Origin of the sequence: Arthrobacter sp. NPDC093128 (assembly GCF_040683875.1) — a bacterium.
Classification (GTDB): Bacteria; Actinomycetota; Actinomycetes; order Actinomycetales; family Micrococcaceae; genus Arthrobacter.
In genome coordinates, this window is record NZ_JBFBEY010000003.1 from 1 (window position 1) to 114,337 (window position 114,337).

General features: G+C 64.9%; 109 protein-coding genes and 1 pseudogene (1 of these 110 cut by a window edge). 69 read left to right on the forward strand and 41 right to left on the reverse strand.

The genetic code is table 11. The features are described from left to right. Nucleotides 1–211: 211 nt before the first annotated feature. On the reverse strand, nt 212–2,224 hold the full coding sequence (locus AB0N24_RS03795; RefSeq protein WP_364120665.1) for a M3 family metallopeptidase: 2,013 nt from the start codon (nt 2,222–2,224) through the stop codon (nt 212–214). Between the two features lie 82 nt (nt 2,225–2,306). On the opposite strand from AB0N24_RS03795, the gene AB0N24_RS03800 reads away from it, so the two are divergent. Together AB0N24_RS03800 and AB0N24_RS03805 are read left to right on the forward strand one after the other, a co-directional pair. Beyond that, nucleotides 2,307–3,587 carry a CapA family protein gene (locus AB0N24_RS03800; RefSeq protein ID WP_364120667.1) on the forward strand — a complete coding sequence of 427 codons (1,281 nt, stop codon included), beginning with the start codon at nt 2,307–2,309 and terminating at the stop codon, nt 3,585–3,587. 94 nt (nt 3,588–3,681) lie between these two features. Further along, on the forward strand, nt 3,682–4,041 hold the full coding sequence (locus tag AB0N24_RS03805) for a hypothetical protein (RefSeq protein WP_364120670.1): 360 nt from the start codon (nt 3,682–3,684) through the stop codon (nt 4,039–4,041). A 38-nt stretch (nt 4,042–4,079) separates the two neighbouring features. On the opposite strand, the gene AB0N24_RS03810 is transcribed toward AB0N24_RS03805, so the two are convergent. The 8 genes from AB0N24_RS03810 to AB0N24_RS03845 all read right to left on the reverse strand — a co-directional run bounded on the left by AB0N24_RS03810 (nt 4,080) and on the right by AB0N24_RS03845 (nt 10,641). Next, entirely contained in the window at nt 4,080–4,781 is a 702-nt protein-coding gene (locus AB0N24_RS03810; protein WP_364120673.1) for an alpha/beta hydrolase, read from the reverse strand. Nucleotides 4,782–4,880: 99 nt separating this feature from the next. After that, nucleotides 4,881–5,336, reverse strand: coding sequence for a protein-tyrosine phosphatase family protein (locus tag AB0N24_RS03815; RefSeq protein ID WP_364120676.1), 456 nt, complete (start codon nt 5,334–5,336; stop codon nt 4,881–4,883). Nucleotides 5,337–5,466: 130 nt separating this feature from the next. Beyond that, entirely contained in the window at nt 5,467–5,754 is a 288-nt protein-coding gene (locus AB0N24_RS03820) for a hypothetical protein (RefSeq protein WP_364120679.1), read from the reverse strand. Between the two features lie 623 nt (nt 5,755–6,377). Beyond that, a complete protein-coding gene (locus AB0N24_RS03825; protein WP_364120682.1) occupies nt 6,378–6,695 on the reverse strand; it encodes a hypothetical protein in 318 nt (105 codons plus the stop codon). 259 nt (nt 6,696–6,954) lie between these two features. Further along, the gene (locus AB0N24_RS03830; RefSeq protein WP_364120685.1) at nt 6,955–7,935 is read right to left on the reverse strand and encodes a trypsin-like peptidase domain-containing protein; all 981 of its coding nucleotides are present in this window, start codon (nt 7,933–7,935) and stop codon (nt 6,955–6,957) included. Nucleotides 7,936–8,020: 85 nt separating this feature from the next. Next, complete coding sequence (locus AB0N24_RS03835; protein WP_364120688.1) at nt 8,021–8,527, reverse strand: NUDIX hydrolase; 507 nt, start codon at nt 8,525–8,527, stop codon at nt 8,021–8,023. A gap of 105 nt (nt 8,528–8,632) precedes the next feature. Next, nucleotides 8,633–9,355 carry a glutamine amidotransferase gene (locus tag AB0N24_RS03840; protein ID WP_364120691.1) on the reverse strand — a complete coding sequence of 241 codons (723 nt, stop codon included), beginning with the start codon at nt 9,353–9,355 and terminating at the stop codon, nt 8,633–8,635. Continuing rightward, nucleotides 9,352–10,641, reverse strand: coding sequence for a MurT ligase domain-containing protein (locus AB0N24_RS03845; protein ID WP_364120694.1), 1,290 nt, complete (start codon nt 10,639–10,641; stop codon nt 9,352–9,354). Before AB0N24_RS03845 ends, AB0N24_RS03840 begins: the two co-directional genes overlap by 4 nt. Before the next feature lie 91 nt (nt 10,642–10,732). On the opposite strand from AB0N24_RS03845, the gene pdxT reads away from it, so the two are divergent. The 9 genes from pdxT (at nt 10,733) to AB0N24_RS03890 (ending at nt 20,692) form a co-directional block, all read left to right on the forward strand. Further along, nucleotides 10,733–11,443 (forward strand): pyridoxal 5'-phosphate synthase glutaminase subunit PdxT, encoded by a 711-nt coding sequence (pdxT, locus tag AB0N24_RS03850; RefSeq protein ID WP_364120697.1) that lies wholly within the window; start codon nt 10,733–10,735, stop codon nt 11,441–11,443. A gap of 3 nt (nt 11,444–11,446) precedes the next feature. Further along, nucleotides 11,447–12,202 (forward strand): YebC/PmpR family DNA-binding transcriptional regulator, encoded by a 756-nt coding sequence (locus tag AB0N24_RS03855; protein ID WP_214951506.1) that lies wholly within the window; start codon nt 11,447–11,449, stop codon nt 12,200–12,202. Between the two features lie 34 nt (nt 12,203–12,236). Then, nucleotides 12,237–12,824, forward strand: coding sequence for a crossover junction endodeoxyribonuclease RuvC (ruvC, locus tag AB0N24_RS03860; RefSeq protein WP_364120701.1), 588 nt, complete (start codon nt 12,237–12,239; stop codon nt 12,822–12,824). 81 nt (nt 12,825–12,905) lie between these two features. Continuing rightward, a complete protein-coding gene (ruvA, locus tag AB0N24_RS03865; RefSeq protein WP_104173025.1) occupies nt 12,906–13,550 on the forward strand; it encodes a Holliday junction branch migration protein RuvA in 645 nt (214 codons plus the stop codon). Next, nucleotides 13,543–14,631, forward strand: a complete 1,089-nt coding sequence (ruvB, locus tag AB0N24_RS03870) for a Holliday junction branch migration DNA helicase RuvB (protein WP_104173024.1) — start codon at nt 13,543–13,545, stop codon at nt 14,629–14,631. The genes ruvA and ruvB overlap by 8 nt, the downstream gene beginning before the upstream one ends. Before the next feature lie 227 nt (nt 14,632–14,858). Next, nucleotides 14,859–15,269, forward strand: a complete 411-nt coding sequence (gene yajC / locus AB0N24_RS03875) for a preprotein translocase subunit YajC (RefSeq protein ID WP_364121614.1) — start codon at nt 14,859–14,861, stop codon at nt 15,267–15,269. A gap of 114 nt (nt 15,270–15,383) precedes the next feature. Further along, nucleotides 15,384–17,141 (forward strand): protein translocase subunit SecD, encoded by a 1,758-nt coding sequence (gene secD, locus AB0N24_RS03880; RefSeq protein WP_364120706.1) that lies wholly within the window; start codon nt 15,384–15,386, stop codon nt 17,139–17,141. Next, nucleotides 17,142–18,164, forward strand: coding sequence for a protein translocase subunit SecF (gene secF / locus AB0N24_RS03885; protein WP_364120709.1), 1,023 nt, complete (start codon nt 17,142–17,144; stop codon nt 18,162–18,164). It begins immediately after the preceding gene. A 134-nt stretch (nt 18,165–18,298) separates the two neighbouring features. Further along, nucleotides 18,299–20,692, forward strand: a complete 2,394-nt coding sequence (locus tag AB0N24_RS03890; protein ID WP_364120712.1) for a bifunctional (p)ppGpp synthetase/guanosine-3',5'-bis(diphosphate) 3'-pyrophosphohydrolase — start codon at nt 18,299–18,301, stop codon at nt 20,690–20,692. Nucleotides 20,693–20,703: 11 nt separating this feature from the next. On the opposite strand, the gene AB0N24_RS03895 is transcribed toward AB0N24_RS03890, so the two are convergent. The 3 genes from AB0N24_RS03895 to AB0N24_RS03905 all read right to left on the reverse strand — a co-directional run bounded on the left by AB0N24_RS03895 (nt 20,704) and on the right by AB0N24_RS03905 (nt 23,982). Continuing rightward, nucleotides 20,704–21,318 carry a hypothetical protein gene (locus AB0N24_RS03895; protein ID WP_364120715.1) on the reverse strand — a complete coding sequence of 205 codons (615 nt, stop codon included), beginning with the start codon at nt 21,316–21,318 and terminating at the stop codon, nt 20,704–20,706. Between the two features lie 94 nt (nt 21,319–21,412). After that, on the reverse strand, nt 21,413–23,119 hold the full coding sequence (locus AB0N24_RS03900; RefSeq protein ID WP_364120718.1) for a DUF349 domain-containing protein: 1,707 nt from the start codon (nt 23,117–23,119) through the stop codon (nt 21,413–21,415). Between the two features lie 62 nt (nt 23,120–23,181). Beyond that, on the reverse strand, nt 23,182–23,982 hold the full coding sequence (locus AB0N24_RS03905) for a peptidylprolyl isomerase (protein ID WP_364120721.1): 801 nt from the start codon (nt 23,980–23,982) through the stop codon (nt 23,182–23,184). A gap of 255 nt (nt 23,983–24,237) precedes the next feature. Here AB0N24_RS03905 and hisS point away from each other — a divergent pair, with 255 nt between their 5' ends. Then, the gene (gene hisS, locus AB0N24_RS03910) at nt 24,238–25,584 is read left to right on the forward strand and encodes a histidine--tRNA ligase (RefSeq protein ID WP_364120724.1); all 1,347 of its coding nucleotides are present in this window, start codon (nt 24,238–24,240) and stop codon (nt 25,582–25,584) included. On the opposite strand, the gene AB0N24_RS03915 is transcribed toward hisS, so the two are convergent. Beyond that, a complete protein-coding gene (locus tag AB0N24_RS03915; RefSeq protein ID WP_364120727.1) occupies nt 25,574–26,830 on the reverse strand; it encodes an APC family permease in 1,257 nt (418 codons plus the stop codon). The genes hisS and AB0N24_RS03915 overlap by 11 nt on opposite strands. 99 nt (nt 26,831–26,929) lie before the next feature. Between AB0N24_RS03915 and aspS the strand changes: the two genes are divergently transcribed. Beyond that, on the forward strand, nt 26,930–28,735 hold the full coding sequence (gene aspS, locus AB0N24_RS03920) for an aspartate--tRNA ligase (protein ID WP_364120730.1): 1,806 nt from the start codon (nt 26,930–26,932) through the stop codon (nt 28,733–28,735). A gap of 77 nt (nt 28,736–28,812) precedes the next feature. Continuing rightward, nucleotides 28,813–29,604, forward strand: coding sequence for a GNAT family N-acetyltransferase (locus AB0N24_RS03925; protein WP_364120733.1), 792 nt, complete (start codon nt 28,813–28,815; stop codon nt 29,602–29,604). A gap of 142 nt (nt 29,605–29,746) precedes the next feature. On the opposite strand, the gene AB0N24_RS03930 is transcribed toward AB0N24_RS03925, so the two are convergent. From AB0N24_RS03930 to AB0N24_RS03950, 5 genes are all read right to left on the reverse strand, one after another. Beyond that, nucleotides 29,747–31,123: an MFS transporter gene (locus AB0N24_RS03930; RefSeq protein ID WP_364120736.1), complete on the reverse strand. Its 1,377-nt coding sequence runs from the start codon at nt 31,121–31,123 to the stop codon at nt 29,747–29,749. Nucleotides 31,124–31,149: 26 nt separating this feature from the next. Continuing rightward, nucleotides 31,150–31,464 (reverse strand): Dabb family protein, encoded by a 315-nt coding sequence (locus AB0N24_RS03935; RefSeq protein WP_364121617.1) that lies wholly within the window; start codon nt 31,462–31,464, stop codon nt 31,150–31,152. Nucleotide 31,465: 1 nt separating this feature from the next. Then, nucleotides 31,466–33,154 carry an FAD-dependent oxidoreductase gene (locus tag AB0N24_RS03940; RefSeq protein WP_364120739.1) on the reverse strand — a complete coding sequence of 563 codons (1,689 nt, stop codon included), beginning with the start codon at nt 33,152–33,154 and terminating at the stop codon, nt 31,466–31,468. 94 nt (nt 33,155–33,248) lie between these two features. Next, nucleotides 33,249–34,010, reverse strand: a complete 762-nt coding sequence (locus AB0N24_RS03945) for an SDR family oxidoreductase (RefSeq protein ID WP_364120742.1) — start codon at nt 34,008–34,010, stop codon at nt 33,249–33,251. A gap of 120 nt (nt 34,011–34,130) precedes the next feature. After that, nucleotides 34,131–34,916: an IclR family transcriptional regulator gene (locus AB0N24_RS03950; RefSeq protein WP_104173009.1), complete on the reverse strand. Its 786-nt coding sequence runs from the start codon at nt 34,914–34,916 to the stop codon at nt 34,131–34,133. Nucleotides 34,917–35,050: 134 nt separating this feature from the next. Here AB0N24_RS03950 and AB0N24_RS03955 point away from each other — a divergent pair, with 134 nt between their 5' ends. The 5 genes from AB0N24_RS03955 (at nt 35,051) to AB0N24_RS03975 (ending at nt 40,672) form a co-directional block, all read left to right on the forward strand. Beyond that, nucleotides 35,051–36,811 (forward strand): FAD-dependent oxidoreductase, encoded by a 1,761-nt coding sequence (locus AB0N24_RS03955; protein ID WP_364120744.1) that lies wholly within the window; start codon nt 35,051–35,053, stop codon nt 36,809–36,811. Between the two features lie 21 nt (nt 36,812–36,832). Further along, on the forward strand, nt 36,833–37,600 hold the full coding sequence (locus AB0N24_RS03960; protein WP_364120747.1) for an IclR family transcriptional regulator: 768 nt from the start codon (nt 36,833–36,835) through the stop codon (nt 37,598–37,600). A gap of 146 nt (nt 37,601–37,746) precedes the next feature. Further along, nucleotides 37,747–39,033, forward strand: a complete 1,287-nt coding sequence (locus AB0N24_RS03965) for a cytochrome P450 (RefSeq protein ID WP_364120750.1) — start codon at nt 37,747–37,749, stop codon at nt 39,031–39,033. Then, entirely contained in the window at nt 39,026–40,339 is a 1,314-nt protein-coding gene (locus tag AB0N24_RS03970) for an FAD-dependent oxidoreductase (protein ID WP_364120753.1), read from the forward strand. The genes AB0N24_RS03965 and AB0N24_RS03970 overlap by 8 nt, the downstream gene beginning before the upstream one ends. 9 nt (nt 40,340–40,348) lie before the next feature. Then, a complete protein-coding gene (locus tag AB0N24_RS03975; RefSeq protein ID WP_364120756.1) occupies nt 40,349–40,672 on the forward strand; it encodes a 2Fe-2S iron-sulfur cluster-binding protein in 324 nt (107 codons plus the stop codon). 14 nt (nt 40,673–40,686) lie between these two features. Here the strand turns inward: AB0N24_RS03975 and AB0N24_RS03980 are convergent, their stop codons facing one another. Further along, nucleotides 40,687–41,334 (reverse strand): acVLRF1 family peptidyl-tRNA hydrolase, encoded by a 648-nt coding sequence (locus AB0N24_RS03980; RefSeq protein ID WP_364120759.1) that lies wholly within the window; start codon nt 41,332–41,334, stop codon nt 40,687–40,689. A gap of 52 nt (nt 41,335–41,386) precedes the next feature. Here AB0N24_RS03980 and AB0N24_RS03985 point away from each other — a divergent pair, with 52 nt between their 5' ends. From AB0N24_RS03985 to nusB, 15 genes are all read left to right on the forward strand, one after another. After that, nucleotides 41,387–42,814, forward strand: coding sequence for a replication-associated recombination protein A (locus AB0N24_RS03985; protein ID WP_364120762.1), 1,428 nt, complete (start codon nt 41,387–41,389; stop codon nt 42,812–42,814). A 223-nt stretch (nt 42,815–43,037) separates the two neighbouring features. Next, the gene (locus AB0N24_RS03990; RefSeq protein WP_364120765.1) at nt 43,038–43,436 is read left to right on the forward strand and encodes a cupin domain-containing protein; all 399 of its coding nucleotides are present in this window, start codon (nt 43,038–43,040) and stop codon (nt 43,434–43,436) included. A 265-nt stretch (nt 43,437–43,701) separates the two neighbouring features. Beyond that, entirely contained in the window at nt 43,702–44,328 is a 627-nt protein-coding gene (gene rpsD, locus AB0N24_RS03995) for a 30S ribosomal protein S4 (RefSeq protein ID WP_137322917.1), read from the forward strand. 145 nt (nt 44,329–44,473) lie between these two features. Continuing rightward, complete coding sequence (locus tag AB0N24_RS04000; RefSeq protein ID WP_028269108.1) at nt 44,474–44,848, forward strand: DUF948 domain-containing protein; 375 nt, start codon at nt 44,474–44,476, stop codon at nt 44,846–44,848. 19 nt (nt 44,849–44,867) lie between these two features. Further along, nucleotides 44,868–45,098 carry a DUF6167 family protein gene (locus AB0N24_RS04005; protein ID WP_181038795.1) on the forward strand — a complete coding sequence of 77 codons (231 nt, stop codon included), beginning with the start codon at nt 44,868–44,870 and terminating at the stop codon, nt 45,096–45,098. A 191-nt stretch (nt 45,099–45,289) separates the two neighbouring features. Beyond that, nucleotides 45,290–47,968: an alanine--tRNA ligase gene (alaS, locus tag AB0N24_RS04010; protein ID WP_364120770.1), complete on the forward strand. Its 2,679-nt coding sequence runs from the start codon at nt 45,290–45,292 to the stop codon at nt 47,966–47,968. Between the two features lie 7 nt (nt 47,969–47,975). Continuing rightward, nucleotides 47,976–48,575 carry a Holliday junction resolvase RuvX gene (gene ruvX, locus AB0N24_RS04015; RefSeq protein ID WP_364120773.1) on the forward strand — a complete coding sequence of 200 codons (600 nt, stop codon included), beginning with the start codon at nt 47,976–47,978 and terminating at the stop codon, nt 48,573–48,575. Beyond that, complete coding sequence (mltG, locus tag AB0N24_RS04020) at nt 48,572–50,302, forward strand: endolytic transglycosylase MltG (RefSeq protein ID WP_364120775.1); 1,731 nt, start codon at nt 48,572–48,574, stop codon at nt 50,300–50,302. The genes ruvX and mltG overlap by 4 nt, the downstream gene beginning before the upstream one ends. Continuing rightward, nucleotides 50,299–51,159 carry a shikimate dehydrogenase gene (locus AB0N24_RS04025; RefSeq protein WP_364120778.1) on the forward strand — a complete coding sequence of 287 codons (861 nt, stop codon included), beginning with the start codon at nt 50,299–50,301 and terminating at the stop codon, nt 51,157–51,159. Before mltG ends, AB0N24_RS04025 begins: the two co-directional genes overlap by 4 nt. Nucleotides 51,160–51,185: 26 nt before the next feature. Beyond that, complete coding sequence (gene aroC / locus AB0N24_RS04030) at nt 51,186–52,385, forward strand: chorismate synthase (protein WP_364120781.1); 1,200 nt, start codon at nt 51,186–51,188, stop codon at nt 52,383–52,385. A 59-nt stretch (nt 52,386–52,444) separates the two neighbouring features. Then, nucleotides 52,445–52,984: a shikimate kinase gene (locus AB0N24_RS04035; RefSeq protein WP_364121620.1), complete on the forward strand. Its 540-nt coding sequence runs from the start codon at nt 52,445–52,447 to the stop codon at nt 52,982–52,984. Then, nucleotides 52,981–54,072 carry a 3-dehydroquinate synthase gene (gene aroB, locus AB0N24_RS04040; RefSeq protein WP_364120783.1) on the forward strand — a complete coding sequence of 364 codons (1,092 nt, stop codon included), beginning with the start codon at nt 52,981–52,983 and terminating at the stop codon, nt 54,070–54,072. The genes AB0N24_RS04035 and aroB overlap by 4 nt, the downstream gene beginning before the upstream one ends. A 14-nt stretch (nt 54,073–54,086) precedes the next feature. After that, entirely contained in the window at nt 54,087–54,605 is a 519-nt protein-coding gene (locus AB0N24_RS04045; protein WP_364121622.1) for a tetratricopeptide repeat protein, read from the forward strand. A gap of 143 nt (nt 54,606–54,748) precedes the next feature. Beyond that, nucleotides 54,749–55,312, forward strand: coding sequence for an elongation factor P (gene efp, locus AB0N24_RS04050; protein WP_028267136.1), 564 nt, complete (start codon nt 54,749–54,751; stop codon nt 55,310–55,312). Then, a complete protein-coding gene (nusB, locus tag AB0N24_RS04055; protein WP_307047363.1) occupies nt 55,312–55,722 on the forward strand; it encodes a transcription antitermination factor NusB in 411 nt (136 codons plus the stop codon). The genes efp and nusB overlap by 1 nt, the downstream gene beginning before the upstream one ends. Before the next feature lie 83 nt (nt 55,723–55,805). On the opposite strand, the gene AB0N24_RS04060 is transcribed toward nusB, so the two are convergent. Continuing rightward, the gene (locus tag AB0N24_RS04060; RefSeq protein ID WP_364120788.1) at nt 55,806–57,086 is read right to left on the reverse strand and encodes a PrsW family intramembrane metalloprotease; all 1,281 of its coding nucleotides are present in this window, start codon (nt 57,084–57,086) and stop codon (nt 55,806–55,808) included. A gap of 99 nt (nt 57,087–57,185) precedes the next feature. Beyond that, nucleotides 57,186–58,928 carry a PKD domain-containing protein gene (locus AB0N24_RS04065; protein WP_364120791.1) on the reverse strand — a complete coding sequence of 581 codons (1,743 nt, stop codon included), beginning with the start codon at nt 58,926–58,928 and terminating at the stop codon, nt 57,186–57,188. Nucleotides 58,929–59,331: 403 nt separating this feature from the next. On the opposite strand from AB0N24_RS04065, the gene pyrR reads away from it, so the two are divergent. From pyrR to AB0N24_RS04130, 13 genes are all read left to right on the forward strand, one after another. Then, nucleotides 59,332–59,916 (forward strand): bifunctional pyr operon transcriptional regulator/uracil phosphoribosyltransferase PyrR, encoded by a 585-nt coding sequence (gene pyrR, locus AB0N24_RS04070; protein WP_104172997.1) that lies wholly within the window; start codon nt 59,332–59,334, stop codon nt 59,914–59,916. Beyond that, nucleotides 59,913–60,941 (forward strand): aspartate carbamoyltransferase catalytic subunit, encoded by a 1,029-nt coding sequence (locus tag AB0N24_RS04075; protein WP_364120794.1) that lies wholly within the window; start codon nt 59,913–59,915, stop codon nt 60,939–60,941. Before pyrR ends, AB0N24_RS04075 begins: the two co-directional genes overlap by 4 nt. Then, on the forward strand, nt 60,941–62,311 hold the full coding sequence (locus AB0N24_RS04080; RefSeq protein ID WP_364120797.1) for a dihydroorotase: 1,371 nt from the start codon (nt 60,941–60,943) through the stop codon (nt 62,309–62,311). Before AB0N24_RS04075 ends, AB0N24_RS04080 begins: the two co-directional genes overlap by 1 nt. Then, nucleotides 62,311–62,829, forward strand: a complete 519-nt coding sequence (locus tag AB0N24_RS04085) for a hypothetical protein (protein ID WP_364120800.1) — start codon at nt 62,311–62,313, stop codon at nt 62,827–62,829. The genes AB0N24_RS04080 and AB0N24_RS04085 overlap by 1 nt, the downstream gene beginning before the upstream one ends. Further along, nucleotides 62,810–64,114: a glutamine-hydrolyzing carbamoyl-phosphate synthase small subunit gene (carA, locus tag AB0N24_RS04090; RefSeq protein WP_364120803.1), complete on the forward strand. Its 1,305-nt coding sequence runs from the start codon at nt 62,810–62,812 to the stop codon at nt 64,112–64,114. The genes AB0N24_RS04085 and carA overlap by 20 nt, the downstream gene beginning before the upstream one ends. Further along, the gene (carB, locus tag AB0N24_RS04095; RefSeq protein WP_364120806.1) at nt 64,114–67,440 is read left to right on the forward strand and encodes a carbamoyl-phosphate synthase large subunit; all 3,327 of its coding nucleotides are present in this window, start codon (nt 64,114–64,116) and stop codon (nt 67,438–67,440) included. Before carA ends, carB begins: the two co-directional genes overlap by 1 nt. Then, nucleotides 67,433–68,299: an orotidine-5'-phosphate decarboxylase gene (gene pyrF / locus AB0N24_RS04100; protein WP_364120809.1), complete on the forward strand. Its 867-nt coding sequence runs from the start codon at nt 67,433–67,435 to the stop codon at nt 68,297–68,299. Before carB ends, pyrF begins: the two co-directional genes overlap by 8 nt. A gap of 107 nt (nt 68,300–68,406) precedes the next feature. Beyond that, nucleotides 68,407–68,757: an integration host factor, actinobacterial type gene (mihF, locus tag AB0N24_RS04105; RefSeq protein ID WP_364120812.1), complete on the forward strand. Its 351-nt coding sequence runs from the start codon at nt 68,407–68,409 to the stop codon at nt 68,755–68,757. Next, the gene (gene gmk / locus AB0N24_RS04110; RefSeq protein ID WP_364120815.1) at nt 68,754–69,326 is read left to right on the forward strand and encodes a guanylate kinase; all 573 of its coding nucleotides are present in this window, start codon (nt 68,754–68,756) and stop codon (nt 69,324–69,326) included. Before mihF ends, gmk begins: the two co-directional genes overlap by 4 nt. Before the next feature lie 39 nt (nt 69,327–69,365). Next, nucleotides 69,366–69,626 (forward strand): DNA-directed RNA polymerase subunit omega, encoded by a 261-nt coding sequence (rpoZ, locus tag AB0N24_RS04115; protein WP_011692102.1) that lies wholly within the window; start codon nt 69,366–69,368, stop codon nt 69,624–69,626. Between the two features lie 54 nt (nt 69,627–69,680). Beyond that, entirely contained in the window at nt 69,681–70,916 is a 1,236-nt protein-coding gene (coaBC, locus tag AB0N24_RS04120; RefSeq protein WP_364120819.1) for a bifunctional phosphopantothenoylcysteine decarboxylase/phosphopantothenate--cysteine ligase CoaBC, read from the forward strand. A gap of 80 nt (nt 70,917–70,996) precedes the next feature. Then, nucleotides 70,997–72,232, forward strand: coding sequence for a methionine adenosyltransferase (gene metK, locus AB0N24_RS04125; protein ID WP_364120822.1), 1,236 nt, complete (start codon nt 70,997–70,999; stop codon nt 72,230–72,232). Nucleotides 72,233–72,422: 190 nt separating this feature from the next. Beyond that, nucleotides 72,423–74,600: a primosomal protein N' gene (locus AB0N24_RS04130; protein WP_364120825.1), complete on the forward strand. Its 2,178-nt coding sequence runs from the start codon at nt 72,423–72,425 to the stop codon at nt 74,598–74,600. 25 nt (nt 74,601–74,625) lie between these two features. Here the strand turns inward: AB0N24_RS04130 and AB0N24_RS04135 are convergent, their stop codons facing one another. From AB0N24_RS04135 to AB0N24_RS04150, 4 genes are all read right to left on the reverse strand, one after another. Continuing rightward, nucleotides 74,626–75,702, reverse strand: coding sequence for a glycosyltransferase family 1 protein (locus tag AB0N24_RS04135; protein ID WP_364120827.1), 1,077 nt, complete (start codon nt 75,700–75,702; stop codon nt 74,626–74,628). Beyond that, nucleotides 75,699–76,628 (reverse strand): alpha/beta hydrolase, encoded by a 930-nt coding sequence (locus tag AB0N24_RS04140; protein ID WP_364120830.1) that lies wholly within the window; start codon nt 76,626–76,628, stop codon nt 75,699–75,701. Before AB0N24_RS04140 ends, AB0N24_RS04135 begins: the two co-directional genes overlap by 4 nt. Nucleotides 76,629–76,639: 11 nt before the next feature. Beyond that, the gene (locus tag AB0N24_RS04145; RefSeq protein WP_364120833.1) at nt 76,640–77,515 is read right to left on the reverse strand and encodes an aldo/keto reductase; all 876 of its coding nucleotides are present in this window, start codon (nt 77,513–77,515) and stop codon (nt 76,640–76,642) included. Between the two features lie 79 nt (nt 77,516–77,594). Further along, a complete protein-coding gene (locus AB0N24_RS04150) occupies nt 77,595–78,557 on the reverse strand; it encodes a sugar-binding domain-containing protein (protein ID WP_104172982.1) in 963 nt (320 codons plus the stop codon). A gap of 125 nt (nt 78,558–78,682) precedes the next feature. Here AB0N24_RS04150 and AB0N24_RS04155 point away from each other — a divergent pair, with 125 nt between their 5' ends. The 10 genes from AB0N24_RS04155 (at nt 78,683) to AB0N24_RS04200 (ending at nt 91,650) form a co-directional block, all read left to right on the forward strand. Next, nucleotides 78,683–80,485, forward strand: a complete 1,803-nt coding sequence (locus AB0N24_RS04155; protein ID WP_364120836.1) for a glycerol-3-phosphate dehydrogenase/oxidase — start codon at nt 78,683–78,685, stop codon at nt 80,483–80,485. A 161-nt stretch (nt 80,486–80,646) separates the two neighbouring features. Next, complete coding sequence (locus tag AB0N24_RS04160) at nt 80,647–81,396, forward strand: MIP/aquaporin family protein (RefSeq protein WP_104172980.1); 750 nt, start codon at nt 80,647–80,649, stop codon at nt 81,394–81,396. Between the two features lie 59 nt (nt 81,397–81,455). Next, nucleotides 81,456–82,970 carry a glycerol kinase GlpK gene (glpK, locus tag AB0N24_RS04165; protein WP_364120840.1) on the forward strand — a complete coding sequence of 505 codons (1,515 nt, stop codon included), beginning with the start codon at nt 81,456–81,458 and terminating at the stop codon, nt 82,968–82,970. A 415-nt stretch (nt 82,971–83,385) separates the two neighbouring features. Further along, nucleotides 83,386–85,911 (forward strand): leucine--tRNA ligase, encoded by a 2,526-nt coding sequence (gene leuS / locus AB0N24_RS04170; protein ID WP_364120842.1) that lies wholly within the window; start codon nt 83,386–83,388, stop codon nt 85,909–85,911. Nucleotides 85,912–85,979: 68 nt separating this feature from the next. Further along, nucleotides 85,980–86,987, forward strand: a complete 1,008-nt coding sequence (locus tag AB0N24_RS04175; protein WP_364120845.1) for a DegV family protein — start codon at nt 85,980–85,982, stop codon at nt 86,985–86,987. An 87-nt stretch (nt 86,988–87,074) separates the two neighbouring features. Continuing rightward, entirely contained in the window at nt 87,075–87,260 is a 186-nt protein-coding gene (locus tag AB0N24_RS04180; RefSeq protein WP_104172976.1) for a hypothetical protein, read from the forward strand. An 86-nt stretch (nt 87,261–87,346) separates the two neighbouring features. Further along, entirely contained in the window at nt 87,347–88,297 is a 951-nt protein-coding gene (locus tag AB0N24_RS04185; protein ID WP_364120848.1) for a helix-hairpin-helix domain-containing protein, read from the forward strand. Nucleotides 88,298–88,394: 97 nt separating this feature from the next. After that, the gene (locus AB0N24_RS04190; RefSeq protein ID WP_364120850.1) at nt 88,395–89,372 is read left to right on the forward strand and encodes a DUF4131 domain-containing protein; all 978 of its coding nucleotides are present in this window, start codon (nt 88,395–88,397) and stop codon (nt 89,370–89,372) included. 9 nt (nt 89,373–89,381) lie between these two features. Further along, nucleotides 89,382–90,932 carry a recombinase family protein gene (locus AB0N24_RS04195; RefSeq protein ID WP_364120853.1) on the forward strand — a complete coding sequence of 517 codons (1,551 nt, stop codon included), beginning with the start codon at nt 89,382–89,384 and terminating at the stop codon, nt 90,930–90,932. A gap of 235 nt (nt 90,933–91,167) precedes the next feature. After that, entirely contained in the window at nt 91,168–91,650 is a 483-nt protein-coding gene (locus tag AB0N24_RS04200; protein WP_364120856.1) for a hypothetical protein, read from the forward strand. 14 nt (nt 91,651–91,664) lie between these two features. Here the strand turns inward: AB0N24_RS04200 and AB0N24_RS04205 are convergent, their stop codons facing one another. Continuing rightward, nucleotides 91,665–92,423 (reverse strand): hypothetical protein, encoded by a 759-nt coding sequence (locus tag AB0N24_RS04205; protein WP_364120859.1) that lies wholly within the window; start codon nt 92,421–92,423, stop codon nt 91,665–91,667. 438 nt (nt 92,424–92,861) lie between these two features. Here AB0N24_RS04205 and AB0N24_RS04210 point away from each other — a divergent pair, with 438 nt between their 5' ends. Further along, nucleotides 92,862–93,599: an ATP-dependent DNA ligase gene (locus tag AB0N24_RS04210; RefSeq protein ID WP_364120862.1), complete on the forward strand. Its 738-nt coding sequence runs from the start codon at nt 92,862–92,864 to the stop codon at nt 93,597–93,599. A 290-nt stretch (nt 93,600–93,889) separates the two neighbouring features. On the opposite strand, the gene AB0N24_RS04215 is transcribed toward AB0N24_RS04210, so the two are convergent. The 7 genes from AB0N24_RS04215 to AB0N24_RS04245 all read right to left on the reverse strand — a co-directional run bounded on the left by AB0N24_RS04215 (nt 93,890) and on the right by AB0N24_RS04245 (nt 101,549). Then, nucleotides 93,890–94,903, reverse strand: a complete 1,014-nt coding sequence (locus AB0N24_RS04215; protein ID WP_364120865.1) for a type I phosphomannose isomerase catalytic subunit — start codon at nt 94,901–94,903, stop codon at nt 93,890–93,892. Beyond that, nucleotides 94,890–95,588 carry a ribulose-phosphate 3-epimerase gene (gene rpe, locus AB0N24_RS04220; protein WP_364120868.1) on the reverse strand — a complete coding sequence of 233 codons (699 nt, stop codon included), beginning with the start codon at nt 95,586–95,588 and terminating at the stop codon, nt 94,890–94,892. The genes AB0N24_RS04215 and rpe overlap by 14 nt, the downstream gene beginning before the upstream one ends. Continuing rightward, nucleotides 95,585–96,598: an ABC transporter permease gene (locus tag AB0N24_RS04225; protein ID WP_364120870.1), complete on the reverse strand. Its 1,014-nt coding sequence runs from the start codon at nt 96,596–96,598 to the stop codon at nt 95,585–95,587. The genes rpe and AB0N24_RS04225 overlap by 4 nt, the downstream gene beginning before the upstream one ends. Beyond that, complete coding sequence (locus AB0N24_RS04230; protein WP_364120873.1) at nt 96,595–98,109, reverse strand: sugar ABC transporter ATP-binding protein; 1,515 nt, start codon at nt 98,107–98,109, stop codon at nt 96,595–96,597. The genes AB0N24_RS04225 and AB0N24_RS04230 overlap by 4 nt, the downstream gene beginning before the upstream one ends. 64 nt (nt 98,110–98,173) lie before the next feature. After that, entirely contained in the window at nt 98,174–99,127 is a 954-nt protein-coding gene (locus AB0N24_RS04235) for a substrate-binding domain-containing protein (RefSeq protein ID WP_364120876.1), read from the reverse strand. A 29-nt stretch (nt 99,128–99,156) separates the two neighbouring features. Further along, nucleotides 99,157–100,401: an anhydro-N-acetylmuramic acid kinase gene (locus tag AB0N24_RS04240; RefSeq protein WP_364120879.1), complete on the reverse strand. Its 1,245-nt coding sequence runs from the start codon at nt 100,399–100,401 to the stop codon at nt 99,157–99,159. Between the two features lie 104 nt (nt 100,402–100,505). Then, entirely contained in the window at nt 100,506–101,549 is a 1,044-nt protein-coding gene (locus AB0N24_RS04245; RefSeq protein WP_364120882.1) for a LacI family DNA-binding transcriptional regulator, read from the reverse strand. A gap of 154 nt (nt 101,550–101,703) precedes the next feature. Between AB0N24_RS04245 and AB0N24_RS04250 the strand changes: the two are divergent. Together AB0N24_RS04250 and AB0N24_RS04255 are read left to right on the forward strand one after the other, a co-directional pair. Next, nucleotides 101,704–102,555: pseudogene (locus AB0N24_RS04250) on the forward strand (ROK family protein); the annotation flags it as partial. Nucleotides 102,556–102,851: 296 nt separating this feature from the next. After that, nucleotides 102,852–103,874, forward strand: a complete 1,023-nt coding sequence (locus AB0N24_RS04255; RefSeq protein ID WP_364120885.1) for a helix-turn-helix domain-containing protein — start codon at nt 102,852–102,854, stop codon at nt 103,872–103,874. Nucleotides 103,875–104,119: 245 nt separating this feature from the next. Here the strand turns inward: AB0N24_RS04255 and AB0N24_RS04260 are convergent, their stop codons facing one another. Both AB0N24_RS04260 and AB0N24_RS04265 read right to left on the reverse strand, forming a co-directional pair. Continuing rightward, a complete protein-coding gene (locus AB0N24_RS04260; protein WP_364120887.1) occupies nt 104,120–104,293 on the reverse strand; it encodes a hypothetical protein in 174 nt (57 codons plus the stop codon). Between the two features lie 50 nt (nt 104,294–104,343). Beyond that, nucleotides 104,344–105,048 carry an SOS response-associated peptidase gene (locus AB0N24_RS04265; RefSeq protein ID WP_364120890.1) on the reverse strand — a complete coding sequence of 235 codons (705 nt, stop codon included), beginning with the start codon at nt 105,046–105,048 and terminating at the stop codon, nt 104,344–104,346. A gap of 140 nt (nt 105,049–105,188) precedes the next feature. Between AB0N24_RS04265 and AB0N24_RS04270 the strand changes: the two genes are divergently transcribed. Beyond that, nucleotides 105,189–105,440, forward strand: a complete 252-nt coding sequence (locus tag AB0N24_RS04270) for a hypothetical protein (protein ID WP_364120893.1) — start codon at nt 105,189–105,191, stop codon at nt 105,438–105,440. A 71-nt stretch (nt 105,441–105,511) separates the two neighbouring features. After that, nucleotides 105,512–106,015, forward strand: a complete 504-nt coding sequence (locus tag AB0N24_RS04275) for a hypothetical protein (protein ID WP_364120896.1) — start codon at nt 105,512–105,514, stop codon at nt 106,013–106,015. Nucleotides 106,016–106,090: 75 nt separating this feature from the next. Here AB0N24_RS04275 and AB0N24_RS04280 read toward each other — a convergent pair whose 3' ends face one another. Next, a complete protein-coding gene (locus AB0N24_RS04280) occupies nt 106,091–106,393 on the reverse strand; it encodes a hypothetical protein (RefSeq protein WP_364120899.1) in 303 nt (100 codons plus the stop codon). Between the two features lie 90 nt (nt 106,394–106,483). On the opposite strand from AB0N24_RS04280, the gene AB0N24_RS04285 reads away from it, so the two are divergent. Beyond that, a complete protein-coding gene (locus AB0N24_RS04285; RefSeq protein ID WP_364120902.1) occupies nt 106,484–106,891 on the forward strand; it encodes a hypothetical protein in 408 nt (135 codons plus the stop codon). Nucleotides 106,892–106,926: 35 nt separating this feature from the next. Here the strand turns inward: AB0N24_RS04285 and AB0N24_RS04290 are convergent, their stop codons facing one another. Together AB0N24_RS04290 and AB0N24_RS04295 are read right to left on the reverse strand one after the other, a co-directional pair. Further along, nucleotides 106,927–107,052, reverse strand: a complete 126-nt coding sequence (locus AB0N24_RS04290) for a hypothetical protein (protein ID WP_364120905.1) — start codon at nt 107,050–107,052, stop codon at nt 106,927–106,929. 204 nt (nt 107,053–107,256) lie between these two features. Continuing rightward, a complete protein-coding gene (locus AB0N24_RS04295) occupies nt 107,257–107,481 on the reverse strand; it encodes a hypothetical protein (RefSeq protein WP_364120907.1) in 225 nt (74 codons plus the stop codon). Between the two features lie 355 nt (nt 107,482–107,836). On the opposite strand from AB0N24_RS04295, the gene AB0N24_RS04300 reads away from it, so the two are divergent. The 3 genes from AB0N24_RS04300 to AB0N24_RS04310 all read left to right on the forward strand — a co-directional run bounded on the left by AB0N24_RS04300 (nt 107,837) and on the right by AB0N24_RS04310 (nt 109,126). Then, nucleotides 107,837–108,487: a site-specific integrase gene (locus AB0N24_RS04300; protein ID WP_364121625.1), complete on the forward strand. Its 651-nt coding sequence runs from the start codon at nt 107,837–107,839 to the stop codon at nt 108,485–108,487. Further along, nucleotides 108,426–108,737: a tyrosine-type recombinase/integrase gene (locus AB0N24_RS04305; protein WP_364120910.1), complete on the forward strand. Its 312-nt coding sequence runs from the start codon at nt 108,426–108,428 to the stop codon at nt 108,735–108,737. Before AB0N24_RS04300 ends, AB0N24_RS04305 begins: the two co-directional genes overlap by 62 nt. 266 nt (nt 108,738–109,003) lie before the next feature. After that, a complete protein-coding gene (locus AB0N24_RS04310; RefSeq protein WP_364120913.1) occupies nt 109,004–109,126 on the forward strand; it encodes a hypothetical protein in 123 nt (40 codons plus the stop codon). Here the strand turns inward: AB0N24_RS04310 and AB0N24_RS04315 are convergent. After that, entirely contained in the window at nt 109,123–109,953 is an 831-nt protein-coding gene (locus AB0N24_RS04315) for a G1 family glutamic endopeptidase (protein WP_364120916.1), read from the reverse strand. The genes AB0N24_RS04310 and AB0N24_RS04315 overlap by 4 nt on opposite strands. 233 nt (nt 109,954–110,186) lie before the next feature. Between AB0N24_RS04315 and AB0N24_RS04320 the strand changes: the two genes are divergently transcribed. The 3 genes from AB0N24_RS04320 to AB0N24_RS04330 all read left to right on the forward strand — a co-directional run bounded on the left by AB0N24_RS04320 (nt 110,187) and on the right by AB0N24_RS04330 (nt 112,438). Beyond that, nucleotides 110,187–110,534: a hypothetical protein gene (locus tag AB0N24_RS04320; RefSeq protein ID WP_364120919.1), complete on the forward strand. Its 348-nt coding sequence runs from the start codon at nt 110,187–110,189 to the stop codon at nt 110,532–110,534. A 1,299-nt stretch (nt 110,535–111,833) separates the two neighbouring features. Then, a complete protein-coding gene (locus tag AB0N24_RS04325) occupies nt 111,834–112,106 on the forward strand; it encodes a hypothetical protein (protein ID WP_364120922.1) in 273 nt (90 codons plus the stop codon). 17 nt (nt 112,107–112,123) lie between these two features. Then, nucleotides 112,124–112,438 (forward strand): hypothetical protein, encoded by a 315-nt coding sequence (locus AB0N24_RS04330; protein ID WP_364120925.1) that lies wholly within the window; start codon nt 112,124–112,126, stop codon nt 112,436–112,438. 241 nt (nt 112,439–112,679) lie between these two features. On the opposite strand, the gene AB0N24_RS04335 is transcribed toward AB0N24_RS04330, so the two are convergent. Both AB0N24_RS04335 and AB0N24_RS04340 read right to left on the reverse strand, forming a co-directional pair. Beyond that, nucleotides 112,680–113,648 (reverse strand): competence protein CoiA family protein, encoded by a 969-nt coding sequence (locus tag AB0N24_RS04335; protein ID WP_364120928.1) that lies wholly within the window; start codon nt 113,646–113,648, stop codon nt 112,680–112,682. 106 nt (nt 113,649–113,754) lie between these two features. Next, a protein-coding gene (locus AB0N24_RS04340; RefSeq protein WP_364120930.1) for a hypothetical protein crosses the window boundary here: on the reverse strand, nt 113,755–114,337 show its 3' portion. The gene runs 290 nt beyond the window's last position; the window shows 583 of its 873 coding nt (coding positions 291–873); its start codon lies beyond the right edge, outside the window — the gene reads right to left on this strand; it ends in the stop codon at nt 113,755–113,757.

The following is a 114,337-nucleotide window of genomic DNA, read 5'->3' on the forward strand; positions in this document are numbered from 1 at the left end:
CTATTTTATCGTGCTCCTTTCCCCCGCCCCCCCCCGCCCTGCCGGCGGGGGGTTTTAACCTAAACAAAATTTCTTCGGCGGGGGGCGGGTCACCTTGGAAGGTGACCCGCCGCCGTCGTACTTTAATCCAAAAGCCCGAGTTTTTGTCCAGATAATGGGAGATAAAGACCCCGGAAGCCGCATTATCTGGACAAAAACTCCATGCCGGGGGTTATTCCAACCCGCGGCGCTTCAGCAGCGGCTCCAGCTGCGCGTCGCGGCCCCGGAAGGCGCGGAACGAGTCCAGCGGTTCGCGGCTGTTGCCGCGGGAGAGCAGTTCGCTCCGGAAGAAGTCGCCGTTGGCCCGGCTGAGTCCGCCGTTTTCCTTGAACCACTCGACGGTGTCCGCATCCAGCACTTCGCTCCAGATGTAGGAGTAGTACCCCGCGGCGTAGCCGTCACCCGCGAAGATGTGCTGGAAGTAGCCCGTACGGTATCGCGGCGGAATCAGGTCGTGGGCCACGCCGGCCGCCGCAAGGGCCTTGGCTTCGAACGCCAGGACGTCCGCCGGGACACCGGATCCGTCGAGGACGTGCCAGGCAAGGTCGAGGAGCGCGGCCCCCAGGTACTCCGTGGTGCCGAAGCCTTCGCCCCACAGCTGGGATTCGTTGAGCCTGTCCACGATGTCCTGGGGCAAGGGCTCGCCGGTGGCATGGTGGCGGGCGTAGTTGGCCAGCACCTCGGGCCACATGATCCACATTTCGTTGACCTGGGAGGGGTACTCCACGAAGTCCCGCGGGACGGCCGTGCCGGAAAACCGCGGGAAGGTCACGTTCGAAAACAGGCCGTGGAGCGCATGCCCGAACTCGTGGAACGCCGTCCGGAGCTCGTCCAGCGTCAGGAGCGTGGGCTCGCCGGCCGGCGGCTTGGAGATGTTGAGGTTGTTGATGACCACCGGCCGCGTCCCCAGCAGTGCGGACTGGTCCACCAGCGAGTTCATCCAGGCCCCGCCGCGTTTGGACTCCCGGGCGTAGTAATCGCCCAGGAACAGGCCAAGCCCGGAACCGTCTTCGTTGCGGACCTCCCAGACCCGGACGTCGGGGTGGTAGCCCACGAGCTCGGGCCGTTCGTGGAAGGTCACACCGTAAAGGGCCGTGGCGGCGAAGAAGACGCCGTCGCGCAACACCCGGTTCAGTTCAAAGTAGGGCCGCAGCGCCTGCTCGTCCACGCTGTACCGCTCCCGCCGCACTTTCGCGGAATAGTACGCCCAGTCCCAAGCCTCGAGGGGGTGGCCTGCCACTTCAGCCAGGGCGGCGGCCTCGGCGTCGGCATTGCGGACGGCGGCAGGCGCCAGCCGGTTCATCATGGTCTGCACAGCGCCGAAATCGGGTGCCGTCTGGCGGTCCACCGTCAGTTCGGCATAGTTGGCGAAGCCCAGGAGCCGGGCCTTTTCCGCCCGCAGCGCGGCCATCGACTTCACCAGGTCCAGGACATCGAGGCTTCCGCCGCTGCTCCCGCGACTGACCGATGCCTGGTAGAGGCGGCGCCGGACGTCGCGGTTGTCCAGCGAGGCCATGGCCGGCTGGTTGCTGGGCTGGATCAGCGTGAGCATGTATTTCCCCTCGTGGCCCGCGGCCCGCGCTGCCTCGGCGGCGCTGGCGACGTCGTCAGCGGGCAGCCCGGACAGCTCTGCGGCGTCGTCGAGAAGCAGGGCATTGGACTTCATGGCCTCCTTGGTGCGCTGGCCGAATTCCGTGCCCAGCCGGGACAACTCCGCGTTGACTGCCCTGAGCCGTTCCTGTCCGGCGTCGTCCAGCTGGATGCCGGACTGGCGGAACTCCTTGAGGTACTCCTCCACGAGCCTGGCCGATTCATCGTCGAGGCCGGCGGTGTCCACGGCGGCGAACCGGTCGAACAGCCGGCGGTTCATGTAGATGGCATCCTGGTGGGCGGAGAACTGCGGGGACAGCTCTGTCTCGAGGGCGCGGATGCCATCCGAGGCATCGGCGGACACCAGGGTGAAAAACGACGCGGCGGCGCGCTGCAGGAGCTGCCCGGCGCGTTCCATGGCCAGAACTGTGTTTTCGAAGCCTGCGGGTTCGGCGTTGTCCACGATGGCCTGGATTTCAGCAAGGTGCTCCGCCAGCCCGGAGCGGACTGCCTCGGCGTAGTGGGCCTCGTCAATGTCTGCAAAAGGGGGGAGCCCGTACGGCAAGGGGCTGGGGGTCAGGAGGGGGTTGGTCATGAAGCAACCCTTTCATGTAACCGGGCCGTTCTCAATGGTGATTTCGCCGGATTCGGAGATCGGCAGTCGTAGGATGGCGGACATGGCGGACCAGCACCTAAGACAACAAAAACCGCCCGCCACACAGCGCTTCGCGGCACTTGCCGCGGCCTGCACGATGGTCACGCTTTCGTCGTGCGGCGTACTGGCTGAACAGGGCAGCGGTGGGCGGGCAACCGGCGCAACGACGACGGCGGCATCCGCGCCGCCGTCGTCCGCCGCCACCCAAGTGCCGGCCCCCTCGCCGGAACCGACGCCGGGCAAGGGCCCGGCCTGCGCCGCTGTCCGGTGCACCTCTGTACTGGTGACGGGGGACATGCTGGTGCATGCCCAGTTGTGGGACCAGGCCCGCGCCGACGCGGCCGCCCTCGGAAAGCCGGGGCTGGACTTCGCCCCGCTGCTTGAGGGCCAGCGGGCGTACATCGACCGGAGCGACCTGGCCATCTGCCACCAGGAGACGCCGGTCGCCGGCCCGGACGGCCCCTTCTCGGCCTACCCGTCGTTCAATGTGCCGCCGCAGATCATCGCGGCGTCCAGGAATGTTGGCTATCAGGCCTGCACCACGGCCAGCAACCACACCATCGACCGCGGAACTGACGGCCTGGTCCGGACGCTCGACGCGTTGGACGCCGCGGGCTTGAAGCACACCGGATCCTACCGGACCGAGGCGGACTCGCAGGGCATCCTGATCCTGCAGACCGACGCCGCGAGAATTGCCGTGATCGAGGCCGCCTATGGCCTGAACGGTCAGTACCCCGAATACGCCTGGCAGGTGGACATGCTGGATGCGCCGGCAATGATTGCCAAGGCGAAGAAGGCAAGGGCGCTCGGCGCGGACATTGTGCTCGGCGTGATGCACGCCGGGGACGAATATGCCAGCACTCCGAATGCCCAGCAGCAGGATACGGCCCACGCCCTGGTGGACAGCGGCGAGTTCACCATGGTCTACGGCCACCACACCCATTCCGTGCTTCCCATCGAGAACTACAAAGGGACGTGGATTGTTTACGGGCTCGGCAACGGGGTCACGGAACTGTCCCCCTGGTATGTGGTGAACAACGAAGGACTGCTGGTGCGGGCACAGTTCAGCCAGGACGCGGCCGGCAAATGGGCGGCCTCGGATCTGGCATGGGTGCCGTCCGTGATCGTCCGCGATCCGTACCGCTGGTGTTCAGTGGCGGCCGACGCGCCGCAGGGGCCGTGCGCCGGGCCGGAAGCCGATGCCGGCACGCGGTTGCGGACCAGGACGGTGGTGGAATCCATGGGCGCGGCCGAGGCCGGTGCCCGGGAACTGATCATTTCCGGCGAGCAAGGACGAGGTTGAAGGCCAAACCGCGGGTGATCGACGCCATCCGGTTCCAAATCCGCAGAGCCGTCCCCCAGGGAGGTCCCGCTTCCGGGCCTAATATACTTCTGGCATGACAGAAGCTACGGACAATGTTGACCGTTTTTTCGACCGCTACGCTGCCGCGCTGCTGGCACGTGACGCTAAGGCGATCGCGGGAATGTACGCCGTTCCCTCGCTCATTCTGTTTCCCGGCCAGTCCATCCCGGTCACCGACACCGGCCAGACGGAGGCGTTCTTCGCCTCATCGTGGGGCCAATATGAGGGCGTTGACACGGTGGAGAAGAGGATCGACATCATGGCTGAAGCCCCGGGATTTGTATGGGCAGATGTCACCTGGACCTATGGCGGCGAACCCCGGGAGCGTTTTTGCTATCAGCTCGCCGAAAGGGCAGGCGGCTACCAGATCGCCGTCCTCACGCCTCTCGCGTAGCGCCCCTCTGGCGGTCGACCCCTACTGGCGGTCGACCCCTACTGGCGGTCGACGGCGGCGAGGATCACCGCGCCGAGGTCGGCCGGCCTGGTGAACTGGGGCCAGTGTCCTGTAGGCAGGTCCACGAATTCGACATCGCGGATCCGCGCGAGCTCCGCAACATAAGGATGCCCCGCTTCGATCCAGTCCTTCAGTACGGCGGAGGGAAACTCGCAGGCGATCACGGTGGCCGGAACGCCGTAGCGGCGCTCATCGTGGAGGTGCTGGGGGTCGTAAGCCACGGCCTTCGGTTGTGGGACCGCCCGGGCCCTGAACATGGCACGCAACCCGTCATCCAGATCGGTGAGATCGGCGTCTTCGAAGCCTTCCCACGGCGGAAGCGGCACGTCGTCGCCCTCCGCGGGAAGTTCGTCGTTGATCACCCCACCCTCGCCCAGCGGGCCACTATCCACGTAGATGGCGCGCGCAACGCGGTCAGGCCGGGCATCAACAGCACCATGGATGATGGCGCCGCCGCCGGAATGCCCGACAAGGACCACCGGCTGGTCGGCGCTGTCGACGGCCGCGACGACGGCATTGATATGGTCACGCAGGCCGATGCCGGCCCGCGGCGCATCCGGGGCTTCAAGGCCGGGCAGCGTGAGGGGAACGGCGCGATGCCCCGCTGCGGTCAGCGGCGGTGTGACGTCGGACCATGACGAGGCGTCCAACCAGAATCCGGGAACCAGGATAATGTCCATGGAGGTACCCTACCCCGGAGGGCCGGATGACGAGGGTTCCCTCGGCGGCATGATCGCCGTCGTGGAGGAGAATCAGCCTGGGGAGTTCATTTCACGCCGCTAGCCTCCACGGCCCTCCCTAGTGCCTTCCCATTGCGGGCGTGTGACGTACCGACGCTGCCACGGCGTCTCGACCGCCCGGGGGTGGTAGTGCTCCCGAATGAAGGACACCGCCTGTCGTGCAGGAACCCCGTCCAGAATGGCGATGCATGCCAGGGCGGTGCCGGTCCTTCCGCGCCCGCCCGAACAGGCGATTTCGACGCGCTGGTATTCAGCCCGCAGCCATGCTTCCTTCAGGGCATCCATGGCCTCGTCCTCGTTGGTGGGCAGCCAGAAGTCCGGCCAGCGGACCCATCGCTGCGTCCACTCAACCAGGGGCGGAGCCGCGCCGAGAAGGTAGACGCCGAAATCGGGGTCGGGACCTGACGGGGCCGGATGACGCAGTCCGCGCCCGCGGATGAGCCGGCCGGAAGGGAAGCTGACGACGCCTGCCGCTCCCTGTTCCCACGTGTTCATGGGTTGACCCTGCCACCGGATCGCTGGCAAGGGAAGTGCACACCCGGCATGAGGGAGGGGCATCGCCCGAGAGCGACGCCCCTCCTTGCCGCCTCAGACCGGTCGTTCAGGCAACGGCCTGTGGTTTGGGCTAGCGGCGTCCGCGCCCATGGTCATCGTCGCAGTAGCTGACCCACTTCCAGGAGTAGTGGTTCCCGTGACGTTCCCTCTTCCAGTAGCCGTGGGTTTCACACCACCTCTTGTGATTCTTCCAGTCGTGGCCGCCGCGATTCCTGTCGTCGCGGTGGTTGTCCGTGTAGCTTACGGCCGAAATTGTGACGGTCTTGAGCCCGGTGTCCGCTGCAGCGGGTCCGGCAACGACTGCAGTCCCGCCGAGGCTAAGTCCTGCGGCAAGCAGTGTGGATGCGAGCAAACCCATTGACCTCTTCATGAGATCTTTCCCATCTTTTTGGTCATTCCCAGGTGAATGTCGCAGGCGTATCCGGGCAAGCGGAATCTCGCACGATGAATCGCCATGTCTTCCGGCGGGCCCCAGAACGGGCTGGGCCGGGTTCAAGATTCCTGTCGGACAATTGTCTGCGGTTGGTGGTCCCCAATGAGTGCGGTTATACGTCCCGTGAATCGGCTATGCCCCATTTTTGCAGTGGCCTGATTCAAAAGCGGCAACGCAGAGTCCTGCCGCATCTGGGAACCTCCGTGCGCCACGATGCGTGACTTTCGTCCGTGTACACGGAAAACGATATGAGGGCACCCCCGTGCCTACCCCAATACCCACAAGCCAGCCTCCGGAACATTGGTCCGGCTGCCAGGCCGTAGTGCTGGAACACACCGGTCCGCCACGGCAATGTGATCGGAAGGGTGTGTTCACCATCAACGATAGCGGGATGACAGCGATCAGAATAGCCGCGGGGGTTTATTACTAGCGGAAATGCGATATTCTCCTGCCGGGACCTGTCACTGACATGCCTCGCAGGGTTTTGTGTGTATTTCGCACGGGAGTGCGCGTTCCGGGCGGTACCGGTAGGGAATCGCCCGGTTATGTTACGGCGTGATGGTGAGGATCCGGACCGGCTGGGCGCAGGACGCCCGGGTCAATTCACCGGCCCGAACGGACCCGTCCGCCCTGTTGTTTCTGCCGGTATCGTCGCACCAGTCAATGTTGTAGGGCATTGCGGTCACCGTTGCCGCTCCGGCCGCCGAGTCCACCGGAACGGTGAACGAGTACGTGAACCCGCCGGCGTCGTTCATTGGGGACGTTGCGTCCAAAACCTTTGCGCCCGCATCCGTCACGGTCACGTGAATGCGAGCGTTCTCGCCGTAGCGTGGGTCGCAGTCCGCGTCCGGCGCGATGACACTCACGTTCTGGCCTACTTGGGCGCGCTCGGGCGTTACCTTGTAGGCGGGCGGGAAACACGGGGGAGCGTCGAAGGGTCCTGGCCGCGAACACGCCGGGAGCCCCGCCAGAAGGAAAACCGCGCACACCGGTATGACGGTGCGAAGGGCGAGCCCTCGGCCGTGCACTCCACATCGAGGAACAGATCCCACAGACCCATTGTGCGCGGCACTTGGCTGTCCCGTCCCTTACCGCCACTGAATTCCGCTTTTCGGCGCAGCGCCATCAGTTTTCCGTCATTTCCTCGGGGACGGCCACCACATGCAGCTCCGTGCCGTCGCGCAGCGCGGAGATGTCCAAGGGCGCTCCGATTGCCTCGGAGAAAAGCAGCTTCTGGAGGCTCTCCGCATTCGAAACCGACTTCCGCCCCACGCTCAGCAGCACGTCTCCGGCGCGGAGGCCAGCCTTCTCGGCCGGCGACCGCGGAAGGACCTCGACGACGAGCAATCCGTCGCGGTGGCCGGTCCGGACCACCGCGTTGACCGGAAGCTGAACGGGAGTGTTCACGAGTCCAAGGAAGGCGCGCCTGACGCGCCCGTCCGAGAGGAGGGAGGCGATGATCCGACGCGAGGTGGCGTTGATCGGAACCGCCAGCCCCAGCCCTGCACCGGCGACCGCGGTGTTGATGCCCACGATCCGGCCGTGGGCGTCCGCCAGCGCCCCTCCGGAGCTGCCGGCGTTCAGCGCGGCGTCAGTCTGGATCACGTCCTCGATCACACGGCGGTTGCGTCCGGACCATACCGGGATGGACCGGCCCAGGCCGCTGACCACGCCCGCCGTCACGGAGCCGGAGAGCCCCAGCGGATTGCCGACGGCGATGACCAGCTGCCCGACCTTGAGGAGTTCGGCATCGCCGAATTCGGCCGGCGGGGCGGTGGGTGCCTTGCCATGGACAATGGCAAGGTCGGACAGACGGTCGGCGCCCACCACCTCCACGGCGGACCGGGTGCCGTCGGCAAATACAGCGTGGCCCTTTCCGGCTGCGCCCACCACATGGGCGTTGGTTACCAGGTACCCGTCCGACGTGAACAGGACAGCTGAGCCGGCGCCCACACGGAACCTGCCGTTGCGCCCGTTGCCGGTCATTTCGATGGCGGCCACGTGCGGGGTGACGGTTTCCGCCACACGGATGACCGTTGCCGAGTAGGAATCCAGCGGGTCTTCGGCCGCGCTGGTTCCGCTGACTCCGCCGCTGAGTTCGACCATGGTGAGCCTCCCTGGAATGGTGCTTACCAATGTCAACGACTGCGCTGCCGGCGCTAGTCCTGCCAGGGCTACGCCGTCAGTGAAATCAGTGGTGCTGCAGGAGCCGGCGCCGAAGGCCAGGCCACGCGGTGGCGAAGGCCGGGTGCAGATTCCGGTCTTCCACGGCGTTGGCCGGTACCCACTTCAGCTCGATGCTCTCGGGATCGTTGATGACGGGTTCGAAGGATTCAACAACGTGCACCGCGACGGTGGTGTACGACCAGTACCCGACGTCGAAGACGGACGTGAAGAGGACACGGACGTTCTCCGGGGGGACAGCGGCTTCCTCGTGGGCTTCACGCAGGGCGCCCGTGATGGCGTCCTCTCCCTCGTGCAGGGCTCCGCCGGGAAGACCCCAGGTTCCGCCGTGATCACTCCATGTGGCCCGGTGCTGCAGCAGGATGCCCTTGGCCGGGTCCTGGACCAGGAGTCCCGCAGACCCGAACCGGCCCCAGAACTTGCCCCGCTCGCCGTCCACCCACGCGTCGCCAGGATTGCGTGGCCCTGACGGACGGCGGAGGTATTCCGGGAGGCTGGAGGCTGCGGTGTCCATGGAAGTAGTCTGCCATGGCCTATTCCCTGGCTGTCGCAATCCGTCACAGGAAATGGCCGGGTCCGGCAGCCGGGTCCGGCACATGCGCCGGAACCTGAAACGTTCCTACCGGGGGCGCCGTGCGGCGTGTTCGCGCGCCAGCACCGCGTAACGGTCGTCCGCAGCACCGGCTGTGAAGCTGCCGTACTTGCGTTCGGCGGCGGTGCGGATCAGGAAGTCGGCAATGGCCGGGTTCTTGGGCAGCAGGGACCCGTGGAGGTAGCTCGCCACGATGTTCCGGTAGCGGGCGCCTTCCTTGCCGTCGCTGCTGTTGTTCCCCATGCCCTTGGGCGTTGTGCCGAGCGGCTTGACGCCGGGCCCGAGCGTCGTCTGCCCGCTGTGGTTTTCGTAGCCCAGGATGTCCCCGAACTCGGCCGAGGACACCGTGACATTGCCGATTAGGCGTTCGTCTGTTCCGTGCGTTTCGACATCCAGCACGCCGATGCCCGGAATGACCGATCCCGTGCGGGTCTTGAAGAACCGGCCGAAGAGCTGGTACATCCCGCAGATCAGGAGCATGGGCGTTCCGTCTTCCGCCATGTCTTTCAACGTCGATTCGCGGGACAGCAGATCGTCCTGGATGACAAGCTGCCCGCTGTCCTGGCCGCCGCCGCCCACGATGAGGTCAACGCCGGACGGGAATTCGTCGCCGACGTTGTATTCGAGGAGTTCGGGCGTGTAGCCGTGCCAGCGGAGGCGCTGCTGGATGACCAGGGCGTTGCCCCAGTCCCCGTAGATGTTCATGTCGCGGGGGTACAGCTGCAGGACCCTGATGGTGCCCTTGCTCATGAGACCACCTCCACAGTGGTGATTTTGGATAGTTCGCGGCGGATGGCGAGCATGGCCGTGTACGTACAGAAGACGCGTTTGGGTTTGCCCTTGGCACCTTGGATGAACGCAGCCAGGGCCGGAGCGATGTCCGGGTTCACCGCGCCAATGGCGACGTCGTCGTACTGGAGCCGCAGCGCCATGTCGTACGCCCGGGAACCGGTGAGCTGGTCTACCCCGCCTTCGCGCAGCGAATCGAACTCGACGTCCCAGAGCCAGGACATGTCCCGGCCGTCGGCGTAGTTGTCATTGATCGCGACCATTGTGGCGTAGCCGCCGGCGGGAAACGACTTCAGGCCCAGCCGGAAACCGCTGGGGTTCTTGACCAGCACGAGGTCCAGCGGAAGCCCGTCAACCACCAGGCTTTCGCCGCGGCCGAAGGCGGGTGCAACCTCGGACAGGGCTTTGAGGAGGCCGTCATGGTCGGTGGGACTCGTGCCGTTTCCGGCGATGCAGCGCGCCAGGACCAGGGCGGCTGCGGCATTGAAGATGTTGTAGACGCCGCGGAGCTTCATCCCGGTGGTGACCGTGGCGCCGTCGTACTCAAAGTCGGCGTCCGCCGTCCCCACCCGGCGAAGCACGACGTCGGCGTGCGGCTTTTCGGGCAGCGCCGGCACCGGGCTGCCGGGACCGGCCCGGAGGTCGTCGTCGTTCGGGAAGGTGCTCAGCAGCGAGTCGTCGAGGCCGAAGTAGCGGACCTCCGGTCCGTCCAGGGTGTCGGCAATGCGGGCGACACGCGGATCCTCCCGGTTCAGGACAACAGTGCCGGTGGTCTTGGAAGCGATGTGCTGCAGAAGCTGGGCGGTCTTGTCGATTTCGCCGAAGCGGTCCAGCTGGTCGCGGAGGACGTTGAGCAGCAGGCTGTACCGCGGCGGGACCCGGTTGACGAAGTGCACGGCGTGCGCCTCATCAAGCTCCAGCACGGCAATGTCCGCGTCCAGGCGGCCGCGCCAGTCGACGTCGCCCAGCAGCGCCGCGGCGACGCCGCGGGTGAAATTGCTGCCGGTGCGGTTCGTGAACACCTTCAGCCCCTGGCTCTCCAGCAGTTCAACAACCATCTTGGTGGTGGTGGTCTTGCCGTTCGTCCCGCTGACGACGGCGACCCCCAGGGGAAGCGTGGACAGTGTCCGCTGCATGAATTCCGGGTCGATTTTCTCCACCACAAGACCGGGGAGGGCAGAGCCTCCGCCCCTGAGCCGGGAGACCCGGCGGACGAGCTTGCCGAGCGGAACGCTGAAGTAAAGCATGCTCTGTAATATATCCCAGCCGAGGCATGGAACCGGGCCGGCAGGGCCGTTCCGGCACTCCTCCGGGTACGGGGAGCACTATGCTGTTTGGATGACCAACCCCCCTTCCACGGACTATTCCCGCGCGGGTACGGGCCTGCGAATCGGTGTCCTGGCGCTCCAGGGTGACTTCCGGGAGCATCTGCGCGCCGCTGAAGCGACCGGCGCCACGGCTATCGGCATCCGGCGCCCGTCCGAACTTGACGGCATTGACGGCCTGATCATTCCCGGCGGTGAATCCACCACCATCGACAAGCTCGCACGGGCCTTCGAACTCGCGGACCCGCTACGCAAGCTCATCGCCGACGGACTGCCCGTGTACGGCTCCTGCGCCGGCATGATCCTGCTGGCCGACGAGATCGCTGACCCGGCCACGGACCTGGCAGGCAACCCGCAGCAGACGTTCGGCGGACTGGACATCACCGTCCGCCGGAACGCCTTCGGCCGGCAGCGGGAATCCTTCGAGACCGATCTTGAATTCAAGGGACTCGGCTTCAGCGACACCGGTTCCGGTGTGGCTCCGGTCCACGCGGTCTTCATCCGCGGCCCGTGGGTGGAGCGTGTGGGCGATGGTGTGGAGGTCCTGGCGCAGGTGGAACCTGCGGACCCGGAACATGCCTCTCATACCGCCGCGCTGCAGGGGACGGCTAGAATTGTTGCAGTGCGTTCAGGCCAGCTGCTGGCCACCTCCTTCCACCCGGAAGTGACGGGGGAGAAGCGCGTGCATGAACTGTTTATTCGAATGATCAGAGGAGAAGCGTAAAGCATGTCAGGCCACTCCAAATGGGCGACGACCAAGCACAAGAAGGCCATCCTTGATAGCCGCCGGGCAAAGTCGTTCGCCAAACTGATCAAGAACATCGAAGTCGCGGCCCGGATGGGCGGCCCGGACCTGGCCGGCAACCCCAGCCTGGAACTCGCTGTCACCAAGGCGAAAAAGACCTCGGTCCCCGCCGACAATATCGACCGTGCCATCAAGCGCGGCGCAGGCCTCACCGGCGAAGTCGTGGACTACACCGAGATCATGTACGAATGCCGCGGCCCGCAGGGCTCCGCGCTGCTGATCGAGTGCCTCACGGACAACAAGAACCGTGCCGCTTCCGAGGTCCGGCTCGCCATTTCCCGCAACGGCGGCACCATCGCCGATCCCGGTTCCGTCAGCTACCTCTTTTCGCGCAAGGGAGTTGTAACCCTCCCCAAGAACGGGTTGAGCGAGGACGACGTCCTGATGGCCGTGCTCGACGCCGGCGCCGAAGAAGTCAAGGACAACGGCGACACCTTCGAAATCCACTCGGAACCGACCGACCTCCAGGCCGTGCGCGATGCGCTCAAGGAAGCCGGGATCGAATACGACACCGACGAAGCCGAATTCGTCCCCTCCATGGAGGTTCCGCTCGACCTGGACGCTGCCAAGAAGTTCATGAAGCTGGTGGACGCCCTGGAAGAACTCGACGACGTCCAGAACGTTTACAGCAATGCGGACCTCAGCGACGAAGTGCAGGCCGCACTGGAAGCCGAGTGATCCGGCAACCCTGCAGTGACTTTGAGGCCCGGCCTTGACCCTCCGAGTATTGGGAGTCGACCCGGGCCTCACCCGTTGCGGCATCGGCGTCGTTGACGTCGAAAAGAACCGGCGCGCCACCATGGTGGCTGTCGGTGTGGTGGGCACGTCGCCGGATGAGGGCCTGGACCAGCGCCTGCTCCTCATCGCCACATCCATCGATGACTGGCTGGACCGGTATGAACCCGACGTCCTCGCTGTGGAGCGGGTGTTCTCACAGCTGAACGTCAGCACTGTGATGGGCGTTGCGCAGGCGTCCGGCGTGGTGATTGCCGCCGCCGCCCGGCGCGGGATACCTGTGGCCCTGCATACGCCGTCGGAAGTCAAGGCCGCCGTCACGGGCAGCGGAACTTCCAACAAGGAAGCCGTGACGAAGCTCGTCACCAAGATCCTCCGCCTGGATGCCCCTCCGCGTCCGGCGGACGCCGCCGACGCCCTCGCGCTGGCCATTACACATGCGTGGCGGGCAGGCAGTGGTACTTCCAACAAGGGCGCAGCCACCACCGGTCCCGGCAGCCTGTCGCTCACCCCGGCCCAGCGGGCGTGGGCCGAAGCGGAGGCCAAGGCGCGCCGTGCACGGTGAATGTCCGGGCTCCTTGCTAGGGTATTCGTAGATATGTTCGGATAGCCGGTTTCATTCCGGCTGTATTTCAGGAGCCCGGCCTTGATCAGTTTTCTCCGCGGAACCGTAGCGCACGTCGGGTTGTCCTCCGCCGTGATCGACCTCAACGGCGCCGGCATGAGCGTGAACGCCACACCCCAGACCCTCAGCGGGCTGCGCGTCGGCTTTGAGGGCAAGCTCTTCACCTCCCTGATAGTGCGGGAGGATTCGCTGACCCTGTTCGGATTTTCCAGCGACGACGAACGCGAGGTTTTCGACATCCTGCTCAGCGTGAGCGGCGTGGGCCCCCGCCTTGCGCTTGCCGTGCTGGCCGTCCATGATCCCGAGGCAATCCGGGTTGCGGCGCACACCGGGGATGGCAAGGCCTTCACTAAAGTCCCCGGCATCGGCCCCAAAGTCGCAGGCAGGATCGTCCTGGAGCTCGCCGGGAAACTGGTGCCGCACGGGACCGGTTCAGCGGCGGCGCCCGCAGCATCGGCTCCGGCCCCGTGGAAGCCGCAGGTGGTGGCGGCCATGACCAGCCTCGGATGGTCCGAAAAGGACGCCTCGTCCAGCATCGATAAAGCACTCTCGGACTCCCCCGAACTGGAAGCGGACGGCCAGGTGGCCGAAATTCTTCGGGCCACGCTGCGCTGGCTCGGCCAGGACGGCGCCCGTGCCGGCAACAGGGTAGGCAGCCGTGGCTGAACCCACCCTGGTTGGCGGGGGAGAGGAGCCGGAGGAACGGGTCATCGAGGCGGCCCTCCGTCCCAAGAACCTGCATGACTTCGTGGGCCAGCACCGTGTCCGCAAACAACTGTCGCTGGTGCTCGAAGCGTCGCGGATGCGCGGGCGCAGTGCTGACCACGTCCTGCTCTCGGGCCCGCCCGGCCTCGGCAAGACCACCTTGTCCATGATCATCGCGGCCGAGATGAATGCACCGCTGCGGATCAGCAGCGGCCCGGCCATCCAGCACGCCGGTGACCTTGCCGCCATCCTTTCCTCGCTGTCGGAAGGGGAGGTCCTGTTCCTTGACGAGATCCACCGCATGTCCCGGCCCGCGGAGGAAATGCTGTACATGGCCATGGAGGACTTCCGCGTGGATATCGTCGTGGGGAAAGGCGCCGGCGCCACCGCGATTCCGCTCGAACTGCCCCCGTTCACGCTTGTGGGCGCCACCACCCGCGCCGGCCTCCTCCCCGGCCCGCTCCGGGACAGGTTCGGCTTCACGGGCCACCTGGAGTTCTACTCCGTTGAGGAACTGGAACTGGTCCTGAGGCGTTCGGCCGGCCTGCTGGACCTCAAGGTCAACTCGGCAGGGTTCAGCGAAATCGCCGGCCGGTCCAGGGGCACGCCCCGAATTGCCAACCGCCTGCTCCGCCGCGTCCGCGACTGGGCGCTGGTCCACGGCATCGAACAGATAGATGCGCGGGCAGCTTCGGCCGCACTTGACATGTATGAGGTGGACAAGAGGGGGCTGGACCGGCTGGACCGCGCCGTCCTTGAAGCCCTGATCACCAAATTCGGCGGCGGTCCGGTGGGACTTTCCACCCTTGCCATTGCCGTTGGCGAGGAACCCGAAACCGTGGAAACCGTTGCCGAGCCCTACCTTGTCCGTGAGGGGCTCCTGGGGCGGACACCGCGCGGCCGGATCGCCATGGCTCCGGCGTGGACCCACCTAGGCTATGCGGTTCCGGACGGGGTGTTTGGCCAGGAGACGCTGGCCCTGTTCGAACCGGAAGACCTTAGCGGGGAGCCGGTGGCGGAGTGGCTTCCGAACAGCCAATAGCAGCGTCGGGCTTACTTTCCCTTTAGACTGGGATGAACGCTCGGCACGTTCGGGTCTTTGTTTCTGTGGGCGGCTCCGGTCGCCGTTGGCTGGGGTTTTCTGCCAGGTGGGCCGAAACGAAGCCGACGTTGCTGTAAATCAGCTATGTAAGTACAGAACGGAAACTTCCTGTGTTCGGACACATTACTGCCCAGGCCCAGCCGCAGGCCGGCGGCGGCATCGACATCATGACCATCCTGCTCTTCGTGATGCTCGGACTCTTCATCTTCATGATGTTCCGCCGCAACAAGAAGACCAAGGACCAGCAAGCAACGCTGCAGTCCCAGTTCGCGCCCGGGGTTGAGGTCATGACCAGCTTCGGTCTTTTTGGCCGCATCGTCTCCATCGATGAGGACGAGAACAAGGTCCTCCTTGAACTTTCCCCCGGCAACCTCGCCACAGTGCACCGCCAGGCCGTCACCAAGATCGTCGAGCCGGCCGTTGCTCCCGAAGAGCCCACTGTCGTTCCCGACGACGCCTCTTCCCTGACCGCGCAGGACGAGGCCCCGGCCGACGCTGTCAAACGTCCCGAGACCGTCAATGAAACGCCGGAAGAATCACTGAAGCGCCTCAATGACGAAGGCAAGAAAGACAGCTAGTCCGGCGTACCCGCCAAGTCCCGCTAAGTAGAATTAATTACGGCCGCGGGCTGCCGCCGGTGTGTGAGCCCAGCTCACCCCGGCGGCTCCTCCGTAAACAATAGAAAGATCACAATGGCACGTACTGGCCCCAAAAACTCAGCACTCAGGGTGCTGGTCTGGCTCGGCGTTATCCTCGCCGTCATGACTGCCGTGCTCGCGGGCGGCACCATCGCCGGCCACGCCAGCTGGGCACCCAAGCTTGCGCTTGACCTGGAAGGCGGAACCCAGATGATCCTGGCGCCCAAGGTTGAGGGCGGCTCGGACATCAACGAGGACCAGCTCAACCAGGCCGTTGCGATCATCCGCCAGCGCGTGGACGGCTCGGGCGTCGCGGAAGCCGAGATCAGCACGCAGTCCGGCCGCAACGTGGTGGTAAGCCTTCCGGGCACACCCTCCAAGGAAACCCGGGCCCTGATCCAGGCCTCGGCAGACATGAACTTCCGACCGGTACTTCAGGCGGGCGCGGGCGCGGCTGTGCCCACCGAGTCCCTGACACCGGACGACAAGCTGCCCAAGCCCACGGCGGCCCCGGCCAACAGCAGCGACATCAACTGGGTCACGCCAGAGGTGTACAAGAAGTTTGAGACCCTGGACTGCGACAACCCCTCGCAGGACAAGCAGGAGCGCTCGGACCCGGCCAAGCCGCTGGTGACCTGTGAGCCGGCAACGGACACGTCCCCGGCCATCAAGTACATTCTGGGTCCGGTTGAAGTCAAGGGCTCCAACATCAAGTCCTCCTCCTTCCAGCTGCAGCAGGGTGCACAAGGCGCTGTCACCAACGAGTGGGCGGTCAACATCCAGTTCGACGAGCAGGGCACCGCCAAGTTCAAGGAAGTCACCGAACGGCTGTACAAGTTCTTCGTTGCCGCCGGCGGCGAATCAGGCTCCGATCCGAAGGCCCAGTTCGCCATTGTCCTTGATGATCAGGTCATCTCGGCCCCGCGGTCGCTCGCGGTGATCACTGACGGCCGTCCGCAGATCACGGGTGGATTCACCGAGGCGTCCGCCAAGGCCCTGTCCGACCAGCTGCGGTTCGGTGCCCTTCCCATCAGCTTCGACATCCAGAGCGAACAGCAGATTTCAGCAACACTGGGCGGCGAGCAGCTCAAGATGGGTCTGCTCGCAGGCGTGATCGGGCTGCTCCTGGTGGTGGTCTACTCCCTCTTCCAATACCGGGCGCTGGGCTTTGTCACCATCTTCTCCCTCGTGGTTGCCGGTGCACTGACCTACCTCGCCATTGCGATCCTGGGCTGGACCGAAAACTACCGCCTGTCACTGGCCGGTGTGGCCGGCCTCATCGTGGCCATCGGCCAGACTGCAGACTCGTTCATCGTCTACTTCGAACGAATCCGTGATGAACTGCGGGAAGGCCGCGGGCTCGTCTCCGCCGTGGAGAACGGCTGGAAGCGCGCCAAGCGCACTGTCCTGGCGTCCAAGGCAGTGAACCTGCTGGCAGCCCTGGTGCTCTACTTCGTCGCCGTGGGCAACGTCCGGGGCTTCGCGTTCACGCTTGGCCTGACCGCCATCGCCGACCTCATCGTCGTGTTCATGTTCACCCACCCGACGCTGCAGATCCTGGCCCGCACCAAGTTCTTCGGCGAGGGCCACCGGTTCTCCGGCCTTGACCCGAAGCGTCTCGGCGCCGTGCCCCTTTACCGCGGCGCGGGCAGGCTGCGCACACCGGATGAGAAGCCGGCCGTGGTGCGTGCCAAGAACACCGGTGCGGCTGCTGAAGCTGAGCGCCGGATGACCATTGCGGAACGCCGTCTGGCGGAAAAGCAGGAGCAGCTTGCCGGTTCCTCCAAGAGCACGTCCAAGGAGGGCAAGTAAATGACCACGAATTTTGCCACTTTCGGCAATGAGCTTTACACGGGCAAGCGCTCGTACAACTTCGTCTCGTCCAAGAAGATCTGGTTCCTGATCGCCGCCGTCGCCGTGGCGCTGTCCATTCTCCTGCCGGTGGCCAAGGGCGGATTCAACCTTGGCATCGAGTTCCGGGGCGGGTCCGAGTTCACGGTTTCCAACGTGAAGACCACGGATGCGGCGGTCGGCGAGAAGGCCGTCAAGGACGTCGTGGAGGGCAGCATTCCGCGTGTGGCCAATGTGGCCGGCACCACCATGCGGATCCAGACGGACAAGCTGACGGACGACGAGACGCTCCGGATCAAGGAAGGCCTCACCACCGCCTACGGTGTCACGGACAACGAGGTGACGTCCACGTTCGTCGGGCCCACCTGGGGTGCGGACGTCACCAAGCAGGCGCTGCTGGGCCTGGTGATCTTTGTGGTCATTGCGGCATTCCTGATGGCCTTGTACTTCCGGACGTGGAAGATGTCGCTGTCGGCCCTTGTCGGCATGCTGGTGACCATGTTCGTCACAGCCGGCGTTTACGCCCTCAGCGACTTCGAAGTCACACCGTCGGCCATTATCGGCTTCCTGACGGTGCTTAGCTACTCGCTGTACGACACCGTGGTGGTCTTCGACAAAATCCGCGAAAACACGGCGGACATCGATGCCTCGACGCGCCGCACCTTTGCGGAGGAGGTCAACCTTGCCGTCAACCAGACGCTGGTCCGTTCCATCAACACCATGATGGTGGCCATCCTCCCCGTGGGTGCCATCCTGTTCATCGGAGCCGGGCTCCTGGGCGCCGGTACGCTGCGGGACCTTTCGCTGGCCCTGTTCGTCGGCATCCTGATCGGCACCGCGGCGACCATCTTCATCGCGGCACCGCTGTATGCATGGCTGCGGCAGGGTGAACCCCCGCTGATCAAGCAGGCTGAGCGGGTTGAACGCCGCCGTGGCGAGGCTGCTGCGAAGGCAGCGGCTGCACCGGAGGCTGCCCCGGCCTGAATTGTGCGTCCCTGAAGGGCCGGGCGCCGTCATTCGTGACGGTGTCCGGCCCTTCGCATATGCGGTCCGGTTACAGAAGTATCCTGCCACGGGAATAGACTGGGATAATTAAACGGGTCGTGAGGGGTGCTTCATTGGAAGAACGTTCGACGTCGGCGCCAACGGCCGACGGTGGTGAGGGTCCGGGCCAGGGTCCGCAGGCCGGTTTGGTTGCGTCCGGGCGCCCTGACGCGGGCGTGCCCGTTGACAGTTCCGGGTTCCGCCCCACCTTCCCCGGACGCCGCGAACGCACCAGGTCCAGGCTTGCCCGGCTGACGGGCCGCGGGACGGCCACGTACTCTCCCATTCTCGAACCGTTGCTGCGAACTGTGCGGGCGAACAATCCCAAAGAGGATTTTGACCTCATCCAGCGTGCCTTCGTCGTCGCCGAGCAGAGCCACCGGGGACAGAAACGCAAGAGCGGCGATCCCTACATCACGCACCCCGTCGCGGTCGCCACCATTCTGGCCGAACTGGGACTGAGCGGCACCACGCTGGCGGCCGCGCTGCTGCATGACACCGTCGAGGATACGCCCTACACGCTGGCTGACCTCAAGCGGGATTTCGGCCCCGAAGTCGCCATGCTGGTGGACGGCGTCACCAAGCTGGACAAGGTGAGTTTCGGCGAAGCCGCACAGTCGGAAACCGTCCGCAAGATGGTCGTCGCGATGGCCAAGGACATCCGGGTGCTGATGATCAAGCTGGCGGACAGGCTGCACAATGCCCGCACCTGGCGATTTGTATCGGCGGAGTCCTCGGCCCGCAAAGCACGCGAAACCCTGGAAATCTTCGCGCCGCTGGCGCACCGGCTCGGTATGAACACCATCAAGTGGGAACTCGAAGACCTCTCCTTCGCAGCGCTGTACCCGAAGGTGTACGAGGAAATTGTCCGTATGGTGGGGGACCGGACCCCGGAGCGTGAAAAGAGCCTCAGCGTCATCCGGAACCAGATCACCGACGATCTCCGGACGGCCAAGATCAAGGCCACCATCACGGGCCGCCCCAAGCATTACTACTCGATCTACCAGAAGATGATCGTCCGCGACAAGGACTTCGACGACATCAACGACCTCATGGGTGTCCGTGTCCTGGTGGACTCCGTCCGGGACTGCTACGCAGCACTGGGCACGCTGCATTCGCGCTGGAACCCCCTTCCGGGCCGGTTCAAGGACTACATCGCGATGCCCAAGTTCAACATGTACCAGTCCCTGCACACCACGGTCATCGGGCCGGGCGGCAAGCCGGTTGAGATTCAGATCCGCACGCATGAAATGCACCGCCGCGCGGAGTACGGCGTCGCGGCGCACTGGAAGTACAAGGACCAGCCAAACAGGACGGCCGCAGGTCCCGGGAGCCCCCGCGACGGCGACATGGGCTGGCTGCGGTCCCTCGTTGACTGGCAGCAGGAAACCTCCGATCCGGGGGAATTCCTGGACTCCCTGCGGTTCGAAATCAACGCCCGGGAAGTGTTCGTCTTCACGCCCAAGGGCGAGGTTATGGCACTGCCGGCCGGGTCCACTCCGGTGGACTTCGCCTACGCGGTCCACACGGAAGTGGGCCACCGGACCATCGGTGCCAGGGTCAACGGCAAGCTGGTTCCGCTCAACAGCGAACTGAACCATGGCGACTGGGTGGAGATCTTCACCTCCAAGGCGGAGGGCGCCGGCCCCAGCCAGGACTGGCAGCACTTCGTCAAGAGCGCCCGCGCCCGCAACAAGATCAGGCAGTGGTTCAGCAAGGAGCGCCGCGAAGAGGCCATTGACCGCGGCAAGGAACTCCTGACGAAGGCGATGCGCAAGCAGAACCTTCCCCTGCAGCGCCTCATGACCCATGACGCCCTCGCTGAAGTCGCTGAACATTTCAAGTACGTTGACATCTCGGGCCTTTACGCGGGAGTGGGCGACGGGCACACGTCCGCGCAGTCCGTTATGGAACGATTGGTGGATACCCTCGGCGGCAATGAGGGCCCCGAGGACGACCTGACAGAGATCAGCATCCCCACGCAGGTCAGCAAGACGAAGTATTCCGACTCCGGTGTGATTATCCGCGGCGTGGGGGACGTGTGGGTCAAGTTGGCCCGTTGCTGCACGCCCGTTCCCCCGGATCCCATCCTGGGTTTTGTCACCAGGGGTTCCGGTGTATCGGTGCACCGCACGGACTGTACGAACGTCTCGGACCTGAAGGACCAGCCGGACCGCATCGTGGAAGTGGACTGGGCGCCCACCCAGTCCAGCGTCTTCCTCGTGGAGATCCAGGTGGAGGCACTGGACCGTAAGTCATTGCTGTCCGACGTCACCCGGATCCTGTCCGAAAACCACGTCAACATCCTGGCCGCCAGTGTGCACACCTCGACTGACCGGGTAGCCATCTCGAAGTTCGCGTTCGAGATGGGCGATCCCAAGTATCTGAGCCACGTGCTCAGCGCTGTGCGTCGCATCGATGGCGTGTTCGACGTCTACCGAACCACCGGAAACCGGCGGCGCGGCTAACTGCCGGGCTGCTAACCGGGCTCGGGATGCAGGGCCGACAATATTTCCAGCGCTGCCTTCTTGTACGGAACCCGGGGAGTGGCTTCGACGGCGAGGGTGAGCAGCCGCAGCCTGACGTCCAGCTCCGGACTTGCCAGCATCTTGCGCAGGGCCGGCAACGCCCGCTCAGCGTCCACGTGCAGTGCGATGTCCAGCGCCGTCCGCAGCGGGCTGGAAACCATCTGCCCGCCGAGGCTGACAACGTCGAACGGGCCGAGCCTGACCTCGTGCAGGGTGCAGCCCCTGGTGGATCTCAGGCTGGAGACACGCCGGGTGGCATCCACCAGCAGTGCCAGCCGGTCCGGTTCCGCGGCGCACCCGTAGATCCACGCCGCCGTCATCCGGCCTGCCACGACACGCTGCCTGATTCCCGGCGGGACAGCGAATGAGGCGGCGCGTGCACGCAGCTGCGGGGTGGTGGCCGTGCCGGGCAGCATGTACCCGCGTTGATAGAGCTGGCTCAGGACACCGTCGGCAGCCATGGCCTGCAGCTCGGGCCACGAGAACACGGCACCCGGCGAATAGAGCTCAACAGACCCGGTGTCTGCGCTTCTGACATTTGCGGGGACTGGGGACGAGGTAGCCATGCAGCCATCTTTTCCTGCAGCCCCAAACGCGTACAGGCCCCGTTCCGGATATGTGGATAACCGGAAGGGGGCCTGTGCTTGCCAGCCTGAGTGGCTACGACAGTTCGCTGGCCGAGCGCGAGATCTGGTCCAGCCACGCCTGGCGGGCCTCGAGGGCATCCTGGGCGGCCTTGATCTTGCGCTGGTCGCCGGCCTTTTCAGCCTTCTCGAGGTCTTCCTTCAGCCCCGCAATGGCGGCCTCCAGCTGCGACAGGGCGCTGTTGGTCCGTGCCTTGGTCTCCGGGTTGGACCGCTTCCAGTTTTCGTCCTCGGCGTGGCGGACGGCGTCCTCCACCTTCCGGAGGCCGGCTTCGATCCGGCCCATGTCCGCACGGGGAACCTTGCCGGCTTCCTCCCAGCGGTCACGGATGGACTGGAGGGCCTTCTTGGCGGCGGCCAGGTCCTTGATGGGCAGCAGGGCGTTGGCCTCGACCAGAAGGGCTTCCTTCACGGTCAGGTTGGCGCCGTACTCCTGGTCGATCTCGTCGTTGGCTGCCTGGCGGGAGGTGAAGAAGACATCCTGGGCGGCGCGGAACCGGGCCCACAGTGCGTCGTCGTCCTTGCGGCTGGCGCGCGGTGAGGCCTTCCATTCGTCCATCAGCCGGCGGTATTCGCCGGCGGCGAAGCCCCAGTCGGTGGAGGAGGAGAGTGCCTCGGCTTCAGTGATCAGCTTTTCCTTGGCAGCCTTGGCTGCGGAATTGTTGCTGTCCAGCTGCGAGAAGTACGCCCGGCGGTGGCGGTCGAAGACCGTCCGTGCTGCCCTGAACCGCTTCCAGAGGGCATCCTCGTTGCTGCGGCCCAGGCGGACGCCGTTCTTCTGCGCTGTCTTCCAGCTTTCGAAGAGCTCGTTCATGCGGGCGCTGGAGGTCTTCCACTGGATCTGCGCAGGATCGTGTCCGGAAATTTCTTCCGCTTCCGCCACGATTGCTTCGCGGGCGGCCAGCTCGGCGGCACGCACGGCGTCGTGTTCAGCCTTTTCGGCCTTTTCGAGCTCGGTGATCTGGGTGGACAGCGTGTCGAGACGGGCTTCGGCTGCGCGGAGGTCACCCACCATGTTCCGTTCGGCCAGCTGCTCGCGCAGGTGCGTCACGGTCTTCTGCATGTCGGTCGTGGGCGCCTTGGAGCTCACGCGCTGTTCCAGGAGAACAATCTGGGCCACCACGTCGTCGTACTTCCGGGCAAAGTAACCCAGCGCTTCGTCGTCGCTGACGCCCGGGTATTGGCCCACCGGGTGTTCGGCGCCGTCGATGGTCAGGAAAACGTGTCCGTCCCCTTCGACCCGGCCCCACCGTGCAGCCTCCGCCAGCGATACCGCCGAAGACACGGGAGCGGGGACCGGAGTCACGGGAGAAGAAGCAGCCTTGGGCCTCGCCGCAAATGCGGCCGGCGACGGGGCCGGACGCGGTGCAGGACGCGGCGCAGCGGCAGCGGCGGGAACTTCCTCGGCCGCAGCCTCTTCGGTCGCGGGAGCTACCTCAGCCGCAGCCTCTTCGGTCGCGGGAACTACCTCAGCCGCAGCCTCTTCGGCGGCCGGTGCCTCAGCTGCCGGCGCCTCCTCCGCTTCGGGTGCCTCGGTGGGAGCGTCGCCAGCCGCGGGAGCCTCCGCTTCGGGGCTTTCCTGGGCTGTTGACTGTGCGTCGGACGTGGCCTCGGCTGCTGCGTCGTTGCCGGCCGCCTGCGCGCCGTCAACCACCTGAGCCTCGGTCCCGGCCTCGTCGGCAGCTGCTGTTACTGTTTCGTCGGATTTCTGACTGTCTGTCACCGCTAAAAGTCTTTCGCTTGGAGGGAAATACCTGCACCCGCCGCGTGGAGGCCGGGGGCTGGTTACTTCAGAGAGAACGAGTCTATCGTGACTGGTTCCGCAGGAGCGCCGTCTGTTGCGCTTCCGCCCGTCTTAATACCGGAGGCCGCGATGTTCGTTACCACGTCAAGTCCGGACGTCACCTTGCCTACGATCGTGTACCCGCCGGCCTCGTCAGCCGGAATGACAGTGTCTTTGTACACGATGAAGAACTGGGTGCCGTTACCGTAGGCGTTGCCGCCGGTGCGCGCCACAGCAATGGATCCGGCCGGATATTTGTTGTCTGCCGGAGTATTTTCCAGCGGTCCCCAGGTGTAGGAAGGGTCGCCCTGGCCGTCTGCGGTTTTGGAACCGCATTGCAGCACTCCAAAGGTTTCGCCGGTGGTCAGCCGGTGGCAGCTGATTCCGCTGTAGTAATTCTCGTCTGCCAGCGATTTGAAGACCGCGGCCGCCTGGGGAGCCTTGGTTCCGTCCAGCTCAACGCCCAGCGCACCGCTGTTCAGCTTAAGCTCACCGGTGAAAACCTTGCCTGCCGCTGTCTCCGGTTTCGGGATGTTCGCGGCGTTGGTGGCCGGCGTTGTCGGGGTTGCCGACGGACTGGTCAACCCGGCCTGTGCAGCAGCGTACTCGTCCTCGGTCGGGTTGCTGGCAAAGACGGTGAGTTGGAGGACGACGGCGAGCAGCAGTGCCGCGGCACCCGCGCCTGCAGCGAGGAGATTGTCGCGTTTGCGGCGCTTCTCCTGCTGCCGCCGCAGCTCGCGTTTCGCTTCCATTTGCAGGATGCGCCGCTTTGCTTCGCGGGCGCTCCGTGAACTGGCCGCCAAAAGTCCTCCTGGTTGTCGGGCCGGCCCGCCAAACGGGCCAAGGGCGACGTCCGGTGTCCGGCAGCAAGCGGCAGACGATGCTCCGGCCCCGCTCCATTAGAGTTGCTGGCGCCGAAAGCATAAACTGACTGCCGCACATAGTTTATGCATGACTGGCTGGACTCCCGCCTTTACCGCCGCTTTTTGATCACATGGCGGAATCGGATGACCGCGCAGCGGACTCCAGCCTTCTGTTACCTGAGGAGAAAATCCACCATGGCACGCACCGCCTCCCTGTCCGGATTCCCCGAGTGGCTTCCCGAGGAGCGGCTGGTGGAGCTGCATGTGCTGGACACCCTGCGGCGCGTCTTTGAGCTGCACGGTTTCTCCTCGATCGAAACCCGCGCAGTGGAAACCGTGGGTCAGTTGCTCCGCAAGGGTGAGATCGACAAGGAAGTGTACGGACTCAGCCGCCTGCAGGAGGACGAAGGCGAAGAATCCAAGGCTGCCAAGGGCGACCACCACTCCCTGGCCCTGCACTTTGACCTGACGGTGCCGTTCGCCCGGTACGTGGTGGAGAACGCCGGCTACCTCGCGTTTCCGTTCCGCCGCTACCAGATACAGAAGGTGTGGCGCGGTGAACGTCCGCAGGAGGGCCGCGCCCGTGAGTTCACCCAGGCGGACATCGACATCGTCGGCGACGGCGACCTGCCGTTCCGTTACGACGTCGAAATCGCGCTGGTGATCGCCGAAGCGTTGAGCGCCCTGCCCATTCCCGACTTCCGCCTGCGCATCAACAACCGCAAGCTTGCGGAAGGCTTCTACCGCGGGATCGGCCTGACGGACACCGCCGGGGTGCTGCGGAGCATCGACAAGCTCGAGAAGATCGGCCCTGCAAAGGTGGCCGAGCTGCTCAAAACAGAGCTGGGGGCCACCGAGGACCAGGCGCAGGCCGCCCTGAGCCTTGCCGGCATCCGCACTGAGGACACGTCGTTCGTGGAAATGGTCCGCGCGCTGGGCGTCAAGGACGAGTTGCTCGAGGAAGGCCTGAACGAGCTCGAGCAGGTCATTGCGGCCGCCGTGCAGCGTGCTCCGGGCAAGGTGGTGGCGGACCTCAGCATCGCCCGTGGCCTGGACTATTACACCGGAACCGTGGTGGAGACCGTCCTGGTGGGCCACGAACAGCTCGGCTCCATTTGCTCCGGCGGGCGCTACGACGCGCTGGCGAGCAAGGGCAACCGCAAATTCCCGGGCGTCGGCCTGTCCATCGGCGTCACGCGTCTCGTCTCCAGGATTCTGAGCCAGGACCTGGCCCAGGCAACCCGTTCGGTGCCCACGGCAGTGCTCGTCGCATTGAACAACGACGGCAGCTGGGGCGCTGCCCAGGACGTCGCGGCACAGCTGCGCAGCAGGGGGATATCCACCGAGGTTGCCGCCAAGGCGGAAAAATTCGGCAAGCAGATCAAGTTCGCCGACCGCCGGGGCATCCCGTTCGTCTGGTTCACGGACGACGACGGTAAACACCAGGTTAAGGACATCCGTTCAGGCGAGCAGACGGACGCCGATCCCGCGACCTGGACGCCCTCGGCCGAGGACCTGCACGTCCGCATCCTTAAGTCCTAGGCGGCAGCTTCCGTAGCCGCAGCACCAGGAACCGGCCGGCAACTCCGGCTGCCAGCACGGCCGCCATGCCCGCCACGGAGGCCAACGGCAGCGTGACGGCAAGAATCAGGCAACCAACGAAACCCGCCGCATTCAGCCACCGGGGCGCGGTGCGCGGCCGTTCGGCCAGGGTGAAGGCTGCGGCATTCGTGACCGAGTAGTAGATCAGCACACCGAAGCTCGAGAAACCCACAACGGTCAGCACGTCCGCCGTCAGGAGCAGCACAATCACGGCCGCTCCTACCGACAGCTCCGCGACGAACGGGACCGTATGCTGCCCGCCCACCCGGGCCAGGGCAGAGGGCAGGTCCCGCTCCCTCGCCATTGCCAACGCAGTACGGCCAACCCCGGTGATCAGTGCCAGCAGCGCGCCCAGGCAGGCCGCGGCTGCCCCTGCCTGCACCACCGGGGCGCCTGCGGCCAGACCGGAGGACGTTACGGCGTCGAGCAGCGGCGACAGCGATTCCGCCAGCCGCCCCGGGGACAGGTGCCAGAGCAGCAGCACGGCGAGTGCCAGATAGATCGTGAACGCTGCGGCCAGCGCGGCCAGGATGGCCCGCGGAATGGTGCGGGCGGGATCCTTGACCTCTTCGCCGAGCGTGGCGATCCGGGCGTAGCCGGCGAAGGCGAAGAACATCAGGCCGGCGGCCGGGAGGATCCCCCAGGCGCTGCCCGGGCCTGTGACGGGACCGGCCGGTTCCGGATGCGGCCCCGCAATGCCCGCAACCGTCACAAACACCAGGGTGCCAAGGACGATGGCGAGCAGGATTCTTGTCAACAGGGCGGTGCGGGTGATGCCCATCAGGTTGACACCCGTGAGCACCACGACGGCGGCCACGGCCAGCGGCGTGGCGAAGCCGGGTGCCACATAATGGCCGGAGGTCAGGGCCATGGCCGCGCACGACGCCGTCTTCCCCGTGACAAATCCCCAGCCGGCGATGAAGCCCGGCCATTCGCCGAGCTGTTTGCGGCCGTAGACATAGGTCCCGCCGCTGGCCGGGTACTTGGCGGCCAGCTGGGCCGACGCCACAGCGTTGCAGTAGGCAATGGCGCCCGCCACCAGGACCGAGACAATCATCAGCGGGCCGGCCAGTGCCGTGGCCGGGGAGAAGACAACGAACACGCCGGCGCCAAGCATGGAGCCGAGTCCGATGGCGGTGGCGTCAAACACGCCGAGCCGGCGCTGAAGCCGTTGGTGGGTCTGCATGGCGGAAGGGAAGCCTTTCCAACGGGTAAACTCGAACGGGGCTGTTCCCGCAACGGTCCCATTCAACATCATCTCTGTCTTCCTTCTGAAAGGTAAGCTGTGCTGCGCACACATGACCTCGGATCCCTTCGCTCCGAGCACATTGGACAAACCGTTACCCTGGCCGGCTGGGTGGGTCGGCGTCGTGATCACGGTGGTGTGGCATTCGTTGACCTGCGCGATGCCTCAGGCGTCGCCCAGGTGGTAGTCCGCGAAGAAGAGGTCTTCCACGGGCTCCGCAACGAGTACGTGCTCCAGATCATCGGTACGGTTTCCCAGCGCCCCGAGGGCAACGAAAACCCGGCACTGGCCACCGGTGAGATCGAGGTCATTGCCGAGAAGGTGACCATCCTCAACACCTCCGATCCGCTGCCCTTCCAGATCGACGAGCACGTCGAGGTGGGCGAGGAAGCACGCCTGAAGCACCGCTACCTGGACCTGCGCCGCCCGGGCCCCGCCCGCAACCTGCGCCTGCGCTCGGAAGCGAACCGTGTGGCACGCGAGCTGCTCCACCAGGACGGCTTCGTTGAGATCGAGACCCCCACGCTGACGCGTTCGACGCCGGAAGGCGCCCGCGACTTCGTGGTCCCCGCGCGCCTCGCACCGGGTTCCTGGTACGCCCTGCCGCAGTCCCCGCAGCTCTTCAAGCAGCTCCTTCAGGTGGGCGGCTTCGAGAAGTACTACCAGATCGCCCGCTGCTACCGCGATGAGGACTTCCGCGCCGACCGCCAGCCGGAATTCACCCAGCTGGACATCGAAGCGAGCTTCGTGGAGCAGGATGACATCATTTCGCTCGGCGAAAGCATCGTCAAAGCCCTGTGGCAGCTGATCGACGTCGAAATCCCGACGCCCATCCAGCGCATCACGTACGCCGACGCCATGGCGCGCTACGGCTCGGACAAGCCGGACCTTCGTTTCGGCCAGGAACTGACCGAACTCACGGAATTCTTCAAGGACACCAACTTCGGCGTGTTCAAGGCACCCTACGTCGGTGCCGTAGTCATGCCGGGCGGTGCATCGCAGGCACGCCGTGCGCTGGACGCCTGGCAGGAATGGGCCAAGCAGCGCGGCGCCAAGGGCCTCGCGTACGTGCTCTACAAGGAGGACGGCGAACTGGCCGGTCCCGTGGCCAAGAACCTCACCGACACCGAGCGCTCCGGCCTGGCCGACGCCGTCGGCGCCAAGCCCGGGGACTGCATCTTCTTCGCCGCCGGAGAGAAGACCCCCGCCCGTGCACTCCTCGGCGCCGCCCGTGTCGAAATCGGACACCGCACCGGCCTGATCAACCCCTCCGACTGGGCATTCTGCTGGGTTGTGGATGCCCCGATGTTCGAGCCTGCCGCCGCAGCAGTGGCCTCGGGCGACGTGGCCGTTGGTGCCGGCCAGTGGACTGCCGTCCACCACGCCTTCACCTCGCCCAAGCCCGAGTTCATGGACTCCTTCGACCAGGACCCGGAATCGGCCCTGTCGTACGCCTACGACATTGTCTGCAACGGCAACGAAATCGGCGGCGGCTCCATCCGTATCCACGAGCGCGACGTGCAGGAACGCGTGTTCGAACTCATGGGCCTGGACAAGGCAGACGCCGAGACGAAGTTCGGCTTCCTCCTGGAGGGCTTCAAGTTCGGCGCTCCGCCGCACGGAGGCATCGCCTTCGGCTGGGACCGCGTTGTAGCCCTGCTGGCCGGCGTGGAGTCAATCCGCGACGTCATCGCATTCCCGAAGTCCGGCGGCGGCTACGACCCGCTGACGGCAGCTCCGGCGCCGATCACGGCGCAGCAGCGCAAGGAGGCCGGCGTTGACTTCAAGCCCGAGGCCAAGAAGGCGGAACAGGCCCCCAAGAAGGACGACGACGCAGCCAAGTAGAGTGGACTGATCGTCAGCAAGGCTCCCCGGGAAACCGGGGAGCCTTTGCTGTCCCCAAGCCGTTAAAAAGGAGGCCGATGGAACGGCAGACGACCCCCGCCCTGGAGGCATTTATGGACGCCGCCTGGCCCGCTCCCGACCGGGAGGAATTCGGCGGGTGGGTTCTTCGCGCCGCCGGCGGCGTGACCCAGCGTGCAAATTCCATCTGGCCACGCTCGGAGCCGGAGGGAAGCCCGCACGAACGGCTGGCCCTGCTCCGGGAGGCGCGCGCCTGGTACCGCAACCGCCGGTTGCCCGTGATCTTCCAGGTCTTCGACGATGCCCGGAGCTCCGCGCTGAATGCGGTCCTCGATGAGGAAGGCTTCACCCGCCAGTCCGAGACCCTGATCCTCGTGCGGGGTGCCGGCGGGGATGCGCCGGCACCTGACGCCGGCGTCGAGCTCTCGGCACAGCCGACGGAGGAGTGGCTGCGGCTTTGGTGGCGCGTTGACGGCCGCGGTGACGGGGAATCCCTCGCCACTGCCCGCGGAATCCTCGAAGGCTGCCGGTCGCTGTACGCGATGGTGAGGGACGACGACGGCGTGCCCGCCGCCGTCGGACGCCTTGCGGTTCCTCCCGGCGGGGCAGACAGCAGGGGCGGCCTGTACTGCATGGCAACCCGTCCGGATGCCCGGCGCCGCGGCTACGCAAACCGGGTGCTGCGGTCGTTGCTGGGGGCGGGGGCGGCGCAAGGGCTGGACGGGTACTGGTTGCTGGTGACAGCGGCCAATTCCGGTGCCCGGGAACTGTATGCCCGGGCCGGCTTCCGGGAAGCCGGCCGCTACCTTTACCGGCAGGAGCGGCCGAAGCGGCACCTCACCGGCTGCTAGGTTCCTTCGGTCGCATAGCTTTCGGTGGCGTAGTGCAGCCCGACCCACGGGGAGGCGGCCAACTCGCCGCCGTCAACAGTTGTCGCGGTTGCTGGGGTTGCCTCCACGGGCATGGTGGTTCCTTTCGGGCTGTCGGTCGGAGTCACAGGTTTTGCAGCTCCCGGCGGCGGGCGGTACCGGTCAGGTAAGGAGCACCCAGTTCCTCGATCGGCGTCCTGTACGTCTCCCGGGAGTAGTACACCGAGGCTGCTGCGACGAGCATGCACACCGTCCCGAAGACAGCCACGGGAACCCAGCCGGTGACGCCCGGGGTCAGGAGCATGCCGGCGATCATCGGGGCGAAGCCGGCCAGGACGAGTCCCAGTTGGTTTCCCATCGCCATGCCGGTGTAGCGAACCGGGGCGGCGAACTGTTCGGCGAAGAACGAGGGCCAGATGCCGTTGAAGCCCGAGTACAGCACCGTCATATTGAGGAAAGCGGCCACGAAAACCAGGACGATGTTGCCGGAGGACAGTGCAAGGAAGTACAGGAAGATGGTGATCGAGCAGCCGATTGCGGCGGTCAGCAGCAGGGGGCGCCGTCCGACCCGGTCCGAGAGCTTCGCGGCCAGCGGCATGGCGAACATCGACAGCCCGATGGCTACGGCATTGACGGTCAGGATGGAAGCGCGGTCAAAGCCTGCGGTGGAGGTGGCGTACGCCAGTCCGAAGACCGTGAAGATGGTCTGCATGACGGACATGATCGACATGCCCACAACGCGCAGCACATCAGCGCCCTGGAACCTGAGTACTTCCTTGAGCGGCATCGGGGCGACCTGCTGGTGCTCCTGTGCCTCTTCGAAGACCGGTGTTTCGTCCAGGTGCGTCCGCACCCAGTAGGCGATGGCCAGGACCACGATGGAGAGCCAGAACGGGATGCGCCAGCCCCAGCTCATCATCGCTTCCTGCGGCAGGGCCGTGACCGGAATGAACACGAGGGTGGCCAGCACCATGCCGGAGGCATAGCCCGTCATCACGAAGCTGGTGAAGAAGCCGCGTTTGCCTTCGGGCGAGTGTTCCAGGGTGAGGGTGGAGGCGCCGGCCGATTCCGCGCCGGCGGAGAAGCCCTGCGCGAGCCGCCCGGCCACCAGGAGGATCGGCGCCCAGACGCCGACCTGCTCGTAGGTGGGCAGGAACCCGATGCCCAGCGATGCCAGTCCCATGATGCCCAGGGTCAGCAGCAGGATCTTCTTCCGGCCCAGTTTGTCGCCGAAGTGGCCCATCACCAGGCCTCCGACCGGCCGCGCTACGTAGGCGACGCCGAAGGTGGCAAAGGCGCCGATCAGGCCGATGGCAGGGTCGGCGGAAGGGAAGAACAGGTGCGGGAACACGAGGGCGGCGGCGGTTCCGTAGATGAAGAAGTCGTAGTACTCCAGCGTGCTGCCCAGGAACGATGCCAGGGCTGCCTTGCCCGGCGTTTTCCGCGGGGCCGACTGCAGGGCCGGCTGCGTTGCGGGCTGAGTTGTGGATGCAGACTGCATGGGGATCTCCTTAAGACTGCGTTGTCTTAGCGGTGGCCGCAGGGGTCTTCCCCGAGGTGGAAGTCCACCGAAAGGATCTGCTGGCTGTTGGGGAACGAGTACGCCTTCAGCGGCTCATGGAGCGGGTGCGTGTTGTACACCGCGATGTCCTCGACCGTTTCGAAGTCGGCCACAATGGCGTAGTCGAAGGAGCGCTCGGTGTTGAGGACATCCGCGCCGTGGCTGAGGCTGAGCATGCCGGGGATCTTGCCGGTCATGTTGTTGAGGCCGTTGATCCAGGCCTGCTTGTCGGCGGGCGGGAAGCCCGGCTTGAACTTGAAGAGCACGGTGTGGCGGATCATCTCAGGCACCCACCAGTTCCATGGTTGGCCCAGCCTGTTCGGCGGGCTGCTCCGCGGAGCGGTAATCCGGTGACTGGCCGGCGATGGTGCGTCCGGCGAGGTAGCCCATGGTCATGATCGGTCCAAGGGTGGCCCCGGCGCCGGGGTAGCCTGCGGCGTAGGCATTTTCCGTGGTGTTGCCGGCGGCGAACAGGCCCGGGATGGGCCGGTTGTCGACGTCGAGCACCCGGGCCAGCCCGTCGGTCGCCACACCGCCGTTGGTGCCGAAAGCGCCGTTGACCACTTCCAGCGCGTAGAACGGTCCGGACCGGAGGGGGCCGAGCGAGGGGTTCGGCCATGGGTTGCCGTCGTCGCCCCAGTACTTGTCGTAGGCGCTCTCGCCGCGGCCGAAGTCGGGGTCCTCGCCCTTGACCGCGAACTCGTTGAACCGGGCCACGGTCGCAGTGAGGTTTTCCGCCGGTACGTTGATCTTGGCGGCCAGCTCCGCGAGGGTTGCTGCCTCGATCAGGTAGGCCGGCGTAGGCTGGCCGGCGCGGTGTGCCAGGATGCCGTAGCGCTCCAGGTAGCCGTGATCTACAACCACGTGGGCCGGAGTGTTGAGGGTCCGGTTCGCGGCGGAGTCCCAGGACTGCAGGCTCCGGGCAAGGTCGTTGTAGTTCTGCGACTCGTTGGCGAACCGGCGCCCGTGGCGGTTCACCATGATCGATCCGGGGCCTTGACGTTCGAAGCGGAGCAGGGTGCCCACGGGCTGCCCGTCGCGCGTGTCGCCGGTGACGGACATCGGCGCCCACCAGGCTTCGCGGGTGCCGCGGGTCTGGCCGCCGATGCGCTGCGACATCCGCAGCCCGTCGCCGGTGTTCGAGGGCGGCGAGCACATCGTGTACAGCCGTGAGGCGAGCATGGCGTCGGCCAGTGCCCTATCCCACTCGAAGCCGCCGGTGGCCAGCACCACGCCGTCGTTCGCACGGAAGGTTTCGCCGGATTCCAGTTCGACGCCGGTCACCCGGCCGCCGTCGGTGAGCAGCCGGTGCCCCCGTGCTCCGGTGACGAGCGCGGCACCGTCGCGGACCACGCTGGCCAGCAGCATGGAGATGAGGGCCTGCCCTTTGGCCACGAGCCCTTCGTCCTGGCGGCCGGCCAGTTCGTCCCACGGGAATTTGGTGAAGGCGCCCCAGCTCTCGTATTCCTGCATAGTGAACGGCGCCCGGCCGTCGCTGCGTACGTGCTCCTTGAGACCGCCCAGGGCTTCCTTGCTGTTGAACAGCTCGGGCTCCACCGTGCGGCCGCCCTCCATGGCGCCGGGCAGGTCCTGCCTGTAGTCGGGGAAGTTGTTGAGGAAGATGAAGCGGACGCCGCATTCCTCCTCCACGAAGCGGAGCATCCGGTCCCCGTAGGTCAGTGCCGCGTCGAGGAGTTCCTCGCGGCCGCGTCCGCGGGCCACGGCACGCACGTACTCCGCCGCCGCCTCCTTGGAATCGGCAATGCCGGCCTTCCGGGCGTGGTGGTTGTCCGCCACCCAGAGCATGCCGCCGGAGACGGCGGAGGTGCCGCCCAGCAGTTCACTTTTTTCGAGGACGACGACGGACTTGCCGGCACGGGCGGCGGTGGCCGCCGCGGTGAGTGCGCCCGCGCCGGAACCAACGACGACGACGTCGTAGTTCTCTGCTGCGGTTCCGCTGACGAATTTCATGGGTGGTGCCTTTCAGGAGGAAGAATGTCTGCGCATGATTTGCGCAGGGGCTGCCGCGGCCGGATGCGGCTGGGTCAGACGGCGGGGAGCCGGGTCAGACGGCGGTGTAGCCGCCGTCGATCACGAGCTCGGAGCCCGTGGTGAAGCGCGATTCGTCGGACGCCAGGTACAGCACGCCGTAGGCGATCTCGTCCGGCTGGCCCTGGCGGGGCAGCGGATTGGAGCCGACCAGCTGCTTGTAGTAGGCCTCGGCGCCGATGTCGGACTGTTCGGCCGAGCGGCGGCTCATCCGGGTGTCCATCGATCCGGGGTGGATGGAGTTCACCCGGATCCCGTAACTTCCGTAAGCCGCCGCATCCGACTTGCTCAGGAGCCGGACGGCGCCTTTGGTGGCGTGGTACAGCGGCACATTCCGGCCGCCGGTGATGCCGTGGATGGAAGAGAAGTTGACGATGCTGCCGGTGCCCTTTTCGATCATGCCGGGGACAACGTGCTTGGTCATCAGCCAGACGCCCTTGACGTTGACGTTGAAGATCGTGTCAAAATCCGAGACGGAAGCCGTGTGCGAGGCGCCGGCGGGGCCGATGATTCCGGCGGCGTTCACCAGGATGTCCGGCGTGCCCAGTTCGTCGCAGACCCGGCTGATCGCATCGGCGACGCTGGCCTCGCTGGTGACATCGACGTCGTACTGGTGAATGTTTGCGTGGGCCGCGGCGGCCGGGATACCGGCAACGTCCAGGCTGGCAACGACCGCGCCGTGTTCAGCCAGGAGGGCGGCGGTGGCGCCGCCCAGGTCGCCGCGGCCTCCGGTGACGACGGCGGTCTTTCCGGCCACTCGGTTCAGTGTGGGATTCATGGGGTGCTCCTCGTGCTCCTGCAGCCTCTTCGCTGCGTCCTAGCCAGAGTGGCAGGGGAGCTGTGATCGGAACCACACGATTGCCGATGAACGGCAAGAACCAATTTTAGGTGGCTCTGTTCAGTGACTCTGCCTAAGGGTGCCCTTCAGCTCGCCCCGCCAGCCGAGTGCCCTGGAAATACCCCGGGCGGCGGCCAGCAGGACGGGGACCCGGGCGGCCGCGTTCTCCTCGTTGCGGGGCACCACCACGCTGAGGGCGGCGCGGACGGTATTGTCGGGCCCAAAGACGGGGACGGCGATGCCGCTGGATTCGGGCACGATCACGCCCGGCATGGCAGCGAACCCGCGCTGCCTGATCTCGGCCAGATGGCGGCGAAGCAAAGCTGGATCGGTCAGGGTGGTTTCGGTGAACTTCGTCAGGGGCCGGGCAAGGAAGCTGTCCTGATAGGCGGCGGGGGAATGTGCCAGCAGAACCAGGCCCGAGGACGTTGCGTGCACCGGCAGCCTGCCGGCGATCTTGGTGATGTCGACGATGGTCTTGTCGGAGCCCAGCCGCTCGATGTACAGGACCTCGTCCGAATCAAGGATGCCCAGGGTGGTGGAGTGCTGCACTACTGCCTGGACGTCCTCCATGAACGGCAGGGCAGCCTCCCGCAGTCCCAGCATCTTGGATCCGCGGGAAACAAGTTCCCACATCCGGGTGCCGATGTGGATATCACCGCCGGGTTCGCGTTCGAGGAGCCGTTCGAGCAGCAGATCGTTGACCAGCCGGTAGGTCGTGGTCACGGGCAGTCCGGTCCGGCGCCCCAGTTCGGCGACGCTCATGGAGGTGTGCCGGTCGTCGAACGCGCTCACGATCTTCACGAAGCGGCCGATGATCGACTCGCCCGATGCGGAATTGGCCACGCTTCCTCCTCAGGATTCCCGCTCAATGGTAATCCTCCTCCCGGGTGCCGGTGCCACCGGCTCTACTGGGGCTTTAGCCTTCCACCCGGCTGCCGCGAGGATGCGGGCAGCCGACTGAACGGAGCAGGAACCAAATGAGCAAGACAGGAACCATGAGCACGGCAGGAACCAGGAGCGAGACTGTCTGTGATGTCCTCGTCGTCGGCTCCGGCGTGGCCGGGATGGCCGCAGCGCTGAAAGCCGCTTCGCAGGGCTTGACCGTGATCGTTGCGGAAAAGGAGCAGTACTTCGGCGGAACCACCGCCATTTCCGCCGGCTGGGCATGGGTCCCCGGCAACAAGCAGGGCGTGGCGCAGGGGGACACCCGGGAGGACGCCGAGACGTACCTGAAAAGCCTTGCCCCGGAGACGTACAACGAAGCAGGCGTCAGGGACTTCCTGGATACCGTGCCTGAGGCGATCTCCTTTTTCGAGAACGAAACCGAGGTCAAGTTCACCTACCCGGAGAAATCCCCGGACTATCAGATGGACCTGCCGGGGGCCAAGCTGTCCGGCCGTGCCATCCTGCCCCAGGATGTTGACGCACGGGTGCTCGGGGACAAGCGGCTCCTGATGCAGCCGTACATGAGTTCCTACACCGTGTTCGGCTATATGCCCCAGGTCGGACCCGACATCAACGAGTTCTTCCACGTGAACCAGTCGGTCAGCTCGTTCGTCTATGTGGCGAAGAAGCTGCTGCGCACGTGGGCCGACGCCGCCCGGTACAAGCGTCCCGTCCTCCGCTCCAACGGCAACGCCCTGATGAGCCGAATGGTCAAGAGCGCCGGTGACCTGGGCGTGCGCCTGTGGAATTCTTCACCCGCCCTTTCACTGACCCGCGACGACGCCGGAACCATCACAGGCGCCGTGATCGGCGGTGAGCATGCCGCCACGGTGACGGCCCGGCTCGGTGTGATCCTCGCCGCCGGCGGCTTTTCCGGCAACAAGGAACTTCGGCAGCAGTATTTTCCGCACGACGCCGACGGCGACGACCACTTCACGCCGACCGTGGGCCACGGAGGGGATGCCGCCACCCTGGCGATCAGTGCCGGCGGGCACATCGACGATTCGGTGTTCAGCGTGGGCTCCTGGGCCCCGGTGACCGTGTTCAAGTACCTCAACGGCAAGCAGCGGCTCTTTCCGCACCTGCGGGCGATCGGACTGCCCGGCCTGATCGCCGTCGACCGTCACGGCAAGCGCTTCGGAAACGAGGCGCTGAGCTACCACGACTTCGGCGGAGCCATGATCGGGCACAACAAGGACGAGGACAAGACGTTTGGCTACGTGATCGGCGATGCGAAGACAATGCACAAATACGGCATCGGCTACGCCAAGCCCTGGCCGATGCCCCGCGGCTATTTCTACCGGACCGGGTACCTGGTCAAGGCGGACACCCTGGCGGAACTGGCCGGAAAGCTCGGCATCGACCCCACGGGCCTCGCGGCGACCGTGGCTGAGTTTAATCCGGGAGCGGAGCGCGGTGAGGATCCGGCGTTTGGCCGCGGCTCCACGCTGTACAACCACTTCCGGGGCGACCTTGAACACAAGCCGAATCCGAACCTCGCCCCGGTCGGCAAGGGCCCGTATTACGCCGCGAAGATCCAGATGGGCGACCTGGGCACCTTCGCCGGAGTCGGCGTCAACGAACGGTCCGAAGCTGTCACCGCCGAAGGAACTGCCATTCCGGGCCTCCTTGCCGTTGGCGCGGCCGCGGTGAGCGTTTTCGGCGGCGGCTACCCGGGCTACGGCTCGCACATTGGGCCTGCCCTCGTGTTCGGCTACCGGGCGGGCCGCGACATCGCCAGGCTCGCAGCCGCCCGCGGTGTGGACCGCAGGGCCGGCGTGGACGCCGGCTAGGGCGACGGGCCGGAGAGGTCCATGGCCAACTCACCAACCGGTGAATCGGTGATCAGCCGCGTCGTGCGGCTCATGAGCGCGTTCGACCGGGACCTGCCGACCATGACGCTCTCCGGCCTCGCCCGCCGCGCGGGCCTTCCCCTGACAACCGCCCACCGTCTCGTGGACGATCTGGTCCTTCACGGCCTGATCGAGCGGCTGCCGGACGGGAGCCTGCGCTCCGGGATGCGGATGTGGGAGCTGGCCGCACGGGGTTCGCGTGCACTGAATCTCCATGAGCTGGCGCTGCCTTTTATGGGCGATGTCCAGGCGGCCGTGCACCAGCACACCACCCTGGCCGTGCTGGACCACGGGACGGTGCTCTATGTGGAGCGCCTGTCCGCGCCTGAATCCAGCCTGGATGCGGCCCACATTGCCCAGAGGATGCCGATTCACGCCGCCTCATCCGGGCTCGTCCTGCTGGCCTTCTCATCGCCTGCCTTCCAGGACGAGGTGCTGTCGCGGCCGCTGGAGGCCGTGACCGCGGAGACCATTACCGACCCTGCCCTCATCCGGAAGCACTTGGCCGAAATCAGGCAGCGCGGCTACGTGGCGCCGCCAGGCATTGGCGTCCTGGAGTGGACCGGCATCGCCGTGCCCGTCTTCGGCCCGGACAACACTGTCGCTGCAGCGCTCAATGCCATCGTTCCGCGTCGGGAAGCCGCCGTTCCGTTGACCGTCCCTGCGCTGCTGACGGCCGCCCACGGGATTTCCCGGGCCCTGAAGGCCGCGCAGGCGCCAAGGCGCTAAGCCTTCCCCTTGCAGGGCCGGCTTCGAATGCTGCTGCGCAGACTTTCACAACCGATGATCGGAATGCCTATGGGTGGGGCGGGGGAGCGGTAGGCATTGTTGGTTGAGACGTGGATCACGTTCTCCAACTTCGACAAAGGACAATGATGTCTCCTGCCACGAAAGAGTTTTCAGCAGCACCTGCCGCCGGGGCCCGGCCCGGCGAGGCCACGACACTGCCCCCGTATTCGCACGACCTGAGCTGGCCCGAGGGCATGGCTCCGTTCAAGGTCGTCGACGACGGAACGCAGGGCGACCCCTACGCACACTACGAATGGATGCGGGAGAACGCCCCCGTACTCCGGGCCCATTCACCCGTCTCGGACGTCTGGTTCATTTCCCGGTACGACGACGTCCGCCGGGCCATGCGGGCCCCGAAGGTCTTCTCCTCCCAGGTTGTGGACCCGGTTCCGCTGACCTTCCTCACCCTGTTCGACGCCCCCAACCACACCAGGCTGCGCCAGGTCGTTGCCCAGGCCTTCATCCCGAAGGCGATCGCCCGCTTCGAGGACCGGGTCCGCGAAAACGCCGAAAAGTACCTGGCCCCGATGCTCGCCGCCCGCGGCGGCGACGCCGTGGACGACTACGCCATCCCGCTCAGCATGTCCACCATCAGCGCCCTGCTCGACGTGCCGGCCGAGGACTTCGACAAGATGAAATTCTGGTCCGACGAAACCTTCAGCTACTTCGGCAGGCTCGCCCGCAATGCCCAGGGCACCGGCACCGACGAGCAGAGCACCTTCGAGTTCTTTGCCTACCTGAAGGACACCATGGAGCGCCTCTACCGGGAGGAGAGCGATTCCGTCGGCGGCCATATCGCCCGGATGTGGAAGGGCGGCCTGCTCAGTGAGAAGGAAGCCAAGGAACTCTGCGCCTTTGTGTTCGTCGCCGGCCACGACACCACCACCATCCTGCTGGCCAACGCGTTTCGCGCCTTCAGCGAACAGCCCGGGCTGCTGGACCGGATCCGCCGGAACCCGGACGACGCAAACCTCTTTGTCGAGGAGCTGGCCCGCTACCGCGGCACGGTGCAGCGGGCCAGCCGGATCACCACGGAGGAAGTGGAGATTGCCGGGGTGACAATTCCGGCCGGCGCCATTGTCCGCCTGCTGCCCGCCGCCGCGAACCGGGACAGCAGCAAGTATCCCGACGGCGAGCGCTTCGACATCGACCGCAACACCGACGGCCATCTCGGCTTTGGCCACGGAGTCCACAGCTGCCTGGGGGCTCCCCTCGCGCGGCTCGAGGTCCTGGTCACCGTCAAGCTCCTCGCCGAAAAGCTGGGATCCCTGGCTGTCGATCCCAAGAAGCCGATCGAATACGTGCGTGGAAACAACCTGACGAACTCGGGTCCGGAGCACCTCCACGTGAACCTGGAGCAGGCCAATGCGTGAGCCGATGAAGCAGGAACCGAAGATCGGAGCCACTCCTCCGGTCATGATCGTTGGTGCCGGACACTCCGGCGTTGCCGTCGCCGCGGGACTCCGTGCCCGGGGCTGGGAAGGCGGCATTCTGTTGCTCGACGCGGAGAAGGAGACGCCCTACGAACGTCCGCCGCTTTCCAAGGAACTCCTGAAGGACGGCTCGCCCGATGAGTCGGCCGTGCTGCGCAAGGAGAAGTTCTACCAGGACAAGCACATCGACCGGCTGGCGGGCATCACCGCGGACTCCATCGACAGGCAGGGCCGGACAGTCCTGCTGTCAGACGGCAGCCGTCATGCCTACCACCGCCTCGTCATCGCTACGGGTTCGCGGGCCAGGCCACTGACGGTGCCCGGCGCGGGTCTTCCCGGGGTCCGGGCCCTGCGGACAAGGGATGACGCCCTCGGACTCAAGCGGCGGCTGGTTCGGGGAGCCCGTGTTGCCATCATCGGCGCAGGCTACATCGGACTGGAAGTCGCGGCTGCCGCTGCCGCCGCAGGCTGCGAGGTCACGGTGCTGGAATTTCAGGACCGTGTGATGAGCCGCGTGACCTCAGCGCCTGTATCGCACCACTTCGAACGGCTGCACGGACAGTACCGCGTCCGGTTCGTCTTTGGCGCCGCCGTGACAGCGATTGAAGGAGTCGGACGGGCCGAGCGTGTAATCACGGCGGACGGCACCGTCTTCCCCGCCGACGTCGTACTGGCCGGGATCGGGGTGATGCCCAACCAGGAGCTGGCCGCAGACGCCGGGCTCGAGTGCCGGGACGGCATCCTGGTGGACGGGGACGGCCGGACTTCCGACCCCGCGGTCTACGCCGCCGGTGACGTCACCCGGTTCACCAGCCCGACTGACGGCGCCAGCCAGCGACTGGAATGCATCCAAAACGCGCTGGCGCAGGCCGACAGGGTTGCCGCCCACATCACCCGCCAGGACGCCGCAGCTCCGGAAATCCCCTGGTTCTGGACCGTCCAGCACGGGGTCCGGCTGCAGACTGCCGGGGTGCGCCACCCCGACGACGACGTCATCGTGCGCGGCGACCCCGCTACCGGCAAGTTCTCGGTGGTCTATCTCCGCGACGGCCGGCTCGCCGCCGCCGACACCATCGCGAACCTGGCCGACTTCCGGCCGGCCAGGAAACTGATTGCCCAGCGGACGCGGATCGACCCGACGCTGGCAGCCGATCCCGGCATCCCCCTTATCGACGCCATTCTCAACGACCCCACTCCCGCTGACCCCACTCCCGCTGACGCTGCCCTTGCAGCAGCCCGAATCTAAGGAACCGCCATGAGCAACAACAAACTCACCGTCGTCGACCGCGAGGGCTCCACCCACAACCTCGAATGGGAACCGGACCAGACCCTGATGGAGGCCCTGCGTGACAACGACCTTCCGGTCCTCGCCTCCTGCGGCGGCACTGCCTCCTGCGCCACCTGCCACGTCTTCCTCGAGAAGGAGGTCTTCGACACCCTGGGGGAGCGCAGCGAGGATGAACTGGAACTGCTCGTCGAAGCCGAGGGTTACCGGGAGTGCGGCTCCAGGCTCTCCTGCCAGCTGGGCTTCAGCCGGGATCTCAACGGAGCCACGGTCATCCTGGCTCCCGAGGAGTAACGGCGGCCGCGGGGCTAAACCGGCGGGTCGGTCACCAGGATGCGCACCGAACACAGGTCTGCGGCCGCCCGCTTGAGCACCGTGGCGCGCGGATCCGGAACGTCCAGGAACGGCAGCCGGGTCAGCGCCGCGTAGCGTTTCAGCACGGGTTCGGCGAGAACCTCCTCCGCCAGCGTGCGGTCGCCGCCCGGCGCCAGGTACTCGATCCGGTGGCCGCCGAAGATCCGGCCGGCGTGCTCCGCCACGGCCTCGACAAGGGCATCGGCCTGGTTGGCTCGCCGCCGGGCGAAGCGCTGCTGGGACCAGCCGCCGGCCGCGGTCCTGGACTGGACATGCCGTGTGCCCGTCTTGGATGCCAGGGCGGCGCCGTCACGGACCACCGCCACGGAATAGCCGCCGCGGCGGACAAGCACCAACCCGAGCGTGCGGGACTGCGCCGCCAGCGACGCGAGCCGCGACACCGCGTCGGTTCCTGTCCCGGGCCGGCCGTCCGCCGGCCAGGGGGCGTGCAGCAGCGCCACGGCGCCGTCGGCCGCGGACAGTTGCAGGCCGCCGTCGGGCTCTTCTTCCGTAAGGGTGCCGTGGCTTGCGGCGAAGCGCTCCACCCACCCCGGCAGCCGGGTACCGGAGACAAACGCCACTCGGGACTCTGGGGTGGGCATGGCTTGGTCTCCGTTGTCTGTGGGGTCATTGAACTAGACGTAGCCTATCTATGTGGATGATCTCTTTGGCCAGGGGCCGGATAACGACGACGACGACGGCGGGACAGCGGCGCCGTCCGGTTCGGCGGTTTCCGGGCGGGCAGCCGGCCGGACGCAGCCCCGGAGCCCCCTTGCGGTCCGGATGCGGCCCCGGACCCTCGACGATGTGGTGGGCCAGCAGCACCTGCTGGGACAGGGGTCCCCGCTGCGGCAGCTGGCTGCCGGCGCCGGGGCCGACTCCGCCGGGCCGGCCGGACCGACGTCGCTCATCCTGTGGGGTCCGCCGGGAACCGGCAAGACCACGCTGGCCCATGTGATCGCCAAAGGCCCCGGCCGGAAGTTCGTGGAGCTCTCCGCCATCACCGCGGGCGTGAAGGACGTGCGGCGCGTCATGGACGAAGCGCTCACCGCGAGGGACCTCTACAAAACCACCACTGTCCTTTTCCTCGACGAGATCCACCGGTTCAACAAGGCCCAGCAGGACGCTCTGCTGCCCGGCGTCGAAAACCGCTGGGTGGTGCTGGTGGCCGCCACCACCGAGAATCCCTCCTTTTCCGTGGTCTCGCCGCTGCTGTCCCGTTCGCTGCTGCTGACGCTCCGCCCGCTGACGGATGCGGACGTTGAGGGACTGGTCCAGCGGGCCGCGACCGATGCCCGCGGACTGAACGGGAAAGTGGAGCTCAGCGATGAAGCGCTGGCCCACCTGGTCCGGCTTTCCGGTGGCGACGCGCGCCGCGCGCTGACGGCGCTGGAGGCGGCGGCAGGCGTGGCTTTCGGTGATGCCGACGACGCCGACGACGGCCCCGTCACCGTGGAACTGCGGCACACCGAACGTGCCCTCGATGTTGCAGCCGTCAGGTATGACCGGGCAGGGGACCAGCACTACGACGTAGCGAGCGCCTTCATCAAATCCATCCGGGGCTCCGACGTCGATGCCTCGCTGCATTACCTGGCGCGCATGCTGGAAGCGGGGGAGGACCCACGGTTCATCGCCCGCCGCATCGTGATTTCGGCCGCGGAAGACGTTGGCATGGCCGACCCCACGGCATTGCAGACCGCCGTTGCTGCTGCCCAGGCCGTGCAACTGATCGGCATGCCTGAAGGCCGCATCGTGCTGGCTGAAGCCGTGGTCCATCTGGCGACCGCCCCGAAGTCCAACGCCGCGTACATGGGGATCAACAAAGCCATCGCCGACGTCCGGGCCGGCCTGGGCAACGGCATCCCCGCCCACCTGCGGGACGCACACTACCCGGGATCCAAACAGCTCGGGCACGGGCAAGGCTACAAGTACGCGCACGACGCCCCGCATGCCGTTGCCACGCAGCAATATCCGCCGGATGACCTGGTCGGCCGGGACTACTACCAGCCAACCGCCAATGGCGCCGAGCGCGAGATTTCCACCCGCCTGGAGCGGCTGCGGAAGATCATCCGCGGCGGCTGACCGGCCCCGTCCGAACGCTCCCGGGCGTTACCCGTTGACTTCCGGCGGCGGAGGGCTAACGTTGAATTACGTCAGCACGGATCTGTTGAACGTGCGTGCCTTGAGGGGGGACATCAGCAAAAATGCCGGTTGTTCGTACACTCAGGCCCCAGGTCGGGGCTGGCACAACACAAGCCCGGCACCACCCCCATGCGCCCTCTTCCCAGTTCCCAGGTTGTGTCCTATGTCCGTAAATTTCGTCACAGCACTGTCCGTAAAATCCTTTGACATCCCGGACAAGAAGCGTTGCCCCGACAAGGCGGAGTTCGATCTTGTCACCGTTAACGACTACTCGGTGGCCCGTCTGATTCTCAATCCGGGCTGGCGGTGGTCGGAGAGCAGCAAGCCCTTCGAGAAGACGGACTTCTGCCAGCACAACCATCTCGGATTCTGTGTCTCCGGGGTCCTGGAAGTGGAAACCGCCGACGGCGTGCGTTCCACGATCCACGCCAACGACACCTACACGCTTCCGCCCGGCCACGATGAGTGGGTAGTGGGGTCCGAGCCTTTCGTCGCAGTGGAGTTCCTGGGCGCCGCCTCCTTCGGTCGGCCGTCCAGCCACGGTGTCCACGCCCGGATCTGACTGCACCGGTATCTGACAGCGCCCTGACCTTGGCGCACTGACCTTTGTGCCTGACCTGGCTCCGGCCGATCAGGGCCGCGGCCCTCATCGTGGTAGGATTGTTCGTTGTCTGGCAAGGCACGGACGCACAATCCACTGATTTTCAGCATTTCATGCTGTGGTGTGGTTATGCCCTGTGCCCAGTAGCAAAAGGCAGCGGTTGGCCGATGCTCTCCATCGTGGAGGCCAGTAACACTGACACACCGCAGATATTGGAAGGACACAAGTGGCTAACAACACTCGTGCTCGCCGTACCGCACGCCTTTCGCGTGCACTCGGCATTGCTCTGACCCCCAAGGCCGCCAAGTACATGGAGCGCCGCCCGTACGGCCCCGGTGAGCATGGCCGTGCCCGCAAGAAGCAGGACTCCGACTACGCCGTACGTCTGCGCGAAAAGCAGCGTCTGCGCGCCCAGTACGGCATCCGCGAAGCCCAGATGACCCGTGCCTTCGAAGAAGCACGCCGCACCAAGGGCCTGACCGGTGAAAACCTGATCGAACTGCTCGAAATGCGTCTCGACGCCCTCGTGCTGCGTGCCGGCTTCGCCCGCACCATCGCCCAGGCCCGCCAGCTGGTTGTGCACCGCCACATCCTGGTTGACGGCATCCGCGTTGACCGCCCGTCCTTCCGCGTCGGCGAGGGCCAGCTGGTCCACGTTCACAGCCGCAGCGAAACCATGCCTCCGTTCCAGGTTGCAGCGGCCGGCGCACACCGCGACGTCCTGCCGATCGTCCCGGCCTACCTGGACGTCAAGCTTGACGCCCTGCAGGCACGCCTGGTTCGTCGCCCGAAGCGCTCCGAGGTCCCCGTGACCTGCGAAGAGCAGCTCGTCGTCGAATTCTACGCACGCTAAATACCAGCAGCGTATCCAAAGAAGCCCGTGGCAAGCGCCGCGGGCTTCTTTGTATGTAAGGTACTGGGGGGAGTTCCGCAACAGCGGCCACGATGCCGCCGCGGAACCCGCAGCAGTCCACGGAATCACAAGGAGATGAACGTCTATGTCTGGTGGCGATATTGCCGGCCTGATCGCGGCAGGGGTGTTTGCGCTCCTCGTGCTGATCCTCGCCGTGCCGATCCTGAAGCTCGGACGGGTTTTTGACGAAGTCCGGACGTCCATCCGCGCAATCAGCGACGGCGCCACGCCACTCATGGACGAAGTCACGGCCACGGTTTCCACCACCAACCAGCAGCTGAAAAAGGTTGACGGCATCTCGTCCAACGTCTCGGACGCCTCAGCCAACATCTCCGCGCTCTCATCACTCGTGGCTGCGACGGTGGGATCCCCGCTGATCAAGGTGGCAGCCTTCAGCTACGGTGTCCGCTCCGCCCTGTCAGCCCGCAAGAAACCCGCCACCGGCCGCCGCAGCCGCTAATCCAGACGGAGAGCACTCAATGAAAAGAATTCTCTGGATGGGAATCGGCGTCGCCATCGGTGTCATCGCGTTCCGCAAAATCACCGAGGCGCAGTCCACCCTTGGGCCCGAAGGCCTGAACCGGGCGGTGGGCCGCCTGGCTGACGGCATCTACGACTTCGCGGACGCCGTGCGGGACGGAATGCAGGAACGCGAAACCGAGCTGCGGACAGCCCTGGGCATCGACAGCCAGGACGTGGCGCGGCGCTAGCGCCCTCCACCCGGAACAGCCCGCCAGCCAGTCCCGTGTCCGGGCGGACATTGCACCGCCCCCAGTGGGGGAGAATTAAACCGGCAGCCCGGCAGATGCCCAGGCAGCCACGCGTTTGCGTGACCTCACGCATCTGACCCATACGCACCAGAACTACACGCAGTACACCAAGAAGGGTAAGTAACCAGGTTATGAAGTCGCAGGAGATCACCAAGCGCTGGATCGACTTTTTTGTCAGCAAGGGACACACGGCGGTGCCCTCCGCATCCCTGGTCTCCAGCGACCCCTCCCTGCTGTTCACGGTGGCCGGCATGGTGCCGTTCATTCCGTACCTGACGGCCCGCGAAGAGGCGCCCTACAACCGCGCCACCAGCGTGCAGAAGTGCATCCGGACCGGCGATATCGAGGAAGTCGGCAAGACGGCACGCCACGGCACCTTCTTCCAGATGTGCGGCAACTTCTCCTTCGGCGACTACTTCAAGGAAGACGCCATCAAGTTCGCCTGGGAACTGCTCACCACGGGCGTTGACGACGGCGGCTACGGCCTGCCGCCCGAGAAGCTCTGGGTCACCGTCTATGAAGAGGACGACGAGGCCGAGCAGCTCTGGCTCACCAACACGGGCATGCCCGCCGAACGGATCCAGCGGATGGGCAAGGCAGACAACTACTGGTCCACCGGCCAGCCCGGCCCGGCCGGGCCCTGCTCCGAGATCTACTACGACCGCGGCCCGTCCTACGGCGTTGAGGGCGGCCCGATCGCCGACGAGAACCGCTACGTCGAAATCTGGAACCTCGTGTTCATGCAGTACCAGATCGACAACGTCCGCTCCAAGGTGGACTTCGACATCACCGGCGAACTGCCCAAGAAGAACATCGACACCGGCCTCGGCATGGAACGCCTCGCAATGATCCTGCAGGATGTCGAGAACATGTACGAGACCGACCAGGTCCGCCCCGTGATCGACAAGGCCGCGGCACTGTCCGGCCGGGAGTACACCTCCGCCGAGTCCGCCGACGATCCGCACCACACGGACGACGTCAGGATGCGCGTCGTGGCCGACCACATCCGGTCCGCGCTGATGCTGATCGCCGACGGCGTGACCCCCTCCAACGAAGGCCGCGGCTACGTGCTGCGCCGCCTGATCCGCCGTGCCGTGCGCTCCATGCGGCTCCTCGGCGTCGAAAAGGCCTGCCTGCCCGACCTCCTGCCGGCATCCCGCGACGCGATGAAGGGCGTGTACCCGGTGGTCGAGACCGACTTCGACCGCATCAGCCGCATCGCCTACGCCGAGGAGAAGGCCTTCCTGCGGACCATCGCATCCGGCACGGCCCGCCTCGAGGACGCGGTCAAGGATTCCAAGGCGGCCGGCCAGCCGCTGTCCGGCGCCGACGCTTTTGCCCTGCACGACACCTACGGTTTCCCGATCGACCTGACACTGGAAATGGCGGAAGAAGCCGGCCTTAAGGTTGACGAGCCCGAATTCCGGAAGCTCATGCTGGAGCAGCGCCAGCGCGCCCAGGCCGACGCCAAGGGCAAGAAGGGCTCGCACGCGGACCTCAGTGCCTTCCAGGAGCTGCTGGCCGAGGGCGAGACCGTTTTCACCGGCTACACCGAGCTTGCCGGCGAATCCAAGGTCCGCGGCATCCTTGCCGGCGGCCGCAAGGTTTCCCAGGCGTCTACGGGCGAGGAGATCGAGCTTGTGCTCGCGGAGACCCCGTTCTATGCCGAGGCCGGCGGGCAGGCAGCCGATACCGGACTCATCACGGGCGACGGATTCGTCGTCGAGGTCCTGGACGTCCAGCGGCCCGTCAAGGGCCTGAGCGTGCACAAGGCAATTGTCCGCGAGGGTGAAATCGGTGCTGACTCCCTCGTGCAGGCCGCCGTGGACCGGGAGCGGCGCCACTCGGCGGAGCAGGCCCACACCGGGACGCACATCGTGCATGCTGCCCTGCACCAGATCCTCGGCCCGGAGGCCCTGCAGCGCGGCTCGTACAACAAAGCGGGCTACCTGCGCTTCGACTTTGCCTGGGGCGAGGGCCTCAGCGCCGCAACGCGCTCCGAGATCGAGGAAGTCTCCAACATCGCCATCCGGAACAACTTCCAGGTGGATACCAAGGTCATGGCACTTGCCGAGGCCAAGGCGCTCGGCGCCATGGCGCTCTTCGGCGAGAACTACGGCAACGAAGTCCGGGTCGTGGAGATCGACGGCGCATGGTCCCGCGAGCTTTGCGGCGGCACCCATGTGGCCAACACCTCGCTCATCGGCAGCCTGTCCCTGCTGGGCGACCAGTCCGTGGGTTCCGGAAACCGCCGCGTGGAGGCCTTTGTGGGCATGGAGGCATTCCGGCACCTCGCTGCCGAACGTGCGCTCGTCACGGAGCTCACCGAAATGCTCAAGGTGCCGTCCGGCCTGCTTGCAGACCGCATCGCCACCACCCTCACCAAGCTCAAGACCGTTGAAAAGGAACTGGAGCGCCTGCGCAAGGAGCAGTTGACCGCAGCCGCAGCGCAGCTGGTCGGCACCGCCAAGGATGCCGCCGGGGTGAAGGTCATTGCGCACGACGCCGGACAGGTCAGCGGCGCTGACGACCTCCGCGGACTCGCACTCGACCTGCGCACCCGTCTCGGCTCCGCGGCGGCCGCCGTGGCGGTTGCCGGCGTGAGCAACGACCGCCCCGTGATCCTGGTCGCCACCAACGAGGCAGCCCGCACAGCGGGCGTCAAGGCCGGTGCCCTGGTCCGTCTGGCGGCCGGAATCCTCGGCGGCGGCGGCGGCGGCAAGGACGACGTCGCCCAGGGCGGCGGCACGGACGCCACGAAGGTACCGGCGGCGCTCACCGCCGTCGTGGACGCCATCACGAGGCGATAACCGAACTGTGAATCAATCTGCTGCACCCGGCGTCTACCCCCAGGGCATCAAACTGGGGGTGGACGTGGGCACCGTCCGCGTGGGCGTCGCTGTCTGCGACCGCGACGGCATCCTGGCCACACCCTTGAAAACGCTGGACCGGAACGCCAAGAAGAACACGGACGTGCGTGTGCTGGCGGCCCTGGCCGGCGAGCTTGGCGCGGTCCAGATCTTCGTTGGCCTGCCGCGCACGCTCAAGGGCGAAGAGCACGCTTCGGCCCGGATGGCGACGGACTATGCACATTTGCTGGTGGCCGCGCTGGAGAGCCGTGGCTCAACCATTCCGGTGCAGCTGATTGATGAACGCTTGAGCACAGTGGCAGCGCACCGCAACCTGCACGAAGCTGGCATGAGCAGCCGGAATCACCGTAAGGTAGTGGATCAGGTTGCCGCTGCGGGAATTCTCCAGCACGCAATCGATATGCAAAAAGCCAGGGGAACGGATGTTGGAAGCCGCGTGTTCGCGGTCTCCCAGCCGGGGCTTTCCGGGGACGCCGCAGCGGAAGGCGCTGAGCAGGCTGTCTCCGGAAACGACGTGCAATCTTCAGACGATGGAAGGCTACAGTGAGCCCGGTCAACAGCGGCGAGTCCTCAGGTGACGAATTCAGTGACTCCGGACGTCAGCTGACGCGCAAGGAAATTCGGGCCAGGGAGAAGTCCCTGGCGACCGAAGGCCATAACGTCGTCCCACCGCAGGCATTTGAAACCGGCCACTCGCCGCAGTTTCGCTCCGGCGCTGCCGGCCCGACGGGCGTCACCGGCCCGCAGTCCGCCGCTGTGCCCGCGGAAGCACCCCGCGTGCCGCCCGCACCGCCGTCAGTGCATGAGGCAGCCCCCGAGATGCCCGACGCTCCGCCCACGGTCCAGCAGCACGAAGTGCCGGTGCACCACGAGGCCCCGGTCCATCACGAGGAACCGGTACATCACGAGGAACCGGTACATCACGAGGCCCCGGTGCAGGAGGAACTCCTCCACCACGAGGAACCGGTGCACCACGAGCTGCTGCACCCTGATACACCAGGGGTCTACGACCCCCACGCCTACGATCCACACGACGGCCTGGCGGCAGAGCCCGGTCAGCACCACTATGCGGACCACCACGAGGACGAGGCGCACCATGTCTACGATGACGCCGACGCCTATGCCGGGGGAGACCATCCCGACCATCACTTTGACGAGCCGGGCCACCCGCTGATGGGCGCAGGCTCCCCGGTGGCAGGGGTCCCGGCCAAGTCCAAGAAGGTCCGCCGCCGGCGCCGCTGGCTGGCGCTGCTGCTGACTCTCGCGGTGTTCGTCACCGCGCTGGTGGTAGGAGCCCAGTTCCTGAAGCCGCTGCTGGGCGGAGACACCATTGCCGATTACCCCGGCCCCGGCACCGGACAAGTGAACGTGTCCGTCGAACCCGGCGAAGGCACCAGGTCTGTTGCCACCAAGCTCGCGGACCAGAAGGTCATTGCCAACCCGGACACCTTCCTGCACGAGCTCACGGCATCCGGCGGCACCATTGCGCCGGGCGAGTTCCAGTTCCGCCAGGAGATGAAGAACTCCGATGCCGTCGCCGTCCTGCTGGGCAAGGGCGAAGGCAAAGTGATGTACTTCGCCTTGAGCGCAGGGCTGCGGATCGGCGAGTCGCTGCAGTCCATATCCGACGGATCAGGCATTCCCGTTACCCAGCTCAAAGCGCTCAGCGACGCCCCCGCCCAGTTCGGGCTCCCGGCGAAGGCCAAGAACCTTGAAGGCTACCTGGCGCCCGGTGAGCACCGCTTCCCGCTTGGAACACCGGCGAAGGAGATCCTCCAGACCCTGGTCACCGCCACCGTTGACGAGCTCAAGGCGCAGGGTGTCACCGATCCGGAGAAACAGTACGACGTCGTGACGGTCGCCAGCATCGTCCAGGCCGAAGGCGGGCAGGCCGAGTACGGCGACGTCGCCGGGGCGATCTACAACCGGCTCAAGCCGAACAACACCGAGACCGCCGGCCTGATCCAGTCCGATGCCACAGTGACCTACGGGCTGGGCATCAAGAGCTTCCACATCGACGAGGACCAGAAGGCCGACAAGTCGAACCCGTACAACACATACGCCAATCAGGGCCTTCCGGTGGGACCCATCGGATCACCGGGCAAGAACGCGATCGATGCGGCTGCCAAGCCGAAGGCCAACGAGTACATGTACTGGGTGACCATCAACCTGGACACCAAGGAAACGAAGTTCTCCAAGACGCTGGCTGAGCACAACGTTTACGTGGAGCAGTACAACGCCTGGTGCGCCGCAAACGCAGGACGTTGCACGTGACCTTCCGGGCTGCCGTTCTTGGGCATCCGATCAGCCATTCGAAGTCCCCGGCCCTTCACCGCGCAGCCTACGCCCGGCTGGGTGTGGAGATCGACTACACCGCCATCGATGTGACCGTTCCGGACCTGCCGGCGTTCATGGAGACAGTCCGCGGCGAGCCCGGGTGGCGGGGACTGTCCGTCACCATGCCGCTCAAGACCGCCATGGTTTCTGAGGTTGACGAGGTCCGCGGCGTGGCCGGCATCCTCGGAGTCGTCAACACGGTGGTGTTCGAGGCCGACGGGACGTCCGTGCGCCGGATCGGCTACAACACCGACGTCGCGGGCATCGTCAACGCCGTGCGGCATGCCGGCGTGGTGGCCGCGCCGACGGCCGTGATCCTTGGTGGCGGCGGAACGTCCGCCGCAGCGATCGCGGCCCTGAAGGATCTGGGGGCGCCGTCGGCTGACGTCTTCGTGCGCGACACCGGACGTGCTGCCGAAGCGCGCGCGGCGTCCGCCGGCGTCGGACTCCCGATCCGCGTCCTCCCGCTGGCCGGCGCCGCCGCCGCAATGGCGGCTGCCGACGTCGTAATTTCCACCCTGCCGCCCCGCGGGGCCGATGCCCTGGCGGATGAGCTCGCCGGCCTCCGCGCCGCAACGCCGGGAGTGTTGCTGGACGTCGCCTACGATCCCTGGCCCAGCCGGATTGCCTCCGTCTGGCAGGACGGCGGCGGCGCTGTGGTGCCCGGGCTGGAGATGCTGCTGTACCAAGCGGTGGAGCAGGTCCGGTTTTTCAGCGGCCTCGGCGACGACGTCACGGCCGATGTCATAGATGTGATGTGTGACGCAGTCGGGGCACCCCGACGAGTGTTCTAACCGCCCTACGTGGCAGGATGGATTGTATGTTGCGTTGGTTGACTGCCGGTGAATCCCATGGTCCGGCACTGGTCGGAATAATTGAAGGCGTGCCTGCCGGTGTTGAACTCACCAGCAGCCAGATCGCCGATGCCCTAGCCCGTCGGCGCCTCGGCTACGGCCGCGGAGCCCGGATGAAGTTCGAGCAGGACGTGGTGACCGTCCTCGGCGGCGTGCGCCACGGCCTCACCCAGGGAGGCCCTGTGGCCATCCAGGTGGGAAACACCGAATGGCCCAAGTGGGAGCAGATCATGGCTGCAGATCCCGTGGACCCCGACATCCTCGCCGACCAGGCGCGCAACGCACCGCTGACGCGGCCCCGTCCCGGCCACGCCGACTTCACGGGAATGCAGAAGTACGGCTTCGACGAGGCCCGCCCGGTGCTGGAGCGTGCCAGCGCCCGCGAAACCGCCACCCGTGTCGCCCTGGGCACCGTGGCGTCCCAGTACCTCAGGCAGCTGGGCATCGAACTTGTCAGCCACACAGTTTCCATCGCGAGCGTCTCCGTGCCCGAGGGACGCCCGCTGCCCGTGCCGGCCAACGTGATAGCCCTTGACGCAGATCCCCTCCGCTGCTTCGACCGGGAAACCTCGGACGCCATGGTGGCCGAGGTTGACGCCGCCCACAAGGAAGGCGAAACCCTCGGCGGTGTGGTGGAGGTCCTCGCCTACGGCCTTCCGCCCGGGCTCGGCAGCTACGTTCACTGGGACCGCCGCCTGGACTCCCGCCTTGCCGCTGCCCTGATGGGCATCCAGGCCATTAAGGGTGTGGAGGTTGGCGACGGCTTCCTCACGGCCTCCCGCCGCGGCTCCGCCGCCCACGACGAAATCGTCAAGGATTCCGACGGCCGGATCATCCGCACCAGCAACCGGGCCGGCGGCATCGAAGGCGGCATGAGCATTGGTGATGTCCTGCGCGTCCGTGCAGCCATGAAGCCCATTGCCACCGTTCCCCGCGCCCTGAAGACCATCGACGTGAGTACCGGGGAGGCCGCCAAGGCCCACCACCAGCGCTCCGACGTCTGTGCCGTCCCGGCCGCGGGCGTCGTGGCCGAGGCCATGGTGGCGCTGGTGCTCGCTGAGGCTGTGGCAGAGAAGTTCGGCGGTGATTCCGTCGCGGAGACGGCCCGCAACATCAAGGGTTACCTGGACAACATTCCGGCGTCCCTGGACTCGATCGGCCAGTAGTGCCGGTCAGCAGCAGGAACGGCGCAGCGCCACGGCGGCCCATCGCGCTGATCGGGCCCATGGCCGTGGGCAAGTCGGCAATCGGGCACCAGCTCGCGCAGCAGCTGGGGGCGGCGTTTGTCGATACCGACATCGTGATTGTGGAAAACCACGGCACCATTGCGGACATCTTCGCCGCCCGCGGCGAGACTGCGTTCCGGGAGATTGAAGCCCGGACCGTGGCCCGGGTGATCGAAGACGCCCAGCACACCAGCACTGTCATTTCGCTGGGCGGCGGGGCGGTCCTGGACTCCGGTACCCAGCAGCTGCTGGGCCGCTGCACGGTGGTGTACCTGGAGTGCGACGCCGAGACGGTGTCCGAACGCATCGCCCGGAATTCGGGCCGTCCGCTCCTCGCGGGGGATGCCATGGGCCGCTGGCGCGCATTGTTTGCCACCCGGCAACCCGTGTACGAACGGCTTGCCGATCTCGTTTTCGATGTCCGCAACGGATCCGTTGCGGACCTCGGACATCGGCTGGAAGAAGCGCTGCGTGAGTACGCGGCGGCACAGACCGCGGCGGCGGAGCCAGTGGCCGCCACAAAGGAAGTTGAAAAGTGAGTAGCGAATCAACCGTCATCAAAGTCACCGGCAAGTCTGCCGCTGACAACTACGACGTCGTTGTGGGCCGCGGCCTGCTCGAACGCCTTCCGGAGCTGCTGGGGGAGCGCGTCAAACGCGTCCTGGTCATCCACCCGCGTGCCCTGCGGCTCACCGGCGATACCGTCCGCGATGAACTGGCCTCGGCCGGCTTCACGTCGCTGACCGCGGAAATCCCGGACGCCGAGGAAGGCAAACACATCCAGGTTGCCGCGTTCTGCTGGCAGGTCCTGGGACAGAACGACTTCACCCGGTCCGATGCCGTCGTGGCAGTCGGCGGCGGTGCCGTCACGGACCTCGCCGGTTTTGTGGCCGCGACGTGGCTTCGCGGGGTCAAGGTCATCCACATGCCCACCAGCCTGCTCGGCATGGTGGACGCATCCGTCGGCGGCAAGACCGGCATCAACACGGCCGAAGGCAAAAACCTCGTGGGCGCCTTTCACCCGCCGGCTGCCGTGCTCGCCGACCTGGACACCCTGGGCACCCTGCCGAAGAACGAGCTCATTTCGGGGATGGCGGAGGTCATCAAATGCGGGTTCATTGCTGATCCCGCCATCCTGGACCTCGTGGAAAAGGATCCTTCCGCGGTCACCGATCCGCAGTCCGCGGCCCTGCGGGAACTGATCGAACGCGCCATCGCGGTCAAAGCCGAAGTGGTGTCCGAGGACCTCAAGGAAACCGGCCGGCGCGAAATCCTCAACTACGGGCACACCCTGGGGCACGCGATCGAGCTGGTGGAACGCTACTCCTGGCGCCACGGCGCTGCGGTGTCCGTAGGGATGATGTTCGCCGCGGAACTCGCCCGCAGCGTGGGGCGCCTCAGCGACGCCGACGCCGACCGTCACCGCACCATCCTGGAAACCCTCGGTCTGCCCATCACCTACCGCCGGGACCGCTGGCAGGGACTCCTCGACGGCATGCGCCGGGACAAGAAGTCCCGCGGCGACCTGCTGCGTTTCGTGGTGCTCGACGGCATTGCGCGGCCGGGGATCCTGGACGTCCCGGACACGTCCCTGCTGTTCGCCGCATACCAGGAGATTGCCTCTTGATGAGGAGCGACGTGATGATGGATTCCATGGGCGGCACAAGTGAGTGGCCGGATGCCGGCTTCCCCGGAATCAAGATCAACCCGGACACCCTGATGCCGGGAATCGTCAACGAAGAAGCCTGCAGCTCCGCGCTCCAGGCATCCTCGGATCCGGCGGACCGCATCATGGTCCTCCTGGTGGAAGGCCACGCCGCCGACGCCGCGGAGCTCCTGGCCGAGGCACGCTACAGCGATCCCGAATCCTTCCGGCTCCGCGCCTTCGAAGCCGAGGTCCTGCGGGTGTCCAAGCGCTTTGACCGGGCAGTCGACCTTTTCCGCCAGCTCCTGGGCGAAGTCCAGGGGACCGAGCTGGAGGCACTGGCGCACCAGCACCTGGGACGGGCCTACTACGCAAGCGGCAACACCGCGGCCGCCGTCGACGAGTTCGCGAAAGCCCTGGACCTGAGGGTCGCTGCGGCTGCGGACGCCGCGCTGATCTACTCTTCCACCGTTGCGCTGCAGCGGGCACGGAATGTCCTGGAAATGGCGTTCTAGCGGCCGTCGCGCGAGCCCGCCGGCATTACCGGTAGAATGGTTCTTGGATTTTTGACAAATACTCGCTGGCGGCCTTTTGGCGTGCCTGCCTGACATAACCGGCTGGCAGCTAGAAGCAGTCAGATAGAAACCAGAGGATATCAGTGGCAACCACAAACGACATCAAGAACGGAACCGTGCTGAAGCTTGAGGGCCAGCTCTGGAACATCATCGAGTTCCAGCACGTCAAGCCGGGCAAGGGCGGCGCTTTCGTCCGCACCAAGATGCGCAACGTCATGTCCGGCAAGGTGGTCGACAAGACCTTCAACGCCGGCCTCAAGATTGAGACTGCCACGGTTGACCGCCGCGACTACCAGTACCTGTACCAGGACGGCGCTGACTTCGTGTTCATGGACACCCAGGACTTCGACCAGATCACCGTCTCCGGCGCCACGGTAGGCGACGCCACCAACTTCATGCTGGAAAACCAGATGGTCAACATCGCCATCCACGAAGGCACCCCGCTGTACATCGAACTCCCGCCGAGCGTCGTGCTCGAGATCACCTACACCGAGCCGGGCCTTCAGGGCGACCGCTCCTCGGCCGGCACCAAGCCGGCAACGCTGGAAACCGGCTACGAGATCCAGGTGCCGCTGTTCGTCGAGAACAACACCAAGGTCAAGGTCGACACCCGCGACGGCAGCTACCTCGGCCGGGTCAACGACTAGTGAGCGCCCGCGGTAAGGCCCGAAATCGGGCCCTGGATGTTCTCTTCGAGGCGGAGCAGCGCTCCCTCTCGGCTTTTGATGTGCTGCGGTCCCGCCGCGAAAAAACCGACCAGATCGTCAACCCCTACACCCTCGAAATCGTCGAAGGCGTGGTGTCCCACCAGGTTGCCATCGACGAATTCCTGGAGACTTACTCGCAGGGCTGGACACTGGAACGCATGCCCTCGGTGGACCGCATCATCCTGCGCATCGGCACGTGGGAACTGCTCTACAACGACGACGTTCCCGACGGCGTGGCTGTCAGCGAGGCCGTCGCCCTGGCCAAGACGCTGTCCACGGACGAGTCGCCGTCGTTCATCAACGGCCTGCTGGGCCGGCTCCAGCAGCTGAAGCCGTCGCTGCTGGCCTAGCCGCAGCCGGTGTAAGACCACCACGGAAAGGGCCGGCGCCCGCCTCACGGCGGGCGCCGGCCCTTTCCTGCATCTGCCACGCATCAGCGCAGCACGGCGTCCCGACGGGCCACGATTTCCGCCAGCTGGCGGTGCTCGTCGAACTGGTGGCCAGGAACGTCCCGGCCGCTGAGGATCCGCTGCCGGATGAAGGCAAGCTGGGTGGCCGAGCGGAGGAAGGACTTCATCTGCGGCCCCCGGCCGAATTGCTTTGCCCAGCGGACAGCGGACCGGCGGCCGCCGGCCGTTGACAGCATCTCCACTTCCGGCGGCGTGAACCAGCCGGCGGCGGCATATTCCTGGAGCCGCTGCCGCGTCAGCCGGGATTCCGCCACGCGCAATAGCACAATGACGACGACGGCCAGCACGAAGATGGGCACCTGCACCACGATGTACTGGACCAGGAAGTCCTGGCCCATGCTGTTCCACATGCTGTGCAGGAACATCGCGGGCGCGAGGCCGACGAAGAACGCCACGACGGACATTCCCGTGTGCCAGCGGCGGGCCGCCAAACCGAGGATGAGCCCCGTGGTTCCGGTGAAAATGGCGTGTGCAAACGGGGACATCACGCCCCGCAGAAAGAACACCATCGCCAGGTCGGCGCCCGGCGTGCTGGATTCGGCAATGGCCCGGCCGAAGTACAGGATGTTTTCCGTGAAAGCGAAGCCGCCGGCAATGGTGAAGGCGAACACCACGCCGTCCACGGGGCCGTCGAAGTGCTTCCGCGCGAAGACCAGGAGCAGCAGCAGGCCCAGGGACTTGGCGAACTCCTCCACGACCGGGGCCTGCACGGTCACTGCAAAGGTCCGGTAGTCCATGCCGACCGGCGGCGCTGCCGCCAGCGCGAAGAACGGTTGGATCAGCAGCGTGACGGAAATGGACACGGCGGCACCCCAGAGGAAGGCAAACAACAGCAGCCGCTTGGGCTCGGGCTCCCAGCGGTCGATGAAGTAGACGGCCAGCAGCACGGCGCTGAGCGGAATCAGGGAGGCGATGAAACCGATCACGAATCCGGTGACGCCCGTGTTGCCCACGAGGTAGGGGAGGACAAGGAAGAGACTGGCAAAGGCAAGGAAGCCCCCGCCGCCTACAAGCCCCATGACTCCCATACCGGTGCGGTTGCCGGCAAGTGCAGGCGGCATCACCGTGTGGGCGGCCGGGGCAAAGCTGTTGGCAGGTGCAGCCCGGTAGTGATCGGGCCGGACCTGGCCCATCCACGTGGGATTGGCCTGCCGGGGCAGAGGCTGTCCGGGCCATGGGGGCTGCTGCCCGTAGCGTTGACCGCCGGAATGATCGTGCTGCGGCCAGGGCTGATTCGGTGTCATGGGACTGAGCCTATGTCCCCGGCGCCGCCGCTTCCAAGGCGGCGCCTGCCGGGGCGGGTGCGGTCCCGCAGCACGTCAACGCGGGACCGCAACGCCCCTTTAGCGGTTCGTGACCGTGACGTCGTCCAGGTACATCCAGCTGTTGTCGGTTGGGACCGCCCCGTCCAGGTGGACGTTGAACCAGAGAGTCACCGTTTGCCCCCTGAAGGCGGAAAGGTCGGCCGTAACGTTCGTCCAGATTCCCGAATTGCTGTTCAATTTGAAAAGGGTCCTCAGCGTGGTGCCTGTCGAGCTGCGTACCTGCACCTCCATCCAGTCCCGCTTGCAGTTTTTCCTGTTCTTGGCGCCGCATATGGTGTCGGCGGTATGCGGCTGGTACCAGAAGGACAAGGTGGATGTCCCCGTGAGTGGCACGCCAATGGCCTGGGACAGGGTGCTGTCTCCCAACGGTTCGCTGCCGCTGGAGGCGCCCAGAAGCGCAGAGCCAATGCCGGTGTGGGCCGTTGCCGCAGGTTTGGGCGGAGCTATTCCGCCTGCCGTCCAGGATGCCAGCCCGGACTCAAACCCGCCGTTTTGCACCACGGACTGGGGTGCAGCCGGCGTCACCGGCGCGGTGGCAGCGGACGGCGCCGAAGTTCCGACGGCGTTGGTGGCCGAGACCCTGAAAGTGTAGGCAGTCCCGTTCGCCAGACCCGTGACTGTGGCGCTCGTAGCCGGCGGGTTGCCGGTCACCTGCACCGGGGCCTGTGCCACTGACCCCACGTAGGGCGTGACCGTATACGAAGTAATAGCAGATCCCCCGTTATTCGGGGCCGTCCAGTTGACCGTAGCCGAGGCGTTACCGGCAACTGCCGTGGCTCCGGTGGGCGCGGCCGGAACAGTGGCCGCCGGGCCAGTGATTGTTACAGGGTTTGTGACGGAACCGGTGGCGCCCGCGTTATCGGTGACCGTCAGTTTCACCTGGTAGGTGCCGCCGGCGGAATAGCTGTGTGCGGGCTTAATGCCGGTTCCTCCGGGTGACGCGTCGCCGAAGTCCCAACTGTACGAGGCGATGGAGCCGTCCGGATCCGCAGATCCTGAGCCGTCAAAGGACGCCGTCAACCCTGCCGCCGACGATGTGAATACGGCGCTGGGCGATTGATTGGCCGGAGGCTGTGCGCCAAGGAAGGTGGCGTCGAAGGAGTTGAGGTCCACTACGACGCCGTTCAGTGTCTGGTTGAATTTTTGCTGGACACCGATGCGCATGTTTGTTGCGGTGTTCCACCCGCCGTAGGAAACAGGGGTGGGCATCAGGTAGTCCGCGGTCCACGTGGAGTAGTTGACCGATCCTGCGTTTGTGTCCCACAGCGGGACGTCGGCGAACGCTGTGCTGTTGTTCATGATCTGCGGCCACATGCCGGAACCGCTGTAGATCACCGGGCGTACACCCATGCCCTTGACGCCGTCGACCATTGCCCGCGTGACTGGGACACTGCCGGTCTCCACGTCGAGCGCGAAAAACTGGAGTTGGTTCTGGTACGGACCGGCCGCCGAAATGCCGCCCTGCCAGCAGCGCGGGTCGCGGGTATAGACGGCGATCATTAGCCCGGCGTCGAGTGCCATCTTCAGCTGGGTTTCCGTCCGGTACCAGGGGTTGCACGTGCCCCAGGCGGTGGAGTGCATCACATATAGGCGGAACCCGGCGTTGTATGCCTGGACGAACCACGCCGGGTCAGTGATGGTGTTGGCTGTATCAAGGACCTTCACGGAAGGGTTTGGCGCCGAGTACGCGGCGGGGGCGGACGCGATGCCGGCAACAGCCAGAATCATCGCCAGGACAGCAGCAAAGACTTTCCTACTCACAGGTGTACTCCCCAATTGTCGGATGCGCTCGTGATCGGTTTGCTAGTGATTCCAGGCGCCCTAAACCCACGCCTGCGTTGGCTGCCCGTCGCATCTGCGCCCCATGCAGCCTGAGCTTCAACGGATAGTCCCGGTGAGACTACAGCCAGGGAATCAGTGGGAGCCCGAGTGGCGGTCACCCGATTGGAGGTCAACACGCACCTCACCGCCCAGAGTGATCACTTGGATTGTTCGACTGCTGAAGCACGGTGCGGCGGGTCCTCACCGGCCCAAGGGTGTGATGTTAAACGCCTTCCATGCCCCGGCCAGGCAGCCGGGCCGGGATGCCGCGTGTGGTAATTTTGAAGAGCAAATGTTCCTTTTTTAATTCCGTCCCGTGAGGCGGGGAAAGGGGAGACGAGCGTTGACTTCAGTCACAGAAGCACCGGTTCCGGCCAGGGTTGTACTCAACTCTGCGGACATTGACCGTGCACTCACTCGTATCGCCCATGAGATCCTCGAGGCCAATAAGGGTTCCCAGGATCTGGTGCTGCTCGGCATTCCGCGCCGCGGCTACCCGCTGGCAGTCCGACTGGCCAAGAAAATTGCCGCCGCCGATCCTACCGTGGACGCCGCCGCCATCGTCGGCCAGCTGGACGTCACCATGTTCCGGGACGATCTCTCGCACCAGCCCACGCGGCCCCCGTATCCCACGCAGCTGCCGCGTACCGGCATCGACAACAAGGTCGTCGTTTTGATCGATGACGTCCTCTACTCCGGCAGGACCATCCGCGCGGCGCTCGATGCCATCGTGGACCTCGGCCGCCCGCGCATCGTCCGGCTCGCCGTCATGATCGACCGCGGCCACCGCGAACTGCCCATCCGCGCCGACCACGTCGGCAAGAACCTTCCCACCTCGTCCTCCGAAAAGGTCCGGGTCCGGCTCGAAGAGACCGATTCCGTTGACGGAGCTCCGGTCAACGAAGTGGTCATTGAGGCAGGCGCATGAAGCACCTGCTTTCCACCGAGGACCTCAGCCTCGGCAACGCCATCCGCATCCTCGACACCGCCGAGGAAATGGCGGCAGTGGGGGACCGTGAAGTCAAAAAGCTCCCCGCCCTGCGAGGACGCACGGTCGTGAACCTGTTCTTCGAGGATTCCACCCGCACCCGCATCTCCTTTGAAGCGGCCGCCAAGCGGCTGTCAGCGGACGTCATCAACTTCGCCGCCAAGGGATCCTCCGTCTCCAAGGGCGAGTCCCTCAAGGACACGGCGCAGACGCTGGCCGCCATGGGCGCCGACGCGGTCGTCATCCGCCACTGGGCCTCAGGTGCACCGCACCGGCTGGCAGCCACGGACTGGATCGACGCCGCCGTCATCAACGCCGGCGACGGCACCCACGAACACCCTACCCAGGCGCTGCTGGACGCCTTCACCATGCGCCGGCACTGGGCCCGGCTCAACGGGACACCGTCCGCCGGGGCGGACCTGAAAGGCATGCGGGTCGCCATCGCCGGCGACGTCCTGCACTCCCGCGTGGCGCGCTCCAACGTCTGGCTGCTCCGCACGCTCGGCGCGGAGGTCACACTGGTGGCGCCGCCCACCCTGCTGCCCATCGGCGTCGGACAATGGCCCTGCAGCGTCAGCTACGACATGGACGAGACCCTGGCAAAGGGCGTCGACGCCGTCATGATGCTGCGCGTCCAGGGCGAACGGATGAACGCATCCTTCTTCCCCACGACCCGCGAATACTCCCGCCGCTGGGGCTTCGACGACAACCGCCTCCGCGCCCTGGACGAGCTGGGCCTGAAGGACACCATCATCATGCACCCGGGCCCCATGAACCGCGGGCTCGAAATTTCCTCGGCGGCCGCGGACTCACCCCGGTCCACCGTCCTGGCACAGGTCCGGAACGGCGTGTCAGTCCGGATGGCAGCACTGTACCTGCTGCTTTCCGGGGACACCCGCGAACCGGCCGCAACCCCCACCGCCGCCTATTCCAACGCCGCCTATTCCACCAAGGAGAGCCACTGATGGCACACGAACAACAGGACGCAGCCAACGACGCGGCCTACCTCATCCGCGGCGCAGCCATCCTCGGCGGAGCGGCCGAAGACCTCCTGATCCGCGACGGCATCATCGCAGAACGGGGCAAGGGCCTGGCAGCGGACGGCGCCACCGTCATCGAGGCGGCCGGCCTGGTGGCACTCCCCGGCATGGTGGACATCCACACACACCTCCGCGAACCCGGCCGGGAAGATGCGGAAACGGTGGAGACCGGCACCCGAGCCGCAGCCCTCGGCGGCTACACCGCAGTGCACGCCATGGCCAACAGCAATCCCGTGGCTGACACCGCCGGCGTGGTGGAACAGGTCCACACCCTGGGACGCACCGCAGGCTGGGTGGACGTCCGCCCCGTCGGCGCCGTGACCGTCGGCCTGGCCGGCGAGCAGCTGGCGGAGCTGGGCGCCATGGCCGACTCCCGCGCCAAGGTCCGCGTCTTCTCCGATGACGGCATCTGCGTCCACGATCCCGTACTCATGCGCCGCGCCCTCGAATACGTCAAGGCGTTCGACGGCGTCGTAGCCCAGCATGCGCAGGAACCCCGGCTCACCGCCGGCGCCCAGATGAACGAAGGCGACGTCTCGGCTGTGCTGGGCCTGGCTGGCTGGCCGGCCGTGGCTGAGGAAAGCATCATCGCCCGAGACGTCCTGCTGGCCCAGCACGTCGGCTCCAGGCTCCATGTCTGCCACGTCTCCACGGCAGGATCAGTGGAAATCATCCGCTGGGCCAAAGCACGGGGGATCAACGTCACCGCCGAAGTGACGCCGCACCACCTGCTGCTCACCGACGAACTGGTCCGCAGCTACGACCCCGTCTACAAGGTCAACCCGCCGCTGCGCACGGACTCCGACGTCCAGGCGCTGCGTGCCGCCCTGGCGGACGGCACCATCGACGTCGTCGGAACGGACCACGCCCCGCACCCCAGCGAACACAAGGAATGCGAATGGGCGCAGGCGGCCATGGGCATGACCGGCCTGGAAACGGCCCTGTCCGTCGTGCAGGACACCATGATCGAAACCGGCCTGATGGGCTGGGAGGATTTCGCCCGCGTCACGTCCGTTGTTCCCGCCGCGATCGGCAGGGTGACGGACCAGGGGCGTCCGCTGGAGGCAGGCGAACCCGCCAACGTCACACTGGTGGATCCGGCTGCGCGCTGGACCGTGGACCCTTCTAAGATGGCAACCATGGGCCGTAACTCTCCGTTCGCCGGCAGGGAACTCCCGGGCAAGGTCGTGGCGACATTCTTCAAGGGCCACCCCACTGTCCTCGACGGACACCTCAACACCCCGTACCGGTACCCGGCCGATGCGCCTGCTGCCGCCCCGGCCGGCGGGTACTGATGGACAAGGTAGTCGCCGGATTCGCCACAGTGGCGGTCATCGGCGTCCTGTTCGTGATGCTGGGCGCCGGCTGGCGGAACCGGCTGCGGCGCCAGTCCGACGTCGAACAGCTGCCCGCCGTTCCCGCGGAACTCGGCCTGCCACTGGCCGCAGCAGAGGGCCAGTACGTCGCCACCACCACGGCCGGCGACTGGCTGGACCGCATCGCCGTCCAGGGCCTCGGCATCCGCACCAACGCTGAACTCACCATCCACCCGGAAGGCGTGCTGTTCGAACGTTCCGGCGCGGCGCCCGTCTTCATCCCGGCAGCGAAACTCACCGGAGTACGCCAGGACAGCGGCATGGCCGGGAAATTCGTCGAAAAAGACGGACTCCTGGTGGTCAGCTGGACACTGGGAAGCCGCGAACTGGACACCGGTTTCCGGTCCCGGCGCGCGGACGACAAGCCGGCCCTCCTCGAAGCCTTTCAAGAATTGATCTCCGCAGCCCCTCAGGCAGATGCCGATAGTGGAAAGTAACAACGTGACAGAGACAGAAGTAACAGCAAACGCAGGTACCGCACCTGAAACGGAAATTTCCACCGCCGCGGTGCTGGTGCTCGAGGATGGCCGCATCTTCCGGGGCCGCAGCTACGGCGCCACCGGAACCGCCCTGGGCGAGGCAGTCTTCGCCACCGGCATGACCGGCTACCAGGAAACCATCACGGACCCCTCCTACGCCCGCCAGCTGGTGGTCCAGACGGCACCGCACATCGGCAACACCGGAGTGAACGCCGACGACGCCGAGTCCCGCCGCATCTGGGTGGCCGGCTACATTGTCCGCGACGCCGCGCGCCGGCCCTCCAACTGGCGTTCGGAACGGTCCCTTGACTCCGAACTCGTGGAACAGGGCATCGTTGGCATCCAGGGCGTAGACACCCGTGCCATCACCCGCCACCTGCGCGAACACAAGACCATGCGCGCCGGGATCTTCTCCGGCGAGGCCGCCCGAGCCACCGACAAGGAACTGGTTGACACGGTACTGGCCAGCGCGCCGATGGAAGGTGCCCGCCTCGCCGAGGAAGTCAGCGTGGACGAGTCCTACATCGTGGAGCCCAGGGACTGGGGCTGGGACGGCGAGCCGCTGTTCAGCATCGCCGCGATCGACCTCGGCATCAAGCGGATGACCCCCATCCGCTTCGCCGAACGCGGCGTCCGCGTCCACGTCCTGCCCGCCACGGCTACCCTGGCGGACGTCCAGGCAGTCAACCCGGACGGCTTCTTTATGTCCAACGGACCGGGCGACCCGGCCACGGCCGACAACCAGGTCAAGCTGCTCCGCTCGGTGCTGGACGAGAAGCTGCCGTACTTCGGGATCTGCTTCGGCAACCAGATCCTGGGCCGCGCCCTGGGCTTCGGCACCTACAAGCTCCGCTACGGCCACCGCGGCATCAACCAGCCCGTGATGGACCGCCGCACCGGCAAGGTGGAAATCACCTCGCAGAACCACGGCTTCGCCGTGGACGCCCCGCTCGACGGCGCCACCCAGGCTCCCGAGGAGCGTTACGGGCGTGTCGAAGTCAGCCACGTCAGCCTCAACGACGATGTCGTGGAAGGCCTCTCCTGCCTGGACATCCCGGCCTTCTCGGTGCAGTACCACCCGGAAGCCGCCTCCGGACCGCACGACGCCGCCTACCTTTTCGACCGCTTCATCGAGCTGATGGCGGACACGAAAGAGGCGGCCAAGTCTCCCACGGCTGTGTCCCCAACGGCTGCGGCCGAGACTAAGCCTTCCACCGATTCCAAGACTGAGGACAAGAAGTAATGCCCAAGAGAACTGACCTTAAGAGCGTCCTGGTCATCGGTTCCGGCCCCATCGTGATCGGCCAGGCGGCCGAGTTCGACTACTCCGGCACCCAGGCTCTCCGCGTCCTCAAGGAGGAAGGCCTGCGCGTTATCCTGGTCAACTCCAACCCGGCCACCATCATGACGGACCCCGAGTTCGCCGATGCCACCTACGTTGAGCCCATCACCCCCGAGGTGGTGGAAAAGATCATCGCCAAGGAACGCCCCGACGCGCTCCTGCCCACACTGGGCGGCCAGACGGCCCTCAACACCGCCATCGCGCTGGACAAGAACGGCGTGCTGGAAAAGTACAACGTGGAACTGATCGGCGCGAACATCGCGGCGATCGAACTCGGCGAAGACCGCGAAAAGTTCAAGGGCGTCGTGGAACGCTGCGGCGCGGAGTCCGCCCGCAGCCACATCATCCACACCATTGACGAGGCCCTCGCCGCAGCCGAAGACCTGGGCTACCCCATGGTCGTGCGGCCCTCCTTCACCATGGGCGGCCTCGGCTCCGGCCTCGCCTACGACGAAGCCGACCTCCGCCGGATCGTCGGCCAGGGCCTGCAGTACAGCCCCACCAGCGAGGTGCTGCTCGAAGAGAGCATCCTCGGCTGGAAGGAATACGAGCTCGAGATGATGCGGGACAAGAACGACAACGTGGTTGTTGTCTGTTCCATCGAGAACTTCGACCCCGTGGGCGTGCACACCGGCGACTCCATCACGGTGGCCCCCGCCCTGACCCTGACGGACCGCGAATACCAGCGCCTGCGCGACATCTCCATCGCGGTCATCCGCGAAGTGGGCGTGGACACCGGCGGCTGCAACATCCAGTTCGCCGTCGAACCGGACACCGGACGCGTCGTCGTCATCGAGATGAACCCGCGCGTCTCCCGGTCCTCGGCGCTTGCTTCCAAGGCCACCGGCTTCGCCATCGCCAAGATCGCCACCAAGCTCTCCCTCGGCTACACGCTGGACGAGATCCCGAACGACATCACGCAGAAGACCCCGGCGTCCTTCGAGCCGACCCTGGACTACGTCGTGGTCAAGGTTCCGCGCTTTGCCTTCGAGAAGTTCCCGGCCGCGGACCCCACCCTGACCACCACCATGAAGTCCGTCGGCGAGGCCATGGCCATGGGCCGCAACTTCACCGAGGCACTCCAGAAGGCGCTGCGCTCCCTGGAACAGAAGGGCTCGCAGCTGGACTTCAGCCACGTTCCCGAATGGGAAGTCGCCGAACTGATCGAAAAGTCCAAGCGGCCCACCACCGAACGCCTGCACCAGGTGCAGCGCGCCCTCCTCGGCGGCGCCACGGTGGAGCAGCTCTTCGAGGCCACCAAGATCGACCCGTGGTACCTGGACCAGCTCCAGCTGCTCAACGAGATCTCGCAGGAGATCCGCAAGTCCACCGCCCTGACCCAGGAAATGCTGCAGCGCGCCAAGCGCCACGGCTTCTCCGACGAGCAGATCGGCGCTCTCACCAACAACCAGGAAGCCGTGGTCCGCGGCGTCCGCCAGGCCCTGGGCATCCGTCCGGTCTACAAGACCGTGGACACCTGCGCTGCGGAGTTCGCCGCCTACACCCCGTACCACTACTCGTCCTATGACGAGGAGGACGAGGTGGCGCTGCACGCCAAGCCGTCCATCATCATCCTGGGTTCCGGCCCGAACCGCATCGGCCAGGGCATCGAGTTCGACTACTCCTGCGTGCATGCCTCGATGGCACTCCGCAAGGCCGGCTACGAGACCGTCATGGTCAACTGCAACCCGGAAACCGTCTCCACCGACTACGACGTCTCCACGCGCCTCTACTTCGAGCCGCTGACCCTTGAGGACGTGCTCGAAGTCATTGCGGCGGAGGAGCGCACCGGCGGCGTCATGGGCGTGTTCGTCCAGCTCGGCGGCCAGACCCCGCTCAAGCTCGCGCAGCAGCTCGCCGACGCCGGCGTGCCGATCCTTGGCACGTCACCGGAAGCGATCGACCTCGCCGAACACCGCGGCGCGTTCTCCCGCGTGCTGGACGAAGCCGGGCTGATCTCGCCCAAGAACGGCACCGCAGTGTCCTTCGAGGACGCCAAGAAGATCGCCGACGAAATCGGCTACCCGGTACTGGTGCGGCCGTCCTACGTGCTGGGCGGACGCGGCATGGAGATCGTCTACGACGAGCCCAACCTCTCCCGCTACATCGCCAACGCGACGGAAATCACCACCGAACACCCGGTGCTGATCGACCGGTTCCTTGAGGACGCCGTCGAGATCGACGTCGACGCCCTCTACGACGGAACCGAGATGTACCTCGGCGGCATCATGGAGCACATCGAAGAGGCCGGCATCCACTCCGGCGACTCCGCGTGCGTGCTGCCTCCGATCACCCTCGGCAACAACGTGATCGAGCGCGTACGGACCGCCACCCTGGCCATCGCCGAAGGCGTGGGCGTCCGCGGCCTCATCAACATCCAGTTCGCCCTGGCCTCCGACGTCCTGTACGTCCTCGAAGCCAACCCGCGGGCCTCCCGCACCGTGCCCTTCGTCTCCAAGGCCACGGGCGTCCAGATGGCCAAGGCGGCTGCCCTGATCGGCACCGGCGTCACCATCAACCAGCTCCGCAGCGCCTACAAGATGCTGCCGGAAACCGGTGACGGCTCCACCTTGCCGTTCGACGCCCCCGTCTCGGTCAAGGAAGCCGTGCTGCCGTTCAGCCGCTTCCGCACCCCGGAGGGCAAGGTTGTGGACTCGCTCCTCGGCCCGGAAATGCGCTCCACCGGCGAGGTCATGGGCATCGACAAGCACTTCGACACGGCATTCGCCAAGAGCCAGGCGGCCGCCAACAACGCGCTGCCCACCGAAGGCAAGATCTTCGTCTCCGTGGCCAACCGGGACAAGCGCTCGGTGATCATGGGCGTGAAGCGCCTCTCTGACCTCGGCTTCGAGATCGTCTCCACCGGCGGCACCGCCGACGTGCTGCGCCGCAACGGCATCCAGGCCACTCCGGTCCGGAAGGTCGCCGAGGGCAGCAGCGCCGAAGGCGAAGGCACCATCGCCGACCTCATCATCGCCGGCGAGATCGACATGGTCTTCAACACGCCCTCCGGCGGCGAAGCCCGCATCGACGGCTACGAGCTGCGCGCCGCGGCCACCTCGATCGGCATCCCGTGCATCACCACGGTGGCTGAGTTCAATGCCGCGGTCCAGGCCATCGAAGCGCTCCGTACCTACGAATGGTCCGTGACCAGCCTGCAGGAGCACGCCGCTGCGCTGACGGCCTCGCAAAACAGGGCCCAGGAAGCAGCAGCGCAGCATGCCTGAGCCGGAAGCTGCAGCAACGGCCGGCCGGGAGTCCTTCGGCTCCCGGCTCGGCCAGGCCATGGCGGACCGCGGTCCGCTCTGCGTCGGGATCGATCCGCACCCCGCGCTCCTGAAGGCATGGGGACTGAACGACGACGCCGCCGGCCTCGAGCGCTTCTCGCTCACCGTCGTGGAGGCAGTGGGCTCGCTCGCTGCCGCCGTGAAGCCGCAGGTGGCTTTGTACGAACGGCACGGTTCTGCGGGTATGGCGGTGCTGGAACGCACCCTCGCAGCCGCCGCTGATGCCGGCGTGCTGACCATCGCGGACGCCAAACGCGGTGACATCGGCTCCACCATGGCTGCCTACGCCGATGCCTGGCTCCGGGACGGCTCGTCCCTGGCAGCGGATTCGGTCACCTTGAGCCCGTATCTTGGCTTCGAGTCCCTGCGCCCCGCGCTGGACCTTGCGGCGGACTACGGCCGCGGTGTCTTCGTCCTGGCCCTGACGTCCAACCCGGAAGGCGCCTCCGTCCAGCACGTGGGCGGCGCTGATTCGGTGGCCCGCAGGATCACCGAGGCGGCAGCTGCGGAAAACCGCCGGTATGCGGGAACCTTCGGCTCGGTCGGCCTCGTGGTGGGCGCCACCGTGGGCGGGGCGCTGCAGGACCTGCAGCTGGACCTGGAGGCCGTGCGGGGAATCATCCTCGCGCCCGGGCTCGGTGCACAGGGCGCCACGGCCGCGGACCTGCGGGCAACGTTCGGTGCCGCCTATTCGCAGGTTCTTGGCACCTCAAGCAGGGACATCCTCTCAGCCGGTCCCGCCGTCGGCGGGCTCCGCGAGGCTGCACTGCGTACCCTGGAACCGCTGCTGACCAGCTGATCCGTTGATTTCGGCGCCATTGATTTCTGCGACGGGCAAAGGGTAGGTTCAGGGGGAATCCAACGGCCGATGCCTTGGATCCGACTGACGATTCGGGGGTGACGGAAGTGAGCTTACGGCCCTTGACGGAGCAGGAACGCGCGGAAGCCCTGGGCAAGGCGGCAGCGGCACGGGCAGCCCGGGCGGAGGCCAAGGAACAGCTGAAGGCGGGATCGCTGTCGGTGGCTGATCTCATCATTTCCGGCGACGGCGATTCAGCCCTGGCACGAATGAAGGTCTCCGAGATGCTCGAGGCCCTGCCCGGCATTGGCCGTGTCAGGGCGGCCGCCATCATGGATGAGCTGGGCATTGCCGCGTCCCGCAGGCTGCGGGGGCTCGGCATTCACCAGCGCCGGGCGCTGGTAGATTTTATGAACGAGAAACAGGTCCATCCGAATACCGCACAAAGGAATATGTGAGCAAGAAACCGGGACTGACAGTCCTCGCCGGCCCGACGGCTGTTGGCAAAGGCACCGTGTCCACCTACATCCGGGACAACTACCCCGAAGTCTGGCTTTCCGTCTCAGCCACCACGCGTCCGCCGCGCCCGGGGGAGCAGGACGGGGTGCACTACTTCTTCAAGTCGGCCGAGGAGTTCGACGCGCTCGTGGCCGGCGGGGAACTGCTGGAGTGGGCCGTGGTCCATGGCCGCAACCGCTACGGCACGCTCCGCAGCACCGTGGACGCCGCCATCGCCGATGGCCGGGCAGTGTTGCTGGAGATCGATCTGCAGGGCGCGCGCCAAGTCAAGCAGGCCGTTCCGGAGGCCCAGTTCGTCTTCCTTGCCCCTCCCAGCTGGGAGGAAATGGTCCGCCGCCTGGTGGGCCGCGGCACGGAAACGGCCGAGGAACAGCAGCAGAGACTGGAAACCGCTAAACTAGAACTTGCCGCTGAGCCGGAGTTCGATCACACCGTCATCAATGATGACGTTCGACGCGCAGCGGACGAGCTTGTTTCACTCATGGGGCTGACCCCGCACCCGCATTAGCAGCTGGGTCGGATCGGCCCGCTAGAATTTGGAGAATTCGTGTCCACGAACCTTGAAGGCATCATCAACCCGCCGATCGACGAACTGCTGAAGGCAGCTGATTCCAAGTACGGCCTGGTGATCTTCGGTGCCAAGCGTGCACGTCAGATCAACGCATACTACGCCCAGCTGCACGAGGGCCTGTTCGAATACGTGGGCCCGCTGGTCGACACCAAGCTGAACGAGAAGTCGCTTTCCATCGCCCTGCGCGAGATCAACGAAGGCAAGCTCGTTTCCACGCCGATCGAACCTGCAGAGTAGAACTCTTCAGTCCAGGTCTCATCAGACTACAGACTGCCTGTTGACGGAGGTCACGTGCGCATAGTCCTCGGAGTCGGGGGAGGGATTGCCGCCTACAAGGTGGCATCGCTCCTCCGGCTTTTTACTGAAGCCGGCCATAACGTCACGGTGATTCCCACAGAGGCGGCCAACCGCTTCGTCGGCGTGGCGACCTGGGAAGCACTGTCCGGAAACCCGGTCAGCAACAGCGTCTTTGACGATGTCCCCTCGGTCAACCACGTACGCCTGGGCCATGAGGCGGACCTCATCGTCGTGGCTCCGGCCACCGCTGATCTCCTGGCACGGGCCGCCGGCGGCCACGCCGACGACCTCCTGACCAACACGCTGCTGATGGCCAGCGGTCCCGTGCTGATGGCTCCGGCCATGCACACCGAAATGTGGCTGCACGCCGCGACCCAGGCCAACGTGGAGACGCTGCGGAACCGTGGCGTGACCGTCCTCGAACCCGCCAGCGGGCGGCTCACCGGTTCCGATTCAGGTCCCGGCCGGCTGCCCGAGCCGGAGGCCATTTTTGACGCGGCCCTGGCCCTGATGCAGGACGGCGGTGTTCCCTCGCAGCTGCCGCTGGCCGGCAAGACAGTCACCATCAGTGCAGGCGGCACGCGTGAGCCGCTTGACCCGGTCCGGTTCCTCGGCAACCGCTCCTCCGGGAAGCAGGGTGTCGCCCTGGCCGTGGCCGCCCGCAACGCGGGCGCCAGCGTCCGGCTGATCGCCGCCCACATGGAAGTACCGGTTCCCGCCGGCGTCGAGGTGGTCCAGGTGGAAACAGCGGTGCAGCTTCGCGAAGCTGCGCTGCGCGCGGCCGCCGACTCCGACGTCGTGGTCATGGCCGCCGCCGTGGCGGACTTCCGTCCCGCCGAGGTTTCGGACACCAAGATCAAGAAACGGGAGGACACAGCCGATCCGGTCATCAGCCTGCTGCGAAACCCGGACATCCTGCAGGAGCTCGTGGAGGTCCGGGCAGCGAACAAGCCGGGGCAGCTGATCGTGGGATTTGCGGCCGAAACCGGCGACGCCCACGGCGACGTGCTCGCCTACGCCGAGGCCAAACTTCATCGGAAGGGCTGCGACCTGCTGGTGGTCAACCACGTCGGTGAGGGCCTGGTGTTTGGGCAGGACCACAACTCCGTGGTCATCCTTTCCCGCTCCGGTTCCGAACCACAGGCGGCGTCCGGTTCGAAGGATGATGTTGCGGCCGCTGTCATTGACCGCATCAGCTCTGAGCTGAGCCGCGTTTTTCCACGATCCTGAACAGCCGGCGTGTGCAAGGCCTCCTTAGCAGGGGGACACATGCTGAGGCCTGACCGAATCCCAACCAGTAAGGTAGTTGAGTGACTTTACCGCTGCACATTCCCGCATCCCTCGGCGCGACGCCGCCGTCCCTTCGTCTTTTCACGTCGGAGTCCGTGACTGAAGGCCATCCGGACAAGATCTGCGACCAGATCAGCGATGCGATCCTGGATGCCCTGCTGGCGAAGGACCCCGAGTCCCGCGTGGCCGTCGAGACCCTGGCCACCACCGGACTGGTGCACGTAGCGGGCGAAGTCACCACCGACGCTTACGTTGAGATCCCGCAGATCGTGCGCGAAACCATCCTTGGGATCGGCTACGACTCCTCGGCTAACGGGTTCGACGGTGCCCGCTGCGGCGTCTCCGTATCCATCGGCCAGCAGTCCAACGACATCGCCGGCGGCGTGTTCAATTCCCTGGAGGCCCGCGAAGGACGCCAGGAAGACGACTACGATCTCCAGGGGGCCGGCGACCAGGGCCTCATGTTCGGCTACGCCAGCGACGAGACGCCGTCCTACATGCCCGTCCCGATCTGGATTGCGCACCGTCTTTCCGAACGCCTCACCGAAGTCCGCAAGAACGGCGAGCTTGCCTACCTCCGCCCGGACGGCAAGACCCAGGCCACGATCGGCTATGACCGCGACCGGCCGGTTTCCGTCGAAACCATCGTGATCTCCAGCCAGCACGCGGAAGGCGCCAGCCTCGAGCAGTTGCGCGCCGACCTCGCCACGCACGTGATCGATCCCGTGCTGGCAGCAGCCAACCTGGACATCTCACGCACGCGCAACATCCTCAACCCCGCCGGTGCCTTCGTGATCGGCGGCCCCGTTGGCGACGCCGGACTGACCGGCCGCAAGATCATTGTGGACACCTACGGTGGCATGGCGCGCCACGGCGGCGGTGCCTTCTCCGGCAAGGACCCGTCCAAGGTTGACCGCTCCGCGGCGTACGCGATGCGCTGGGTGGCCAAGAACGTGGTTGCCGCGGGACTGGCCAAGCGGGCCGAGATCCAGATCGCCTACGCCATCGGCCAGGCACGGCCCGTGGGCACGTATGTTGAAACCTTTGGCACGGAAACCGTGGATCCCGATCGCATCAGCCAGGCGATTGCCGAGATCTTCGACCTGCGTCCGCGGGCCATCATCGACGCGCTGGACCTCAAGCGGCCCATCTACGCCAAGACCGCGGCGCACGGACACTTCGGCCGCGACGATCCCGACTTCACCTGGGAGCGTCTGGACCGGGTGGACGAGCTCAAGGCCTTCTTCAACGCCTGAGAAGCACCGCCAGTCCGCAAACCTAATGCCGGTAAGCCACGAAGGCGTACGTCGCCGGAATAATTGTCGGTGCCGTGTGTTTTGCTGTAGCAGGGCCACCGTCCGGGCGGCCCTGCTACAGTGCTTTCCGGCTGATGGCGCCCGATCTGCTGCCCCTGAACCGCCGGCACCACTACTGGCAGGATGCTGAATGGAGGTTGGTCCCGTGGCTTCCTTTTCCGGCGATGGTTCCGCCACCGAAGAACCCCTCCAGCTGTCACTGCTCCAGGGATTCCCGGCGGGCCGCCCGCAGTCTCCCGGCGGACCCGCCCTCGCGCAGATGCTGCCGGTTGCCCGGGTGCTCATCGAGTCTTCGCTGCCCCACCTGGACCGCCCGTTCGACTACAGCGTGCCGGCTTCACTTGACGGCGCCGCGCAGCCGGGCGTCCGCGTCAAGGTCAAGTTCAACGGCCAGGAACTTAGCGGCTTCATCCTGGACCGGCTCGCTGAATCCGACGCCGGGCACACCCTCGTCCCGCTCCACAAGGTGGTGTCGGCCGTTCAGGTGCTCACGCCGGAACTGGCCGAACTCGCAGGCAAAGTCGCCGCCCGCTACGCCGGCACGCTGAGTGACGTACTGCGTGTGGCCATTCCGCCGCGGGTGGCCAAACTCGAGAAGGAACTGGCCGCGGACGGGACAATCTCCGCAGGCCCGCCCGCCGCGGCAGCGGAGGCCGCAGCCGGGGAACAGGAACCGGCTGGGGGCAGCGTTCCCGCCACGGCGGGTCCCTGGGCCCGCTACGTCAACGGCGCGGCGTTCCTCCAGCATCTTGAGGCCGGAGAGTCGCCGCGTGCGGTCCTGAGCGCCCTCCAGGGCTTCGGCCCCGCCGGCTGGCCCGCGCTTATTGCCGAAGCCGTGGCGGCCGTCCGCGCCTCGGGCCGCGGCGCAGTGGTAGTGGTTCCGGACTACCGCGACCTGGACCGCGTGGAGGGGGCCCTGGCCGCCCTGCTGCCACGGGAGGACATTGCCCGTCTCACCGCCGACGACGGCCCGACGCCCCGCTACCGCAGCTACCTTCGCATCCTCGCCGGCACTGCCGGGGTTGCCGTCGGCACCCGCTCGGCAGCGTACGCCCCCGTGCACAACCTGGGTCTGGTGGTGTGCTGGGACGACGGCGACGACCTCCACATCGAACAGCGGTCGCCCTATGCGCACACCCGGGAAGTCCTCCTGCTGCGGGCGGAACAGGAAGGTGCCGCCTGCCTGATGGCGGCGCACACCCGCAGCACTGAACTGCAGCGGCTGGTGGATGCCGGCTGGGCCAGGGCGGTCGAGGCCGACCGGCAGGAGGTGCGCCGGACGGTGCCCCGGGTCCTGAATACGGCAGACAGCTTTGAACAGGAACGCGACCCCCTCGCCCGGATCGCCAGGCTGCCCGGTGCGGCCTGGCGCGCCGCCAAGGAGGGCCTGGAACGCGGCCCCGTCCTGGTCCAGGTGGCCCGTTCCGGCTATGCGCCGTCGCTGGTCTGCGACTCCTGCCGGGAACCGGCCCGCTGCACGGCCTGCAGCGGACCGCTCGCTGTTGCCGGCGCCGCCGGCAGTTCAGCGGTGCCCCAATGCCGCTGGTGTTCCGCTCCCGCGCCAGCCTGGTGCTGCAGCCACTGCAGCAGCCCGCGGCTGCGCCGCTCCGCCACCGGCGTGCTGCGGACCGCGGAAGAGCTGGGCCGGGCATTCCCCGGCAAGCCGGTCATCACATCGTCCGGGGACCACGTCAAGGCCACAGTCCCGGACGCCAAGGCCCTCGTGGTGGCCACTGTGGGAGCAGAGCCCGTAGCAGCCGGCGGGTATGCCGCCGCACTGCTGCTGGACGGGGACTCCTTGCTGCGCCGTGAAAACCTCCGCGCGGGGGAGGACGCCGTCCGGCGCTGGTTCAACGCCGCGGCGCTGGCAAAACCTGCCCGCGAGGGCGGCCTCGTTGTCATCACCGCCGACGACACGGCGGGGGTGGGCGCACTGCTTCGCTGGGACGCCGGGGGATATGCACGCCGCGAACTCTCCCTGCGCCAGGAGCTGCACTTGCCGCCGGCAGTCCGGATAGCCTCCGTGACCGGCGGCCGGACCGCCGTCGGGCACTTCACCGAGGCGATTGAAAAGCAGTTGGCCAGGCAGGACATTTCCCTGCGCACAGCCGGTCCGGCGCCGTTGCTGCTGTCGGACGCGCGGGCCGGCCAGCGGGAGGCCGGCGAGGACGTCCGGACGCTGCTGTTCATTCCGTATGCCCGGGCGGCCGAAGCCACCCGCGTGATGAGGGCCGTCAAGGCCGCCGCAGCGGCCAGGCGAAGCGACGATCCCGTGCAGCTGAGGCTCGACGGCGTGGATGTGCTCTAGCTGACGGGCTCCTGCGGGGCGGGCGTCAGCGCCTGTTGATCCGGGCAGCTTCTTCGGCCAACTGGACCAGCTGCCGCGCGGAGTGCGCCCAGCTGAATTCCGCGGCCCGTTCCACGGAGCGCCGTGACTGCGCCTTCCACACGTCCGGCTGTTCCAGCCGCCGGACGGCCTCGGCGAACTCCGACGGGGAATCCGGATGGACATAGCTCACGGCGTTATGGCCCACTTCGCGGAAAATCGGAATGTCGCTGGCGATGACGGGCGTGCCGTGGGACATCGCCTCCACGAGCGGCAGGCCGTAGCCCTCTGCGCGGGACAGGCTGATCAATGCGGTGGTCCGGGCCAGCAGCTCCTCGTACTCCGCATCCGTCACGCCGTTGTGGAAGACGATGTTGGCGCCGTCCGGCGCCAGGGCCTCGAGCTCCGCCCTGCGCTGCGGAGTGATGCGGCTGAGGAGGTGAAGAGTCATGTCCGGCAGTTCGGCCATTCCCCGGACCATGGTTTCGACGTTCTTGTACGGCATGAAGGAACCCATGTAGAGAAGGGTTTTGTCCGCTCCGGCCCCGGGATCGCGGGGAGTGTGGCCGTGCTGCGGTGCGTTGCCCACAATCCGGACGGGCCGTTTGGTCAGGCTGTGTTTCGCGATCAGCGCCTCAGTGGTGTGGCTGATCGTGGCCACGACGTCGGCACGGTTCAGGAGCATCCGCTGCGGCCAGTAGGCCTTGTGGTACAGGCGCCACAGCACCCGGACGGGAGCCGGCAGGAATCCCGGCGGGGCAGGGTGCTCGTAGTAGATCAGGTCGTGAAGGGTCAGGACCAGGCCGTATTTCCTGCCAAGAGTCCCCATCGTCTGCATCGGGCACACCACGACGTCGGCGCCGAGCTTGTTGACCTTGGCAGCCACAAACAGTTCTGCGGGGGAGAGCGGGCTGTTGATCAGCGTGTAGGGGACGTCCGGCAGCAAGGCAAGCTGCCGGGGGTCGCTAATGAGCATCGAGACGTCCGCAATCCTGGCCGTGGCCGCGATCAGGCTGGCGCCGTACCTGCTGATGCCGTCGTGGTGGTCCAGGCGGGTGAAGCGGGCATCGATAATGATTTTCACGCGGGATGGTCCTTCAGGAAGCGTCTGATGAAGCCGGCGGCCGGCTCGGGCGTCTCGTAGTGGATGAGGTGGCCGACGCCGGGAATGACATGCAGGGTGCCGTCAGGCAGGAGCGCCGCCAGTTTGTGCTGGTCCGCGAGCATCGCGATTTCGTCCTTTTCCCCGGCCACCAGAAGTACCGGCAGGGTGAGGTCCCGGGCAACCTCGGAGACGTTGCTGCCGACGGATGCCTTGAAGGATTCAAGCAGGCTGTCCCGGTTGGCGAAGGCGGAGAAATAGGCGTTGTGCTGCCCGTGGATGAACCGCAGGAGCTGCTTGTCCCGGGTCTTTGCCATTGCCACGCTCATGACCCTGACGATGAGCCGGCTGCGCAGCAGGAACAGCCCCAGGGCGCGGGGGAGCCTGGCGGAGGCCTCGTAGTAGAGGACGGCCAGTTTGGTCATGATGCCCTTGGGGCCCTCGAGGGCCGGTGCTGCGATCGGGTTGATGAGGACAAGGGGGAACACCGCGCGGGGGTTGGCCGCCACGAAATGGCTGGCAATGATCGATCCGAAGGAGTGTCCCAGCAGCACGGTTTCCGGCCCAAGGCCAAGGGCAGCCATGAAGTCGCTGATGAACTGTCCGTACCGCATCACGCTGTGCTCACCGTCGGCAAAGGCATCCGAGCTGCCGAAGCCGGGGAGGTCTGGCATGATGAGGCGCATTTCGGGCAGCTGGTCCGCAATCCTGAGCAGGCCGTGGTGGTCGCCGCGGAAGCCGTGGATCACCAGGATGGTCCTGGTTTCGGGTGTCACACGCACAGGCTCGTACACCCAGTAGTCGACATTGCAGCCCTGCAGGTCCACGCTGCCGGCCCGCGTCCTGGCATCGAGTTGCCCGCTAAAGAGGGGCGGGGCCTGTGCCGGTCCCGTGTCCACTTGTTCCATGGTTTCGAATCCTAGTTGACGTTGTCCGGGTGGGAGCCTGTGCGGTGGCCGCGTTCCAGGCCGGCAAGGGCGGCCATGTCTTCGGCGTCCAGGGTGAACCCGAAGACGTTCAGGTTCTCCCGGATCCGGGCGTAGGAGCTGGCTTTCGGGATCACCACGTTCCCCAGTTGCAGGTGCCATCTCAGGATGATCTGCGCCGCGGTCCGGCGGTGCGCCGCTGCGAGCTCCAGAACCACCGGGTCCTCAAGCACCTGGCCCCGGCCCAGCGGGCTCCACGCCTCGGTGCGGATGCCAAGCCGGTCGTGCAGCCGGCGGAGTTCGTCCTGCTGGAGCCAGGGGTGGAGTTCGATCTGGTTCACGGCGGGGACCACTTCAGCGGTCTCGAGCAGGCGCTCCAGGTGGGCGGGCTGGAAGTTGGACACGCCGATCGCCCGGATCCTGCCCTCGCGGTAAAGGGTTTCCATGGCCCGGTAGCTTTCTGTGAAGAGCCCGCGGCCGGCGCATGGCCAGTGGATAAGGTACATGTCGACGTATTCCATGCCCAGGTTGGACATGGACGTGTCGAAGGCGCGCATCGTGGCGTCGTAGCCATGGTCGTCGTTCCACACCTTCGTGGTGACAAACAGGTCCTCGCGGGAGAGGGACGGGGATGCCTCGCCGGAGCCTCCGGCGGCACCGCTGCCCGCGAACCCGGACAGTGCGCCGATGGCCTTGCCTACTCCGGTTTCATTTCCATACATGGACGCGGTGTCGAAGTGCCGGTAGCCGGCTTCGAGGGCCATGGTCACCAGCCCGGCCGCGCCGGCCGAGGGGACCTTGTAGAGCCCGAAGCCCAGCTGGTCGATCAGCACACCGTTGTTGAGGCTTAGCCGGGGCGAGGTTTTCATAGCACTGACTCTACCGACTCAGCGCCCCGCGCTCCCGGGGACAGGCCGTCGGGCGGTCGTCGGGCGGTCGTCGGAGACGTCAGGACAGTCCGTCAAAGCTGACCAGGCGCCGCGCCATGGCTTCATCGAGGATCAGGTCCGTGGCCAGCCCGGCGGCGAGCGCGCCGCGCAGTCCTTTGATCTTTGAGGCCCCCGAGACGACGCAGATGCGGCGCCGGACCTGCCGCAGCTGAGCCAGCGCAGGACCGGTGGACCTTTCGTTCAGCGTGATGCCGTCTGATGACCCGTCGCCGCGGAAAAACACTGTCGCCACGTCACCCACCACGTCCGAGGTGGCCAAAATGTTCAGGTCGCTCTCGTCGAGGTAGCCGCCGGCATAGACATGGCTGGGGTAGTCGGCGTCCACCGAGCCCACGCCGAAGATGGCGATGCTCATGCGTGACTGGAGCTCAAGGATGCGCTGGACGCTGCGTTCATTCCACATGGCTGTTTTGGTGGCGGCGTGGTCGAAGAAGGCCGGAACCGGAAACTGTTCAACCCGTGCGCCGTAGGCGCTGCCGAACCTGCGCATGATGTCACTCGCGTAGGTGATGCCGGTGGTCTGCATGTTGCCGGCGCCGTTGAGCTGGACGATCACGCTGTCATGCGTGATCTTGCGGGTGAGGTGCCGGCTGACGGCGCTGAGCGTGGATCCCCAGGCGACACCGATGATGGCGTTTGAGTCAACCAGCGGTCCGATGGTTCGTGCAGCCTGCATGGCCACTCTGTCAAGGGTCTCCGCTTCATTCAGGGTGTCGACGACCGGAACGACGTGGACATCCACCCGATATTGGGCGCGGATCATGTGCTCCAGTTCCGGCCCGGTGTCGAGGGGATTGCGGATCTGGATCTGTACCAGCCCGGTCTCCCGGGCGGCCGAAAGTAGCCGTGAAACCGTGGATCTGGAGGTCCTGAGTTCCCTGGCTATGGCGTCCATCGTGAGGTCCTGGAGGTAATACAGTTGTGCAGCTCTGAGGGCTTCTGAGTGGCGTGAGCGAGGCATTCCGTTCCCATCCTGCACGTTTGTGCATAGTGCTTGACTCCATTTTCCATTACTCCAAACAATAGTGGTGAACGGCGCCGCGCTGTGAGGCGCGCCGCACAGGACCAAACCCCAAAGGAGCAGTTTTGGGAACCAAGGATTCATCCGGCCATCCGGCCACCAGCCGCGAGCGGACATCAGTGCAAAGCCTGCGCCGGCGTCCCCGCGCCCAAGTCCTGATCATCGGCGGCGGGATCAACGGGGTAGGTACATTCCGCGATCTGGCACTGCAGGGAGTGGACGTCGCACTCGTCGAACGGGGCGACTACTGCCAGGGCGCCAGCGGTGCATCGTCGCACATGATCCACGGCGGAATCCGGTACCTGGAAAACGGTGAGTTCCGGCTGGTCCAGGAGTCCGTCGTAGAACGCAACAGGCTCCTGCGCATCGCTCCCCACTACGTCAAGCCGCTCCAGACCACCATCCCCATATTCAGCACCTTCTCCGGAGTGCTCTCGGCGCCGCTGCGGTTCCTGACCCACAAGCAGCAGGGCAAACCCAAGGAACGCGGAGCCTTCCTCATCAAGCTCGGCCTGAGCATGTACGACTTCTTCTCCCGTGACGGCGGCAGCGTTCCGCGCCACCAGTTCCGCGGCCGGAAGCGCGCCCTGGCCGAGCTGCCGCGGCTGCACCCGGGCATCAAGTACGCGGCCACCTACTTCGATGCCTCGGTCCACAACCCGGAGCGGCTCACCCTGGATGTGCTGCAGGACGGTGAGAAGGCAGGCACGGCCGGCCCCAGCGATGCGCGGGCCAGCAACTACCTTTCGCTCGTCTCCATGGGTGGAGCGGCCGGGACCCGGACCGGCTCCACCGGCGGCAGCACAGTCCAGTTGCGCGATGAACTCAGCGGCGAGGTCTTCGACTTCACGGCTGACGTCATCGTCAACACCACTGGCGCCTGGGTGGACCTGACCAACGGGGCCATGGGCGCGGCGTCGACTTTTATGGGCGGCACCAAGGGCTCGCACATCGTGCTGGACCACCCCGAACTCCTCGAAGCCTGCAACGGCCGTGAGATCTTCTTCGAACATACCGACGGGCGGATCGTCCTCATCTACCCGATGGGCGACCGCGTCCTCGTGGGAACCACCGACGTCGATGCTGACATGGCCGAGGACGCCGTGTGCACCGACGCCGAGATCGACTACTTCTTCGACCTGATCGGCCACGTGTTCCCGGACGTCACCGTGGACCGGGACCAGATTGTCTACACCTTTTCCGGTGTCCGCCCGCTGCCCAAACACGATGCCACCCAGCCTGGCTTCGTCAGCAGGGACTACCGGATCGAACGCCGGGCCGGCGGGCAGGAAGCGGCCGCGGGCGGCAGCGGCGCCGTCGTACTCAGCCTTGTCGGCGGTAAGTGGACCACGTTCCGGGCGCTGGCCGAACACCTGACGAATGACGTGCTCAGGGAACTGGGGATGGAACGCAAAATCTCGACGGCGAAACTCGCCATCGGCGGCGGTGCCGGCTTCCCGGACACGCAGGCCGGCGTCCAGCAGTGGATCAAGGCCCACATGTCCGCGGGCCGCGATGCCGACCGGATTTCCGGATTGCTGACCCGCTATGGAACCCGCGCCGAAGAGGTCCTGCGCTTCCTCGACGCCGGCCCGGACCGGCTCCTGCATTCCACCCGGGAACTCAGTGTCCGCGAAGTGGAATTCATGGCCCGGCACGAACAGGTGGGACACCTCATCGACGTGCTGATCCGGCGCACTTCCCTGGCTTTCCGCGGCCTCGTGACGGGCGAACTCCTCAACGAGGTGGCCGACGTCCTCGCCGGTCCGCTGGACTGGGACGCCGCGACCCGGGCCGCCGAAATCCACTATGCCCAGGAGGTGCTTGAACGCTTCCACGGCGTCCAGGTCCACAGCCTGGTCGCTTAGCAGGCTTGCGTGCCCGGGCAGCGATGCCCGGGCGCAAGGGCTGCGCGGTTCCGCTGGAGCAGGAGCCGGCGCAGCAGCCGGCCGGCATTGCAACAACAATGCCGGCCCAACAGCCCTTCAAACTCGCGAAGGGCTGACAACAGAAAATAGAGGAGTCAAAGATGTCTCTTGGAATTGTTTTTCTTTCCGAAGTATTCGGAACCGGGATGCTGACCTTGTTGGGTTGCGGTGTGGTGGCAAACGTCGCGCTCAAGGGCACCAAGGGCAACAACGGCGGATTCCTAATGGTCACATGGGGGTGGGGCATAGCAGTCTTCGCCGGCGTCTATGTCGCCGCACGGTCCGGCGCGCACCTGAACCCCGCCGTCACCCTGGGCCTGCTGATCAACGGAAAAGCGGAGTATGCTCCCGGCGTCAGTGTCGACTTCGCCTCCACGCTGACATACTTCGGCGGTGAACTCCTGGGCGCGTTCCTGGGCGCAGTGGTCATGTGGCTTGCCCACAAGCAGCACTTTGACGCCGAACCGGAGCCCGCCAGCAAGCTCGCCGTATTCTCCACCGGCCCGGCCATCCGTTCCACCCCCTGGAACCTGATCACCGAGATCATCGGCACGTTCGTGCTCGTCTTCGTCATCCTGACGTTCGGCGGCACCCCTTCCGGCCTCGGCCCGCTCGCAGTGGCCCTGCTGGTTGTCGGCATCGGCGTATCGCTCGGCGGTCCCACCGGATACGCCATCAACCCCGCCCGTGACCTTGGCCCCCGCATCGCGCACGCGCTGCTCCCCATCAAGGGCAAGGGCTCCAGCGACTGGAGCTACTCCTGGATCCCGGTTGTCGGGCCGCTCGTTGGCGGTACCCTGGCCGGCGTCGTCGCAGCGGTAGTGCCGATCATCGTCACGGCAGCTTCCTGATCCCCGCCCCGCACCAACACACTGACCAAGCCCTTCACACAACAGACAAGGACGTCAACATGAACCAGTACGTAATCGCCATCGACCAGGGCACCACCAGCACGCGGGCCATCGTCTTCGACCACAGCGGCAGCATTGTCTCCTCCGGCCAGATGGAACACGAGCAGATTTTCCCGCAGGCCGGCTGGGTGGAGCACGACCCCGCCGAAATCTGGGACAACACCCGCGAGGTCATTGCCTCGGCCCTGTCCAAGGCGAACCTGACCCGGCACGACATTGCCGCGGTCGGCATCACCAACCAGCGCGAAACCGCCGTCGTGTGGGACAAGACCACGGGCAAGGCTGTCTACAACGCCATCGTCTGGCAGGACACCAGGACCCAGGACATTGTGGATGAACTGGCGAAAGACGGCGGCCCGGAGCGGTTCAAGCAGAAGGTGGGCCTGCCTCTGGCCACGTACTTCTCCGGCACCAAGATCAAGTGGGTCCTGGACAACGTGGAAGGCGCGCGGGCCAAGGCCGAGGCCGGCGACCTGGTCTTTGGCAACACGGACTGCTGGGTGCTGTGGAACCTCACCGGCGGAGTGGACGGCGGCGTGCATGTCACCGACGTCACCAACGCCTCCCGGACCATGTTCATGGACCTCGAAACGCTGTCCTGGGACCAGGAAATCCTGGATGCCTTCGGCGTTCCCGCCTCGATGATGCCCGCCATCAAGTCCTCCTCCGAGGTCTACGGCACCGTCCACACCTCCCAGTTGCTTCGGGAAGTGCCGGTTGCCGGCATCCTCGGCGACCAGCAGGCAGCCACGTTCGGGCAGGCGGCGTTTGAGGCCGGCGAAGCCAAGAACACCTACGGAACGGGCTGCTTCCTGATCTTCAACACTGGCGAGGAAATCGTCCACTCCAAGAACGGGCTCCTCACCACGGTGGGCTACAAGCTGGGGGACGCAGCCCCGCACTACGCGCTGGAGGGCTCGATCGCCGTCACGGGATCCCTCATCCAGTGGCTGCGGGACAACCTCGGCCTGATCAGCAGCGCCCCGGAGGTGGAGACGCTCGCCGCCTCGGTCAAGGACAACGGCGGCGTCTACATCGTGCCGGCGTTCTCCGGACTGTTCGCGCCGTACTGGCGTTCCGACGCCCGCGGCGCGATGGTGGGCCTGACCCGCTTCGTGAACAAGAACCACATCGCCCGCGCGGCCCTGGAAGCCACCGCTTTCCAGACCCGTGAGGTCCTCGACGCCGTCAACGCGGACTCCGGAGTTCCGCTGACGGAGTTGAAGGTCGACGGCGGCATGGTTGCCAATGACGCGCTGATGCAGTTCCAGGCGGACATCCTGGGCGTGCCCGTGATACGGCCCAAGGTTGTGGAGACCACCGCATTGGGTGCGGCCTACGCTGCCGGCCTAGCCGTCGGGTTCTGGAAGGACCTGGGGGAGTGCTCGGCCAACTGGTCCGAGGACAAGCGCTGGGAACCGCAGATGGAACAGGACGAGCGGGACCGCCAGATGCGCCTCTGGAAGAAGGCTGTCACGAAGGCCATGGACTGGGTCGACGAGGACGTGAAATAGTCTGACCTGTCGTTGATGGCAGCCGCACCTGCCCCGCCCGTCCCCTGCTGCTCCCAACACTCGCAAGCTCGTGTAGGGGCCCTCGCAGCAGTGGGCCCCCCCGCGGGTGCCCACCACACCCGGGCGAGGTGCGGCTGCCATCAACTTATCCGTCAGCTATTCAGCCGCTCGTGGCGACTTACGTTTAGGTGAACGTGCGGGTGCGCTAAAGTAGTTCTATGCGTGCGATCCTTCTGCTTAGCTAGCCGCCCGGTATCCCGACCAAATACGGATTGCCGAGCGGCCGCCCCTCCATGTCGAGGGGCTTTTGTGTGTCTGGGGTTATCTCCCGGCCGCAAGAAGGGGATCAGGAGGCCGGGGCGGGACAGCACGCCGGGGCCGGACGAAAAGCGGTACAGAACAGAAGAGGGCAGCAGTGAGCGTTCAGCCGGAGACAGAGACCGGAACAGCAACAGTCGCGACGGACGGCCCTGAGGAGGGCACCTACAGCTTCGCCGCGATGGAGGCCAAATGGCCGCAGGTGTGGGAAGACCTCAAGGTGTTCACCCCCGTCGACGACGGCTCGCGCGAGCGCCGCTACGTCCTCGACATGTTCCCCTACCCTTCAGGCGACCTGCACATGGGCCACGCGGAGGCGTTTGCCATGGGCGACGTCGTCGCGCGTTACCTGCGGCAGAAGGGCTACGACGTCCTGCACCCGATCGGCTGGGACTCCTTCGGCCTGCCCGCGGAGAACGCCGCCATCAAGCGCAACGCGCACCCCAGCGAGTGGACGTACGCCAACATCGAGACCCAGGCGGCGTCCTTCAAGCGCTACGCCATATCGGCTGACTGGTCACGGCGCGTGCACACCTCGGACCCGGAGTACTACCGCTGGACCCAGTGGCTGTTTAAGCGCTTCTACGAGCGCGGGCTGGCGTACCGCAAGGATTCCCCGGTCAACTGGTGCCCCAAGGACCAGACGGTGCTGGCCAACGAACAGGTCGTCAACGGTGCGTGCGAACGCTGCGGCACGCCCGTGACCAAGAAGTCCCTGAACCAGTGGTACTTCAAGATCACCGAATACGCCGACCGCCTGCTGGATGACATGGACGAACTGCGCGGCCACTGGCCCGAGCGCGTCCTGGCCATGCAGAAGAACTGGATCGGCCGGTCCGAAGGCGCCCACGTCAACTTCGTCATCGAGGCCGACGGCAGCCAGCCCGCCAAGAACGTCACCGTCTTCACCACGCGGCCGGACACCCTGTACGGCGCCACCTTCTTTGTAGTGGCTGCCGATGCGCCGCTTGCAGTGGAGCTGGTCACGGACGAGCACGCGGCAGCCCTGGACGCCTACCGCGAACAGGTTAAGGCGCTCTCCGAAATCGAACGCCAGTCCACCGAGCGCGAAAAGACCGGTGTCTTCACCGGCCGGTACGCCATCAACCCCCTGAACGGCGAGAAACTGCCCGTCTGGGCCGCGGACTATGTCCTGGCAGACTACGGCACCGGCGCCATCATGGCCGTCCCTGCCCACGACCAGCGCGACCTCGACTTCGCCAAGACCTTCGACCTGCCCGTCCGCGCTGTGCTGGACACGGGAGAGGACGACCCCGCTGTGACCGGAACGGCCACGGCGGGCGAGGGCACCCTGATGAACTCCGGTGTGCTCGACGGACTGCCCAAGGCGGAAGCCATCCCGGCCGCGATCGACATCCTGGAGAAGCAGGGCACGGGCGAAAAGTTTGTCAACTTCCGGCTTCGCGACTGGCTGCTCAGCCGCCAGCGGTTCTGGGGAACCCCGATCCCCATCATCCACTGCCCGGCCTGCGGTGAAGTTCCCGTCCCGGACGAGCAGCTGCCTGTCACGCTGCCTGCTGACCTGCGCGGCGAAGACCTGTCCCCGAAGGGCACCTCGCCGCTGGCTGCCGCCGAGGCATGGGTCAACGTTGAGTGCCCCAACTGCCACGGCCCCGCCAAGCGGGACACCGACACCATGGACACCTTCGTTGACTCGTCCTGGTACTTCCTGCGTTTCGTCTCCCCGCAGTACACCGGCGGCCCGTTCGACCCCGAGAAGATCAACGACTGGATGCCGGTGGGGCAGTATGTGGGCGGCGTGGAGCACGCCATCCTGCACCTGCTGTACGCACGGTTCTTCACCAAGGTCATCCACGACCTGGGCATGATTGACGCCGACGAGCCGTTCAGCGCCCTGCTCAACCAGGGGCAGGTGCTCAACGGGGGCAAGGCCATGAGCAAGTCGCTGGGCAACGGTGTTGACCTCGGCGAGCAGCTGGACAAGTTCGGTGTGGATGCCGTGCGCCTGACCATGATCTTCGCTTCCCCGCCGGAGGACGACGTCGACTGGGCGGATGTTTCCCCGTCGGGCTCCGCGAAGTTCCTGGCCCGTGCGTGGCGGCTGGCGCAGGACGTCACCAGCGCGCCCGGAACGGACGCCGCCCAGGGAGACCGGGCGCTGCGCTCAGTCACGCACCGGACCATCGTGGATGCCGCCGCGCTGCTGGACAGCAACAAGTTCAACGTGGTGGTGGCCAAGCTGATGGAGCTGGTCAACGCAACCCGCAAGACCATAGATTCCGGGGCCGGCGGGTCGGATCCCGCCGTCCGTGAAGCAGCCGAAGCCGTGGCCGTCATCCTGAGCCTCTTCGCGCCGTACACGGCCGAGGACATGTGGAACGTGCTGGGGCACCCCGCGTCGGTGGCCAACGCCGGCTGGCCCGGGCATGACGAAGCCCTCCTGGTGCAGGAGACGGTGACTGCAGTGGTCCAGGTCCAGGGCAAGGTCCGCGACCGCCTCGAGGTCTCTCCCGGGATCGGCGAGGACGAGCTGCGGGAACTGGCACTCGCGTCCGAGAACGTGCAGCGCGCCCTCGACGGGCGGGGTATCCGCACGGTCATCGTGCGTGCCCCTAAACTGGTCAACATCGTCCCGGCCTAGCCGGGCACCGGCCGCCGGTACTGCCGGCGGCCGGCCATGATGTTTAACCGGAACAGCAGGGGGATGCCGTGAACGACCGGGAGCCGGCCGGCTGGCCGTGGCTGAGGGAGCGGCTGGTCCGCCTGCGGCAGGCCACCCGGCAGGGAGCTGCTCCGGAAGCAGTGGTGACGGCCGCCGTCGTACGCACCGCTGTGGTTACCGACTCCGCAGCCGCACTTCCCGCCGACTGGGTCAGGGACTTCGCCGCAGACGGGCGGCTGACCGTGGTTCCCATGCCCGTGATGGTGGGGGAGGAAATCTACGGCGAAGGCGAAGACGACATCACCGACACGATCGCAGTGGCGTTGGCTACCGGGAGGCCGGTCAAGACGTCACGGCCGTCGCCCGGCCAGTTCGAGCAGGCCTATCTGGCAGCGCTGCGCCACGGCTACGCAGCCGTGGTCTCCGTGCATATCTCCGGAGCGCTTTCCGGCACTGCCGACTCCGCCAGGCTCGCGGCATCCCGTGTCGGCATCCCCGTGGAAGTGGTCGATTCGAAAACCGTGGGCATGGCGCTGGGCATGGCGGTGCAAAGCGCGGTAGTGGCCGCCGCGGACGGCCGCCCGGCAGCGGAAGTGCGCGCTTTTGCCGAAGAGCGGCTGGCCCGCACCAAGGTGTATTTCTATGTCCCCAGCCTCGAGCAGCTGCGCCGCGGCGGCCGGATCGGAGCAGCGGCTTCCCTGTGGGGAACCGTGTTTGCCATCAAGCCGATCCTCGCCGTGGACGACGGAAAGATCGTCCCGCTGGAGAAAGTCAGGTCGGCGGCGCGGGCGGTGGCCCGCCTCGAGGAAATCGTGGTTGCGGACGCGGCGGCGCGGCCTTCGGGCCAGGCCCGGCTGGCGGTACACCACTTCGGCAACCCGGCCGAAGCCGCGGAACTCGCCGGCCGGCTAGCCGCCTCGCTCCCGGAGGCGCCGCCGGCGCAGATCAGTTCGCTCCCTGCAGTGCTCGCCGCACACGCCGGACTGGGAGTGCTTGCCGTCATCGTGGGGGAGAGCAGCACGCCGGCGAGGGATCCCGCGGGCAGCACCGGATGACCCGTTCTGCAGGGGCCGGCCGCCGGCCACCACTGGTTCAATCCCGGCGCTGGTAGTACAGTCTCCCCACCGGGCAAGGAGGCTCCCATGTCAATGCAGGTCCACCACGTTGCGCAGTTCGACAAGGACGTGTCGGAAGAAGTGACCAACTGGTTGAAGTATCTCAAGGGCCAGGTGACGAGCGTCCAGTTCCTGACCACGACGGTTCCTGATCCCAAGGCGCCGGAGGCCTGGCGGGTCCAGTACGAGGCGTACATCACCTACCAGAAGTAGCCTTCCGCGGGCGCTGCCGCCAACCGGCTATCCACATACGCTCATTCGCGCTGTTTGTTCCACGGCCGTTCTCCTAGCGTGGGGGTATGTCACGCCGGAACGCGGAAGCGGGAGAACCTGCCGCAGCCAGCCGTGCAAGGCGCCGCCTGACTGCTTCGCTGGGACCGGCCGGGCGCGCTGATGGCGCCGGCGGGCACGGGACCGGCGGCGCGGTATCCGGTCCGGGCCTTTTGGGGCACGGCAACGGGACGGCGGGCGGGGACTCTTTTAGGTACGACGGCGGTGCGCAGCCGGCCTGTGACGAGGTCGGCGCGCCTTCCGGTGGCTCGGCGCCCGGACCCTCGAGGTTCAGGTGGCGCACCGGAGTTCGTGTGGCCATGGTGGTGGGGGTCCTGGGTCTTCTCCTTGGGGGCTGGTTCTGGTGGGACGTTGCCGCCGGCAGTCCCCAGGTAACTCCCCTGGGCGACGTCCGCAGTACGGAAGGCAGCGCGCAGCCGGACGACGCCACTGGTGCTCCGGAGGTAGGCCCCGGTGGCGCGGCCGGCGGAGGCCCGGCCACGGGCGGCACACCCGGCGCGAAAATCGTGGTGCATGTCGCAGGCGCCGTCCAGAGGGCCGGCGTGGTCGAGCTGCCGCAGGGAAGCCGCGTCCACGAGGCCATCGCGGCGGCCGGAGGCAGCACGGCGGAAGCGGACCTGAACCGTCTGAACCTGGCCGCTGTCCTCATCGACGGCCAGAAGATCTACGTTCCGGCGCATGGCGAGGTTGTGGATGGGGCGGCCGGGGTCCTGCCCGCCGGTCCTTCACCCGGCGAAGCAGCCTCCGGCGGACCGGCGTCCGGCGCCAGGATCGACCTGAACTCGGCGTCGGTGGAAGACTTGGGGGCCTTGCCGCGGGTGGGGCCCGTCCTTGCCCAGCGGATTGTCGACTGGCGTAAGGAGCACGGGCGGTTCAGCACAGTTGAGGAACTCGACGCCGTGGACGGTGTGGGACCCAAAATGCTGGAAACGCTGCTCCCACTCGTACGGGTGTCCTGAGATGGGCAGGCCCAGCCCGTGGCAACGTTTTGTTTTTTCGGCTGTCCGGGAAAGCCCTCGAGTACCGGCGCGGGCCCCTGTAGGACCGCCTTCCGGTGTGCGCACCAACCCGGACGTCCACTCCACGGGCGTCCGGGGTATCGTTCCGCGCACGGCGGGCGGCCTGCGGGCGCTGCTGGTGGCCGGCCTCCTTACTGCCCCCGCGGTCAGGGCACAGGCAGCGGGCAAGCAGGCTTCGGCCGGAGCCGGAGCCGGGACCGGAACGGGAACCGGGGTCAGGCCGCGGCGCCGGACCGACCTGCGCCTGGCGCCGCCCGCCGTCCTCGCCTGGGCCGCCGCGGTCGCCGGCGTATGGCTGCCGCTGCCGGCGCTGGGCCTGGTGATCGGCGGACTGCTCCTCGGTGCGGCCGCACTGTTTGCCGGCATGCGCCGCCGGTCGCGGACTCAGTCCGGACCTGTGCCTCGGAGCTTCCTGACCACACTATGCGTTGCACTGGTGCTGGCGGCAGCCGTCGCCTCCCACTCCGCGGTGGCCTCATCGCACAAGCACGGCGGGGCCGTGGCCGAGGCAGTCGCCTCGCGGTCCGCCGTCGTGATTGAACTGGAGGTCGCCGGACCGCCGCGACAGCTCAAGGCGCCTGGCCGTGCGGGGGCGGACCGCTGGGCAGTTCCGGCCACCGCGTCTACGATCATCGCCGGGGGTAACCTGATCCGCGGGGAGGCCCAATTGCTGATCATGGGCGGTCCTGATTGGCAGCGTGTGGTCCCCGGTCAGCGGATCCGGACAGCCGGCAAGCTGCGGCCTCCCGAAGACGGCCAGACGCAGGCAGGAATCCTGTCCGCCAGTACCGGCCCGGCCACCCTGGTTGCCCCTTCGGGATGGCAGGAGGGGCCGGCCGCGCTGCGCGGCGGGTTTGCCGCCGCCGCGGAATGGACCGGCGGAGATGCCAGGGGCCTGTTGCCTGGAATGGTGACAGGTGACACCGGCTTTCTGGATGAACAGCTTCAAACCGCCATGAAGACAGTCGGAATGACCCACCTGACCGCAGTCAGCGGGGACAAGGTTATGAAGTAAGGTGGGTTTATGGACCCTAAGACTCTCCTCGTCCGCGAGTATCTGCGCGTGTCAAAAGATCGTAGTGGCAAGGGCAAAAGCCCGGACCAGCAGCACACGGAGAATGCTGCAGCGCTGGCGCAACATGGTTGGGATCTTCATCCTGAGCCGTACAGGGACAATGACAGAAGTGCCAGCCGCTACTCCAAGCAGGCGCGTGAGGGCTTTGCACGATTGATGATTGACCTCGAAGAAGACGCCTTCGGCGCAGGTGCACTTGGCCTCTGGGAGTCAAGCCGCGGATCACGCCGGACAGGGGAATGGGTCGACCTCATCGAGCTTTGCGAGATGCGCGGTATTCGCATCTGGGTGACGACGCACGGCAGACTCTATGACCCGGCCAACGCCCGCGACCGCCGAACCCTGCTGGAAGATGCCGTCGACTCTGAATACGAAAGCGCCAAGACGAGTAAACGCCTGCAACGTGACATGCGCTCCAACGCCGAGAAGGGCCGGCCCCACGGTAAGAAGATTTACGGTTACCGGCGTATCAAGGATTCTGAGACAGGCACCTTGATCCGGGTTGAGCCTCATGAGGATGAGGCTCCTATTGTGCAGGAGGCAGCACGGCGCAGTCTTGCTGGCCAGACCTTTTATGCCATTGCCAAGGACTTCAACGAACGCGGCATCCCGCCAAGGCGGGAAACCCAAAAAGCCCATCGGCAGGGCGTTGGCTGGACACCTCCTGCCATCAAACAGATGCTGACCATGCCGGCGTACGCTGCCAAACGCCAGCACAGGGGAGAGATCATCGGTGACGCTATGTGGCCGGCACTCATCCAGCCGGGCAGCTGGGAAAAGCTCCAGGCCATCATGAGTCCTCCGGAGCGTAAGCGGACCAACGACTGGCCGGCCAGACACCTGCTAACCGGCATCGCTGTATGTGGTGTCTGTGGGGCTCCAATGCGGATCGGTAAGCAGAATGCCGGACGACGGAAGGACAGGCAAACCGGCGAACCGTTGCCGAAGCCTATTGATGAGCATGGCAATGAGCTGCCGTATCCGTTTTACAACACATACGTCTGCATCGGTGTGCCCGGGAAGACGGGGTTTCACGTCGCGATGCGAGACTCGCACTTGGACGCAGTTGTTACCGAGCTGGTCTTGGCCCGGTTGGAGCGGCCTGATTTCCTTGCCATGATCGGAGAACGCGGCGAGGGAAACGATGCCGAGCGCCATGCCATTCTGGAGGAGATCGCAAGCTACCAGCAGTACTTGGACAGGGTGCGTGCGGACGCCGCTCAGAAACTTAGGTTTGATCTGGTGATGGATCAGGAGGCCAGAATCGCGCCGAAGATCAAAGCAGCCCAGGACCGGTTGGAAAAGCTCGCCGAGGTGGACCCGTTCGTGCTGCGGCTCGTGCGCGAAGGCTCGGTTAGGGACACGTGGGACGAACTAGAACTGCCCGACCAGCGTCGCGTCATTCGTGCCGTGATGACGCCGCGGGTCAATCGCGTTCCACCGGACGCGAGGGGACAGAGAGGCATCAACCACGATCGTGTCGATTTGATTTGGCGCTGATTACACTCACTTAATCGAGGAGGACACGGCCGCGTACAGAATCCTCCGAGGACGACTTCCCACCCGTCCGGCAACATCCCGGTCAACTAATCGGTGTGCGGCGCCAGTTGCTGCATTCGAGAGCGAGTGAGAACCGTTCTAAATGAGTTTCTGGTATGACCGGAATGTGCATTTGCATCGCTCCTGTGAAGTAGAGTTCACAAGAACTGTCCAGACTGGGGAATGGAGCAACGAAATGGAACCGCTAAAAGAGTGGATTTGCGATGAATGCGGGACTGTTGTCACGGTCGACGAAGGAACAGTCCTATGGAATCGGGATCATCCGGGAGACGGGCAGGTTCCGGTCTTCCACACAGACTTCATCATCGTTCACAACAAGTGCGACAAGAACGAGCCGACAAGGCTCCAGAGTCTTCACCTCGCTGAGCTCGTGGGTCCCAAGGGGTTGATGCGACTGACGGAAATGCTGTCAGGTGGACCCTTCCAGCAGGGCATGACTTATCTTCCGGACCCGGACTATAAGTCCTATGTGGACCTTTTCCGGCGCCTCCACGTTCCCTACTACGAAGAGGCCCGTCGGTTCTTCTTTGGGACGCAGACGGCAGACAAGTGGTTCAACCAGGGCCAGCGGATGGTTCTGGACTCCCAGGACTGGCAGGACTTCATTGTCGAGGCGAAGAAAGAGATACATCCGGCGATTGCGAGTGGTCTGCTTTAGGGGGTCTAGAGCTTCTATTTCTTCTGGCGGCCAGGAACGGGAATGTCCTGGCTCCAAGTGACTCCGTTGCTTAGACGCATGCCCTCCATGTCGAGGGTCATGCCGCGCGTTTTCCTCGGATCAAACTTCTCGAGTTTTCGCGGGACGAAGACGGTGTCCATAGTCGGTTTTTTGGCGAGGTCCCAGTCGGCGATGATGATATCGGATTTCTTCATCCGGACAATGAGGCGATTAACGTCATAGCGCAAATCGCGACTTATTTTCAGGTTCCAGTTACCCAACGCACGTGCAGCAAGCTCTTGCGCGGTCTTGCCTCCGTGCACTGTTCCACGATCGGTGCCGTCGCTTAGTGCTTCGGGTCTCATGGTGACGATCGCTGTATTTCTCAGCGAAGAATAGGTGACAACGCCGTCCCTACGGGGAACGTACGGCACCAGGTAGCGGCTGCTCTTCGTGGCGGCGCGATTGGTGGATGAGATTGTTGTTGCCTGCTCTCCACCCACCTGCCCCAGTTCGTCATCCGCGTCGAGGAAAACCGTCTTACCTGCACTGACTGCGATGTGGATGGCGATTGCTTCGGCCATGCGGGCATCTTCCACACTGCTGAACTGGAGTGGAGTCTGCGAAATTACGGTGTCGTGGGCTTTGATGAGTCTTTGGGCGTCGGAGTTGTGGTGCCCATGAATGCGAGTCGTCGATTCCCCGATGCCGATGTAGATCTTGGTGGTGTTGCTGTTTTCTGCAATGTAAAGGTATGCCCCGACTTTGGTCATGCTGTTTGTCCCCCTGATGCGAGTACTGCTGCCAATGCTGCCTTTGGTTGGGCGACTATAACGTCTACGGGAAGAAATGAGGAACAAAACGGCAGTCTTTCTGCTTGTTATTTCCGCATTGAGGTTTCCTGCGGGCCAATTCATTCAACAGGCGGCGGTTGTAGCGTGGCGGCTATGAACGAAGACGTGCCCCGGCTCTGCGCCTGCCTGTGTCTCTGGCATTGGCCAAGGCTGTGGAATCGGTGCCTGCCGAAGGCGCGCTGCCTGGCGGCTGCCTGTATGAACCGAAGTGGGACGGCTATCGTTTGTGCGCCCTGGCAGGGGCTGACGGGGTTTCCTTGTGTCGTGCCAAGGCAAGGACCTAACGCGATACTTTAGGGATCTTCGTCGGCCTTCGAGGCCTAGGTTCCTCCCGGGTGTGTGCTGGACGGGGAGGCTGTGATCTGGACTAATGACCGGCTGGACTTTGATGCTTTGCAGCGCCGTCTGGTGACTTCAAAAAGTGCGCTGCCCGCCTTAGTGCGGCAACACCCGGCGTCGTTCGCTGCGTTTGATCTGCTGGCCGTTGCCGGGCACGACATCAGGGACGCGCCCCTGGCACAGCGGCGGGAGCTGCTGGAGCACTTGGCGGCCGACTGGGAGCCTCCGCTGAACCTCTCGCCCGTGACCAGGGACCGCGCCCAGGCGCTGCGATGGTTTGAGGAACTTCACCACGCAGGGCTGGAAGGGTTGGTCTGCAAGGCGGCAGCGCAAAAATATGAAGGTGGCGTTAGGCAGTGGTGGAAGGTCAAATATCGTGAGGTCGCAGATGTGGTGTGCGCTGCCGTAGTCGGCCCGATAAACCGGCCTTGGTACGTCGTGGTCGGTTTGCCGGTCAAGGGCCGGCTACGGATTGTTGGCAGGTCCACGCCCCTGACGGCGAAGGCGGCACGGGAACTGGCCGCGCACCTGCGGCCGCCGCAAGGCGCTCATCCATGGCCGGAAGTCATCACGGAGACGATGCTGAACAGGTTCAGCAAGGACAAAGGTCCGGTGACACTAACGCGGGTTGAACCACTGGTCGTGGAAATCTCCGCTGATATTGCCTGGACGGGGAATGCCTTCCGTCATGCTGTCCGGTATCTGCGGCCACGGCCCGAGCTGGCAGTGGAGAATGTGCAGCTGCCTGGCAGGTAGGTTCGCGGGCCCAGCGGCCCGTCTACGGCTGATCTTTTGCGGCCGGCGGCGCCACGGCTGACAGGCCGGACTTCGACGTCCCGCAACGGCGTCTGGTGGCCACCGGCTCAGGGTTCACCAAACCATTCACGTGCATACTCTATGAATGGACGGGGCCGCCGTGGACGCACGGTCGATGGTGAGGATTCAAATCCGACCGCATCGTATGGGCCCCGTCCACCTTGCATTACTTGGCAGTCAGCTGTCCGTGCGAATGACGGTGAGCTTTTGGCCGTCCTTCAGAAGCACATTTAGCTTCTCGCGGGCTTCAAAGCCACTTCGCGCAGCAAGACCGTCGATTCCTTGCCGACATCCGGAACCCAGCTACGAACGATGGTGAGAACACCCGCCAGGCAGTATTCGCCTAGATCTGCCGGCACCAGTACGGATTCGCCGCGTTGAATTGTTTGGCGGTTTTTGTCGGCGCCCCATTCGATCACGCCGGCTCCGTCCACGCACGTTAGCGTGTGGAATGACTGGCCACGGGTTTCGAGCGTCATCCTTCCGTCAACAGAGAGCTCCGAGATGCCCATGGTCGGTGCGAGGCAGAGCACCCGTTCTCTACCTCCCTCACGGCTGATGATGAGTCCGCGTCTGGGCTCCGCATGCGCTTCGAGATCCATGTTGGCGAAGGTCTCCTCAAAGTCGAGGCCGCGATCGCGTCCGTAGTCGAATACGCGGTAAGTGGTGTTGCTGTTTTCGCAAATCTCGATCAGCGTTACCCCCTTGCAGATGGCGTGAATCGTTCCGGCGGGGATGTAGATGCAGTCGCCCGCCCTAACCTTGCGCTTGACAAGGTGATCCCGCACAGAGCCGCTGTGGACGGCGGCCCTGAATTCTTGGTCGGAAATGCCGCTGACACCGGCGTAGACAAATGCATCGTCTTCTGCGTCCAGGACGTACCAGGCTTCGTCCTTGCCAAAGCACTGGCCGACGGCCGTGGCGAACGCGGCGGTCGGGTGCACCTGTACTGAAAGGTGCTCACGCGAACTCACATGCCGCACCATGAGCGGAAATAGCTGGCTTTCTGGTACAGAGCCCAGCAGGGCACGGCCGCGCCGCTGAACGACTTCGTCGAGTCCGAGTCCGGCGAGAGCGCCGTTGGCTACTACGCTGATTCCTTCCGGCTGGGCCGAAACATCCCATGTCTCGCCGATTTGCCCATCGGGTAGTGGTCCTTTGAAGCGCTCCAGAGTCCGACCGCCCCAAGGTTTTTCTATGTAGATGGTGTTGAAGCGGAGCGGGTATGTCTCAGTTGGTTCCATGGAGGCCGGCAACCTTTCTCAGTTCGATGATCCGCTCTTCGTAGTGATCTGTACCCACGCCGAACAGCGACGATGATCCGAGCACAAGAGATTTGGCACCGCTCGCTACGACGTCTGGGATGGTGGTGGTGTTTATGCTTCCGTCGACTTGAATTGTGACGTCGTGGAGTCCGAGCTCCTCAAGCATGGTCCTTGCTTCTGCGACTCGTTCGTTCGAGCGCGTGAGAAAGGCCTGGCCCGCGAACCCGGGGTCGACCGTCATGATCTGCAGCAGATCGACGAGGTGCATCACGTCTTTGACTGAAGTGACGGGAGTTGCGGGATTGAGCGAGAGGCCGACGCGGATCCCGCGCTTCTTGATCGAATGGAGCAGCCGGCTGAGGTGGCGGGTTGATTCGGCGTGGACCGTAATGATCGCCACGCCGTAATCCGCGAGCGTTTCGACGTAATCCTCGGGCTTACTGACCATAAGGTGCACTTCTATTGGCACCGTGCTCAATTTTGAGAGCGCTTCAATTTGATACAGGCCAAGGGTGATGTTGGGGACGAAGACGCCATCCATGACATCGCAGTGGAACATGTCGATCCCTGCGCCGACCAGGGCATCGACTTCGTGGCCGAGGTGCATTGGGTCGGCGCACATCATTGAGGCGTTCATCAGTACGTTGCCGGCTATTGCAGTCACTTCGTCTCCTTGCTTCGTGCCAGTCGATCGATAAGAACGGCGGTGATGATGATGGCGCCTTGGACGACCATCTGCCAGTAGGAAGACACGTTAAGGAGCGTGAGTCCGTTGTTGAGTACACCGATGATGAGCACGCCGATGATGGTGCCGCTGATCTTGCCGCGCCCTCCGGAGAGACTGCTTCCGCCAAGGATCACGGCGGCGATTACATCGAGCTCGAATCCGTCGCCGGCGAACGGTTGTCCTGATCCGAGACGGGCCGCCAGGATCACGCCGGCGAGCCCGGCGAGGAGACCTACCAGTGCGTAGACGGAGATCTGCATCCGGTCGACCTTTAGTCCGGTCCAGCGGCTCGCCTTTTCATTGCCGCCGACCGCGTATACGTACTTACCGAACTTCGTCTTATTGAGCAGAAATGCCCCGGCCGCGACGATGATGATCATGATGATTATCGGGACGGCAATCCCACCCACGTTTCCCGTGCCCAGGAAGGTGAATGACTTGTCCGACGCCGTGACTGGTTTTCCTCCGGTGACGATAAAGGCGAAGCCTCTGATCGCGCCCATCGAGGCGAGCGTTACGATAAAGCCGGTTATCCGTCCCTTCGCGGTCAGGATGCCGTTGAAGAGCCCCAACGCCATCCCGGCTCCGACACCCGCCAGCAGTGCGAGCACGGGCGATCCGGTGGAGGCGAAGACCGTGGTTGCCAGGACGCCGGAAAATGCGAGGTTCGCGCCGACGGAGAGGTCGATTCCGCCGCTGATGATGACAAAGGTCATTCCGACCGCCACAATCGCTGTGACCGACACCTGCCGTGCGATATTTAAGAGGTTCTCGGGGGTGAAGAAATACTCCGTCGAGAACGAGAAAACTACACACAGGATGACGAGGGCCAGGATAAGTCCGTATTGTCTAAGCCGGTCGAAGCTCATAAGATCTCGCGCCGAGAAAAATCTCGGCGGTTCTGGTGCCGAGAGCGTGCTCAGCGGCTTGCTGGCCGTATTGGTCATGCGACTTCTCCCATCGCTGCGGACAGAAGGGCATGTCTGTCCAGCTTTGTAGTGATTGCGTCGAGGGTCACAGAGCCCTCACGCATTACGATTACGCGGTCGCTGATCATAAGAACCTCTTCGATTTCCGATGAGATGACGAGCACGCCGGCACCCTCTGATGCGAGTGTGCGAATGAGCGCATAGATGTCCTCCTTTGCTCCGACGTCGACGCCTCTGGTCGGTTCGTCAAGGATGAGTACGGAGGGTTTCAGGGCTAGCCACTTGGCCAGTACCACCTTTTGCTGATTGCCGCCGCTCAGGGTACCGACCGGCTGTTGCCAGCTCCGGGCCACAATCCCGAGGCTCTTGGAGAAGATGTTCCAAATATTCCTCGTACGCTTCGTCGTCCATGAAATGAAGGCGGTATTACGGAGTGCGGCAAGCTCCATGTTCTGGCTGATGGGAAGATCCAGGACAAGACCGCAGTCCTTGCGGTCTTCGGGCACCAGGGCAAGTCCGGCAGCTATTGCCTTATCAGGTGTGGTTTTATGAAGCCTGCGGCCGTTGACCTCGACCACGCCCTCTCTGGGTTTGTCGATCCCAAAGACTGCGCGGGCCACCTCCGTGCGCCCGGCGCCAACCAGCCCGAACATCCCGACGATTTCGCCGCTGCGGACATTCAAAGAGACGTTTCTAAGGAGCTCATCGCTGGATAGGTCCGTCACGTTGAGGACGGTGTCCCCGAAAAGCTTGGGTTCGTCGGGAGTGTTCGCATACTCTTCTGACAGTGTGCGTCCGATCATCATCCGGATCAGCGTGGAACGGCTGGTGTCCGAGGTCTTAAGAGTGTCGACGTAACGCCCGTCCCGCATCACCGTGATGCGGTCGCTCATGCTGAAGATTTCCTCCATGCGGTGGGATACATAAACGATTCCGATGCCGGCGGCCCGGAGCGAATGCAGGACCTCAAAAAGCTTCTGGGCTTCGCTGTCGGTCAAGCTCGTCGTGGGTTCGTCGAGAATCAGTATCTGCGCTTGGCGGGAAAGGCACTTGGCGATTTCGACCAGCTGTTTTTCTGCTGTGCTTAGGGAGCCAACGACCCTGCTTGGTTCGATGTCGGCGCCGATTACCGCCAGGGCCGCCCTTGCGTCGGAGAGCGATGTCCTCTTGTCGATAACCTGGCCGGCCCACTTCATGGGCTCATCTCCAAGGCTGATGTTGTCAGCTACCGTCAGGTTCTCGGAGAGAATCAATTCCTGGTGCACGATCGCGATGCCGAGCCTCGTGGCATGTTTTGGGTCCTCGATGTCAGTGTCGACGAGCCGACCCTGTTCATCGGCCAAGGCGATTCCGCCCGAGTCCTTCCGGTACACTCCGGTGAGGATTTTGAGCAGTGTCGATTTACCCGCTCCGTTTGCCCCCATCAGCGCGTGGATTTCGCCTCGATTGACCTCAAGTTGTCCGTTCTGGAGAACTGAGGCTCCCGAGAAGCTCTTGGTGATGTTAGTCGCCAAAAGGAGTGTCTGCATTAGTCCTCCTCGAAGCGCCGGCGGCAGCATGCTGACGTGTCCTGGGTGTGTTTGGCCTGGAAGGTCATTTTGCGTAGGCCGCTTCACGGTCGATGAATTTCTGCACGTTTTCCTTGGTGACCAGGTCGATGGGCACGTTCACCTTTTTCTCGACCGTCTTGCCAGCCAGTTGCGCGACGGCCTGTTCCACCGCTGTCTTTCCCATCTGGTACGGATCCTGGGCGATCGCAGCCTTGACCTGCGTGCCCTTGCCAATGGCTTCGAGAAGATCAGGTGTTGCGTCAACGCCCACAATGTAGACACCCGTCTTTCCCTGCGCGTCCGCCGCACCAAGCGCACCCAAGGCACCGGATTCATTCACGCCGAAAATAGCGTCCAGTCCCGGATTGCTCTGAAGGATGTTCTCAGCGGAATCGAGCGCGGCGGCGCGATCAGTGGCGCCTCCGGAGGTGGCAACTACCTTGATGCCCGGCGCCTTCTGGAGTTCTTCCATGAAGCCCTGCTGGCGATCGCGGGTCGATGTGATCGTCGGCCATCCAAGGACAGCCACGCTGCCCTTGCCGTTGAGTTTTTCAATGATGTTCGTGGCGGCCATGCGCCCGATTTGAGTGTTGTCCGAGGCGACAAATGAGGACACGTCGGCGCCCACAACGTTGACGTCGACCGTGAAGACCGGCACGCCGGCAGTGGTGGCCTGGACCACGGTGGTGGCGAGCGCTTCGGAGTCGATCGGGTTTACGAGTATGGCGTCAACATGCTGCTGGAGGTTGTTCTCGATGTTGGCGACCTGGGTTTCCAGTTTGGAGTCGGCGCTCGAGGTGCTCAGATCAACTCCGAGTTCCTTTGCTGCGTCCTCCGCTCCCTTTTTCATGGCGATAAAGAAGGGGTGCTCATTCTGGCCGAATGAGAACGCTATACGGGGCTTGTCAGTTTCTGCGGCTTTACCGGATGAACATGCTGTGGTCAAAGCCAGAAGGGAAATGGTCAGTCCGGCGATGATGGTCTTCTTGATGTGCACGGGACTCTCCTTTGAGTCGTAAGTGGGTGTTACCAGTTGTTTTCGTCGTTGGGCAGCCGGCCGCTCGCCTTGGCGTGGCGGGGGGCGATTGCGATTTTGCCCATGACGGCGTAGTGATCCGCGTGGCTGGCGGCCGGGATGTTGTTCGCGATGCTGTTCAGCGCTGCGAATCCAAGGGCAGCAAACTTGACTGCTTCCTTGAACTGCGGCGGGATGCCGTATTTATCGCTCGTCACAAGTTTCAATTTCCCGGGCAACCTGTCCGCGATTGCTGCCATGAGGGTGGGGTTGAAGACTCCACCGCCGCTGGCTACGATTTCAGACATTCGGTCCAGATCGGGCACGTTGTCCTGCAGGCTCTTCGCGATTGCTTCCGCGGTGAATACGCAGAACGTTGACATGATGTCTGCCTTCGCGACATGCGAATACTTCTTGAGGATTGAGTCACCGTAAGTCGATGAAAAGTCGTTCCGCCACGCTGAGCGGGGCAGCTTGCGGCAGAAGAACGGGTGCTGCATGAGCTCGGCCAGCATCTCCTCGTGCACTGTCCCGGATGCGGATAGTTCTCCATCCTTGTCGTATCCGACGCCGAAGAGTTCGCGGCAGGCGTGGTCAAGGAGAACATTGCCGGGGCCAGTGTCGAAGGCGATCATCTTCGATCGGTCGTATTCGACGTACTGGATGTTGGCGATGCCTCCGATGTTCAGGGTGAGCGCTGGCGCGTGCTCCTTGAACATCACCCAGTCTAGGTATTGCATCATCGGAGCCCCGTTACCGCCGAAGGCGTGGTCGGCCTGGCGAAAGTGCGTGACGGTCGAGATGTTGGTGTGCGCCGCGATGACGTTGGATTCGCCGAGCTGGTAGCAGATCGGGTATGGGCCGTCGAACCAACGGGAAACGAGGTCTGATTTCTCGTGGGCGCTGAGCCGGCCGATGCGAGCATGGTCGGGCTGCTCCTGGTAGATGGTTTGGCCGTCCACGCCAATCCCCAGAACCTCGCTCGGGGACAGATTTAGCTTGTCCATCAGTGTCCTGGCGGCATTCGCGAACACCGCCCCTGCCACGTAATTCAGTCGGCCGAGTCCTTCCATATCCACTTTGTTTGCGAAAACGTCGAGCATGACCTTCTCGACTTCTTCAGGCCACTGGATGGAGAGCCCGTCGAGGAATCTTGGGGGAGTCGGCTGCCCATCTGCGCCGATTTCTATCTCAACCAGAACGGCGTCGATCCCGTCGAGGGAGGTCCCGCTGTTGAGTCCGATCATTTTTGCCATTGTGTTCGTCTTTCTCTCTGCGTCACGCGTCCCCGGGTGATCCGGGTCACGCTAAACGTTTAGTTTTTTTGGTGGAGTGATGTTTTATTCGTTGAGTTTTTTCGCTACTTCGAGCAGCCGCAGGATTCGCGGATGATCAACCGGGACGGGGGCAAGCCCATGCTCGGAGTGCCGCCGGCCTCCACGCCGTTGGCCCGGTTGATTTCGTAGAGCATGCGGTTGCCCGCAAGACGACCCATCGTCTCGATCCCCTGGTCGACCAGGGTAATGGCCGGCGTCAGGAGTTCTGCCCATGCGAAGGCGTCATAACCAATGAGCGCCACATCCGCAGGCACTCGCAACCTAGCCTTGCGCAGAGCACGCATTGCCCCCGTTAGGAGTGGCTCGTTGCCAACAAAAATGGCACGAGGCGGTGTCGCAACCGAGCCCAGATATCTCTCGACCGCGGCCTGGGCATCATCTATGTCGTTATGCCCTTCAATAACTGTCAGGCGCGCACCGGTCGCACGAGCGGCCCGTCTGATGCCCTTCTCTCGGGTGATACGCGTTGGCCACGTCGTGGGGTGCCCAACGAATAACCAGTCCATGTAACCGTGTTCAAAGAAGTGCATGCCGACGGCGAAGCTCACGTCCTCCCCGTCCGCGAAGACCGCCGGAATTTCCGGGTGGTCCGCAGGCGCATTGCTGTCGACAAACACAACAGGAAGGCCCCAGTCCGACAAGCGACGCATTTGGGCGCTAATCGGCTGGTAGGTCAGCGCCACTCCGGCCACACGCTGTTCCAAGAGGTTCTCGAGGAACCTGGACTCGCGCTCCTCGCTATAGTGTCCATGGTCGGTCGCATCAGAGACAATGCAATGAAAGCCCTGAGGAATGACAACTTCTTCAAAGGCATTGACCAGAGCAGAATAGAAAGGGTTGGAGTTATTGGCCGTAAGGAAGCCGATAGCACTGCTGGATTTCTGCTTAAGAGTCTGTGCAAGCCGGTTGGGAACGTAGCCTACATCGGCGGCAGCTTCGCGAACGAAGAGCCGGGTCTTTTCCGAGACTCCCGGCAGATCTGCCAGCGCCCGCGAGACGGTGTACGTGGAAAACCCCGTGGCGACGCTGACATCCTTCAGGGTGGGACGTCCGTTCGGTGCCTTCATTGCCACGTTCTCCTAAACGATTAGGTTTCCAAGTGTTATGACACTAACCGGAGGCCTGCCGAGCTGTCAGTCACCCAGCAAAAGTCTGCACCTTTTGACGCTGATGACGATGGACTGCACACCGAAGTTGCACTTTTTGATGCTGCCGGCATCGACGAGTGGACGGGAACGAGTGCCTCCGATCATGCCGGGAGGGGACGGATTCGATGTCCCCGCTTACGTTCAGCAGACCTTTGACGTTCCCGTACTCGTCGATAACGATGTCAACATTATGGCCCTCGGCGAGCGGGCTAAACGCTGGCCCAATGAGGACAACATGATCTTCCTTAAAGTCGCCACCGGCATCGGCTCGGGCGTTATTAGTGGAGGAATCTTGCAGCGAGGCGCGGCAGGAGTCGCAGGAGACGTCAGTCACATTGCCGTTTCCAAGGCGGCAGGAATTCAATGTCGCTGTGGCAAGACTGCCTGCCTGAAGGCCATCGCAGGCGCTCCGGCCGTCGCCGCCCAGCTCCGCGAAAACGGACTCGAAGCAACCACCGCAAACGACGTCGTTTCACTCGTCCGTTCCGGCGATTTGGCTGCTATTCAAGCCGTCCGGCAGGCTGGCCGCGACATCGGAGAAATGCTCAACATGTGTGTGAGCCTCATCAACCCTTCCCTGATTGTCGTCGGCGGATCGCTTGCACTATCCGGAGAACATCTGATCGCCGGAATCCGTGAAACCGTCTATTCACGCTCAACGCCGTTGTCGACCCAGCACCTGAATATCACCCAATCCGAAACCGGCCCGGAAGCTGGAGTCGTGGGGGCCAGCATCTTGGCCATCGAACATGCCCTCGCCCCTGAACGACTCAATGACCGTGCAACCACGCTGCATCCCGGCGGACACCTAAAAACCGATCTGCAGAATGTGGAACGCGTCGCCCAAGCATCCCAGCCTTCACTCCGTGACCCCGTGGCCAGTTACTTGCACCGCGCATTTCTTTGGCCACCTTTCCAACTATGATGTGGACGACGCGCGCGCCATGGCTAATGGCTCCTCGTGTGGAGCGGAGCATATCGCACGAGCCCGCGCCCTATCCAACGGCATGCTCACCCAAGCCAAGGCGGCGACAAAACCGGTCGTATTGGGGCGCCGGGACTGAACCATCAACGCACCAAATAAAGATGTATACAGGTAAAATACGCCTAACGGCTGTGGTTTCTGGCCAGCCTTGCGTGCGCGCAACCGCTGCCTCAAGACGTCGTGGCCATTCAAGGGGAGCGCCATGAAGCTTCACGCTGGTGAAAAAGGAGGATGGCATGCCTCAATCTGCTACCGAGAACAGCGGTCAGCTGCGACGATATGCAGTTCCGGAGGGGCTCAGTCCCGAACAAAGGTTCGAACATTGGCGAACGTGGTACGGCAGCGCTGTCGAAACTCCGATGCGGTTGGAAAGGTCGGCACATGCTGTTCGCCTGCCTTTCACTCCTTCGGCCATTAGTCTTGCCGGGCCAGGTTTCAGCCTCATAGAAATGGTCAACGCCCCGGCTTTGGGCTCGTGGGCGCCGAATCCTGACACTAGGGATCTGCGCCTGGCCTACTTCAGGAAGGCGCCGGCCTTAACCCTCGCTCTCAACGGCGTGCCCGAGCCAGTGTCACCGGGCACTGTCAGGTTCATCGATACTTCGCTGGGCGGCAGCTTTGATGCGCCCGAGGGCTTTCACGCCTTGCAGATCAACATCGACCGCAGCAGCCTAGGTGTGAGCGAGGCCGCGCTAGGCTTCCTGCTTCGCCTGCCTGACGTCGCAAAGCATCCAATTGTGGGCACTTTCGTGATTCCTGCTCTGTTGAGTTGGAAGCGGCCGGGCATCGACCGGGAGGTGTCGGGAACCGCCGACATCCTCAGATCCGTGATGGCGACTCTGGTGGGCTCCCTGCTCGAAACGCCGGTCGACGATGAGGCGAAGAAACCAGCCCTAAGTCGGGCGGTGAAGAAGTACCTTGAGGCCAGCTATGACAACCCCGATCTGGACGTGGCAATGGTCGCCGAAAGGTTCAATCTCTCCCGTCGCTCTCTGTTCTACTTTTTCGAGAATGAAGAACTCCACTTGGGTGAGCGTATACGCGCTTTGAGAACGCGCAGAGCGCTGGAGCTCCTCCTGCAGGCCGACGCCCAAAGGATCACCTACTCAGAAATTGCGGCGTCGTGCGGATTTAACAACGTGCAAAGCATGCGTCGTGCGGTGAAAGAGTTTACCGGGATGAATGTGAGGGAGATCCACCGATCCGAGACCGGAGTTCGTGTTGCGCTCCAACAGCTGCGGGAGTCGCTGATCCCCTAGCGCCTGATCGAGTTGGCGGAGGGCGCTAAAGAACTCCCTCGCCATCGCCTCAAACGAATCATTTCTCCGGCTGGACCAAAACCTTCACCCACCCACGCCTTGCGCCGCGATCGTTGACCGCCTCACGTCAAATGAGTGCGAAGAAACGATAGTGAAGTTGGCCTTGTCAATGCTGCCTTCGGGTGGTCCGTTGATGAGCCATTTTCCTGACATTGCCGGCCACAAAACGGTCAAGGACGAGACGACTATTCAGTGTGCAGCGTCAGGGACGTGTCCTGTGGCGGCTGCCGGCCGATGCTCAGCTGCATCTCGCCCTCTGCATCATGCTGCACGGCCACGCCCCAGGCGTTCCTGCTGGTCCAGAAGTTGGCAATACCGTCAACGTCCGGAATCTGCAACTGTTCTTTGTCTTCTGACATGAGCCACATCAGTCCGTTCGGGAACGCAGCTGTGACCGTGAAGTCTCTGCTCATGCAGCTGGCTCGATCAGCTCGGGCCCGTTGTTCCGGACGCTGTTTACCCTCGCACTGACGATCCGCGGAGTCAGGGTCGGCTCAGGCAGGGAGCCCAGCAGATGCTGAATGTCGTTCTTGTCGGTCAGGTCCGGGTCCAGCCACTCAGCGAACCGGTCCCCGGGGATGATGACTGGCGACCTGTCATGGACGTGTCCCAGGGCGTCCTGGGTGGTCGTGGTGAGCACCGTGCAGCTGAGCAGCCACCGTGCCGGATCATCCTCGGGCAGCGACGGGTCAGCCCACCATTCATAGAGGCCGGCGAAGCCGAGTAAAGGCTCTTTCTCCGAGTACAGGTAGTTGGGGATCTTCTTGCCGTCCTCAGTCTTCTGCCACTCGAAATAACCGTCGGCTGGGAGGATTCCGCGTCTTTTCACTGCCGCCTTGCGGAACGACGGCTTCTCCAGGATGGTCTCGCTGCGGGCGTTGATCAGTTTGGAGCCGATCTTGAGGTCCTTGGCCCAGGACGGCACCAGGCCCCAGCGGGCCACAAGCAGATGTCGCTCGATGCTGCCCTCGTCTAATCGCTCCGCCACGATGGGGACATTCTGCGTCGGTGCGACGTTCCAGCTTGGCGGGGGAGGGGTGCCTTCCACCTCCTTGGCGTCGAAGTAGCTCAGAAGGTCACCGGTGGCCTTGGACATCACATATCTGCCGCACATGAGGCCATTCTGCCTGACTCGGCGCATCGGGGTTGAGTTTAGCCAAGCTCAGTGGCGGGCCAGGACTTTGTGCTGGATCGCGACACCAATACCAGCATTGGAGCCGGCGCAAGCGTGCTCGTCATTTCCGATCCTTGCCGGTGACCAGAAGTTCCTCGTTGGCGCCGACCGCCGCGTGCAACGCGGCCGGTGTCGGTCAGAATGTGGGCGACTGGCAGAGCTGCGACGCGTGCGCCGCCCTGCTCGAACGCGGTGATTGGGACGGCCTCACCCGACGCGCTTGCGCTGCTGCCCAGGAACGTGGCCAGACCGACGGACTGGACTGGGATGTGTTTGTGGACAAGTATCGTCAGCTCCGTGGACACGTCATCGGCCGCGTCGGCCTTCACTGAAGATAGGGTTCAGGACATGTCAGACCGTCCCGCAGCCCCACCGGGCCAAATATTGCCACCGAAAGGGACACATGAAAATTGGCCTGGTTACAGCACTCTGCGCATTGGTCTTGGCACCAGCTTTGATCTCCTGCGTGCCACGTACCGACCAGAGCGAAACGCTGAGGGAGGTCAAGCCGATGATCAGCTCCGCCGTGGATGAAATCCAGGCAATGTTTCCAGTAGCATCCGTCCAGACCTCGGATAGCCCCGATGAGCTATCCAGCTGTTCGCGTCCCAAGGACAACAGCCATGACGGGGAGTGGAAGTCCAGTGATATGCGGTGGATCGAGCTCAGCGGCGACGTGGACCAGACTCAACTTCTGGATGACATCCTCAAGCACATGACAGCCGAGGGATGGAAGCCTGGCGATAACCACTTCACCAACGGTGTTGATCGACTCGAACTGGCACATACGGACGGCGGATATGTCTTCCTGTCCTTTGACGAGAGTTCACCAAACACCCTGGAAATACACTCCACGTCTGACTGCTATTACCTCCCCGACTACAGTTATAAATCGGAGTTTCAGTAATGGCTGGACTCAGCGGCCGTGAACCGGTGCGGGCCATCACTGAGCGGAGGCTGGTTCGACTAACTGCTCGTCAGGTCAGGCGAACAGGTAGGAGAGCTTCTCGTTGTAGATAAACCTGATCTCATCAGGTGCATCGAAATCGAGGTCGCCAGAGACGACGATGCAGTCTTCCTCATCTTCTTTGCTGAACACGCCAGGCATCGCGGCCTTGTTTGCACCCGCAGCAGTCAGGAACCGAAGAAAGTGCTGCTTGCCGTCCAACGTCAAGCCCAGATCCACTTTGCGACCCGTCCCCTTCTCACGAAGGAGAGCGCTCAGCTGGCCCTGCTCGTTCTTGTACTCTTCGATGTAGCACTTTGTGCTCTTGGTCTGGCTCATGCTCGTCTCCCATCTATGGTCGATTGTTCGACCTTATCCTGAGCGTTCCGGACATCTGAGGCGACCGATGACTGGGGGAGTAGGAACACCATGGAACAGAAACTCTGCAAGAAATGCAGCAGCGAACTCCCTGAAGATCACAAAGGTGCACGTTGTGAAGAGTGCACGGCGGCAAGAATTCGCAGGATTAAGAAAGTTGGATTAGTCGGCGGTGCAGCATTGTTTGCGGCAGTGGCTGTTTTTTCGATCGCTCGTACTGAATCCGACGAGGACAGTGAAAACGACGAAAACACTGAAAACAATGAATTGTCTCGATCTGATAGCAGCAGGGCCGCTGAAATGGGAATTTCTCTTACGGATTACCTCATACTGAGCGAGGGCATAGAGGATGGAAAGCTTTCGATCTCGTGGGCCAATTACAACCTTGACGCCATAAAAGACGGGCTATTGTCGGCGCGTGAGGTCGTCAACTCTGGGAGTCCCGACGATGACGACTGATCATGCAACCCGGACGCCGACAGCCCGTCACGTTGTCACGGCCTGAGCAGTAGCCAAAGGTCAAGGCCTGCCCTGGCGGCCGCGATTACCAGGGCAGCGGCGGAGATCCACACGCCGGCGATCTGCCAGCTGTTGGCACGCGGTCGTGGCTCTTCGCTCAATGGTTCTCCTGCCTTCTACTCCGTGTGGGAGAACCATCGTAGAGGCGGCTGCCGACTGCCGGAGGAGTGGGAGCAAGCCCTGGTATCGCTTCTGCACAGGACGTACACAGGCGCCGGACCGGCGGGGCAACCAGCTGTGGATCCAGGGCAGTCAGCCGTCCACAGAAATCTCACGGCGCGTCGACTCACCCGGGCGTGCCGTCACTAAGCAGACGCCGCGTCCCTTTCTTTCGCCTCCGCTCTGGCTCTTATCTCCTCTGCCTCCTTGCGCTTCCCGACGAGCAGTTCGATCAACTGCTCGTCAGTGATCCAGTTATGCATGGCCTTGCGCCTGCGGCTGCGCCACATGCCGCCAGGGACCTTCTCGTAGATCAGTGCGAAGCCCACCCGGACACGGGTGCCCACCGGCAGGTGCCTCAAGTCGCTCATGTTTCCTCCACCTTTGTCGCCTCGACCTCGCGGCCGGTCAGGTAGGCCGGGCTGTCGCTCATGGTCGTGGCTTCATTCTTCTCCTTGGCCCACATCTCGGACAGTGCAGGACGGTGGCCGGCTGACGACCGGGTCAGCGAGCCCTCGGGATATTAAATGAAGAAGCCGGAAAGCACCATACTTTCCGGCTTCTTATTTCTTGTCCCGCGAAGGCTTACATCAGAAGCGCAATCACCGTCAAGCGAAAATAGGCCGAATCTGAGGTTTTTTGAAGAATTCTCAACACGCTCCAAATCCACACCATAATGTCACTTATGGTGTGGGAAGGTGGAGTGTGGACCTCGCTTATAACACCGTGATTGCCGGAAACGCCGAAAGACACGCCCAAATAATTGCGGCGTGGCAATTGGCTCAGGTTTCGCGGCACACGCTGGCTGCTTATACCCGAAATCTGCGCGACTACTGTTTGTGGTTGGACAGCCACAACCTCGATCTGTTCACGGTGCGCCGGGTGCACGTGGACGGGTACCGGCACACGCTGGCCGGAGCACCTTCCACGGTGGCCAGGACACTGGCCGCGTTGTCGAGCTTCTACCGGTACGCGATGACAGAGGACGTCACCCACCTCAATCCGGTGCAGACGGTCACCCGCCCGAAAGTGGACACGGACCACAGCCCGACGCAGGGACTTACACGGGACCAGGCAAAGGCGATGCTGCGGGTGGCCAAGGTGGATGGCTTGCGCTCCAATGCCCTGATTAACGTTCTGCTGTTCACCGGCGTCCGGATCAGCGAAGCCCTGAATGCCACGACAGCCAGTTATGGCCACGACGCAGGCCACCGGACGCTGAGCATCCAGCGCAAGGGCGGCAAGACGGCCAAGGTGGCGGTTCCGGCTCCTGCGGTCGAAGCGCTGAACCTTTACCTGGGCATGTCCGGGGCTGATGTGGTTCCTATCTTGGGGCCCGGTGCGGAGCCTGCCGCTCTTCACCACCAGAACAGGTAGAGCCTGGAATCGCTCAGAGGCACTCCGCACGGTTCAACGGCTGGCCCGCAAAGCCGGTGTTGACGGTCAGATCAGTCCGCACAGTCTGCGCCACACCTTTGCCACGAGCGCTCTGGACAACGGGGTAGCTCTCCACGATCTGCAGGACAGCCTGGGACATGCGGATCCGCGGACCACGAGACGCTATGACAGATCACGGCACAAGCTGGCGAAGTCGGCCGGCTACGACGTCGCACGGGCACTGGCGTGAAGCCCGAACCATATCTTTAGTCACGCTCGTTCGACGCAGCGGATCAACTGCGGGCCTCCCGAGCGACGCGCCCGGCGCCCGCGGCACGCCGATGACTTTCCTGTGGACGGGCGAGAGCTGCTTATCCACAGTCCTGCCTGGCGGTTCCGCGGAAGGTGTGGAACGGCTGTGCATGCGGCCCCCGGGACCGCCCGCGCGGCCGGGCGCGTCGTCCCTCCTGCCGCCTAGGATGGTTCCCCCACCAAGGCAGGGAAGACGGGAGGATTATGGCGGAACCTAGACCAAGGGCAGGCTCGTGGCAGATCGCAGGTGTCTGGATCGCCGCGGCGGCGCTGCTGCTGGCGGCCGCACGCTCGGCCGTGGACCTGTGGCTGCTACTCGCGTCCTAGGACAGGAGCCAGTGGAAGTTTATAGAGAACTGTCCCAGCGGCTTCGCGATGATGTAGGTCTTCCCGCGCTCCTTCGCGGTGAACCAGACCGAGGAGCCGTCCGGAAGAAAATCAGAAACGTGCGCGCCGGCTCCCGTGGTGGCTCCAACCACACAGCTCGCGGTGAAATCCCCGAAATGGGCTACGGGCCAGTGGCTCTTATCTGGCTTCCCAAGCCTCTCGGTGATGCATTCTCCCCTTGAGCGGGAGGCCCAGTATGGAGACTGGATGTACTGTGTCGCGGATTTGGCCACGACCGACCCGTTCCACACCTTGAAATCAGCCAGGAACAGGTCCGGGGCGATATTCGGCACGTAGTCCAGACGAATGGTGACCACAGATCCGGGTTGGATATGGCCAATGGAAGGGATGTTCGTCGCCGGCGGATCTGCTGTGGCGGGGTTGTTGGAAATCGTTTCCCAGAAGCCGTGCCAGTCCATGAAATCACCCTTCAGGCACCAGCCGATCAGCCCCACCTGCGTCAAGGGGTGCCACGCATCTGTGTCACTGTCCATGCCTATCCAGATGCCAACGTGTTCTTCAGCTTTGGTTCTATCGCAGGCAAGAGCCGGGACGGTGAACCGCATTGTGACGTCGGTGACAGGGTTTGTTTTGGCCCTGTTGGCTGAGGCGGCGTCCGGCGCGCCGGCAGGGCCGGCCCAACCAGCGTCGGGGAGTGCCGCATTCGCATTCGTCGCGGGGAAAGCAAGCAGTGCGCAAACGAGGAGAACGACTGACTTCCATGAGCGAAAAGTACGCGCCGGAGGCCGCGTGTTCTGGTACTTCATAATGGTCCTCACCGAGCCGGGTGATGTCGCTGGAGGCCATGATCCACGTGTGGACCAGCCGGTGCCCGTGGCCGGCGCTAGGAGGCCGTCGGGTGCTTGAGAGGCCATCATCGTGGCAGTGCCTCAAGCGTGGTGTCAAGGTGGATTCACTAACCGGGGACTGCCCGGTTCACCAGTCAGTTCAGCGGGACAGAAGCCTGGATGAGTGGACGACTGCCGGTAGGATCCAAGGCATGAAGATCACCTGCGACTTTCTCGGCGGCCCGTTTCATGGGCAGCGCAAGGACATTGACGAATCCGAGCTGCCGATGGCCGTGAAGGGCGGAACTTACCGGCTGTCCGGACCAGTGGGCGGTCCGGCCGTGGGCCTCTTCCTGCCCCACCGGGAAACGCCGCGTAGCCCCGGCGACCCGATCACTGTGGGCGAGCCGTTCCCGCTGGACGAAACCAATGTCGGTGACTGCAGTGGCGAGAAGGTTGACGGCAGCGGGATCTTCACCGCGTATTGCGCCCTGGACGAAGGTCACGGCGGCCGGCACGTCGCTTCCGACGGTGAGACCGTTGTGGAGGCCTGGGACTAGCGCGTATTGAGGATCTGCTGAGCTTCATCAAGCGGCCTTTTCCCCCATGGTCCCGGGGCCCATCGTCCCCTTGAGCGGACCGTACCGGTGACATTCGACTACTGCTGCGGGTTATGCCCATTGTGGGTTGGGTGGAGCCCTCCGCACAGCTCAAAGCTGGTCGGTTTCTCACGGACGTCGCAACAGGGGTCTGCCTTGAACATACCTGCTGAGGCCGGGATCGAATACTAGTACTACTCCCGGAATGAGGTGTGGCCCTTCGGGTACCGTCATCGGGCAGTTTTGCAGGCGAGTCTTATTGGATGAGTAAGGCTCCGGATGCTGGCCTTCTCTAATGAAATCCTGGTCTGACGGGCGACCCGTGAGGGAGTGTCTTGCGGCACGGATTCTAAACCGGGACAGCAGGACGTGCCGCAGCGGGGCAGCCGGAGTCTTGACAGCCGATTGCTATCAGGAATCAGGTGTCGCGAACGGGATGGGGCCACGCTGATGACAGACACAGGAGCTAAACAAATGGGGACGATGATCGGCGCTGTGCACTCTATGGGGGGCGAGCCGCCTCGGCTCGAACGCGTGCTACTTCCCGAGCGGCATGAGTTCGAGGTGGTAGTTCCGGACGGCTCGGGGGGTCCGGGGGTATGTGACCAGCTATGAGGTTTGGGACTCGTTTGTGCGGGTGAACGTGACTTTTATCGATCAACCGCTGCGGAGCGGGCGCGAAGACGCGCTCGTTCTACGGCTCTCAGACGGCACATTCGCGAAGATGGTTCACGGGAATGGCGGCGGGAGTGACCGGTCAGCGTTATGGGAACGGCGTTCGCCCGCCCGCTCGTCGCCCAGACTGCGACGCTCGGGCTCGGACGGGACCCGCGCAGACCCCCAGTGCCTCGCATTGTCCAGGATCCGCGAGGCGTGGTGCTGCCTGCTCGCGATCCTACCGAGGATATGGTTTTCACACCGATCATGGACCTCGCGCTCCCGTAGCGGATCTGGCGGCGGGACTCACCATCCGTTCCCGTTATCCAAAATGGGGGAGCGTTGGCTTCTGGCGTCTCTTGCGGTCAGTGTTGGCTGGGCGTAACGTCCGCAGCATAAGGGTTGCCTTTGGAGGCCTCCATGCGTGTGCTGCTACGCCATTTCATCTCCATGACATCAGTCTTGTCCGTCTGCCTCGGCCTTTCGGGGTGCACCGTCGCCGAGGCGCCATCCCCCGCACCGACTACGGAGGCGCCATCCCCCGCACCGACTACGGAGGCGCCATCCCCCGCACCGACTACGGAGGCCCGCACGGTCCCACCGGTGCCCACGGTTCCACCGCTGCCGGAGAGCGGCGACATCGACGCTGGTACATACCTCGTCACCAGCTTCGCAGAGAATTTCGAGATCACCGTCCCAGACGGCTGGGTGAGTGAAGGCGGCGCCGGCGTGGGCAAGGACGACCCGGATCACCCGGATGAAATGGCGGTCTTCGTGGGTTGGTGGCCCTCCGACCATGTGCCGAGGGACGCATGCGCGTGGCAGGGCGCGCTCGTCGAGGTCAATCCATCGGCTAAGCGTTCGTCGACGCGTTGACGGCGCAGACGTCAACCGTGAGCACCCCTCCCGTCGAGGTCGTGGTGGGCGACTACTCCGGCGTCGAGTTCGACCACTCCGTCGAGGGCGACGTGGATATCAAAGCCTGCGACAATGGTCAGTTTTGCGTTCACTCAGAATATTCGAACCTATGCACCCGCTGGTACTCGAGCGTCGCTGAGCGCGAAACCTACCGGGTGGTCAACCTGAACGGCCAGCGCGCTATGTTCTGGGTGGTCCAATTCCACGAATCGATCAATCCGGAGCTGACACGAGAGGCACGCGCCGTCTTCGACTCGATCGTGTTCAAGGTCCGACAATTTACCAGCTGATGCGATACGCGATCTCCTTACGGGACGGAAGAACCAGATACTGCTAACTTGGCCGCTGCGTCGTGATAAGTCGCAAACTTGGCGGATGCGCTGGACCAATTCAGCACAGCTCTGGGGCGGCTGTTGATCTCCGTTGCGGCGAAGAGGGCATCCGCCGGTTTGATGGTGCTTAGGTCATCTCCTTTCGGGGAGCAAATCCGTCTAGCGTTTGCGGCCCATGATGCGTTCGATGGCCTCTGCCTCACGTTGCGCCTCCCGTTCCGGGTCGATACGCGGCGCACTTGCGCTGGCTCCCAGTACCTGACTGTAACTGGTGCGGCTCCGGTACTGCCTGAGTGCGTCCGTCCGCCGTTCCACCGGCGTCGCCGGCGGTCTGGTGTCCGCCGTGCCAGCGCCTCATGATGGGCGTTGAGTTGTGCCAGCCGGGCCGGTTCCGGCTTGTGCCAATGAATTCAGCCATCCCAGGTGGAGGCACGAGGGATCCTGCGTCCGACAGGCTCCACTCGGACAGCGGGGCGGAGGCGTAGTGGGTGGGAGACAGAATGTACCGCTCAGCCGTGGGGTGGCGGTAACGGCCGGAGTCTTTGGCCACAAGGACACCGAGGGACTCGTAGGCCATGTCCAGGACGACACTGGTCAGCGGCAGATCGAGGACCACGTCAGGAACGTCCGGAGACCACAGCCATACGTCACGGATGCCCGCCGTCTGATAGCCGCCGTGGCGGTGATCCCACTCTTTGCTGTCCATTGGTTTGCGCTGGACCTCGAATGCCAGATGCCGGCCGGAGGCAGCTGTTGCTCTGACGTCGCTGCGCAGTCGGACGCCGGGAATCCAGACCTCATCTTCGACGGACCAAGGAAGGATGTGGTGCTGGTCTCTGGCCCAGTCCATGATGAAGCGCTTGCCGTGCAGGTGCTCAGCGGTCTCGCCGTAGCGGCGCAGGCCGTCGGGAGCCTCGCCGGCCTGATGGCGGAAATGCTTGCATCGTGTTTTGGCGTCGACGAGCTGGACCGGAACTTCACGGCCCGCTTCCTTGCAGTCGATGCAGACGATCTCCTTGGAGCCCTTGTACCCGTAGCGGTCGTAGTAGGAGTTGTTTCCCCGGCCCATGGCCCCAGCTATGACAACCTGTCCGTCCGCGTTGTTGTAGGCGACGAGGGGATCTGACGGTTCCCACTTGCGGGGAGTAAGCCGACGTATCTCGATCATGGGCACAGTATGAGCCGAAGGGCCGACATTTCGTCGTAGGGTCAGAAAAAAGACTTGTGCTACTTCAAGAAGACCAAAACGCTGGTGACAAAACCTCTAGCGGCTATCAGACGGCGGGCTCCGTGCGGGGCTTCCACCAAGGGTTACGAACCTCAATTTCGGGGTGGTGCTCCGTGACCCACTCAGCCATCCGACGCCCACGTCCCGCAATGAACTGGAGCGTGGCATTCCGGTACGTCGCGTATTCCTCTTTTGTGACCGGTATGCCCGAGCGCTCGAAGTCTTCGCAGGGCAGGTAGAACCGAACGGCTTTGTAGTCGGGTGTCACAAGGTCTTGAAAGTGAAAGAAGTCTACGAACTCCTTGAATCCTTGCTCCCGCTGCCCGAAGAGCTCGAAGAAAACCTTGTAGGCGGTGATGACGGCGAAGAAGTCCGCGTAGGCGTCTTTGAGGGCGCCGACGGGGGCGTTCTCCGACTCTCCGGTGTAGTGCCGCCGGATGCACTCAAGGGTAAGGTCCATACGATCAGCGATCAGCCGACCCGAGGGACCGAACCCCCGGGCCTGGTTCATGGTGGGTTGGCCCTTCCTGACGGGCCAAATCATCGCGCTGCCGATGGTGTACGCCGGGTCGAGGTAGGCGGACTTCTGGTCATCGCCCAGACTGGCCATCGCGTCAGCCAGGGATCTC

Excerpts from the sequence above, each read along its gene's own strand:
- AB0N24_RS03795 (WP_364120665.1), bottom strand. The coding sequence starts at position 2,224 with ATGACCAACCCCCTCCTGACCCCCAGCCCCTTGCCGTACGGGCTCCCC.
- AB0N24_RS03800 (WP_364120667.1), top strand. The coding sequence starts at position 2,307 with ATGGCGGACCAGCACCTAAGACAACAAAAACCGCCCGCCACACAGCGC.
- AB0N24_RS03805 (WP_364120670.1), top strand. The coding sequence starts at position 3,682 with ATGACAGAAGCTACGGACAATGTTGACCGTTTTTTCGACCGCTACGCT.
- AB0N24_RS03810 (WP_364120673.1), bottom strand. The coding sequence starts at position 4,781 with ATGGACATTATCCTGGTTCCCGGATTCTGGTTGGACGCCTCGTCATGG.
- AB0N24_RS03815 (WP_364120676.1), bottom strand. The coding sequence starts at position 5,336 with ATGAACACGTGGGAACAGGGAGCGGCAGGCGTCGTCAGCTTCCCTTCC.
- AB0N24_RS03820 (WP_364120679.1), bottom strand. The coding sequence starts at position 5,754 with ATGGGTTTGCTCGCATCCACACTGCTTGCCGCAGGACTTAGCCTCGGC.
- AB0N24_RS03830 (WP_364120685.1), bottom strand. The coding sequence starts at position 7,935 with ATGGTCGAACTCAGCGGCGGAGTCAGCGGAACCAGCGCGGCCGAAGAC.
- AB0N24_RS03835 (WP_364120688.1), bottom strand. The coding sequence starts at position 8,527 with ATGGACACCGCAGCCTCCAGCCTCCCGGAATACCTCCGCCGTCCGTCA.
- AB0N24_RS03840 (WP_364120691.1), bottom strand. The coding sequence starts at position 9,355 with ATGAGCAAGGGCACCATCAGGGTCCTGCAGCTGTACCCCCGCGACATG.
- AB0N24_RS03845 (WP_364120694.1), bottom strand. The coding sequence starts at position 10,641 with ATGCTTTACTTCAGCGTTCCGCTCGGCAAGCTCGTCCGCCGGGTCTCC.
- pdxT (WP_364120697.1), top strand. The coding sequence starts at position 10,733 with ATGACCAACCCCCCTTCCACGGACTATTCCCGCGCGGGTACGGGCCTG.
- AB0N24_RS03855 (WP_214951506.1), top strand. The coding sequence starts at position 11,447 with ATGTCAGGCCACTCCAAATGGGCGACGACCAAGCACAAGAAGGCCATC.
- yajC (WP_364121614.1), top strand. The coding sequence starts at position 14,859 with ATGACCATCCTGCTCTTCGTGATGCTCGGACTCTTCATCTTCATGATG.
- secD (WP_364120706.1), top strand. The coding sequence starts at position 15,384 with ATGGCACGTACTGGCCCCAAAAACTCAGCACTCAGGGTGCTGGTCTGG.
- secF (WP_364120709.1), top strand. The coding sequence starts at position 17,142 with ATGACCACGAATTTTGCCACTTTCGGCAATGAGCTTTACACGGGCAAG.
- AB0N24_RS03895 (WP_364120715.1), bottom strand. The coding sequence starts at position 21,318 with ATGGCTACCTCGTCCCCAGTCCCCGCAAATGTCAGAAGCGCAGACACC.
- hisS (WP_364120724.1), top strand. The coding sequence starts at position 24,238 with ATGGCACGCACCGCCTCCCTGTCCGGATTCCCCGAGTGGCTTCCCGAG.
- AB0N24_RS03915 (WP_364120727.1), bottom strand. The coding sequence starts at position 26,830 with ATGCAGACCCACCAACGGCTTCAGCGCCGGCTCGGCGTGTTTGACGCC.
- AB0N24_RS03925 (WP_364120733.1), top strand. The coding sequence starts at position 28,813 with ATGGAACGGCAGACGACCCCCGCCCTGGAGGCATTTATGGACGCCGCC.
- AB0N24_RS03930 (WP_364120736.1), bottom strand. The coding sequence starts at position 31,123 with ATGCAGTCTGCATCCACAACTCAGCCCGCAACGCAGCCGGCCCTGCAG.
- AB0N24_RS03935 (WP_364121617.1), bottom strand. The coding sequence starts at position 31,464 with ATGATCCGCCACACCGTGCTCTTCAAGTTCAAGCCGGGCTTCCCGCCC.
- AB0N24_RS03940 (WP_364120739.1), bottom strand. The coding sequence starts at position 33,154 with ATGAAATTCGTCAGCGGAACCGCAGCAGAGAACTACGACGTCGTCGTC.
- AB0N24_RS03945 (WP_364120742.1), bottom strand. The coding sequence starts at position 34,010 with ATGAATCCCACACTGAACCGAGTGGCCGGAAAGACCGCCGTCGTCACC.
- AB0N24_RS03955 (WP_364120744.1), top strand. The coding sequence starts at position 35,051 with ATGAGCAAGACAGGAACCATGAGCACGGCAGGAACCAGGAGCGAGACT.
- AB0N24_RS03960 (WP_364120747.1), top strand. The coding sequence starts at position 36,833 with ATGGCCAACTCACCAACCGGTGAATCGGTGATCAGCCGCGTCGTGCGG.
- AB0N24_RS03965 (WP_364120750.1), top strand. The coding sequence starts at position 37,747 with ATGTCTCCTGCCACGAAAGAGTTTTCAGCAGCACCTGCCGCCGGGGCC.
- AB0N24_RS03970 (WP_364120753.1), top strand. The coding sequence starts at position 39,026 with ATGCGTGAGCCGATGAAGCAGGAACCGAAGATCGGAGCCACTCCTCCG.
- AB0N24_RS03975 (WP_364120756.1), top strand. The coding sequence starts at position 40,349 with ATGAGCAACAACAAACTCACCGTCGTCGACCGCGAGGGCTCCACCCAC.
- AB0N24_RS03980 (WP_364120759.1), bottom strand. The coding sequence starts at position 41,334 with ATGCCCACCCCAGAGTCCCGAGTGGCGTTTGTCTCCGGTACCCGGCTG.
- AB0N24_RS03990 (WP_364120765.1), top strand. The coding sequence starts at position 43,038 with ATGTCCGTAAATTTCGTCACAGCACTGTCCGTAAAATCCTTTGACATC.
- AB0N24_RS04000 (WP_028269108.1), top strand. The coding sequence starts at position 44,474 with ATGTCTGGTGGCGATATTGCCGGCCTGATCGCGGCAGGGGTGTTTGCG.
- AB0N24_RS04005 (WP_181038795.1), top strand. The coding sequence starts at position 44,868 with ATGAAAAGAATTCTCTGGATGGGAATCGGCGTCGCCATCGGTGTCATC.
- alaS (WP_364120770.1), top strand. The coding sequence starts at position 45,290 with ATGAAGTCGCAGGAGATCACCAAGCGCTGGATCGACTTTTTTGTCAGC.
- aroC (WP_364120781.1), top strand. The coding sequence starts at position 51,186 with ATGTTGCGTTGGTTGACTGCCGGTGAATCCCATGGTCCGGCACTGGTC.
- AB0N24_RS04035 (WP_364121620.1), top strand. The coding sequence starts at position 52,445 with ATGGCCGTGGGCAAGTCGGCAATCGGGCACCAGCTCGCGCAGCAGCTG.
- AB0N24_RS04045 (WP_364121622.1), top strand. The coding sequence starts at position 54,087 with ATGATGGATTCCATGGGCGGCACAAGTGAGTGGCCGGATGCCGGCTTC.
- AB0N24_RS04060 (WP_364120788.1), bottom strand. The coding sequence starts at position 57,086 with ATGACACCGAATCAGCCCTGGCCGCAGCACGATCATTCCGGCGGTCAA.
- AB0N24_RS04075 (WP_364120794.1), top strand. The coding sequence starts at position 59,913 with ATGAAGCACCTGCTTTCCACCGAGGACCTCAGCCTCGGCAACGCCATC.
- AB0N24_RS04080 (WP_364120797.1), top strand. The coding sequence starts at position 60,941 with ATGGCACACGAACAACAGGACGCAGCCAACGACGCGGCCTACCTCATC.
- AB0N24_RS04085 (WP_364120800.1), top strand. The coding sequence starts at position 62,311 with ATGGACAAGGTAGTCGCCGGATTCGCCACAGTGGCGGTCATCGGCGTC.
- carA (WP_364120803.1), top strand. The coding sequence starts at position 62,810 with ATGCCGATAGTGGAAAGTAACAACGTGACAGAGACAGAAGTAACAGCA.
- carB (WP_364120806.1), top strand. The coding sequence starts at position 64,114 with ATGCCCAAGAGAACTGACCTTAAGAGCGTCCTGGTCATCGGTTCCGGC.
- pyrF (WP_364120809.1), top strand. The coding sequence starts at position 67,433 with ATGCCTGAGCCGGAAGCTGCAGCAACGGCCGGCCGGGAGTCCTTCGGC.
- AB0N24_RS04130 (WP_364120825.1), top strand. The coding sequence starts at position 72,423 with ATGGAGGTTGGTCCCGTGGCTTCCTTTTCCGGCGATGGTTCCGCCACC.
- AB0N24_RS04140 (WP_364120830.1), bottom strand. The coding sequence starts at position 76,628 with ATGGAACAAGTGGACACGGGACCGGCACAGGCCCCGCCCCTCTTTAGC.
- AB0N24_RS04145 (WP_364120833.1), bottom strand. The coding sequence starts at position 77,515 with ATGAAAACCTCGCCCCGGCTAAGCCTCAACAACGGTGTGCTGATCGAC.
- AB0N24_RS04150 (WP_104172982.1), bottom strand. The coding sequence starts at position 78,557 with ATGCCTCGCTCACGCCACTCAGAAGCCCTCAGAGCTGCACAACTGTAT.
- AB0N24_RS04160 (WP_104172980.1), top strand. The coding sequence starts at position 80,647 with ATGTCTCTTGGAATTGTTTTTCTTTCCGAAGTATTCGGAACCGGGATG.
- glpK (WP_364120840.1), top strand. The coding sequence starts at position 81,456 with ATGAACCAGTACGTAATCGCCATCGACCAGGGCACCACCAGCACGCGG.
- AB0N24_RS04180 (WP_104172976.1), top strand. The coding sequence starts at position 87,075 with ATGTCAATGCAGGTCCACCACGTTGCGCAGTTCGACAAGGACGTGTCG.
- AB0N24_RS04185 (WP_364120848.1), top strand. The coding sequence starts at position 87,347 with ATGTCACGCCGGAACGCGGAAGCGGGAGAACCTGCCGCAGCCAGCCGT.
- AB0N24_RS04195 (WP_364120853.1), top strand. The coding sequence starts at position 89,382 with ATGGACCCTAAGACTCTCCTCGTCCGCGAGTATCTGCGCGTGTCAAAA.
- AB0N24_RS04200 (WP_364120856.1), top strand. The coding sequence starts at position 91,168 with ATGGAACCGCTAAAAGAGTGGATTTGCGATGAATGCGGGACTGTTGTC.
- AB0N24_RS04205 (WP_364120859.1), bottom strand. The coding sequence starts at position 92,423 with ATGACCAAAGTCGGGGCATACCTTTACATTGCAGAAAACAGCAACACC.
- AB0N24_RS04215 (WP_364120865.1), bottom strand. The coding sequence starts at position 94,903 with ATGGAACCAACTGAGACATACCCGCTCCGCTTCAACACCATCTACATA.
- AB0N24_RS04225 (WP_364120870.1), bottom strand. The coding sequence starts at position 96,598 with ATGACCAATACGGCCAGCAAGCCGCTGAGCACGCTCTCGGCACCAGAA.
- AB0N24_RS04230 (WP_364120873.1), bottom strand. The coding sequence starts at position 98,109 with ATGCAGACACTCCTTTTGGCGACTAACATCACCAAGAGCTTCTCGGGA.
- AB0N24_RS04240 (WP_364120879.1), bottom strand. The coding sequence starts at position 100,401 with ATGGCAAAAATGATCGGACTCAACAGCGGGACCTCCCTCGACGGGATC.
- AB0N24_RS04245 (WP_364120882.1), bottom strand. The coding sequence starts at position 101,549 with ATGAAGGCACCGAACGGACGTCCCACCCTGAAGGATGTCAGCGTCGCC.
- AB0N24_RS04255 (WP_364120885.1), top strand. The coding sequence starts at position 102,852 with ATGCCTCAATCTGCTACCGAGAACAGCGGTCAGCTGCGACGATATGCA.
- AB0N24_RS04260 (WP_364120887.1), bottom strand. The coding sequence starts at position 104,293 with ATGTCAGAAGACAAAGAACAGTTGCAGATTCCGGACGTTGACGGTATT.
- AB0N24_RS04265 (WP_364120890.1), bottom strand. The coding sequence starts at position 105,048 with ATGTGCGGCAGATATGTGATGTCCAAGGCCACCGGTGACCTTCTGAGC.
- AB0N24_RS04275 (WP_364120896.1), top strand. The coding sequence starts at position 105,512 with ATGAAAATTGGCCTGGTTACAGCACTCTGCGCATTGGTCTTGGCACCA.
- AB0N24_RS04280 (WP_364120899.1), bottom strand. The coding sequence starts at position 106,393 with ATGAGCCAGACCAAGAGCACAAAGTGCTACATCGAAGAGTACAAGAAC.
- AB0N24_RS04285 (WP_364120902.1), top strand. The coding sequence starts at position 106,484 with ATGGAACAGAAACTCTGCAAGAAATGCAGCAGCGAACTCCCTGAAGAT.
- AB0N24_RS04295 (WP_364120907.1), bottom strand. The coding sequence starts at position 107,481 with ATGAGCGACTTGAGGCACCTGCCGGTGGGCACCCGTGTCCGGGTGGGC.
- AB0N24_RS04305 (WP_364120910.1), top strand. The coding sequence starts at position 108,426 with ATGTGGTTCCTATCTTGGGGCCCGGTGCGGAGCCTGCCGCTCTTCACC.
- AB0N24_RS04310 (WP_364120913.1), top strand. The coding sequence starts at position 109,004 with ATGGCGGAACCTAGACCAAGGGCAGGCTCGTGGCAGATCGCAGGTGTC.
- AB0N24_RS04315 (WP_364120916.1), bottom strand. The coding sequence starts at position 109,953 with ATGAAGTACCAGAACACGCGGCCTCCGGCGCGTACTTTTCGCTCATGG.
- AB0N24_RS04320 (WP_364120919.1), top strand. The coding sequence starts at position 110,187 with ATGAAGATCACCTGCGACTTTCTCGGCGGCCCGTTTCATGGGCAGCGC.
- AB0N24_RS04335 (WP_364120928.1), bottom strand. The coding sequence starts at position 113,648 with ATGATCGAGATACGTCGGCTTACTCCCCGCAAGTGGGAACCGTCAGAT.